Annotated in this window: 102 protein-coding genes, 1 tRNA gene and 1 pseudogene (2 of these 104 only partly in view); 44 read left to right on the top strand and 60 right to left on the bottom strand. The window is 70.6% G+C overall.

The annotated features are described in order from the left end of the window. The 15 genes from atpD to rpmE form a co-directional block, all read right to left on the bottom strand. Window positions 1-879 carry the 5' portion of a F0F1 ATP synthase subunit beta gene (atpD, locus tag ACZ7L5_RS22030; protein WP_351191947.1) on the bottom strand. 558 nt of this gene lie to the left of the window's left edge, so 879 of the gene's 1,437 nt are visible here — the first part of the coding sequence; the start codon lies at window positions 877-879; its stop codon lies beyond the left edge, outside the window. Next, window positions 879-1,796, bottom strand: a complete 918-nt coding sequence (locus tag ACZ7L5_RS22025; protein ID WP_362380518.1) for a F0F1 ATP synthase subunit gamma — start codon at window positions 1,794-1,796, stop codon at window positions 879-881. The genes atpD and ACZ7L5_RS22025 overlap by 1 nt, the downstream gene beginning before the upstream one ends. Before the next feature lie 21 nt (window positions 1,797-1,817). Next, a complete protein-coding gene (gene atpA / locus ACZ7L5_RS22020; protein ID WP_471518428.1) occupies window positions 1,818-3,419 on the bottom strand; it encodes a F0F1 ATP synthase subunit alpha in 1,602 nt (533 codons plus the stop codon). Window positions 3,420-3,558: 139 nt separating this feature from the next. Then, window positions 3,559-4,374: a F0F1 ATP synthase subunit delta gene (locus ACZ7L5_RS22015; protein ID WP_471518427.1), complete on the bottom strand. Its 816-nt coding sequence runs from the start codon at window positions 4,372-4,374 to the stop codon at window positions 3,559-3,561. Beyond that, a complete protein-coding gene (locus ACZ7L5_RS22010; RefSeq protein WP_365062849.1) occupies window positions 4,371-4,916 on the bottom strand; it encodes a F0F1 ATP synthase subunit B in 546 nt (181 codons plus the stop codon). The genes ACZ7L5_RS22015 and ACZ7L5_RS22010 overlap by 4 nt, the downstream gene beginning before the upstream one ends. A gap of 42 nt (window positions 4,917-4,958) precedes the next feature. Further along, complete coding sequence (gene atpE / locus ACZ7L5_RS22005; RefSeq protein WP_024884520.1) at window positions 4,959-5,189, bottom strand: ATP synthase F0 subunit C; 231 nt, start codon at window positions 5,187-5,189, stop codon at window positions 4,959-4,961. 75 nt (window positions 5,190-5,264) lie between these two features. After that, window positions 5,265-6,086: a F0F1 ATP synthase subunit A gene (gene atpB / locus ACZ7L5_RS22000; protein ID WP_271665855.1), complete on the bottom strand. Its 822-nt coding sequence runs from the start codon at window positions 6,084-6,086 to the stop codon at window positions 5,265-5,267. A 225-nt stretch (window positions 6,087-6,311) separates the two neighbouring features. After that, complete coding sequence (locus ACZ7L5_RS21995; RefSeq protein ID WP_471518426.1) at window positions 6,312-6,758, bottom strand: hypothetical protein; 447 nt, start codon at window positions 6,756-6,758, stop codon at window positions 6,312-6,314. 327 nt (window positions 6,759-7,085) lie between these two features. Beyond that, window positions 7,086-8,450 carry an MraY family glycosyltransferase gene (locus tag ACZ7L5_RS21990; RefSeq protein WP_471518425.1) on the bottom strand — a complete coding sequence of 455 codons (1,365 nt, stop codon included), beginning with the start codon at window positions 8,448-8,450 and terminating at the stop codon, window positions 7,086-7,088. Between the two features lie 140 nt (window positions 8,451-8,590). Then, entirely contained in the window at window positions 8,591-9,829 is a 1,239-nt protein-coding gene (locus tag ACZ7L5_RS21985; protein ID WP_471518424.1) for a serine hydroxymethyltransferase, read from the bottom strand. Between the two features lie 74 nt (window positions 9,830-9,903). Next, a complete protein-coding gene (locus ACZ7L5_RS21980) occupies window positions 9,904-10,584 on the bottom strand; it encodes an arsenate reductase/protein-tyrosine-phosphatase family protein (protein WP_328879302.1) in 681 nt (226 codons plus the stop codon). Beyond that, complete coding sequence (locus ACZ7L5_RS21975) at window positions 10,581-11,228, bottom strand: L-threonylcarbamoyladenylate synthase (protein WP_328879303.1); 648 nt, start codon at window positions 11,226-11,228, stop codon at window positions 10,581-10,583. Before ACZ7L5_RS21975 ends, ACZ7L5_RS21980 begins: the two co-directional genes overlap by 4 nt. A 61-nt stretch (window positions 11,229-11,289) precedes the next feature. Next, complete coding sequence (gene prmC / locus ACZ7L5_RS21970; protein ID WP_328884322.1) at window positions 11,290-12,129, bottom strand: peptide chain release factor N(5)-glutamine methyltransferase; 840 nt, start codon at window positions 12,127-12,129, stop codon at window positions 11,290-11,292. An 89-nt stretch (window positions 12,130-12,218) separates the two neighbouring features. Continuing rightward, window positions 12,219-13,295 (bottom strand): peptide chain release factor 1, encoded by a 1,077-nt coding sequence (gene prfA, locus ACZ7L5_RS21965; protein WP_471518423.1) that lies wholly within the window; start codon window positions 13,293-13,295, stop codon window positions 12,219-12,221. Between the two features lie 104 nt (window positions 13,296-13,399). After that, entirely contained in the window at window positions 13,400-13,624 is a 225-nt protein-coding gene (rpmE, locus tag ACZ7L5_RS21960; RefSeq protein ID WP_362380527.1) for a 50S ribosomal protein L31, read from the bottom strand. Between the two features lie 158 nt (window positions 13,625-13,782). Here rpmE and ACZ7L5_RS21955 point away from each other — a divergent pair, with 158 nt between their 5' ends. Further along, on the top strand, window positions 13,783-14,253 hold the full coding sequence (locus ACZ7L5_RS21955; protein WP_471518422.1) for a hypothetical protein: 471 nt from the start codon (window positions 13,783-13,785) through the stop codon (window positions 14,251-14,253). 22 nt (window positions 14,254-14,275) lie between these two features. Here the strand turns inward: ACZ7L5_RS21955 and ACZ7L5_RS21950 are convergent, their stop codons facing one another. The 10 genes from ACZ7L5_RS21950 to ACZ7L5_RS21905 all read right to left on the bottom strand — a co-directional run bounded on the left by ACZ7L5_RS21950 (window position 14,276) and on the right by ACZ7L5_RS21905 (window position 27,557). Further along, window positions 14,276-15,409, bottom strand: coding sequence for an LCP family protein (locus tag ACZ7L5_RS21950; protein ID WP_471518421.1), 1,134 nt, complete (start codon window positions 15,407-15,409; stop codon window positions 14,276-14,278). Window positions 15,410-15,615: 206 nt separating this feature from the next. Continuing rightward, on the bottom strand, window positions 15,616-17,427 hold the full coding sequence (locus ACZ7L5_RS21945; protein WP_471518479.1) for a trypsin-like serine protease: 1,812 nt from the start codon (window positions 17,425-17,427) through the stop codon (window positions 15,616-15,618). Window positions 17,428-17,562: 135 nt separating this feature from the next. After that, on the bottom strand, window positions 17,563-19,578 hold the full coding sequence (gene rho, locus ACZ7L5_RS21940) for a transcription termination factor Rho (protein ID WP_471518420.1): 2,016 nt from the start codon (window positions 19,576-19,578) through the stop codon (window positions 17,563-17,565). A gap of 408 nt (window positions 19,579-19,986) precedes the next feature. Beyond that, window positions 19,987-20,904: a homoserine kinase gene (gene thrB / locus ACZ7L5_RS21935; RefSeq protein WP_365062858.1), complete on the bottom strand. Its 918-nt coding sequence runs from the start codon at window positions 20,902-20,904 to the stop codon at window positions 19,987-19,989. Between the two features lie 305 nt (window positions 20,905-21,209). Further along, window positions 21,210-22,268: a threonine synthase gene (gene thrC, locus ACZ7L5_RS21930; protein WP_471518419.1), complete on the bottom strand. Its 1,059-nt coding sequence runs from the start codon at window positions 22,266-22,268 to the stop codon at window positions 21,210-21,212. A gap of 6 nt (window positions 22,269-22,274) precedes the next feature. After that, window positions 22,275-23,567 carry a homoserine dehydrogenase gene (locus ACZ7L5_RS21925; protein ID WP_471518418.1) on the bottom strand — a complete coding sequence of 431 codons (1,293 nt, stop codon included), beginning with the start codon at window positions 23,565-23,567 and terminating at the stop codon, window positions 22,275-22,277. Window positions 23,568-23,772: 205 nt separating this feature from the next. Beyond that, window positions 23,773-25,164 carry a diaminopimelate decarboxylase gene (gene lysA, locus ACZ7L5_RS21920; protein ID WP_328879311.1) on the bottom strand — a complete coding sequence of 464 codons (1,392 nt, stop codon included), beginning with the start codon at window positions 25,162-25,164 and terminating at the stop codon, window positions 23,773-23,775. Window positions 25,165-25,181: 17 nt separating this feature from the next. Beyond that, on the bottom strand, window positions 25,182-26,309 hold the full coding sequence (gene nrtL, locus ACZ7L5_RS21915; RefSeq protein ID WP_471518417.1) for an ArgS-related anticodon-binding protein NrtL: 1,128 nt from the start codon (window positions 26,307-26,309) through the stop codon (window positions 25,182-25,184). Window positions 26,310-26,527: 218 nt separating this feature from the next. Then, window positions 26,528-26,851: a hypothetical protein gene (locus tag ACZ7L5_RS21910; protein ID WP_471518416.1), complete on the bottom strand. Its 324-nt coding sequence runs from the start codon at window positions 26,849-26,851 to the stop codon at window positions 26,528-26,530. Window positions 26,852-27,050: 199 nt separating this feature from the next. Continuing rightward, complete coding sequence (locus ACZ7L5_RS21905) at window positions 27,051-27,557, bottom strand: response regulator (RefSeq protein WP_471518415.1); 507 nt, start codon at window positions 27,555-27,557, stop codon at window positions 27,051-27,053. A gap of 174 nt (window positions 27,558-27,731) precedes the next feature. On the opposite strand from ACZ7L5_RS21905, the gene ACZ7L5_RS21900 reads away from it, so the two are divergent. Further along, a tRNA-Arg gene (locus ACZ7L5_RS21900) sits at window positions 27,732-27,803 on the top strand. A gap of 183 nt (window positions 27,804-27,986) precedes the next feature. Here ACZ7L5_RS21900 and ACZ7L5_RS21895 read toward each other — a convergent pair. The 3 genes from ACZ7L5_RS21895 to ACZ7L5_RS21885 all read right to left on the bottom strand — a co-directional run bounded on the left by ACZ7L5_RS21895 (window position 27,987) and on the right by ACZ7L5_RS21885 (window position 29,470). Further along, window positions 27,987-28,190, bottom strand: a complete 204-nt coding sequence (locus ACZ7L5_RS21895) for a hypothetical protein (protein WP_471518414.1) — start codon at window positions 28,188-28,190, stop codon at window positions 27,987-27,989. Window positions 28,191-28,218: 28 nt separating this feature from the next. Continuing rightward, window positions 28,219-28,614: a hypothetical protein gene (locus tag ACZ7L5_RS21890; protein WP_471518413.1), complete on the bottom strand. Its 396-nt coding sequence runs from the start codon at window positions 28,612-28,614 to the stop codon at window positions 28,219-28,221. 289 nt (window positions 28,615-28,903) lie between these two features. Then, window positions 28,904-29,470, bottom strand: coding sequence for an ATP-binding protein (locus ACZ7L5_RS21885; RefSeq protein WP_471518412.1), 567 nt, complete (start codon window positions 29,468-29,470; stop codon window positions 28,904-28,906). 198 nt (window positions 29,471-29,668) lie between these two features. Between ACZ7L5_RS21885 and ACZ7L5_RS21880 the strand changes: the two genes are divergently transcribed. Then, window positions 29,669-29,899: a DUF397 domain-containing protein gene (locus tag ACZ7L5_RS21880; protein ID WP_328879317.1), complete on the top strand. Its 231-nt coding sequence runs from the start codon at window positions 29,669-29,671 to the stop codon at window positions 29,897-29,899. 161 nt (window positions 29,900-30,060) lie between these two features. Continuing rightward, window positions 30,061-30,981, top strand: a complete 921-nt coding sequence (locus tag ACZ7L5_RS21875; protein ID WP_363035460.1) for a helix-turn-helix domain-containing protein — start codon at window positions 30,061-30,063, stop codon at window positions 30,979-30,981. 131 nt (window positions 30,982-31,112) lie between these two features. On the opposite strand, the gene ACZ7L5_RS21870 is transcribed toward ACZ7L5_RS21875, so the two are convergent. Beyond that, a complete protein-coding gene (locus ACZ7L5_RS21870) occupies window positions 31,113-31,931 on the bottom strand; it encodes an SAM-dependent methyltransferase (RefSeq protein ID WP_471518411.1) in 819 nt (272 codons plus the stop codon). Between the two features lie 413 nt (window positions 31,932-32,344). On the opposite strand from ACZ7L5_RS21870, the gene ACZ7L5_RS21865 reads away from it, so the two are divergent. From ACZ7L5_RS21865 to ACZ7L5_RS21820, 10 genes and pseudogenes are all read left to right on the top strand, one after another. Continuing rightward, complete coding sequence (locus ACZ7L5_RS21865) at window positions 32,345-33,871, top strand: MFS transporter (RefSeq protein ID WP_471518410.1); 1,527 nt, start codon at window positions 32,345-32,347, stop codon at window positions 33,869-33,871. A gap of 2 nt (window positions 33,872-33,873) precedes the next feature. Beyond that, entirely contained in the window at window positions 33,874-34,080 is a 207-nt protein-coding gene (locus tag ACZ7L5_RS21860; RefSeq protein WP_363035454.1) for an MbtH family protein, read from the top strand. A 28-nt stretch (window positions 34,081-34,108) separates the two neighbouring features. Further along, the gene (locus ACZ7L5_RS21855) at window positions 34,109-37,687 is read left to right on the top strand and encodes an acyl carrier protein (RefSeq protein ID WP_471518409.1); all 3,579 of its coding nucleotides are present in this window, start codon (window positions 34,109-34,111) and stop codon (window positions 37,685-37,687) included. Beyond that, window positions 37,678-38,748: a MupA/Atu3671 family FMN-dependent luciferase-like monooxygenase gene (locus tag ACZ7L5_RS21850; protein WP_471518408.1), complete on the top strand. Its 1,071-nt coding sequence runs from the start codon at window positions 37,678-37,680 to the stop codon at window positions 38,746-38,748. Before ACZ7L5_RS21855 ends, ACZ7L5_RS21850 begins: the two co-directional genes overlap by 10 nt. Window positions 38,749-38,782: 34 nt before the next feature. Continuing rightward, a complete protein-coding gene (locus ACZ7L5_RS21845; RefSeq protein WP_471518407.1) occupies window positions 38,783-43,522 on the top strand; it encodes an amino acid adenylation domain-containing protein in 4,740 nt (1,579 codons plus the stop codon). After that, the gene (locus ACZ7L5_RS21840; protein ID WP_471518406.1) at window positions 43,522-47,403 is read left to right on the top strand and encodes a non-ribosomal peptide synthetase; all 3,882 of its coding nucleotides are present in this window, start codon (window positions 43,522-43,524) and stop codon (window positions 47,401-47,403) included. The genes ACZ7L5_RS21845 and ACZ7L5_RS21840 overlap by 1 nt, the downstream gene beginning before the upstream one ends. Further along, window positions 47,393-50,650, top strand: coding sequence for a non-ribosomal peptide synthetase (locus ACZ7L5_RS21835; RefSeq protein WP_471518405.1), 3,258 nt, complete (start codon window positions 47,393-47,395; stop codon window positions 50,648-50,650). The genes ACZ7L5_RS21840 and ACZ7L5_RS21835 overlap by 11 nt, the downstream gene beginning before the upstream one ends. 17 nt (window positions 50,651-50,667) lie before the next feature. Next, window positions 50,668-52,746 carry a beta-ketoacyl synthase N-terminal-like domain-containing protein gene (locus ACZ7L5_RS21830; RefSeq protein ID WP_471518404.1) on the top strand — a complete coding sequence of 693 codons (2,079 nt, stop codon included), beginning with the start codon at window positions 50,668-50,670 and terminating at the stop codon, window positions 52,744-52,746. Then, the gene (locus ACZ7L5_RS21825) at window positions 52,743-53,501 is read left to right on the top strand and encodes a thioesterase II family protein (RefSeq protein WP_471518403.1); all 759 of its coding nucleotides are present in this window, start codon (window positions 52,743-52,745) and stop codon (window positions 53,499-53,501) included. The genes ACZ7L5_RS21830 and ACZ7L5_RS21825 overlap by 4 nt, the downstream gene beginning before the upstream one ends. A 130-nt stretch (window positions 53,502-53,631) precedes the next feature. Then, window positions 53,632-54,885, top strand: a pseudogene (locus ACZ7L5_RS21820) (beta-ketoacyl-[acyl-carrier-protein] synthase family protein); the annotation flags it as partial. Between the two features lie 21 nt (window positions 54,886-54,906). Here the strand turns inward: ACZ7L5_RS21820 and ku are convergent. Further along, window positions 54,907-55,959, bottom strand: a complete 1,053-nt coding sequence (gene ku / locus ACZ7L5_RS21815) for a non-homologous end joining protein Ku (protein WP_471518402.1) — start codon at window positions 55,957-55,959, stop codon at window positions 54,907-54,909. A gap of 71 nt (window positions 55,960-56,030) precedes the next feature. On the opposite strand from ku, the gene ligD reads away from it, so the two are divergent. Further along, complete coding sequence (gene ligD, locus ACZ7L5_RS21810) at window positions 56,031-56,912, top strand: non-homologous end-joining DNA ligase (protein ID WP_471518401.1); 882 nt, start codon at window positions 56,031-56,033, stop codon at window positions 56,910-56,912. A 270-nt stretch (window positions 56,913-57,182) separates the two neighbouring features. On the opposite strand, the gene ACZ7L5_RS21805 is transcribed toward ligD, so the two are convergent. Then, window positions 57,183-57,992: a nuclease-related domain-containing protein gene (locus tag ACZ7L5_RS21805; protein ID WP_471518400.1), complete on the bottom strand. Its 810-nt coding sequence runs from the start codon at window positions 57,990-57,992 to the stop codon at window positions 57,183-57,185. Window positions 57,993-58,104: 112 nt separating this feature from the next. Between ACZ7L5_RS21805 and ACZ7L5_RS21800 the strand changes: the two genes are divergently transcribed. The 6 genes from ACZ7L5_RS21800 (at window position 58,105) to ACZ7L5_RS21775 (ending at window position 64,313) form a co-directional block, all read left to right on the top strand. Then, the gene (locus tag ACZ7L5_RS21800; RefSeq protein WP_471518399.1) at window positions 58,105-58,611 is read left to right on the top strand and encodes a protein-tyrosine phosphatase family protein; all 507 of its coding nucleotides are present in this window, start codon (window positions 58,105-58,107) and stop codon (window positions 58,609-58,611) included. A 92-nt stretch (window positions 58,612-58,703) separates the two neighbouring features. After that, window positions 58,704-59,456 (top strand): hypothetical protein, encoded by a 753-nt coding sequence (locus ACZ7L5_RS21795; RefSeq protein WP_471518398.1) that lies wholly within the window; start codon window positions 58,704-58,706, stop codon window positions 59,454-59,456. Further along, window positions 59,453-60,688 (top strand): HAMP domain-containing sensor histidine kinase, encoded by a 1,236-nt coding sequence (locus ACZ7L5_RS21790; RefSeq protein ID WP_328879334.1) that lies wholly within the window; start codon window positions 59,453-59,455, stop codon window positions 60,686-60,688. Before ACZ7L5_RS21795 ends, ACZ7L5_RS21790 begins: the two co-directional genes overlap by 4 nt. A 138-nt stretch (window positions 60,689-60,826) precedes the next feature. Beyond that, a complete protein-coding gene (locus tag ACZ7L5_RS21785) occupies window positions 60,827-62,245 on the top strand; it encodes an FtsW/RodA/SpoVE family cell cycle protein (protein ID WP_471518397.1) in 1,419 nt (472 codons plus the stop codon). After that, window positions 62,242-63,720 (top strand): penicillin-binding transpeptidase domain-containing protein, encoded by a 1,479-nt coding sequence (locus ACZ7L5_RS21780; RefSeq protein ID WP_471518396.1) that lies wholly within the window; start codon window positions 62,242-62,244, stop codon window positions 63,718-63,720. Before ACZ7L5_RS21785 ends, ACZ7L5_RS21780 begins: the two co-directional genes overlap by 4 nt. A gap of 74 nt (window positions 63,721-63,794) precedes the next feature. After that, window positions 63,795-64,313 carry a DUF3291 domain-containing protein gene (locus ACZ7L5_RS21775; protein ID WP_471518395.1) on the top strand — a complete coding sequence of 173 codons (519 nt, stop codon included), beginning with the start codon at window positions 63,795-63,797 and terminating at the stop codon, window positions 64,311-64,313. Here ACZ7L5_RS21775 and ACZ7L5_RS21770 read toward each other — a convergent pair. Beyond that, entirely contained in the window at window positions 64,310-65,515 is a 1,206-nt protein-coding gene (locus tag ACZ7L5_RS21770; protein WP_471518394.1) for a ferritin-like domain-containing protein, read from the bottom strand. The genes ACZ7L5_RS21775 and ACZ7L5_RS21770 overlap by 4 nt on opposite strands. Window positions 65,516-65,642: 127 nt before the next feature. On the opposite strand from ACZ7L5_RS21770, the gene ACZ7L5_RS21765 reads away from it, so the two are divergent. From ACZ7L5_RS21765 to ACZ7L5_RS21750, 4 genes are all read left to right on the top strand, one after another. Then, window positions 65,643-66,581 carry an AurF N-oxygenase family protein gene (locus ACZ7L5_RS21765; protein WP_328423484.1) on the top strand — a complete coding sequence of 313 codons (939 nt, stop codon included), beginning with the start codon at window positions 65,643-65,645 and terminating at the stop codon, window positions 66,579-66,581. Between the two features lie 128 nt (window positions 66,582-66,709). Beyond that, window positions 66,710-67,411: a TetR/AcrR family transcriptional regulator gene (locus tag ACZ7L5_RS21760; RefSeq protein ID WP_471518393.1), complete on the top strand. Its 702-nt coding sequence runs from the start codon at window positions 66,710-66,712 to the stop codon at window positions 67,409-67,411. 10 nt (window positions 67,412-67,421) lie between these two features. Then, window positions 67,422-67,724 carry a hypothetical protein gene (locus ACZ7L5_RS21755; RefSeq protein ID WP_471518392.1) on the top strand — a complete coding sequence of 101 codons (303 nt, stop codon included), beginning with the start codon at window positions 67,422-67,424 and terminating at the stop codon, window positions 67,722-67,724. Between the two features lie 102 nt (window positions 67,725-67,826). Then, window positions 67,827-68,981 carry a C40 family peptidase gene (locus ACZ7L5_RS21750; protein WP_471518391.1) on the top strand — a complete coding sequence of 385 codons (1,155 nt, stop codon included), beginning with the start codon at window positions 67,827-67,829 and terminating at the stop codon, window positions 68,979-68,981. Here the strand turns inward: ACZ7L5_RS21750 and ACZ7L5_RS21745 are convergent. From ACZ7L5_RS21745 to ACZ7L5_RS21725, 5 genes are read right to left on the bottom strand one after another with little or no spacing between them, the layout of a single operon-like run. Continuing rightward, window positions 68,899-70,152 carry a styrene monooxygenase/indole monooxygenase family protein gene (locus ACZ7L5_RS21745; protein WP_363035416.1) on the bottom strand — a complete coding sequence of 418 codons (1,254 nt, stop codon included), beginning with the start codon at window positions 70,150-70,152 and terminating at the stop codon, window positions 68,899-68,901. The genes ACZ7L5_RS21750 and ACZ7L5_RS21745 overlap by 83 nt on opposite strands. Before the next feature lie 14 nt (window positions 70,153-70,166). Next, window positions 70,167-70,805, bottom strand: a complete 639-nt coding sequence (locus ACZ7L5_RS21740) for a GTP-binding protein (protein ID WP_328879342.1) — start codon at window positions 70,803-70,805, stop codon at window positions 70,167-70,169. Beyond that, on the bottom strand, window positions 70,786-71,205 hold the full coding sequence (locus ACZ7L5_RS21735; protein WP_363035412.1) for a DUF742 domain-containing protein: 420 nt from the start codon (window positions 71,203-71,205) through the stop codon (window positions 70,786-70,788). The genes ACZ7L5_RS21740 and ACZ7L5_RS21735 overlap by 20 nt, the downstream gene beginning before the upstream one ends. Then, on the bottom strand, window positions 71,202-71,705 hold the full coding sequence (locus ACZ7L5_RS21730; protein ID WP_328879344.1) for a roadblock/LC7 domain-containing protein: 504 nt from the start codon (window positions 71,703-71,705) through the stop codon (window positions 71,202-71,204). The genes ACZ7L5_RS21735 and ACZ7L5_RS21730 overlap by 4 nt, the downstream gene beginning before the upstream one ends. Then, entirely contained in the window at window positions 71,702-74,461 is a 2,760-nt protein-coding gene (locus ACZ7L5_RS21725) for a sensor histidine kinase (RefSeq protein WP_471518390.1), read from the bottom strand. The genes ACZ7L5_RS21730 and ACZ7L5_RS21725 overlap by 4 nt, the downstream gene beginning before the upstream one ends. A 406-nt stretch (window positions 74,462-74,867) precedes the next feature. Here ACZ7L5_RS21725 and ACZ7L5_RS21720 point away from each other — a divergent pair, with 406 nt between their 5' ends. Next, entirely contained in the window at window positions 74,868-75,656 is a 789-nt protein-coding gene (locus tag ACZ7L5_RS21720; protein WP_471518389.1) for a hypothetical protein, read from the top strand. A 16-nt stretch (window positions 75,657-75,672) separates the two neighbouring features. Here the strand turns inward: ACZ7L5_RS21720 and ACZ7L5_RS21715 are convergent, their stop codons facing one another. Next, window positions 75,673-76,185, bottom strand: coding sequence for a MarR family winged helix-turn-helix transcriptional regulator (locus ACZ7L5_RS21715; protein ID WP_471518388.1), 513 nt, complete (start codon window positions 76,183-76,185; stop codon window positions 75,673-75,675). A 239-nt stretch (window positions 76,186-76,424) separates the two neighbouring features. Between ACZ7L5_RS21715 and ACZ7L5_RS21710 the strand changes: the two genes are divergently transcribed. Further along, window positions 76,425-77,255: a lysozyme gene (locus ACZ7L5_RS21710; protein ID WP_471518387.1), complete on the top strand. Its 831-nt coding sequence runs from the start codon at window positions 76,425-76,427 to the stop codon at window positions 77,253-77,255. Between the two features lie 109 nt (window positions 77,256-77,364). Here ACZ7L5_RS21710 and lon read toward each other — a convergent pair whose 3' ends face one another. Continuing rightward, the gene (lon, locus tag ACZ7L5_RS21705) at window positions 77,365-79,779 is read right to left on the bottom strand and encodes an endopeptidase La (protein ID WP_471518386.1); all 2,415 of its coding nucleotides are present in this window, start codon (window positions 79,777-79,779) and stop codon (window positions 77,365-77,367) included. Window positions 79,780-80,049: 270 nt separating this feature from the next. Next, entirely contained in the window at window positions 80,050-80,958 is a 909-nt protein-coding gene (locus ACZ7L5_RS21700; protein ID WP_471518385.1) for a rhomboid-like protein, read from the bottom strand. Between the two features lie 171 nt (window positions 80,959-81,129). On the opposite strand from ACZ7L5_RS21700, the gene ACZ7L5_RS21695 reads away from it, so the two are divergent. The 6 genes from ACZ7L5_RS21695 (at window position 81,130) to ACZ7L5_RS21670 (ending at window position 88,600) form a co-directional block, all read left to right on the top strand. Beyond that, window positions 81,130-81,807, top strand: coding sequence for a spermidine synthase family protein (locus tag ACZ7L5_RS21695; RefSeq protein WP_471518384.1), 678 nt, complete (start codon window positions 81,130-81,132; stop codon window positions 81,805-81,807). 131 nt (window positions 81,808-81,938) lie between these two features. Beyond that, window positions 81,939-82,676: a response regulator transcription factor gene (locus tag ACZ7L5_RS21690; RefSeq protein WP_030956984.1), complete on the top strand. Its 738-nt coding sequence runs from the start codon at window positions 81,939-81,941 to the stop codon at window positions 82,674-82,676. Beyond that, window positions 82,673-83,779: a sensor histidine kinase gene (locus tag ACZ7L5_RS21685; RefSeq protein ID WP_328879352.1), complete on the top strand. Its 1,107-nt coding sequence runs from the start codon at window positions 82,673-82,675 to the stop codon at window positions 83,777-83,779. Before ACZ7L5_RS21690 ends, ACZ7L5_RS21685 begins: the two co-directional genes overlap by 4 nt. A gap of 291 nt (window positions 83,780-84,070) precedes the next feature. Next, window positions 84,071-87,880, top strand: coding sequence for a multifunctional oxoglutarate decarboxylase/oxoglutarate dehydrogenase thiamine pyrophosphate-binding subunit/dihydrolipoyllysine-residue succinyltransferase subunit (locus tag ACZ7L5_RS21680; protein ID WP_471518383.1), 3,810 nt, complete (start codon window positions 84,071-84,073; stop codon window positions 87,878-87,880). Window positions 87,881-88,059: 179 nt separating this feature from the next. Then, a complete protein-coding gene (locus ACZ7L5_RS21675; protein ID WP_471518382.1) occupies window positions 88,060-88,347 on the top strand; it encodes a CU044_2847 family protein in 288 nt (95 codons plus the stop codon). 70 nt (window positions 88,348-88,417) lie between these two features. Next, window positions 88,418-88,600 (top strand): DUF6104 family protein, encoded by a 183-nt coding sequence (locus ACZ7L5_RS21670; RefSeq protein WP_003997970.1) that lies wholly within the window; start codon window positions 88,418-88,420, stop codon window positions 88,598-88,600. A 670-nt stretch (window positions 88,601-89,270) separates the two neighbouring features. Here ACZ7L5_RS21670 and ACZ7L5_RS21665 read toward each other — a convergent pair. After that, window positions 89,271-90,116: a hypothetical protein gene (locus tag ACZ7L5_RS21665; protein WP_471518381.1), complete on the bottom strand. Its 846-nt coding sequence runs from the start codon at window positions 90,114-90,116 to the stop codon at window positions 89,271-89,273. Window positions 90,117-90,299: 183 nt separating this feature from the next. Between ACZ7L5_RS21665 and ACZ7L5_RS21660 the strand changes: the two genes are divergently transcribed. Next, window positions 90,300-91,409 (top strand): DUF4097 family beta strand repeat-containing protein, encoded by a 1,110-nt coding sequence (locus ACZ7L5_RS21660; protein ID WP_471518380.1) that lies wholly within the window; start codon window positions 90,300-90,302, stop codon window positions 91,407-91,409. A gap of 1 nt (window position 91,410) precedes the next feature. After that, complete coding sequence (locus ACZ7L5_RS21655) at window positions 91,411-92,460, top strand: helix-turn-helix transcriptional regulator (RefSeq protein WP_471518379.1); 1,050 nt, start codon at window positions 91,411-91,413, stop codon at window positions 92,458-92,460. A gap of 135 nt (window positions 92,461-92,595) precedes the next feature. Here ACZ7L5_RS21655 and ACZ7L5_RS21650 read toward each other — a convergent pair whose 3' ends face one another. From ACZ7L5_RS21650 to ACZ7L5_RS21635, 4 genes are all read right to left on the bottom strand, one after another. Beyond that, window positions 92,596-93,165 carry a Clp protease N-terminal domain-containing protein gene (locus tag ACZ7L5_RS21650; RefSeq protein ID WP_471518378.1) on the bottom strand — a complete coding sequence of 190 codons (570 nt, stop codon included), beginning with the start codon at window positions 93,163-93,165 and terminating at the stop codon, window positions 92,596-92,598. Next, window positions 93,165-93,374, bottom strand: coding sequence for a helix-turn-helix domain-containing protein (locus ACZ7L5_RS21645; RefSeq protein WP_039651429.1), 210 nt, complete (start codon window positions 93,372-93,374; stop codon window positions 93,165-93,167). Before ACZ7L5_RS21645 ends, ACZ7L5_RS21650 begins: the two co-directional genes overlap by 1 nt. 123 nt (window positions 93,375-93,497) lie before the next feature. Further along, window positions 93,498-94,463 (bottom strand): zinc-binding dehydrogenase, encoded by a 966-nt coding sequence (locus ACZ7L5_RS21640; RefSeq protein WP_406197341.1) that lies wholly within the window; start codon window positions 94,461-94,463, stop codon window positions 93,498-93,500. Between the two features lie 420 nt (window positions 94,464-94,883). After that, a complete protein-coding gene (locus tag ACZ7L5_RS21635; RefSeq protein WP_363035388.1) occupies window positions 94,884-96,107 on the bottom strand; it encodes an NAD(P)-dependent malic enzyme in 1,224 nt (407 codons plus the stop codon). A 672-nt stretch (window positions 96,108-96,779) separates the two neighbouring features. On the opposite strand from ACZ7L5_RS21635, the gene ACZ7L5_RS21630 reads away from it, so the two are divergent. From ACZ7L5_RS21630 to ACZ7L5_RS21615, 4 genes are all read left to right on the top strand, one after another. Further along, window positions 96,780-97,742, top strand: a complete 963-nt coding sequence (locus ACZ7L5_RS21630; protein WP_471518377.1) for an ABC transporter substrate-binding protein — start codon at window positions 96,780-96,782, stop codon at window positions 97,740-97,742. A 35-nt stretch (window positions 97,743-97,777) separates the two neighbouring features. Then, complete coding sequence (locus tag ACZ7L5_RS21625) at window positions 97,778-98,722, top strand: amino acid ABC transporter permease (RefSeq protein ID WP_471518376.1); 945 nt, start codon at window positions 97,778-97,780, stop codon at window positions 98,720-98,722. Beyond that, on the top strand, window positions 98,719-99,480 hold the full coding sequence (locus ACZ7L5_RS21620; protein WP_471518375.1) for an amino acid ABC transporter ATP-binding protein: 762 nt from the start codon (window positions 98,719-98,721) through the stop codon (window positions 99,478-99,480). Before ACZ7L5_RS21625 ends, ACZ7L5_RS21620 begins: the two co-directional genes overlap by 4 nt. 126 nt (window positions 99,481-99,606) lie before the next feature. Beyond that, complete coding sequence (locus ACZ7L5_RS21615) at window positions 99,607-100,053, top strand: hypothetical protein (RefSeq protein WP_471518374.1); 447 nt, start codon at window positions 99,607-99,609, stop codon at window positions 100,051-100,053. Window positions 100,054-100,218: 165 nt separating this feature from the next. Here the strand turns inward: ACZ7L5_RS21615 and ACZ7L5_RS21610 are convergent, their stop codons facing one another. Next, entirely contained in the window at window positions 100,219-100,989 is a 771-nt protein-coding gene (locus tag ACZ7L5_RS21610) for a class I SAM-dependent methyltransferase (protein WP_471518373.1), read from the bottom strand. Window positions 100,990-101,087: 98 nt separating this feature from the next. On the opposite strand from ACZ7L5_RS21610, the gene ACZ7L5_RS21605 reads away from it, so the two are divergent. Next, a complete protein-coding gene (locus ACZ7L5_RS21605; protein WP_328879365.1) occupies window positions 101,088-101,717 on the top strand; it encodes a CGNR zinc finger domain-containing protein in 630 nt (209 codons plus the stop codon). On the opposite strand, the gene sodX is transcribed toward ACZ7L5_RS21605, so the two are convergent. After that, window positions 101,621-102,055, bottom strand: coding sequence for a nickel-type superoxide dismutase maturation protease (sodX, locus tag ACZ7L5_RS21600; RefSeq protein WP_328884324.1), 435 nt, complete (start codon window positions 102,053-102,055; stop codon window positions 101,621-101,623). The two genes, ACZ7L5_RS21605 and sodX, sit on opposite strands and share 97 nt — an antisense overlap. 145 nt (window positions 102,056-102,200) lie before the next feature. Between sodX and sodN the strand changes: the two genes are divergently transcribed. Next, window positions 102,201-102,596 carry a superoxide dismutase, Ni gene (gene sodN / locus ACZ7L5_RS21595; RefSeq protein WP_007491258.1) on the top strand — a complete coding sequence of 132 codons (396 nt, stop codon included), beginning with the start codon at window positions 102,201-102,203 and terminating at the stop codon, window positions 102,594-102,596. 97 nt (window positions 102,597-102,693) lie between these two features. Here the strand turns inward: sodN and ACZ7L5_RS21590 are convergent, their stop codons facing one another. Then, window positions 102,694-103,404, bottom strand: coding sequence for a maleylpyruvate isomerase family mycothiol-dependent enzyme (locus ACZ7L5_RS21590; RefSeq protein ID WP_471518372.1), 711 nt, complete (start codon window positions 103,402-103,404; stop codon window positions 102,694-102,696). A gap of 9 nt (window positions 103,405-103,413) precedes the next feature. Then, a complete protein-coding gene (locus tag ACZ7L5_RS21585; protein WP_365060147.1) occupies window positions 103,414-103,923 on the bottom strand; it encodes a GNAT family N-acetyltransferase in 510 nt (169 codons plus the stop codon). A 189-nt stretch (window positions 103,924-104,112) separates the two neighbouring features. Between ACZ7L5_RS21585 and ACZ7L5_RS21580 the strand changes: the two genes are divergently transcribed. Then, window positions 104,113-104,385, top strand: a complete 273-nt coding sequence (locus ACZ7L5_RS21580; RefSeq protein ID WP_471518371.1) for a hypothetical protein — start codon at window positions 104,113-104,115, stop codon at window positions 104,383-104,385. Between the two features lie 57 nt (window positions 104,386-104,442). Here the strand turns inward: ACZ7L5_RS21580 and ACZ7L5_RS21575 are convergent, their stop codons facing one another. After that, entirely contained in the window at window positions 104,443-104,676 is a 234-nt protein-coding gene (locus tag ACZ7L5_RS21575; RefSeq protein WP_471518370.1) for a hypothetical protein, read from the bottom strand. An 82-nt stretch (window positions 104,677-104,758) separates the two neighbouring features. Then, entirely contained in the window at window positions 104,759-105,913 is a 1,155-nt protein-coding gene (locus tag ACZ7L5_RS21570) for an inorganic phosphate transporter (RefSeq protein WP_471518369.1), read from the bottom strand. Between the two features lie 178 nt (window positions 105,914-106,091). On the opposite strand from ACZ7L5_RS21570, the gene ACZ7L5_RS21565 reads away from it, so the two are divergent. Further along, the gene (locus ACZ7L5_RS21565; protein WP_471518368.1) at window positions 106,092-106,859 is read left to right on the top strand and encodes a VOC family protein; all 768 of its coding nucleotides are present in this window, start codon (window positions 106,092-106,094) and stop codon (window positions 106,857-106,859) included. Here the strand turns inward: ACZ7L5_RS21565 and ACZ7L5_RS21560 are convergent. From ACZ7L5_RS21560 to ACZ7L5_RS21535, 6 genes are all read right to left on the bottom strand, one after another. Next, window positions 106,856-107,089 carry a hypothetical protein gene (locus ACZ7L5_RS21560; RefSeq protein WP_471518367.1) on the bottom strand — a complete coding sequence of 78 codons (234 nt, stop codon included), beginning with the start codon at window positions 107,087-107,089 and terminating at the stop codon, window positions 106,856-106,858. The genes ACZ7L5_RS21565 and ACZ7L5_RS21560 overlap by 4 nt on opposite strands. Continuing rightward, complete coding sequence (locus ACZ7L5_RS21555; protein WP_471518366.1) at window positions 107,086-107,418, bottom strand: DUF952 domain-containing protein; 333 nt, start codon at window positions 107,416-107,418, stop codon at window positions 107,086-107,088. Before ACZ7L5_RS21555 ends, ACZ7L5_RS21560 begins: the two co-directional genes overlap by 4 nt. A gap of 9 nt (window positions 107,419-107,427) precedes the next feature. Continuing rightward, the gene (locus ACZ7L5_RS21550) at window positions 107,428-108,654 is read right to left on the bottom strand and encodes an RNA polymerase sigma factor (RefSeq protein WP_471518365.1); all 1,227 of its coding nucleotides are present in this window, start codon (window positions 108,652-108,654) and stop codon (window positions 107,428-107,430) included. A 19-nt stretch (window positions 108,655-108,673) separates the two neighbouring features. Further along, window positions 108,674-109,090, bottom strand: a complete 417-nt coding sequence (locus tag ACZ7L5_RS21545) for a YciI family protein (RefSeq protein ID WP_365060134.1) — start codon at window positions 109,088-109,090, stop codon at window positions 108,674-108,676. 94 nt (window positions 109,091-109,184) lie between these two features. Further along, entirely contained in the window at window positions 109,185-109,421 is a 237-nt protein-coding gene (locus tag ACZ7L5_RS21540; RefSeq protein WP_471518364.1) for a hypothetical protein, read from the bottom strand. 26 nt (window positions 109,422-109,447) lie between these two features. Then, on the bottom strand, window positions 109,448-110,032 hold the full coding sequence (locus ACZ7L5_RS21535) for a dihydrofolate reductase family protein (protein ID WP_471518363.1): 585 nt from the start codon (window positions 110,030-110,032) through the stop codon (window positions 109,448-109,450). 124 nt (window positions 110,033-110,156) lie between these two features. On the opposite strand from ACZ7L5_RS21535, the gene ACZ7L5_RS21530 reads away from it, so the two are divergent. After that, window positions 110,157-110,819: a TetR/AcrR family transcriptional regulator gene (locus ACZ7L5_RS21530; RefSeq protein WP_471518362.1), complete on the top strand. Its 663-nt coding sequence runs from the start codon at window positions 110,157-110,159 to the stop codon at window positions 110,817-110,819. Window positions 110,820-110,842: 23 nt separating this feature from the next. Here the strand turns inward: ACZ7L5_RS21530 and ACZ7L5_RS21525 are convergent, their stop codons facing one another. From ACZ7L5_RS21525 to ACZ7L5_RS21515, 3 genes are all read right to left on the bottom strand, one after another. Beyond that, window positions 110,843-111,436, bottom strand: coding sequence for a GNAT family N-acetyltransferase (locus ACZ7L5_RS21525; RefSeq protein WP_471518361.1), 594 nt, complete (start codon window positions 111,434-111,436; stop codon window positions 110,843-110,845). Window positions 111,437-111,741: 305 nt separating this feature from the next. Then, window positions 111,742-112,869: a family 2 encapsulin nanocompartment cargo protein polyprenyl transferase gene (locus tag ACZ7L5_RS21520; protein WP_471518360.1), complete on the bottom strand. Its 1,128-nt coding sequence runs from the start codon at window positions 112,867-112,869 to the stop codon at window positions 111,742-111,744. 123 nt (window positions 112,870-112,992) lie between these two features. Further along, on the bottom strand, window positions 112,993-113,701 hold the 3' portion of the coding sequence (locus ACZ7L5_RS21515; protein WP_363035350.1) for a family 2B encapsulin nanocompartment shell protein. 698 nt of this gene lie beyond the right edge of the window; 709 of the gene's 1,407 nt are visible here — the last part of the coding sequence; the start codon falls outside the window, past its right edge — the gene reads right to left on this strand; it ends in the stop codon at window positions 112,993-112,995.

Raw genomic sequence — 113,701 nt, 5'->3', positions numbered from 1 at the left:
GAGACCCATCTCGTCGGCCAGGTTCGGCTGGTAGCCCACCGCGGAGGGCATACGGCCGAGCAGGGTCGAGACCTCGGAACCGGCCTGCGTGAAGCGGAAGATGTTGTCGATGAAGAACAGCACGTCCTGCTTCTGGACGTCACGGAAGTACTCGGCCATGGTGAGGCCGGCCAGCGCGACGCGCAGACGGGTGCCCGGGGGCTCGTCCATCTGACCGAAGACCAGGGCGGTCTTGTCGATGACGCCCGACTCGGCCATCTCCTCGATGAGGTCGTTGCCCTCACGGGTGCGCTCGCCGACACCGGCGAACACGGAGACACCGTCGTGGTTGTTGGCGACGCGGTAGATCATCTCCTGGATGAGCACCGTCTTGCCGACGCCGGCACCGCCGAACAGACCGATCTTTCCACCCTTGACGTACGGGGTGAGAAGGTCGATGACCTTGACGCCGGTCTCGAACATCTCGGTCTTCGACTCGAGCTCGTCGAAGTTCGGCGCCTTGCGGTGGATGCCCCAGCGCTCGCCGTCGTACTTCTCGTCGACGTTCAGCACCTCACCGAGGGTGTTGAACACCTTGCCCTTGGTGAAATCACCGACGGGCACCGTGATGGAGGCACCGGTGTCGGTGACCGGGGCCTGGCGGACCAGACCGTCGGTGGGCTGCATCGAGATCGTGCGGACCAGGCCGTCACCCAGGTGCTGGGCGACCTCCAGGGTCAGCGTCTTCTTCGCGCCGTCCTGGGCCGGGTCGGCCACCTCGACGTGAAGGGCGTTGTAGATCTCCGGCATGGCGTCGACGGGGAATTCCACGTCGACGACCGGGCCGATGACCCGGGCGACGCGGCCCGTGGCAACGGCCGTCTCAACTGTCGTCGTCATTACCTGTCACTCCCCGCGGTCGCGTCGGCCAGGGCTGCGGAGCCACCGACGATCTCGCTGATTTCCTGGGTGATTTCGGCCTGGCGGGCCGCGTTGGCAAGCCGCGAGAGCGTCTCGATGAGCTCTCCCGCGTTGTCGGTGGCCGACTTCATCGCCCGCCGCGTGGCGGCGTGCTTGGAGGCGGCCGACTGGAGCAGCGCGTTGTAGATACGGCTCTCCACGTAGCGCGGCAGCAGGGCGTCGAGGACGTCCTCCGCCGAGGGCTCGAAGTCGAACAGCGGAAGGATCTCGCCCTTGGGGGCAGCCTCCTTCGCGACCTCTTCGAGGCTGAGCGGCAGCAGACGGTCGTCGAGCGCCGTCTGCGTCATCATCGAGACGAACTCGGTGAAGACGATGTGGAGTTCGTCCACGCCACCCTCGGCCGTGTCCTTCTCGATCGCCTCGATCAGCGGAGCCGCGACCTTCTTGGCGTCCGCGTACGACGGCTCGTCGGTGAAACCGCTCCACGACTCCGCGATCTTGCGCTCACGGAAGTTGTAGTGGGCGACACCGCGGCGGCCGACGATGTAGATCTCGACCTCGTGGCCCTCGCGCTCCAGACGCGCGGTCAGCTGCTCCGCGATCTTGATGGCGTTCGAGTTGAAGGCACCGGCGAGACCCCGGTCGCTCGTCAGGAGCAGCACCGCGGACCGCGTGACCGTCTCGGCCTGCGTGGTCAGCGGGTGCTTGGTGTTCGAGCCGGTACCGACCGCCGTGACCGCGCGGGTGAGCTCGGTCGCGTACGGCGTGGAGGCCGCCACCTTGCGCTGCGCCTTGACGACACGCGAGGCGGCGATCATCTCCATCGCCTTGGTGATCTTCTTGGTCGCGGTGACGGATCGGATGCGACGCTTGTAGACCCGGAGCTGGGCTCCCATGAGTCAGGTCCCTTCCTTACGTCACTTGGAGGCGCTGGTCGCCTTCGGACCGGCCTCTTCGCCGAGCAGCTTGCCGTCCGACGTCTCGAACTGCTTCTTGAAGTCGGCGATCGCGTCGGCAACAGCGGTGAGGGTGTCGTCCGACATCTTGGCGCCCTCCTTGATAGAGGTCATCAGGCCCTGCTCCTTGCGGTGCAGGTACTCGAGGAGCTCCTTCTCGAAGCGGCGGATGTCGCCGACCGGCACGTCGTCCATCTTGCCGGTGGTGGCACCCCAGACCGAGACGACCTGGTCCTCGATGGCCATCGGCTGGTACTGAGCCTGCTTGAGCAGCTCGACCAGACGCGAACCACGCTCCAGCTGCGCCTTCGACGCGGCGTCCAGGTCGGAACCGAAGGCGGCGAACGCCTCCAGCTCGCGGTACTGGGCCAGGTCCAGACGCAGACGACCGGAGACCTGTCGCATCGCCTTGTGCTGCGCGGAACCACCGACTCGGGAGACGGAGATACCGACATTCAGCGCGGGGCGCTGACCGGCGTTGAACAGGTCCGACTCCAGGAAGCACTGGCCGTCGGTGATGGAGATGACGTTGGTCGGGATGAACGCCGAGACGTCGTTGGCCTTGGTCTCGACGATCGGCAGACCCGTCATCGAACCGGCGCCCATGTCGTCGGAGAGCTTCGCGCAGCGCTCCAGCAGACGGGAGTGCAGGTAGAAGACGTCACCCGGGTAGGCCTCACGGCCCGGCGGGCGGCGCAGCAGCAGGGACACGGCGCGGTAGGCGTCGGCCTGCTTCGAGAGGTCGTCGAAGATGATGAGGACGTGCTTGCCCTCGTACATCCACTGCTGGCCGATGGCCGAACCGGTGTACGGCGCCAGGTACTTGAAGCCGGCCGGGTCGGACGCCGGGGCGGCGACGATGGTCGTGTACTCCAGCGCGCCGTTCTCCTCCAGCGCGCGGCGGACCGACGCGATCGTCGAGCCCTTCTGACCGATGGCGACGTAGATGCAGCGGACCTGCTTGTTCGGGTCGCCGGTGCGCCAGTTGTCGCGCTGGTTGATGATCGTGTCGACGGCCAGAGCGGTCTTGCCGGTCTGGCGGTCACCGATGACCAGCTGACGCTGGCCACGGCCGATCGGGGTCATCGCGTCGACGGCCTTGTAGCCGGTCTCCATCGGCTCGTGCACCGACTTACGGGCCATGACGCCCGGAGCCTGAAGCTCCAGGGCACGGCGGCCGGACGTCTCGATCTCGCCGAGGCCGTCGATCGCGTTACCGAGCGGGTCGACGACGCGGCCGAGGTAGCCCTCGCCGACGGCCACGGAGAGGACCTCACCGGTACGGGAGACCGACTGACCCTCCTCGACGCCGCTGAACTCACCGAGGACGACGGCGCCGATCTCGCGCTCTTCCAGGTTCAGCGCGAGGCCGAGGGTGCCGTCCTCGAACTTCAGCAGTTCGTTGGCCATGGCCGAGGGCAGGCCCTCGACCTTCGCGATGCCGTCGCCGGCAAGGGTGACCGTACCGACCTCCTCGCGCGAGGCCGCGTCCGGCTTGTACGACTGGACGAAGTTCTCCAGCGCGTCCCGGATCTCCTCCGGCCGGATCGTGAGCTCCGCCATCTGGGTTCCCTGCTCTCCTTGTTGGGCCCGAAGTTTCACTTTGGGGGGATGGGGACTCCCCCCGTAAAAGAGGTGAATCCTCTGCACGGCCCAACATGGGCCGTCGTAAGTACGTACTGCTCTTGCTATGAAGTTGCTGCTAGCTCGCCAGTCGACGGCCGGCGTCCTCGATGCGGTCCGCGAGGGAGCCGTTGATGACCTCGTCACCGACCTGCACCCGGATTCCGCCGACGACCTCGGGGTCCACGTCGAGGTTGAGGTGCATCTGGCGGCCGTAGAGCTTCGCGAGGGCGGCACCCAGGCGCTGCCTCTGCGGGTCGCTCAGCGGCACCGCCGAGGTGACGATGGCCACCATGCGGTCCCGGCGCTCGGCGGCGAGCTTGGACAGGGACTCCAGTCCCGACTCCAGGCTACGTCCACGCGGCGCGGTCACAAGACGCGTCACCAGACGCTCCGTGGTCGCCTTGGCCCGGCCGCCGAGCAGGCTGCGCAGCAGCTCGCCCTTGGCCGACGCCGTTGCGGCGCGGTTGGTCAGCGCGGCACGCAGCTCGGTGCTCGAGGAGACGATCCGGCCGAACCGGAACAGCTCGTCCTCGACGTCGTCGAGCTTGCCCGTGCGCTGCGCGGCGGTGAGGTCGGCGGTGTCCGCCAGCTCCTCCAGCGCGTCCACCAGGTCGCGGGACTGCGACCAGCGGGAACGCACCATGCCGGCCAGCAGGTCAGCGGTCTCGCCGCCGACCTGGCCGCCGAGCAGGCGCTGAGCCAGCTCGGCCTTGGCCTCGCCGGCCTGCGCCGGGTCGGTGAGGACCCGACGCACCGACACCTCGCGGTCGAGCAGCGCGGTGACGGCGGCCAGCTCGTCGGCGAGCTTGGCCGCGTCGACGGACGTGTTGTCCGTCAGCGCGTCGAGACGCTCACGTGCGGCTGCCAGGGCCTCGCGGCTCGCTCCGTTCATCGCGCGGCCTCGGCCTTCTCCTCGAGGTCCTCGAGGAAGCGGTCGATGACACGGCTCTGCCGGGCGTGGTCCTCGAGGGACTCGCCGACGAGCTTGCCGGCCAGTTCGGTGGCGAGCTTGCCGACGTCCTGGCGCAGCGCGGACGCGGCGGCCTTGCGGTCGGCCTCGACCTGGGCGTGACCGGCGGCGACGATCTCCTCGCGCTGCCGCTGGCCTTCCGCGCGCATCTCGGCGATGAGCGTGGCGCCCTGTTCCTGCGCCTCCTGGCGCAGACGCGCGGCCTCGTGCCGGGCCTCGGCGAGCTGGGCCCTGTACTGCTCCAGAACGCTCTGGGCCTCGGTCTGCGCAGCCTCGGCCTTCTCGATACCGCCCTCGATGGCCTCGCGACGCTCTTCCAGAACCTTGTTGATGTTCGGGAGCAGCTTCTTGGCGAGGAAGCCGAAGACGATGACGAAGGCGATCAGGCCGATGACAAGCTCGGGGATCGGCGGGACGAGGGGGTTCTCCGACTCCTCGACCGCCAGAACGAGCAGCTGGCTCATATCAATGCCTTTCGTCTAGTCGGCTGGTTGTGGATCCGCAGATCACTTGCCGTAGACGAACGGCATGACCAGACCGATGAGGGCGAGCGCCTCACAGAAGGCGAAGCCGAGGATCTGGTTGGCGCGGATCAGGCCGGCAGCTTCGGGCTGACGGGCCAGGGCCTGAGTGCCGTTACCGAAGATGATGCCGACGCCGACGCCGGGACCGATGGCAGCAAGGCCGTAGCCGATGGAGCCGAGCGAGCCGGAAACAGCGGCAAGGGTCTGGGACATGCCAGTTCTTCCTTTTCTGTACGGACCGGTGGGGGTTGGCCACCGGACGTCTGCGGGGGTGGAGGGGGCGGGCACTCAGTGGTGCTCGGCGAGCGCGCCCTGAATGAAGGTGCAGGTCAGAAGCACGAAGACGTACGCCTGCAGGGCCTGGATGAACAGCTCGAAGGCCGTCATGACGATGACCATGATGAACGAGACACCCGCATAGGCGATTCCGATGCCGTTCAGCAGGTACCAGCTGGCGATCGTGAAGAGGAGCAGCAGCGTGTGACCGGCGAACATGTTCGCGAAGAGTCGCACCGCGTGCGTGAACGGCCGGACGAGCAGGTTCGAGAAGAACTCGATCAGCATGGCCAGCGGCAGGACCGGGCCGAGCGACTTGTCGTAGCCGGTGAAGTTCTTGAGGGCACCGACGAAACCGTGACGTTTGAAGGTCAGCGAGACCCACAGAACATAGACGATCAGCGCCAGGCCCACCGGGTACGAGATGATCGCTGTGACCGGGAACTGGGCGACCGGGATGATCGACCAGAGATTCATCATCCAGACGAAGAAGAACAGCGAGACGATCAGCGGTACGTACTTCTCGCCTTCCTTCTTGCCGATCGTCTCGTAGACGATCCCGCGCCGGACAAAGTCGTAACCGGCCTCGGCCACCATCTGCAGCTTGCCCGGGACGACCTGCGGCTTACGGAAGGCCGCCCAGAAGAAGCCGATGATGACGACGGAGCCGAGCAGCGCCAGCAACATCGTCTTGTCGAAGTACACGTTGCTGGTTCCGTCGCCCCAGAGGGGCTCGAACAGGAACGAGTGCAGGCCGGGAGCCGGGAATCCACAGCCGTCGAAGATGTGGCAGTCGGTCTCGAAGGCGAGCACCTGCGTCGGGTCAGCACTCACCGCGGGCTCCTTCAGCGTGGCGCATAGGTACGGCAACCTCGTTGTGTCGGCGCGGCGCGCAGCCGCGGTTCGGCACGGGACTGGTGTTACGGATGTGGGGGCGGCTGTGGGGCATCTCGCCTCGCGATTGAGCAGGCGTCAGCTCAGATGCCCGCGCCCGCGATGCCGCAGTTGGCACCGGACGATAGCAGGACTTCTCAAGCGGCTTTATCCCGGCCCTACCCTTCACGACGAGTGCCCCGTCTTTTCGGGCTTGTCACCCTTCGAGGAGACGCCCGAATCGGGTTCGACGTAGAGGATTTTGGCCTTCATGTGGGCACGGGTCTGCGTCGCGATCCACACGAGCGTGGTCGCGAGCAGCGTGATCGCGAAGGCCCGGGGGTTGAACAGCGTGGTGTTCTTGAACGCGGCCATGAAGATGAACAGCAGCAGGATCTGCGCCGCGTACAGCATCAGGCCCATTGCCTGGAACAGATGCGGAAGCGATTTGGCAGTGCGCTGGAGAACGTAGAGACCGAGCCCCATGAACAGGATCACGACAAGTGTCGCGACGACCGCCCCGATCGCCCCCTTGCCACCGGCAACCACCCCACTGACGACGGCGGCAACAGCACCGGCGGCGGCTGTGGGTACGGCGGCCTGGAGCAAGATCCGGGCGTCATTGGACGGCATGGCGGCAACTCCGCTTTCACGGTGGGGGCAGGGTGTCGTCATGGACGAGCGTAGTCCCGGGCTGAGAGAGAACCTCACACCAATGGACCGTCGCACTACGGCCCTTCGGCTCTATCCGGGGGGTTCTCGTGAACCGTATCACAAACTATTTGATGAGGTCTTTACCTGGAGGCGTGCTCAGTGTCACACATGAGAGTGATGGCGCGCGTCTGTGCAGGCATGCGGTCGACTTGTCTGGTATTGGGGCGCTTCGCTCCCCCATGACTTGGCAATGCTCTAGTCAGATTCTTACCTTGGCCCCGAGCCCTTGCCTTGACGGTCGGACCGTCAGCGCGACGTTCCGGCCTTCCGCCGGTCCAGGTGCCGCGAACGGGCGCCGATCGCGGTCGCCCCGTTGACGCGCGAGACGCCGGCGGCGACCGGAGTGCGCTGCTCCTCGTCCGACCCGTCCGACCCGTCCGACCCGTCCGACTCCCCGGCACCGCCGGACTGCGGTGTGGTGGCTGCGGGCTCCGCGACGGCGCCGCTGCGGCGGTAGCGCGGGGGCACGAAGGCCTCGGCCCAGCGGGGCGTACGCGGCGTGAAGCGCGGGAGCAGCAGCAGGACCAGGCCGATGGCGCTGAGGAACACCACCCCGAGCACGATCCACATGGACGCCGAGTTCACCGAGTAGGCGAGGGCGCCGAAGGCGATCAGGGCCGACCAGAAGTACATGATCAGCACCGCGCGGCTGTGGGAGTGGCCGATCTCCAGCAGACGGTGGTGGAGGTGACCCCGGTCGGCGGCGAACGGGGACTGGCCGCGCCAGGTGCGGCGCACGATCGCCAGCACCAGGTCGGCGGCCGGGATAGCGATGATCGTCAGCGGCAGCAGCAGCGGGATGTAGACCGGCACCGTCTGGTGCACGGCCGCCTTCTCCGAGCCGGCGAACAGCTTCAGCGCATCCGGGTCGACCTGTCCCGTGATGGAGATCGCGCCCGCCGCCAGCACCAGGCCGATCAGCATCGAGCCGGAGTCGCCCATGAAGATCCGCGCCGGGTGCATGTTGTGCGGCAGGAAGCCCAGGCACATGCCCATCAGGATGGCCGAGAAGAGCGTGGCGGGGGCGGCGGCCTCGATGCCGTACGACACCCAGACGCGGTAGGCGTAGAGGAAGAACGCCGCCGACGCGATGCAGACCACGCCTGCTGCCAGGCCGTCGAGGCCGTCGACGAAGTTGACCGCGTTGATGGTGATGACGACGAGGGCGACGGTGAGCAGGGTGCCCTGCCACTGGGTCAGCGCGACATTGCCGACGGTCGGGATCGGCAGCCACAGGATCGTCAGACCCTGCATGACCATGACGCCGGCGGCGATCATCTGGCCGCCCAGCTTGATCAGGGCGTCGATCTCGAACTTGTCGTCCAGGACGCCGATCAGCCAGATGAGCGCCGCTCCGGAGAGCAGCGCCCGCGGTTCGTTGGACTTCTCGAAGACCGTACTGAGGTTGGTCAGGTGGTCCGCGACCAGCAGGCCCGCGCACAGGCCGAAGAACATCGCGATACCGCCGAGCCGCGGAGTGGGTTCCCGGTGCACGTCGCGTGCCCGGATCTCCGGCATCGCTCCGGCCACGATCGCGAACTTCCGCACCGGCCCTGTCAGCAGATACGTCACCGCGGCCGTGATGCAGAGCGTCAGCAGGTATTCACGCACGGGCTTCCCCACAAGTCTCGCTGGCCATCTCAGCCCCACACCCTAGCGACGTACAGATACGCGACGCATATGTGTGGGGACTTCCGGGTAGCGACGATGGTTGCACGAGTGGCTGTGTGCGCAGGTGCGTCTACCCCGTCTCAGCCGGGATACGGCAGAAATCTACCGGCCAGCTCCCGCACTTCTTCACGCGCCTTCTGAGTTTCGGTCTCTCCTCGCAGCACGCTCGCCAGCAGTGCGGCGAGCCACACCATCTCCGCCTCCCCCATGCCCTGGGTGGTCACGGCCGCCGTGCCGAGGCGCAGGCCGCGGGCGTCGGCGTGCGGCAGGGCGCAGCAGTCCAGCACCATCCCGGCCGCCGCGAGCCGTCCGCGTGCGTCCCGGCCGTCGACGCCGAGGGGCGCCGGGTCGGCGGTGATGAGGTGTGTGTCGGTGCCACCCGTGGTGACGACAAGACCCTCGGCCGCCAGCCCGGCTGCCAGGGTTCTGGCATTGGCGACCACCTGATGGGCGTACACCGCGAACGCCGGGGTTGCCGCCTCGCCGAACGCGACGGCCTTGGCGGCGATGGTGTGCATCTGGGCGCCGCCCTGTGTGAAAGGAAACACAGCGCGGTCGATCCGCTCGGCGACTTCCGAGCCGCACAGGATCATGCCGCCGCGCGGACCACGCAGCACCTTGTGGGTGGTGGCGCACACCACATCGGCGTACGGCACCGGGTTCGGGGCCGCTCCGCCGGCGACGAGCCCCATCGGGTGAGCGGCGTCGGCGATGAGATACGCGCCCACCTCGTCCGCGATGTCGCGGAAAACGGCGTAGTCGATGTGGCGCGGGTAGGCGATGGACCCGCACACGACGGCCTTGGGCCGGTGGTTGCGGGCGAGCGTGCGCACCTGGTCGTAGTCGATGAGCCCGGTCTCGGCGTCCACCCCGTAGCCGACGAAGTCGAACCAGCGGCCGGAGAAGTTGGCGGGCGACCCGTGCGTGAGGTGTCCGCCGTACGGCAGACCGAGGGCGAGGACGGTGTCGCCGGGGCGCAGCAGGGCGGCGTACGCGGCGAGGACGGCCGAAGACCCCGAATGGGACTGGACGTTGGCGTGCTCGGCGCCGAACAGCGCCTTGGCCCGCTCGACGGCGAGGCGCTCGGCGACATCGACCATCTCGCATCCGCCGTGGTAGCGGGCGCCCGGGTACCCCTCCGCGTACTTGTTGGCGAGCGGCGACCCGAGCGCCGCCAGCACGGCCGACGAGGTGAAGTTCTCGGCGGCGATGAGCTGAAGCGTCGTCGACTGCCGCTCGAGCTCCCCGAGCAGGATGTCGGCGAGCTGCGGGTCCTGCCGTCGCAGGACATCGGCCTCGAGGGTATGGGTGACCGACATGGTGGGCTCCGGGCGTGCGTCGACGGTGACGTACGTCCAATGTAGGCCGGGGACGTCAGCCGCGCCCGGCGTTGTCACGCGCGCGCACGAACGCCCGTCAGCGCCGTGACCACCGGATCCAGCGCCTCGTGTATCTCGTCCCCCACCGACCGGAAGAACGTGAGCGGTGCGCCGTACGGGTCGTACACCTCGTCCGCCTCCGCCGTCGGTGCGAGGAGCCACCCGCGTAGAGCCGCCGCGGCACGGACCAGGGCGCGGGCGCGGAAGACCACGCCTTCCTCCAACGGAGGGAGCGTCGCCGGGTCTATGGCCTTCACCAGGCGGGTGAACTCCTTGAGGGTGAAGGTGCGCAGGCCCGCCGAATGGCCCATCGAGATGACCTGGGCGCGGTGGTCACGGGTGGCCGTCAGGACCAGGTCGGCGCGGATGACGTGCTCGTCGAGGAGCTCGCGGCCGACGAAGCCGGAGGCGTCCGCGCCGAAGTCGGCGAGGACGGTCTCCGCGTTGGATTCCATGGGCGCGCCCTCGTGGCCCCAGGTGCCCGCGCTCTCCACGATCAGCCCGCCGCCGAGCACACCGAGCCGCTGCGCCACGAAATGACGGGTCAGCCGCTCGGTGATCGGCGAGCGGCACACATTGCCGGTGCTGACGTGGAGGATGCGGAAGCTGTCACGCGGGAGGCCGACGAACGTCGTCGTGATCTCCGCCGCGCTTTCCCCGTTGCCTATGCCACGCCCCGCTTCAGGGGCTGTCAATTGGCCACCTCGAGGTCGGGTACGACCTTCCGCAGCTCTTCCGCGGAGATCGCGCCCGCGCGCAGGAGGAGGGGCACTTCGCGCGTCACGTCCACGATCGACGACGGGACGTTGCCGGGGGTCGGGCCGCCGTCCAGGTACACGGACACCGAGTCGCCGAGCATCTCCTGCGCGGCGTCGCAGTCCTCGGGGGCCGGGTGACCCGTCAGGTTGGCCGACGAGACCGCCATCGGGCCGACCTCCGTCAGCAGCTCGATGGCGATCGGGTGCAGTGGCATGCGCACGGCAACCGTGCCCCGGGTGTCGCCCAGGTCCCACTGCAGCGACGGCTGGTGCTTGGCCACCAGCGTCAGCGCGCCCGGCCAGAAGGCGTCGACCAGCTCCCAGGCCAGCTCGGAGAAGTCCGTGACGAGACCGTGGAGCGTGTTCGGGGAGCCGATCAGCACAGGGGTGGGCATGTTGCGGCCACGGCCCTTGGCCTCCAGCAGGTCGCCGACGGCCTCCTTGGCGAACGCGTCGGCGCCGATGCCGTACACCGTGTCGGTCGGGAGGACCACGAGCTCGCCACGGCGGACGGCGGACGCGGCTTCACGCAGACCGGTCGTGCGGTCGGTCGCGTCATTGGTGTCGTATCGCCGTGCCATATCTAGCGGGCCTCCTCGTACACGAAGTACACGTACTGCGGGAAAAGAGTCTCGGGGGCGGTCACGGCAGCGCCTTGCGGGCGGTCGCGAACCTCGGGCGGTTGTTGAGGTCGGGGTGGTCGGCAGCGTCGGCCCAGCCCCGCTCCTCGGTGAAGATCCACGGCACCTGGCCGCCCTGGGTGTCGGCGTGTTCGATGACAACGACGCCGCCGGGGCGGAGGAGACGGTGTGCGGTCCGTTCCAGACCGCGAATGAGGTCGAGGCCGTCCTCGCCCGAGAACAGGGCGAGTTCGGGATCGTAGTCCCGCGCCTCGGGAGCGACGTACTCCCATTCGGTGAGCGGGATGTAGGGCGGGTTGGAGATGACCAGGTCGACCTGGCCGTCGAGGTCGGGGAAGGCGTCCAGGGCGTTGCCCTGACGAAGGTCGACCCTGGACCCCTCGACGTTCTTGCGCGTCCAGTGCAGGGCGTCCTCGGACAGCTCCACGGCGTGCACGCGCGAGCGCGGGACCTCCTGGGCGAGGGCGAGCGCGATGGCGCCGGTGCCGGTGCACAGGTCGACGATGCAGGGCTCGACGACGTCCATCGCGCGCACCGCGTCTATGGCCCAGCCGACCACCGACTCGGTCTCGGGGCGGGGCACGAACACCCCGGGCCCGACTTGGAGTTCGAGGTAGCGGAAGTAGGCCCGCCCGGTGATGTGCTGCAGCGGCTCGCGCTGCTCACGGCGGGCGATGACCTCCCAGTAGCGGGCGTCGAAGTCCGAGTCCTTCACGGAGTGCAGCTCGCCCCGCTTCACGCCGTGCACGAACGCGGCGAGCTCCTCCGCGTCGTTGCGCGGCGAGGGCACGCCGGCGTCGGCCAGCCGCTGGGTGGCCTGTGCCACCTCCGCGAGCAGCACGCTGCGGGGGCTTGAGGGTCGCCCCCCAATGAATTGCTGCACGCAAGTCCTCCGTGTCGTACTCGTACGTGCGTACGTCCCTTACGTCCTTACGCAGCTGCCAGCTTCGCTGCCGAGTCCGCGTCGACGCAGGCCTGGATCACCGCGTCGAGGTCGCCGTCCAGGACCTGGTCCAGGTTGTAGGCCTTGAAGCCGACGCGGTGGTCCGAGATGCGATTCTCCGGGAAGTTGTAGGTGCGGATCTTCTCGGAGCGGTCGACGGTGCGGACCTGGCTGCGGCGGGCGTCGGCTGCTTCCTTCTCCGCTTCCTCCTGCGCCGCTGCGAGCAGCCTGGAGCGCAGGATACGCAGTGCCTGCTCCTTGTTCTGCAGCTGGCTCTTCTCGTTCTGGCAGGAGGCGACGACTCCGGTGGGAATGTGCGTGATGCGCACGGCGGAGTCGGTGGTGTTGACGGACTGGCCACCGGGTCCGGAGGACCGGTAGACGTCGATGCGGAGGTCGTTGGGGTTGATCTCGACGTCGACTTCCTCGGCCTCGGGCGTCACGAGCACGCCGGCCGCGGACGTGTGGATACGGCCCTGCGACTCGGTCGCCGGCACACGCTGCACGCGGTGCACGCCGCCCTCGTACTTCATCCGGGCCCAGACACCCTGGCCTGGCTCGGTGGCGCCGTTCCCGCCCTTGGTCTTCACAGCGACCTGGACGTCCTTGTAGCCGCCGAGCTCGGACTCGGTCGAGTCGATGATCTCGGTCTTCCAGCCGACGCGCTCGGCGTACCGCAGATACATGCGCAGCAGGTCGCCGGCGAACAGCGCGGACTCGTCGCCGCCCGCACCCGCCTTGATCTCCAGAATGACGTCCTTGTCGTCACTCGGGTCACGCGGGACGAGCAGCAGACGCAGCTTCTCGGTCAGTACCTCGCGCTGCTTGTCCAGCTCCTTGACCTCGGCCGCGAAGTCCGGGTCGTCGGCGGCGAATTCCTTCGCCGTCTCGATGTCGTCGCCGGTCTGCTTCCAGGAGCGGTACGTGGCGACGATCGGGGTGAGCTCGGCGTAGCGCTTGTTCAGCTTGCGCGCGTTCGCCTGGTCCGCGTGGACCGACGGGTCGGCGAGCTTCGTCTCCAGGTCGGCGTGCTCTGCTACGAGCTCCTCGACGGCCTCGAACATCTTTGGCTCCTGTGTAGGTACGTCTGTGAAGGGCGGGCGACCAAAAACGCCGGTCCCGGCGCGCCTGAGTAGGGCGCGGCCGTGGACCGGCGAATGGGAGCTCGCTACTTCTTGGAGCCGGCAGGAGCCTTGCCGAAGCGGGCCTCGAAGCGGGCCACACGGCCACCGGTGTCGAGGATCTTCTGCTTACCCGTGTAGAACGGGTGGCACTCGGAGCAGACCTCGGCGCGGATGGCACCGCTGGAGATCGTGCTGCGGGTGGTGAACGACGCGCCACAGGTGCAGCTGACCTGCGTCTCGACGTACTCGGGGTGGATGTCGCGCTTCAAGGGTGTCTCCTAGTTTCGGGAGGGCGCCGGGTCGCTGCCGCGGGATACGGGAGCGTGAACCGGAGCCGACGTACCAGTCTGCCAGGACTGGTGCCATCCCCCAAAACCGGGGGGCGGTGTGATCTATTCCCGGGGGGCCGGGAGCGAGGGGTGCGGGGATGAGTTACGAGTTGCGGGCAGTGATCGCCGGCGAGGAACTGCTGCGCACGATCACGAGGGATGTGCCCGGCGCCCGGGCGTCTCTTGTTGGGCAGGGCCTTGCGCTGATGCCGATGACGAGCGACCTCTTCGATTCCGCCACGAACGGCGACACCACCCGCACCCTCGGGTTCCGGGGGCTGCCCGGAGGGTTCGACGCCCGCCTCGCCGCCTGGTCGGCCGGCGGGCCGGTCGCCTTCGTGGAGGCCGAGTACTTCGGTGGCGTGGGCGAGCAGCGCGCGGCCGTGTGGGACGACGGTGCGCTGGTGCTGGGGCCGCTGGGCATCGGGGAGGACCAAGGCTTCCCGGTGGCCGGCAGCCCGATCTCACAGGCTCTTCGTCGGCTGGGTGCGGTGGCACGGGCCGGTGGCGACGAGTTCTCGGCCGTGGGGCTGGACCGGCATCGTCACAGCGCCCGCTGGGTCGGCTGACCCCGCCGCGAACCCACGCCACTCAGGGCGTCACCACACGGTTGGCGTCGCCCTTCGCCGTGCCCTTGGTGGCGGACTTCGGGATCGGCTTGTCGTTCTTCAGGGCCGTCCACACCTGCTTGGCCTGTGACTCGGCCACGATCACCCGGTTCGGGTCCGCCGGGTCGTACTGGACCGGCATCGTGACCATGGTCATGTTCTTGGAGTCGATGCTCTTGAGGCCATTGGCGAACGACATGAGCGAGTTGACCGAGCCCAGGTCGGAGTCGGTGGTCACCGTCTTGGTGGCGGTGTTGGCCAGGTCGTAGAGCTTCTTCGGGTTGCCGAAGAGGTTGATGTCCTTGATCTGGTTGATCAGTGCCTTGATGAAGGCCTGCTGCAGCTGGATGCGACCGAGGTCGGAGCCGTCGCCGACGCCGTGCCGGGTGCGGACCAGACCGAGGGCCTGCTTGCCGGTGAGCTGGTGCGTGCCGGCCGCGAGGTTGAGGTGGCTGTCGGGGTCGTTGATGGCCTTGGTGGTGGTGACCTCGACGCCGCCGAGCTTGTCGACCAGCTTCTGGAAGCCGGAGAAGTCGACTTCCAGGTAGTGGTCCATACGAATGCCGGAGACGGACTCGACCGTCTTCACCGCACAGGCCGCTCCGCCCGTCGTGTACGCGGAGTTGAACATCACGTCGGAGTCGGCCGGGTACGTCTTGCCGTCGGTGTCGGTGCAGTCGGGCCGGTCGATGAGCGTGTCCCGCGGGATGGAGACGACGCTCGCCTTCTTGTGGCCCTTGTAGACGTGCAGGATCATCGCCGTGTCCGAGCGTGCGCTGCCGTCGTCGGCGCCGCCGCCGAGCTTCTTGTTGTTGCCGGAGCGGGTGTCCGAGCCGAGGACGAGGATGTTCTCCGAACCGTCGTCGACCTTCTCGGGACGGTCGGTGCCGAGGGCCTGGTCGATGTCGACGCTCTTGAGGTTGCCGTTGAGCTTGAAGTACAGGTAACCCGCACCGGTGCCGCCCAGGACTACGATCCCGGCGGCCGTCCAGGCCATGATCAGCAGGCCCTTGCGCTTGTCGCGCGGCTTGCGTCGGCGGCCCTTGGCGCGGCCACGCGGACCCTTGGTGCCGTTATCGCCTGGTATGGCAGGCTCCGGCGTGCTCTCGGCAGACACTGTGCTCCTCGGTTCTCGTCCGGTCGGTTACCCCCTGCTTTCAGGGTCAGGCGTGGCCATTTGGCCCGTACCACACCATCGTCACCCCGTCCGGTCAGACGGGGAAACTCGGAGAAGGGTTGCACAACGGACCGTGCCCACCGCTCGCAGGCGATGGGCACGGTCCGTAGTCACAGAGGCCTGACAAACCGGCCTCACCTGCGATTTCAGCCGAAGATGTCGTACTGCTTGTAATCGGTTCCCACGGATCTTGCTGTGGTAAAGATCTCGCTCGTGGCCTTGCCGGAACCGGGGTACAGATAGAGCGTGCCGGTCGAGTTGCGGGCCAGGAAGTCCGCCTTGCCGTCGCCGGTCACGTCACCGACGGCGTCGAAGGCCGTGTAGCTCTCCCAGGTGCGCACCTTGACGCGGCCGGCGAAGGCTCCCGTGCCGGCCTTGCCGGTGCCCTTGAAGAGATAGACGTGGCCGCCGGTCTTGCTGCGCGCGATCAGGTCGGTCCTGCCGTCGCCGGTGAAGTCACCGTGGCCGCGCAGCGAGTTGTACTGGTTCCAGCCGGAGCCGACCTTCACACGGGCGCCGAAGGTGCCGTTGCCCTTGCCCGGGTAGATCCACAGATAGCCCCCGGAGTCGACCGACAGCAGGTCGGGCAGGTAGTCGCCGGTGACGTCGCCCGGGGTGACGATGCGGGTGCGGGTCTTCCAGTTGTCGGCGAGCTGCTTGGTGGTCCAACTGCCGCTGGAGCGCACGAAGTGCGACCAGAACAGGTCGCCGTCGGAGCTGCGCCGGTACACCAGGTCCTGGTAGCCGTCCCGGTCGAGGTCGGTCTGCAGGACGACGTTGACGCCGTCCCAATTGCCCCAGGACTCGCGCGCCCCGAACGAGGTGCCGGCCGAGTCCTTCGAGTACCCCGTCCTGCTGGTGGCGTTGCGCAGCCACAGGTCGGCCCGGTGGTCCCCGCTGAGGTTGGTGTCGTCCACGCGCGGGTAGGCGGCGCCGACGTAGCTCGTCACCTTGGCGAAGACGCTGTACGCACCCCTGGCGACGCAGTCCCGCACACCCCAGGAGACGACACCGACGATCCGGCCGTTCACCACGAGCGGCCCGCCGGAGTCCCCGTTGCAGGCGGAGGTGGTGCCGCTGTCGGCGCCGCTCGCGGGCTTGCCCGCGCAGACCATGTGGCCCTTGACGAACTCGCCGCCGTAGTAGCCGGCGCAGGTGGTGTCGGACTGGATGGGCAGCGTAGCCGTCTTCAGCGTCTGGGAGATGTCCGAGCTGGTGGAGCTGGTACGGCCCCAGCCGTAGACCTTGGCGCTGGTCCCGGCGGCGTACGAGGCCGTGTCACCGGAGGTCGTCATGCGGATCGGCGTCGCCTTGACCGCGTTCGCCAGCGTGATGACGGCCATGTCGTTGTCGATCGTCGTCGAGTTGTACGACGGGTGGTACCACTGCCGGTGCGGCAGTGTGACGGTGCCGCCGTGCAGGTCGCTGTTGCCCGCGTCGTCGGTGGTCGGCAGCTGGGCGGTGCCGGTGATGACGGCGCCGAAGTTGTGCCAGTCGTAGCCCTTGACGCAGTGCGCGGCGGTGAGGATCTTCGTCGGCGCGACGACGGCGCCGCCGCAGAAGAACCCGAGGTCGTCGGCCTCGTCGGCGGTGCCCTGGTCGTCGTAGTACCAGAGCTGCGCCATCCAGGGCGCCGAGGTGATGCCGGTCGTGGTGCCGCCGATGACCATGGGGCTCACGGTGGAGTCATCGGAGGAGCTGGTGCTGCTCGCACCGAACGACGACTTCCCGGTCGTCTCCCCCGCGGTGTCGTCACCGGCGACGGCACCGACGACCCGCCGCTCCAGCTCGGCGAGCGAGGCGGAGCTGGTGGCGGGCTGCACGGTGGGCCTGGGCAGCGCGGTCGCGGCCCCGGCGGATGAGGTCAGCAGCGCGGCGGCAACGGCCGCGGCGACACCGGCGGCGGCAACGGGCAGCCCGAAACGTATCCGGCGTCTGTGACGACCACTGCCGGACATGGTGGTGCTCAAGAAGGTCCCCCCAGAGACACAAGAGTAGGAAGGGGCGTACTGCTACGCCCGTCCCTATCAGCGCCAAAAGGCCGCTTCCCGTCACTGATTGACGGGAAGCGGCCTCTATTGGGGCGCTTGTGCTCAGTCGCCGTTGCCGGGGGCCGGCGTCGTCTTCTGAATCTGCATCAGGAACTCGGCGTTCGACTTCGTCTGCTTCATCTTGTCGAGGAGCAGCTCGACCGCCTGCTGCTGGTCGAGGGCGTGCAGCACCCGGCGCAGCTTCCAGACGATGGCAAGCTCGTCGGGAGCCAGCAGGATCTCTTCCTTACGGGTACCTGACGCGTCGACGTCCACCGCCGGGAAGATGCGCTTGTCGGCGAGCTTCCGGTCGAGCTTGAGCTCGGCGTTGCCGGTGCCCTTGAACTCCTCGAAGATGACCTCGTCCATGCGGGACCCGGTGTCCACCAGCGCGGTGGCGAGGATGGTCAGCGAGCCGCCGTCCTCGATGTTGCGCGCGGCACCGAAGAAGCGCTTCGGCGGGTACAGCGCGGTCGAGTCGACACCACCGGACAGGATGCGGCCGGAGGCGGGCGCGGCGAGGTTGTAAGCACGGCCCAGACGCGTGATGGAGTCGAGCAGCACGACGACGTCGTGACCCAGCTCCACCAGCCGCTTCGCACGCTCGATGGCGAGCTCGGCGACCGTGGTGTGGTCCTCGGCCGGACGGTCGAAGGTCGAGGAGATGACCTCGCCCTTCACCGACCGCTGCATGTCGGTGACCTCTTCCGGACGCTCGTCGACGAGGACGACCATCAGGTGGCACTCGGGGTTGTTGTGCGTGATCGCGTTGGCGATCGCCTGCATGATCATGGTCTTACCGGTCTTCGGCGGGGCCACGATCAGACCGCGCTGGCCCTTACCGATCGGCGACACGAGGTCGATGATGCGGGTGGTCAGCACGCCCGGGTCGGTCTCCAGACGGAGCCGGTCCTGCGGGTACAGCGGGGTGAGCTTGTTGAACTCCGGGCGGCCGCGGCCGTGTTCGGGCGCCATGCCGTTGACGGAGTCCAGACGGACCAGCGCGTTGAACTTCTCGCGCCGCTCGCCTTCCTTGGGCTGACGGACCGCACCGGTGATGTGGTCGCCCTTGCGCAGGCCGTTCTTGCGGACCTGGGCGAGGGAGACGTACACGTCGTTGGGGCCCGGCAGGTAGCCCGACGTACGGATGAAGGCGTAGTTGTCGAGGATGTCCAGGATGCCCGCGACCGGGATCAGGACGTCGTCCTCGTTGATCTGCGGCTCCGAGGCGATGTCGTCGCGGCCGCGACGGCCACGACGGTCGCGGTAACGCCCGCGACGGCCACGGCGGCCACCCTCGAAGTCGTCGTCGTCCTGCTGCTGGCCGCGGTCCTGACGGCCGCCGCCCTGCTGCTGGTTCTGCTGCTGGCCACGGTCCTGACGACCGCCGCCCTGCTGGTCGTCGCCCTTGCGGCGGTCACCGCGGTCGCCGCGGTCACCCCGGTCACCGCGCTCGCCACGGTCACGGTCGCGGCCGCGCTCACGACGGTCACGACGACGGCCCTCGCCGCCCTCACCGGCCTCGCCCTTGGCGTCGCCCTGCGACTGCGCGGGCGTCTCGGCCTTCGGCTCGCTCTTCGCCTCGGCGGCGACCGTCTCGGGGGCGGCCGCGGGGGCACCGGCATCGGCCGTGGCACGACGACGGCGGCGTTCGGCCGGGGCGTCGTCGCTGGCCGGCTGGCCGGGAATCTCGATCTGCTGCTGGGCCACGGCCTTCTCGGCGGGGGCCTCAGCCGCCTTCTCCGCCTTCTTGTCGGCGTCGTCGCCGGTACGAGCCTTGGAGGTGGCGCGGCGCTTGGGCTTGGTCTCGGTCGTGGCCTCCGTCTTGGGAGCCGCGGTACCTCCTCCGGCCTGCGCCTCCTTGATGACCTCGATCAGCTGGCTCTTGCGCATGCGCGCGGTGCCCTTGATACCGAGGCCGGATGCGACCTGCTGCAGCTCGGCCAGCACCATGCCCTCAAGGCCGGTACCGCGGCGCCGCCGGGAGCCGGCACCGGTGGCAGGCGCGGATGCGTCCGTGGCGGGCGCGGCAGCGGTCTCCTCGACACGTGCGCCCATCAGATCGGTGGTGTCGCTCACGAAGGGTCCTTCCCTGGAGCGGACGTCGGCCTGTCTGGCTCGGCGACCGGTTGTGCTGTCCGGCTTCGGTCCCTGGTGTGTGGACCGTGCCGGGGCGGTGGTCCGCCAAAGCGGCGGAGGAAATATCTGGTGATGACGCTTCCCAGAGCCGTGGCACGGAGTGTCTGTGTCACTCGGCTCGGTCGCGCCGGTTCCGGAGCGTGCCCGGCAAGTCGCTCAGCGCCCGCGTACGAGGTACTGCTCGCGTACGTCGTACGGAACACAGTGCGGCTTGGGAGGCTCCCGGAAGAATGTCTGTCCCTGACGGGGACAACAAGCACCTCGCCATGGTGGGGTCGGGTGCAGACTTGAGGTTAACACTACCGGATCCAACAAACATTCCCCCTCTCGAAATCCGGCAACCGAGTGTCAGGTCGCAAGCGGCAGCACGCTCGCTCCCTGGGCATCCAGCTCGAGCCGGTTCGCGGCCCAGCCGTCGCCTGCCAGATGGGCCACCTTGTCGGCACTGTCGTGATCCGCCAGTGCCAGAACGGTGGGGCCCGCGCCGGAGATGACCGCCGGCACTCCGTCGGCCCGCAGCCGCTCCACCAGCGCCGCGCTCTCCGGCATGGCGGGTGCGCGGTACTCCTGGTGAAGACGGTCCTCGGTGGCCGGCAGCAGCAGCTCGGGGCGCCTGGTCAGGGCCTCTACGAGCAGGGCCGCACGGCCCGCGTTGGTGGCGGCGTCGACATGGGGCACGGAGCGCGGGAGCAGACCGCGCGCGGTCTCGGTGAGCACCGGCTTTCCGGGCACGAAAACCACCGGAACGATGGAATCGGCGGGCTCCATCCTGATCGCCCGCGCGGCACCCGCCTCCATCCAGGAGAGGGTGAACCCGCCCAGCAGACAAGCCGCCACGTTGTCGGGGTGGCCCTCGATCTCGGTGGCGAGTTCCAGCAGAGCCGTGTCGTCGAGCTTGGCCTCGCCGCCTATGGTCACGGCACGCGCGGCGACGATGCCGGCGCAGATGGCGGCCGAGGAGGAACCGAGGCCCCGGCCGTGCGGAATGCGGTTGGCGCAGACGATCTCGAGCCCGCGCGGCTGGCCGCCGAGCAGATCGAAGGCGGTGCGCAGGGAACGTACGAGAAGGTGGCTTTCGTCACGCGGCAGCGTCTCGCTGCCCTCGCCCGCGATGTCGATGTGCAGCCCGGTGTCGGCCACCCGGACGACGACGTCGTCATAGAGCCCCAGCGACAGGCCGAGGGCGTCGAAGCCCGGGCCGAGGTTGGCGCTGGTGGCGGGGACGCGCACCCGGACGGCGGCGGCGCGGAACGCTGGACCGGCCATCGCTTGATGACTCTCCTTGAGCTGCGTGATTGTCGAAGACATTCGATGACGTACGAGAACCCCGGGGCCGCTTCCGGGCCGCGGAGACGGCGCGGCACCGCACCCCATGCGGAGGCATATGCGGCGGGCGGGTTCGGTACAGCCTATCGAAGGTAGGTTCTGTGGCGACATAGGGCGCACAGGAGGCGCACGATGCGTGTCGTATGCCCCCTGTGCACCCCCGGCAGGGAAGTTCCCCAGGTAAGCGCCCTCGTACTCGCGGACGCGAGCCCCGTACGACGGAGTGTGGCCGCTTACGCCTGGGCTTACGCCAGCCCGAGCCGCTCGGCCGCCGTCGCCGCGTCGACCGGGACGGTGACGGGCTGCGGGGCGCCGGCGACGGCCCAGTCGGGGTCCTTGAGGCCGTTGCCGGTGACGGTGCAGACGATGCGCTGGCCCGGGTCGACCTTGCCCTGCTCGGCGGCCTTCAGCAGACCGGCGACGGACGCGGCGGACGCGGGCTCGACGAAGACGCCCTCCTGCGCGGCCAACAGCCGGTAGGCGCGCAGGATTTCACGGTCCGTCACCTCGTCGATGAACCCGCCGGACTCGTCCCGTGCGGCGAGCGCGTACTGCCAGGACGCCGGGTTGCCGATACGGATCGCGGTGGCGATGGTCGACGGGTCCTTGACGACCTCGCCGCGCACGATGGGCGCGGAGCCGGAGGCCTGGAAACCCCACATGCGGGGGGTCCGCTTCGAGACACCGTCGGTGGCGTACTCCTTGTAGCCCTTCCAGTACGCGGTGATGTTGCCCGCGTTGCCCACCGGCAGGACGTGGATGTCGGGGGCGTCGCCCAGCATGTCCACGATCTCGAAGGCGGCCGTCTTCTGCCCCTCGATACGCACCGGGTTGACCGAATTGACCAGCGCCACGGGGTAGTTGTCGCTCAGAGCGCGGGCGAGCGCGAGGCAGTCGTCGAAGTTGCCGTCCACCTGGAGGATCTTCGCGCCGTGCACGAGGGCCTGGCCCATCTTGCCGAGCGCGATCTTGCCCTGCGGGACGAGAACGGCCGAAACCATACCCGCGCGGACGGCGTAGGCCGCGGCGGAGGCGGAGGTGTTGCCGGTGGAGGCGCAGATGACGGCCTTCGCACCCTCCTCCTTGGCCCGCGTGATGGCCATGGTCATGCCACGGTCCTTGAAGGACCCGGTCGGGTTGGCGCCTTCCACCTTGAGGTGGACCTCGCAGCCCGTGCGCTCGGAGAGCACCTGCGCGGGCACGAGGGGCGTGCCGCCCTCGCGGAGCGTCACGACCGGCGTGGTGTCGGAGACGGGCAGCCGGTCCCGGTACTCCTCGATGATTCCGCGCCACTGGTGGGTCATTGCTGGTTACTCTCCTTCAACCCGCATGATGCTGGCGACACCCCGCACGGTGTCGAGCTTGCGCAACGCCTCGACGGTCCCGACGAGGGCCGCGTCGGACGCACGGTGGGTGACGACGACGAGGGAGGCCTCGCCGTCCTTGCCCTGCTGGCGAACCGTATCGATCGAGACACCGTGCTCTGCGAACACGGTCGCCACCTGGGCGAGAACACCCGGTTTGTCCGCCACGTCGAGGCTGATGTGGTAGCGGGTGACAACCTCACCCATCCCCGACACGGGCAGGGCGGCGTACGCCGACTCGCCGGGCCCCGTTGCCCCGCTGAGCCGGTTGCGGCAGACGGCGACCAGGTCGCCGAGCACGGCCGAGGCGGTCGGGGAACCACCCGCGCCGGGGCCGTAGAACATGAGCTGCCCGGAGGCGTCGGACTCCACGAACACGGCGTTGTAGGCGCCGCGCACGGAGGCGAGCGGGTGGGTCAGCGGGATCATCGCGGGGTGCACGCGCGCGGTGACCGACGCGCCGTCCTCGGCCCGCTCACAAATGGCGAGCAGCTTGATGGTGCAGCCCATCTCCCTGGCGGAGGCGAAGTCGGCCGCGGTCACCTCGGTCATGCCCTCGCGGTAGACGTCGTCGAGGCGCACGCGCGTGTGGAAGGCGATTCCGGCGAGGATGGCGGCCTTGGCGGCGGCGTCGAACCCTTCGACGTCGGCGGTGGGGTCGGCCTCCGCGTAGCCCAGGGCGGTGGCCTCGTCGAGGGCCTCCTGATACCCGGCGCCGGTCGAGTCCATCTTGTCGAGGATGAAGTTGGTGGTGCCGTTGACGATGCCGAGCACCCGGTTGACCTTGTCACCGGCGAGGGACTCGCGCAGCGGCCGGATCAGCGGGATGGCGCCGGCGACTGCGGCCTCGTAGTAGAGGTCCTTGCCGTTGGCTTCCGCGGCCGCGTGGAGGGCGGCCCCGTCCTGGGCGAGGAGCGCCTTGTTGGCGGAGACGACGGACGCGCCGTGCTCGAAGGCGGTCGTGATGAGGGTGCGGGCGGGCTCGATGCCGCCGATGACCTCGACCACGACGTCGATGTCGCCGCGTTTGACGAGGGCGGTGGCGTCGGTGGTGATGAGCGCGGGGTCGATGCCCTCGCGCACCTTGGAGGGCCGTCGTACGGCCACGCCCGCGAGCTCCACGGGGGCCCCGATCCGGGCGGCGAGGTCGCCGGCGTGCGTCGTCATGATGCGCGCCACCTCTGAGCCGACCACTCCACAGCCCAGCAGCGCCACCTTCAGCGGACGCGTACGCATCATCCGACCTCGTTTCCTCTTACCGTCTACGGTTGCACCAGTCTCACTCACCGGACGGGACTTTCTGCCCATCGTCCGGATCGTGAGACATCTATTTCATTTCCACGGGGGTGGAAGACAGGAGATCTTCCACCCCACGTTTTGGGCCCGGTCTCCCGGCCTTCCCGTGTTCGGGTCTCCCGGTGTTCCGGCGTTCCGGCGTTCCGGCTCAGCCGACGTCGAGCCGAAGGAGGTCCTCCTCCGTCTCCCGGCGGACGATCACCCGGGACTCGCCGTCGTTCACGGCGACGACGGGCGGCCGGAGAACATGGTTGTAGTTGCTGGCCATGGACCGGCAGTACGCACCCGTCGCCGGCACGGCGATGAGGTCACCCGGCGCCAGGTCGGCCGGCAGGAACGCGTCCTTGACCACGATGTCCCCGCTCTCGCAGTGCTTGCCGACGACACGGGCGAGCATCGGCTCGGCGTCGCTCGTCCGGGACACGAGGGCGACGCTGTACTCGGCGTCGTACAGCGCCGTACGGATGTTGTCCGACATGCCGCCGTCGACGGAGACGTACGTCCGCAGCCCGTCGAGCGGCTTGATGGTGCCGACCTCGTAGAGCGTGAAGGCGGTCGGCCCGACGATGGCGCGCCCCGGCTCGACGGAGATACGGGGGGTCCGCAGGCGGGCGGCCTCGCACTCACGGGTGACGATCTCGGTCAGCGCCTTGGCGATCTCGTGCGGCTCACGGGGGTCGTCATCACTCGTGTAGGCGATCCCGAGCCCGCCGCCGAGGTCGATTTCGGGCAGCTCGACACCATGCTCGTCACGGATGTCCTTGAGCAGCGAGACCACCCGGTGGGCGGCGACCTCGAAGCCCGACATGTCGAAGATCTGCGACCCGATGTGCGAGTGGATCCCGATGACTTCCAGCCCCTCGAGCTGGAGCGCCCGCCGCACGGCCTCGGCGGCCTGCCCGCCGGCCAGCGGAATCCCGAACTTCTGGTCCTCGTGAGCGGTGGCGATGAACTCGTGGGTATGTGCTTCCACGCCCACGGTGATACGGATCTGGACGCGCTGCCGCTTGCCGAGTTCCTGCGCGATGTGCGCGACGCGGACGATCTCCTGGAAGGAGTCGAGGACGATACGTCCGACGCCTGCGGTGATCGCGCGGCGGATCTCCTCCGCGGACTTGTTGTTGCCGTGGAAGGCGATGCGGTCGGCGGGCATGCCGGCGGAGAGGGCGGTGGCCAGCTCGCCGCCGGAGCACACATCCAGATTGAGCCCCTCCTCGTGCAGCCACCGCACGACGGCACGGGACAGGAACGCCTTGCCGGCGTAGAAGACGTCCGCGTCGGTCCCGAAGGCGCTGCGCCAGGCGCGGGCGCGGGACCGGAAGTCGGCCTCGTCCATGAAGTAGGCCGGGGTGCCGTGCTGTTCGGCGAGGGTCTTCACGTCGATACCGCCGACGGTGACGACGCCGTCGGCGTTGCGGCCGACGGTCTGGGCCCACACCTTCGGGTCGAGGGTGTTGAGGTCGGCGGGCGGGGCGGAGTAGTGGCCCTCGGGAAAAACGTCGGCGTGGCGGGGCCCGGCGGGGTGGGCGGAACGGCTCATGACTTTCGTGGGCTCTCTCAGAGATGGTCGGGTGCGTCGATGCCGAGCAGGGACAGGCCACCGGCCAGCACCGTCCCGGCGGCTTCGGCGAGCGCGAGCCGGGCGCGGTGGGTGGCCGAGGGTTTCTCCGCACCGCGGGGAAGGACTGCGGGCAGCAGGGGCAGGACGGCATCGGCGACGGTGACGAGGTGCCGGGCGAGACGGTCGGGGGCGCGGTGGGCCGCCGCCTGGGCCAGGACGCGGGGGTGATCCGCGAGCAGGGCGGCGACGTCGTGCCGTACGTCCCCGGGTTCGGCGTCGAACCCCAGGTCGGCGGCGTTACGGCTGAGAGCCCGGGTGCGGGCGTGGGCGTACCGGACGCGGAAGAGAGGGTTGCTCTCACGCTGGACGAGGTGCTCGTCGGTGATACGGGGCCGGTCGTGACCGGCGGGATGAAGCAGGGCCCAGCGGGCGGCGTGGCGGCCGAGCTGGAGGGGGGCAGTGCCGACGGGGGCGGGCACCGGCCGCACGACGAATTCGGGCAGGGAAACCGAGTCCTGCGTCCCGTCCACGTCGACGCTTACGCCGCTTACGCCGCTTACGCCGCTTACGCCGCTTACGCCGCTTACGCCGCTTACGCCGCTTACGCCGCTTACGCCGCTTACGCCCAGGATGTCGACCCAGCGAGGGTCGAGGGGGGCCTCGCACCTGGTGCGGACGGCGGCCCCCTGGGATCGCAGGATCCGGTCGAGGGCGTCCATCACCACGACGGCCCGTACCTCACGGGCACAGCTCAGCGGGATGAAGCCCGCGGAGGGGCCGTTGGCGTACCCGTACCGGGTGCCGCGGCGCAGGATCTCCTCGACGAGGGCGGTGGAGGCGGTGTCGCCGAGGCTGATGTTGAGAAACCCGGGCCCGGTGACGACGACATCCCTGATGCCGTCGGTGCTGAGCAGGCGTGCCTGGAGGATCTCGGCGACATCCACCGACGGCCGCCCGGCCGGGCGCGCGAGCTGCAGCGCGACGTTGGTGGCGTAGTCGCCACACCCCCCGGGCCCGGGGGCGGTCACCACGACCCGCTCGGGCACCGCAACGCACAGCACCCCGTCATCGACAGCACGACGCACCGCGCGCAGCACGGTACGGGAGAGCTCGACGGGGGTCACGGGACAAGCGTATGGGAGGAGGGGGGTGGGTATGCGAACGGGTTTGGCGAGGGTCCGGGATTTGGACGGGGGTGGGGGCGGGTGCCTGGTGGAGTGGGGGCGGGTGCCGGTGGGTTACCCGGGCGGGTACGCCTGGGGGTGCCTCTGGTTGGCCGGGGGTGGGGCGGGTGCGCCCGGGGGCATTCGGTCGGCCCGGGGGGTCCGGTAGGGCCGGGGTGTCAGCTCGGCCGGGGGTGAGTGGGGTCCGCCCGGGTGCCGGGGCGTTCGCCCTGTTGTGCCGGATCGGAATGCCTGGCGGCTTCGGCTTCCTGTACGGCCGGGGTGGGGTCCGGTACGGCCGGGGTGTGGTCCGGAACGGCCAGGGTGTCGTCCGGAACGGCCAGAGTGTGGTCCGAAACGGCCAGGGCGTGGTCCGGAACGGCCAGGGCGTGGTCCGGAACGGCCGGCGGCGTCAGGCTCCGGTGAGCCCAGGGTGGTTGGGGTGCGAGTCCGGTCTCCCGGGGTGCGGGTTCGGTCGCCCGGGGTGCGGGTTCATGGGACACGCCCGGGGGCTTCCTCGCGGGTGCGGCCGGGGTGTCGGACCGACTTTGCGCTCAGCGGCATCAGCTCCGGTGTGCCCTGGGGGCATCGGTGCGTTACGTCCCGGCGTGCAATCTTCCGCTGCCTGGGGCATCCGGCCGAAACACCCGGGGGGTCAGCTTCCGAAGGTCCTGAGGCGCCAATCCGGAACGCCCAGCGGCGTCAGCTTCCGGTGCGTCCGGCGGCCTCGCCGGCTGCCCCGAGTACGCCTCCGAACACGGCGGTGTCTGCGCTGCTGTCCGCGCCCTCGCCGTCGCGTTCCCCAACGCCTTCCCGGGTCCGTTCTGCGCTCCTCCTCACCTCGATCAACCTGCCTACGAGGCTGACGAGTTCAGCCGGCTCAAACGGCTTGGCGAGGAAGGCGTCGACTCCGACACCGAGGCCGGAATCGACCTCGTACTGCGTACAGGCGCTGATGATGGCGAGGGGAAGATCACGCGTACGGGGATCGGATCGCAGCCGCGCGGCAGTCCGCAGCCCGTCGAGCCGTGGCATGACGACATCCAGGGTGACCACATCGGGCCGTACCTGATGAACGACTTCCAGACACTCGGCACCATCGGCCGCGGTCACCACCTCAAGCCCCTCCAGCTCGAGATTGACCCTGATCAGCTGCCGGATGACCTTGTTGTCGTCCACAACAAGCACCCGGCCCGACGCGCCTGGCACAACTCGAGAGTAGGTCCGGACCGGCCACCGCGTCCGGGTTTTCCCCACTTCCACCCCCTGCGAGCGAGCCACCCCAGGTCACACCCGGTGCCGCGACCCCGGAAACCCGTTCATGAACACCCCACCGAAGCTGGTAGGGTTCTACCCGTCGCCGCCAAGCAAGGCGCCCGACACGCCCCCGTAGCTCAGGGGATAGAGCAACGGCCTCCGGAGCCGTGTGCGCAGGTTCGAATCCTGCCGGGGGCACTCGCCGAAGGTCAGTAGAGATCAACCGCTGACCGGGGCGAATGCCGATACGAGAGAGCGGGACCCAGGTTTGATGGGTTCCGCTCTTCGTCATTTTGGGCCCGCGGCCTCCGTTGGCCCGGTGGCGCCGGCGAGTGGTCGCCGGCGGCCCCGGCGCTCAACGGGCTCACGGGGGCTGCGTGCTCAGCCGAAGTGCGACTGGTGATGGTGCCCTGTCGGCTGGCCCCCGTGGCCGGCCTCCCCGGCGGTCAGCAGTTCCGCTGCCTGGTGCTGGGTGTGTGCGGCTGCTATTTGCGCTTCCGTCACGGCGTCTCCGCGTTCGCGCACCAGGTCTTCATAGATCGGCAGGTGATCGCTTCCGGTGGGAGTGCGGGGAGTGGGTGCCATAAAGCTGGTCCTTCGCTGGGTAATGCCGTCAGGCCCTGTTGAGTCGGGCGGCAATTCCGTGCCCGAGGAGCAAATAGAGGACGGCCGGGAGGCCGTAATTGAGGAGGACTCGGAGTCCCTCTGTGTTCATCGTGAAAATGTCCTGTGCCCATCCGGACAGCCAGTCCGCTGATCCGTGCACGAATTCCACGAACGCGTTCCCTTGGTTCGCGTCGAGCAGGTACAGCACGATCCACAGGCCGAGGAGACCTGCCGCGATGTCGGCGAGCGTACAGATGGTCAGGGCCGCTCTGCGTGCGGTGTCCGGGTTGCGCTGGGAGCGCTCGGGGGGTGGCGGCTGGTCGTAGGGCTGGTAGCCGGGGATCGGGTCGGTGTTCACGGGAAATCCGTTCTGACGGGGTACCGGGCGGAGGGAGTAGGGCATCCCGCGAAGCCGAAATCGGAAATCGGACGTCGAGGATGACCTGCTTCTGCCTGGTTCTGCGTCATGCGAACGCGACCGTGTTACACCACCGCCCGTGTCGCCCCCAGAAATGAGCCGATAAACCGCCCACCCTGCGCCAATGCGGCAGCAGCAAAACGGCGGCACCATGGTGGCGGCATGGGGGCATGGGGGCATGGGGGCAATTGTCGCCGTCTAAGCGGGCACTTGCCTCAATAGGTGTCTGCACTCATACATTTGCGGATGCATTGCGGCGGAGGCCCAGGGAGGGTCAGGACTGCCTTGCCGTCGGCAGCATCGCCCAGACCGTCTTGCCCGCCGGCTGGCGTCTCGTCCAGCCCCAGTGTTCGGAGAGGGCGTCGATGATCCGCAGTCCCCGGCCGTGCTCGTCGAAGGGGTCGCTGGTGTGCGGGTAGACAGGTGGGTTGTCGCTCGGGTCGACGACGGCGCAGACGAGGTGGGCCGGGCGCCGGAGGCTGAGCCTCAGCCAGATCTCGGCGTCGGGGCGCGAGGGGGTCGCGTCGGCGGACGAGGGCGACACGGCGTGCAGTACGGCGTTGGCCAGCAGTTCGGTGACCACCGTGAGGGCGTCGGCGCTGCAGTGGTCCAGCGCCCAGTCGTCGAGCGTGCGACGGACGAAGTCGCGGGCTCGGCCGCAGCTCTGTTCGGCACCGACCAGGCGCAGGGCGGCGGAACGAGGCGAGGTGCGCGGGGCTTCGGGGCCGGCGAGCCGACGGGGGCCCGAGGTGCCGCGGGGAGCTTCCGGCGTCACCGTCAGCCCCGCCTGGGGCGCAGCGCTGCCGCGCAGTTGGAGCCCTTCGTACGCAGGTAAGGACACGACGTCTCCCTGATACACGGTCAGGACAGGGCGTCCGCACTGCCGTTGACGCCACCGACTATTATCCACGCCGACGGCGCCTCCGTGCAATTTCACGGGAAATTGCGGGAAGGTGTCTGCGCAGAGCACGCGGCGCGGTCCGGGCCCGGCGGGGCGCCGAGGGCGTGCGCGTGGCCGAACGTGAGCAAGGAGAGTGCAGTGCCAACAGCACAGAACGGCGTACGGGCCAGCTCGTTGGGCGTCCGCTGGATCAAGAGCCGGCACAGCAATGCCGAGGGCAACTGCGTCGAGGTGGCCGGCCTGGGCGACGGCAGCATCGCGATGCGCAACTCCCGCGACCCCGACGGACCTGCCCTGGTGTACACGCCGGCCGAGATCACCGCCTTCCTGGCGGGCGCCAAGGAGGGAGAGTTCGACCACCTCGTTTGACCCTGAACGGAGGACCGGTGGGTTGGACGTGAGGACCGGTTGGGGGGCGAAACGCCGCTGGGAAGCGGAAGTTGAGCCTTCTAATTGCTGCGGTTCCGGCGGCACGGGGCGGCGGGATGCGATAATGCGGTCTGTCGTATGCCGGTCTACGGGGAGTCAGGATGTCCGCCGAGTCACCTCGCATCTCCCGCCTCGAGCCCTACCTGAGCCGGACCGAACCCGCGCCGACCCTGCTGAAAATGCTGGTCGGCGTCCAGCTGGCGGGTTTCCGCGAGGACGCGGGCCTGTCCCAGGACCAGGCGGCGCGTGCCGTGGGTTTCAGTCCGGCGAAGTTGTCGCGCATCGAGGCGGGCAAGGGGCGCCGGCCGCCCACCGAGGCCGATGTCCGCCTGCTGCTGAAGGAGTACGGATCCGAGGACTACGAGGCCTCGGTGCTGCTGCAGTTGCTGAAGCGTGCGGGTGAGCCGGGGTGGTGGCAGCGCTATGACAAGCGGCTGATGCCCGAGTGGTTCGATCGGCTGGTGGGGCTGCAGGAGGCCGCGACTGCCATCCGTACCTTCGAGATCCAGTATGTGCCCGGCCTGTTGCAGACCGAGGCGTACGCGCGTGCCGTGGTGGAGCGCGGGCTGCCGTCGGCGCCCGGCCGTGAGGTGCAGCGGCGTGTGGAGCTGCGGATGCGCCGGCGGGAGCTGGTGCGCCGCGCGGACCCGCCTCAGCTGTGGGCGATCGTCGACGAGTCGGTGCTGCTGCGGATGCTGGGCAGCCGCGAGGTCATGCGCGAGCAGCTCGAGTACCTGGAGGAGATGGCGCGGCTCCCCCATGTGACCCTGCAGATCGTGCCCCTGGACGTGACCAACGCGTCGGCGCCGGCCATTCCCGTCACCTATCTGCGCTTCGGCGGTGTCGATCTGGCCGACATCGTCTATCTGGAGCACATCAAGAGCGCCGCCTTCCTGGAGGACCAGGACGAGACGGAGGAGTACCGGATCGCCCTGGACCGCCTCGGCGACGAGGCTCTCAATCCGCGCGAGTCGCTGGAGCGGCTGCGTGAGACGAAGGCCCGGTACTCCCCCGCCCCGTAACACACCGCACCCGACAGGGCGCTGCGCCCGGTAAGGCGCTGCGCCCGGTAAGGCGCTGCGCCCGGTAAGGCGCTGCGCCCGGTAAGGCGCTGCGCCCGGTAAGGCGCTGCGCCCCGCGGGGCGAAGCTTCGTTACGGCAGTCGTCCCACGCCGCCGAACTCGATCCACTCCTGAGTGAGTTGGCGCGGTGTCACCTCGGTGTCGGGGCGCCAGGTGGAGACCTCGACCAGGCCGGGTTCGAGGATCTCCAGACCATCGAAGTACGCCGCGACGTCCTTCTCCTCGCGTACCCGGCCCCAGTGCCCCTGGGTCGCCTGGTCCATGAAGTCGGTGACGAACTCGCGGACCTTGGGGTCCTCGCTGACCAGCTGGCACATCAGCATGAAGCTGCCGGGCGCGAGGTGCTCGCGCACCCGGCGGGCCACGGCGAGGGGGCCGTCGGTGTCGCTGTCGGGGATGCAGTGGAAGACCGAGTTGAACAGCACCGCCACCGGCTGCGAGAAGTCGATCAGGCGCTCGGTGTCGGGGTGGGAGAAGATCGCGTCGGTCTCGCGCATGTCGGCGTGGATGACGGCCGTGTTGTCGTTCTGGTCCAGCAGGGCGCGGCCGTGGACCAGGACCATCGGGTCGTTGTCGACATAGACCACGCGCGAGGACGGGTCGATGGACTGCGCGACCTGGTGGACGTTGTTCTGGGTGGGCAGGCCTGAGCCGTGGTCGAGGAACTGCCGGATGCCGTGGTCCTCGGCCAGTGTCCTGACCACGCGCTGCAGGAAGCGGCGGTTGTTCAGGGCGAGGGCGCGGGTGCTGGGGACGACCTTGTCCAGCTCCTCGCAGGCGGCTCGGTCGGAGGCGTAGTTGTCCTTGCCGCCGAGGTAGTAGTCGTACATGCGCGCGGCTGTCGGGATCGTGGCATCGATCGACGTGGACAGTTGCTTTCCAGGCTCCATCGTTTCCCCCAGTCACAGGGCCGGCCGAGGAGATCACCTCGCCGACAACACATCCTAGGGAGGGGGAAGTTGGTGGGGCCAGTCCATCGGTCAACCGCTGGGGAAATGACCCCCTCGGCGAGCGGACGCCCACGGTAAACCGGGGACGGAAGGGCAACGCGACCCGGGCAACCCCGCCAAGAGGCAACCGAATTGTCCGGAGACGGCGTCTCTCGTCTCGGATGTCGTTGTGTCGTCAAGGATTCGTGGAGGTTTATGAGGAACTCAGTTCGACGCCAGTCGGAGCGGACTCTCACAGCCATCGAGGCGCATCCGTGAGGGCTTCTCGGCCGCCTTTCATGATCGGGGCTGCGCCGCGCGCCACTTCGAACTAGGGTTCTCGGTCGGAAGCCACATTCGACGGGGGTACGCACGTGGCCGATTCGGCGCGCTCGCTGGACGACACCGCGCAGGACGGGGGAAGGCCGGGCCGGTTCGCCGGCATGGGCCCCTTCATGCTCGTCTGGAGCGGGCAGGCGGTATCCCTGGTCGGTAATTCCGTCCTGCGTTTCGCCTTCGTCTTCGAGACCTGGTCGGCCACCGGCCGCGCGACGGCACTGACCACGCTGTCGCTGTGTGCCCTCCTCCCCCAGGTGCTGCTGAGCCCGCTCGCGGGAGCCTTCGTCGACCGGGTCAAGCGACGCACGGCGCTGCAAGTCGCCGACGGCGGCGGGCTGTTGATCGTGGCGCTGCTCGGCGTCCTGCACTTCACCGGCGGGCTGCACACCTGGGAGGTCTACGCGGCCGTCATGCTGCTCGGCTCGGCCGCCGCCTTCCAGTTCCCGGCGCTGGGCGCCTCGGTGCCGCTGCTGGTGGACAAGGCCCAGCTGCAACGGGCCAACAGTCTGCTGGCCAGCGCCAAGAGCACGGCGGACGTCGGCGGTCCCGCTCTCGGCGGGCTCCTGGTGGCGTTCTCCGGGCTCGGTTTCATCCTCGTCGCCGACCTGGTGAGCTTCGCTCTCGCGCTGGTCGCCATCCGGGTCGTACGGATGCGGGGGGACACCGGACCCGCGAGCAAGCCGGCGGGCGGGCCGCGCAAGAAGCTCACCGCCGAGGCCATGGAGGGGATGCGGTTCCTCTTCCGGTATCCGAGCCTGCGCGATCTGATGCTGGCCTTCTGCGTGGTCAACCTGGTCATGGTCTTCGGCTTCGCCGCCGTACAGCCCATGGTTCTGGCGCGGTCCGGCGGTGAGACCGCGGCGCTGGCGAGCGTCAACACCGCGATCGGTGTCGGCGGGGTCGCGGGCGGGCTGCTGATGGCGGCGTGGAGCGGGCCGAGGAACCGGGCCCGGGGCATGCTGCTCGGGATCATCGGCATGTGCCTGTCCGCCCAGGTGGCGATGGCGCTCGTCGGGGGCGTGGTCGGCTGGTGTGCGGCCATTCTGGTGGGCGCGGCGCTGATGCCGATGATCAACGGCGTGATGCAGGCGATCGTGCAGACCAAGGTGCCTCAGGAGTGGCACGGCCGGGTCTTCGGCGCCGTGATCTTCCTGTCGCAGCTCTCCGTCCCGCTGGCGACCGCCGTCTCCGGACCGCTCGCCGACGAGGTCTTCGAACCGCAGGCCGCAGCCGGTACCGGGATCTTCGTGGTGCTGGGGCCGCTCGTGGGCGACGGGCCGGGCAGCGGTATGGCCGCGATGCTGCTCATCGCCGGCCTGTGCGGCATCGCCGTCGGGGTGCTGAGCATGACGCGGCGCACGGTGCGGGAGATCGACACGCTGCTGCCCGATGTCAGCGACGACTCCCCCGAAGACACCGGCAGCGAAGCCACCGACATCGATGCCAGCGACATCGGTGCCACCGACAGCTCCGGGCGCCCCGGCGACCCCGAGGGCCCGGAGAACCCCGACCACCCCGATCACCCCGAGAACCCGGGGCGCAAAGAATTCGTGGAGGGCTGACCATGACCACCAATCCGTTCGAGGACGAGAACGGCACCTACCTCGTACTCACCAACGCCGAGGGCCAGTTCTCGCTCTGGCCCGACGGGATCACCGTGCCGGACGGGTGGGACGTGGCCCTGACCGCGAGCAGCCGCGCGGACTGCCTCGCCTACGTCGAGAACCGCTGGACGGACATATGTCCCGCTCGCACGGCCTCCGATGCCTGAGACGGAGACAACGGGGGCGTTGCACGGCGTGCATGAACTCTTCGAGGAACGGGCCCGGCGGACCCCGGCGGCGACCGCGCTGGTGTCCGGCGACGAGCGTCTGAGCTACGGCGAACTCGACGCGCGGGCCGACCGGCTGGCCGGGCTGCTGCGGCGGCACGGCGTACGGCCGGGGTCCCTGGTGGGCGTGTACTTGGAGCGGTCCGCCGAGATGGTGGTGGCACTGCTCGGCACGCTCAAGGCCGGTGCGGGCTACGCGATGCTCGACCCGGACTTCCCGGCGGAACGGCTGCGCGGGATGGCGGCGGACGCGGGCGTCGCGGCGGTCGTGTCCCGGCGCGGTTCCCCACAGCCTTTATCCGCAGTCGAGTCGGTGGCCGTGGAGGACGCGGCAGGGGCCGAGCCGCTGCGGCGCGGCACCGTGGAGGTTCGGCCGCGGGACCCGGCCTGCGTGATGTTCACCTCCGGCTCCACCGGCCGCCCCAAAGGCATCGTCGCCTCGCATGCCGCGATCACCGGGACGCTGACCGGGCAGGACTTCGCGTCGTTCGGGCCCGGCGCGGTGTGGCTGCAGTGCTCCCCGGTGTCCTGGGACGCGTTCGCGATGGAGCTGTGGGGTCCGCTGCTGAACGGCGGACTGTGCGTACTGCACCCCGGACAGCGCCCCGACCCGGTGCTGACGGCCGGCCTGGTCGAGCGGCACGCCGTCACCTCCCTGTATCTCTCCGCCTCCCTCTTCCACGTGATCGTCGACGAGTACCCGCGGGCGCTCGCCGGCCTGCGCGAACTGATCGTCGGAGGCGAGCCGTTGTCGCCCGCGCACGCGGCCCGCGCCCTGGAGCGCTACCCCGCGCTGCGGCTGAGCAACGGCTACGGCCCGGTCGAGGGCATGGTCTTCCTGACCGTCCATCCGGTCACCGCCGAGGAGGTGCGAGACGGCAGCCCGGTGCCGATCGGGCGTCCGCTGGCCGGGAAACGGCTCCGGGTGCTCGACGAGCGGCTGCGGCCCGTCGCGGACGGTGAGACGGGTGAGCTGTACGCGGCCGGAGCGGGTGTCGCCCTCGGCTACTGCGGCCGTCCCGAGCTGACCGCCGAGCGGTTCGTGGCCGACCCCTACGGGCCCGCCGGTGGCCGGATGTACCGCACCGGTGACCTGGTGCGGCGCCGGGCGGACGGGGTGCTGGAGTATCTGGGGCGGGCCGACGCGCAGGTGAAGATCCGCGGGTTCCGGGTGGAGCCCGGCGAGGTGGAGACGGTTCTGGCCCGCCATCCAGCTGTCGTCCGGGCCGCCGTGGTCGCCCGTCCCGACGCCACCGGTGACAAGCGGCTGATCGCGTACGTCGTCCCGCGTGAGGGACATCAACGCCGGCTGTTGGAAGAGGAACTGCGGGACCACGCGGCCCGAGTACTGGCCGACTACCTGGTCCCGGCCGCCTTCGTGCTCCTCGACGCCCTGCCCCTCACTCCCAACGGCAAGCTGGACCACGCCGCTCTGCCGGAGCCCGGCCCGGTCACCGGCTCCCTCGCGTCGGCGTCGGCACGGCAGCCGTCCGGCCCGGTCGAGGAGGCGCTGTGCGCGCTGTTCTCCGAGGTGCTGGGGGTGGCGTCGGTCGGTCCGGAGGACGACTTCTTCGCGCTCGGCGGCACCTCGCTGACGGTGGCGCGGCTGCTGGGGCGGATCCAGCTGACACTGGGCGCCCAGGTCGGCCTACGGATGCTGTTCGAGTGCCGGACACCGGCGGCGCTGGTGCCGTATGTGGAAAAGGCCGGCAAGGAGAAGGCGGGGCGGGACGAGAAGACAGGGCGCGACGAGGACGCCCCAGTTGCCCCGGAGGGGCATGCGCTGCGTCTGTCGTACGCCCAGCGCCGCCTGTGGTTCCTCGACCAGGTCGACGCGGGTAACGCCTACACGCTTCCGGTGCTGGTGCGGCTGCGCGGCGAAGTCGACCCGGAGGCTCTTCGGGCCGCCCTCGGAGACGTGGCCGCCCGGCAGACGGCGCTGCGTACGGTCTTCGAGGAGCGCGACGGTGAGCCGCGCCAGCGGATACGGGTCGGCGCCGCGGCCCTGCCTCGGCTTCGGCAAGTCGACGTGACGTCCCACGAGTTGGACAAGGCCGTCGCCGAAGCCGCCCGGCACCGCTTCGACCTCGCCGCCGAACTTCCCCTGCACGCCGTACTGTTCGGCATCCAGGACCGGCCGGGACAGCACGCGCTGCTGCTCGTGCTGCACCACGTCGCGGGCGACGGCTGGTCCCTGCCCCCGCTCTTCCGGGATCTGTCGCGTGCCTACGCCGCCCGGGTCTCCGGCGCCGCGCCGGAGCTCGCGCCGCTGCCGGTGCCGTACGCCGACTTCGCCCGCCGGCAGCAGGAGCGGCTGGGCGTGGCGGACGATCCGGGATCGCTTGCCGCGGCCCAGCTCGGCTTCTGGCGCAAGACCTTGGCCGGCCTCCCGAGCGGTGGCCCCCTGCTCCCGCGGCGCTCCGGAAGGCCCGCCGTGCCGGGTCGGGACGCCGCCACGGTCGTACGGCGGCTGGACGCCCGAGCGCACGCGCTGATCGTCGGCGGGGCCCGGGCGGAGGGCGCCACGCTCTTCATGGCGTTGCACGCCGCCCTCGCGGCCGTGCTGGTGCGTGCGGGGACCGGTGAGGATCTGGCGGTCGGCTCGCCCATCGCCGGGCGGGGGCACGACGGCACGGTCGACGACGTCGTCGGGTTCTTCGTCAACATGCTGGTGCTGCGCAACGACGCGTCCGGCGACCCCACGGCCCGGCAGCTGCTCGCGCGTACCCGGGAGACGGCGCTGGACGCCTTCGCCCATCAGGACGTGCCGTTCGAGGAGGTCGTGGGAGCGCTCAACCCCGTTCGGCCCCCGGGGCGGCAGCCGTTCACCGAGGTCGTGCTGGCGTTGCAGAACAACGCCCGGGCCGAGGTGGACCTGCCCGGCGCCGAGGCCGGCGTGGAGCCGCTGCGCACCGGCACGGCACGGTTCGAGCTGCTGGTCGACGTCACCGACGACCACGGTCCGTCGGGCGCGCCGGACGGTATGACGCTGGTCTTCGAGTACCGGACCTCGTGTCTGGAAGCGGAGTTCGTCGAGTGGCTGGCGGACGCGGTCGTCGAGGCGCTGCGCGCGACGGCCGCCGAGCCGGACGTACCGCTGTCCCGGCTGCCGCTGCCGGAGCCGCCCCGGCGGGCGGACGCAGCGCGGGACACGGTCCTCGCCCCCACACCCACGGCCGGTGATCCTGCGGACTCCGCCCTGCACCGGGAGATCACGGCCGTCTGGTCCGACGTCCTCGGGGTGGAACACATCGGTCCGCATGACGACTTCTTCCGGCTCGGCGGCAACTCCCTGCGTGCGGTTCGGGTCGCGGCCCGCCTCACCGGCGCCGGACGCACGGTGACGGCAGCCCAGCTGTTCACCTCGCCCACGGTCGCCGCCCTCGCCGCCGCGCTGGAGCGGGCACCGGCCGAGGCGCCCGCCGCCCCGGCACCCATCCCGCGCCGACCGCGCATTCCCCGGCAGCCGGGCCGCGGCAGCCGTACCGACGTCCCCGGTACAGGCCGTACCGACGACCCGATTCAGAAGGAGGTGCCATGGACCTGAGCGTGATGTTCTTCGGCGCCGACACACCCGCCGACGACCTCGCGGCCGGCGGTGCGCCGCGGCACAGCGAGGCCTACGACGACATCCTCACCGTGGCCCGCACCGCGGACCGGCTCGGCTTCCACGCCATCTGGACGCCCGAGCGGCACTTCCAGCAGGTGGGCCAGGTGTTCCCGAGCCCGCCGGTGCTCAGCGCGGCGCTGGCGGTTGCCACCGAGCGGATCAACATCCGGGCGGGCAGCGTGATCCTGCCGCTGCACCATCCGCTGCGGATCGCGGAGGACTGGGCGGTCGTCGACAACCTCTCGCACGGCCGGATCGGGCTGTCCGCGGCCACGGGCTGGCACTCGACCGACTTCGTGCTGGCCCCGGACCACTACGAGGGCCGGCGCGAACAGACCCTCCGGGACATCCCGTTGCTGCGGCGGCTGTGGGCGGGCGAGGCGGCCGAGTTCACCGACGGCACCGGCACCTCGGTGGCCGTCCTGCCGCAGCCCCGGCCCGTGCAGAACACGCTGCCCCTGTGGCTGACCAGCTCCGGCAACCCGGCGACCTGGGAGGCCGCAGGAAACCTGCGCACCGGGGTGCTTGGGGCGACCGTCGGGCAGAGCCGGGAGGAGCTGGCCGAGAAGATCGCCCGCTATCGCGCCGCCTGCGCCGCCGCCCCCGACCAGGGCGGCACCGACGCGCACGGCCGGGTGACGCTGATGGCGCACACGTTCGTCGGCGCGGACGACGAGGAGGCTCGGCGGCTGGCCGCCGTACCGCTGAAGCGGTATCTGCAGTCGTACGTCCGGCAGACGACCGCCAACCGCACGGCCGACAAGGCGACGTCGGAGCTCACCGAGGAACAGACCGCGCTGCTGGCCGAGTTCGCCTTCCACCGCTATCTGACCTGGGGCAGCCTGCTCGGCTCCGTCGCGACCTGCCGGAAGATGCTCGCCGATCTGCGCGAGCTGGGCTGCGACGAGGTCGCCTGCTTCGTGGACTTCGGCCTCGGCCGCGACGAGGTACTGGCCGGGCTGCACCGGCTGGCCGAACTGCGGGAGGACGTGGCGTGACAGGGGATTTCGCAAGGCTCCGGGAGGACGTGGCGTGACGGGGACAACGGGGGCGGCCAGGGCGAGCGGTGCCTCGATGGCCGAGCGGTTCGGCGCGCTCAGCGGTGAACAGCGCGTCCGGCTGATGCGCCGGCTCGTGGAGTCCGGGCAGTTGGGCCTGATCCCGGCGGTCGTGCCGCGCCGGGACGGGGACGGTCCGGTGCGGCTCAGTCCCGCGCAGGAGGACCTGTGGGTGTACGAGTCGCTGTATCCCGGCACTCCGGCGCTGAACCTGTGCAGTGCCTATCACTTCGACGAGACCGTCGCGCCGGTCGACCCGGACCGGCTGGAGACCGCGCTCACCCTGGTCCGGTCCCAGCACGACATCCTGCGGGCGCGCATCGGCGGCGAGCCGGGCGCCCTGTACGTCACCTTCCCGACCGAGGACCGCTTCGTGCTGGAGCGGGAGGACCTGCGCGGTACCGGCACCACCATCGCGGAGGCCTTCGAGACCTTCCGGCGCCGCTCCTTCGACCTGGCCGGCGGCCCCCTGATGCGGGCCCGCCTCGTCACCGTCGACGAGCGGCGGACCACGCTGATGCTGGGCCTGCACCACGTCATCGCCGACTGGTGGTCCTTCGACGTGCTCCAGGCCGAGTTCGCCGAGGCCCACCACGCCACCGGCAACGGCAGTGGCACCACCACGTCCCGTCCCCTCGTCCAGTACGCCGACTTCGCCTCCTGGCAGGGCGAGTTGGAGGAGGCCGGCGTCTTCGCGGCGCGGCTGGACTTCTGGCGCCGCTACCTGGCCGAGCCGCCGGGGCCGCTCACCGTGCCGGGCAGCCGCAACGACACCGGCGACGAGATCGCGCAGATCCCCTTCCGCGTCGACGCCCCGACCGCCCAGGCGATCCGGGCCCTGGCCCGGGAACGCGGCGCCTCGGTCTACGTCGTCCTGATGGCGGCCTTCGCGGTCCTCGCGCACCGCCTCACCGGCGCCGACGACATGGTGCTCGGCACCCCGACCGCCAACCGTGCCGCCAAGGGCCTGGAGCGGGTCATCGGGTACGTCATGAACGCCATCCCGACCCGCTGGCGGATCCGGCCCGGGGACTCCTTCGCCGACGTGCTGTCCCGGTTCGCCACGGACTTCCCCGAGCTGATGGCCAACGCCGACGTGCCCGTGGGCCGGATCGTCTCGACGGTGGCCCCCGACCGCAGCGCCGGGCGCTCCCCGCTGTTCCAGTGGGTGTTCATGCACCTCACCCAGCAGCGGAGCGTGGCCGCGCTGCGCGAGTTCAGCGAGCCCGAGCGCATCCACACCGGCGGCGAGCACGACCTCGTGGGCATCGTCCGGGACGCCGACGACGGCGCGATGGACGGCAGCTTCGAGATCCGTACGGCCCTCTTCGGCGCCGACACCGTACGGCACTGGACGGACGCCTACCTGGAGCTGCTGCGCCGCTTCACCACCGACCCCGAGGTGCCGCTCGCGGAGGTCGGGCTGGTGCCGGAGGCCGACCGGACGCGGCTGCTGGAGCTCGGCGTCGGCCCTGACGCACCCGAGCCGGTGTCGCTGCCCGACCTGGTGGCACGGCAGGCGGTCCGTACACCGGACGCGCCTGCGCTGGAGGCCGGGGCGCTGGCGCTGACCTACGCCGAACTCATGGACCGGGTCGACAGGTTGGCCGCAGTGTTCGCCGAGCACGGGGTGGGGGCCGGTGCGGTCGTGGCCCTTGCGCTGGGGCGCACCGCGGCGATGGTCCCTGCGTTGCTGGCCGTGCAGCGGGTCGGCGCCGCCTATCTGCCGGTGGATCCGGACTATCCGAGCGAGCGGATCCGGGGGGCGCTGGAGGACGCGAAGCCGGTGCTGGTCGTGGTGGGTGAGCGGGGGGTCGCAGTCGACACGGGTGTGCCGACGTTGGTGTTGAGCGATTCGCTGGAAGTGCCACGGCATGTCGTGAATCGTCTGCCGCGCCATTGCGGCTGGTCGCGCCCACCCGGCGGTAGCCGCACATCGATGACAGCCCCGCGCCCCCATGAGGCGCTGACGCCGGCGTATGTCATACACACCTCCGGGTCTACTGGGCGTCCCAAGGGCGTCGTCGTCCCCCACACCGGTCTGGCCGCCCTCGCTCAAGGACTCGTGGACTCGCTGGCGTTGGTCCCGGGAAGCAGGGTCCTGCAGCTCGGGTCGCCCGCGTTCGACATCTCCGTGGCCGAGATGTGCATGGCATTCGGCTCGGGCGGGACGCTGGTCGTGCCGCCCGAGGGGCCGCTCGCCGGGCAGGGGCTGGCCGATGTGCTGACCGGGCTGCGGATCAGCGCCGCGATGCTGCCGCCGTCGGTGCTGGCGACGGTCCCCGTCGGGGAGTACCCGCGGCTGCGGTCGCTGGCCGTGGGCGCGGAGGCGTGCCCGCCGGAGCTGGTGGCCCGCTGGGCGGTCGGCGGACGCCGGTTCCACAACGCCTACGGGCCCACCGAGTTCACCGTCGCCGCCACCGTCTCCGGCCCGCTGACCGGTGACGGCACGGCCCCGCCCATCGGCGCCCCGCTGCCGGGCACGCGCGCGTATGTGCTCGACGGGCGGCTGCGGCCGGTGCCGCCCGGGGTGAGCGGCGAGCTGTATCTGGCGGGCCCGGGGGTGGCGTACGGCTATCTGGGCCGGCCGGGGGCGACCGCCGAGCGGTTCGTCGCCGACCCGTACGGGGCGCCCGGCGCACGCATGTACCGCACCGGGGACCTGGCCCGGCGGCGCGACGACGGGCAGCTGGAGTATCTGGGCCGGTCCGACGACCAGGTGAAGATCCGGGGTCAGCGCATCGAACCGGGCGAGATCGCGGCCGTCCTCACCGGGCACCCCTCGGTGGAACAGGCCGTGGCGGTCGTACGCGAGGACCGGCCGGGCAGGCCGCGGCTCGTCGCGTACGTCGTCGGCGCGTCCGGCACCGAACCCGCGCCGGACGCGCTGCTGGCGTACGCCGCCGGGCGGTTGCCCGCCGCCATGGTGCCGGCCGACGTGGTGGTGCTTCGGGCGCTGCCGCTGGCTCCCAACGGCAAGCTGGACCGGGCGGCGCTGCCCGCGCCGGGGACCCGTCCCGGCGGTGCCGGTCGGGCGCCGGAGGGGGCACGCGAAGTCACCCTGTGCGCCCTGTTCGAGGAGGTCCTCGGCGTCGAACGGGTCGGTGCCGACGACGACTTCTTCCGGCTCGGCGGCGACAGCATCATGGCGATCCAGCTCGCGGGGCGCGCTTCGGGGGCGGGGCTCGGCATCACCCCGCGTGATGTCTTCACGGCCCGTACGCCTGCCGCACTCGCGCTGACGGCGCGGGCGGTGACGGACCGCGGCACGGAATCGGGCCCGGATTCCGGTACCGGGCGCTTTCCGCTCACGCCGGTCATGCGCTGGTGGCGTGAGCAGGGCGGCGGGGACGCGGCGGCGTTCACGCAGTCGATGGTGTTCCCGGTGCCGCGGGACGTGACCCCGGAGCGGGTCGAGGCGGCGGTGCGCGGGCTGGTCGAGCGGCACGGTGTGCTGCGGATGCGGCTCGTGGACGGCGAGTTGGAGGTTCCCGAGAACATCCCCGGCGTGGCTGTCGACCGCGTCGAGGTACCCGCCGGTACCGATCCGCGGGTACGGGCCGAGGAGTTGGCGGCGTCGGTGCGGCTCGACCCGGAGCAGGGCGAGATGGTGCGGGCGACCTGGCTCGACGCTTCTGCCGGGCAGCCGGGGTTGCTCCTGCTGACGGTGCACCATCTGGCGGTGGACGGGGTGTCCTGGCGGCTGTTGGGTCCCGGACTGGCCGCCGGGCTGGCCGGGGAGGAGCTGCCGGAGAGCACGGGCACGTCCTTCGCGCGCTGGGCGCGGCTGCTGGCGCAGGAGGCGGTGCGGCCCGAGCTTGCCGATGTGGAGTCGGCCTGGTGGGAGCGGATGCTGACCGGCCCGGACGCGCGGATCGCCGGCGGCCGGGGTGTCGGCGGGCGCCGTGCCGTACTCACCGTCGAGCTGACGCCCGAGGTCACCGAGGCGGCCCTGTCCGAGGTGACCGCGGCCTTCCACTGCGGCCCGGACGCCGTGCTGCTGACTGCCCTGGCCGCGGCTGCGGTACGGCGTCGGGGCGCGGGCTCCGGTCTGCTGGCCCACCTGGAGGGCCACGGCCGCGAGGCGCTCTCCACCCCGGCCGACATCTCCCGTACGGTCGGCTGGTTCACCACCCAGTATCCGGTCCGGGTGGACGCGGGCGCCGCGCTCGGCCCGGACTTCTGGAAGCCGGCGCAGGACGCGGCCGGTGAGGCGCTGAAGCAGATCAAGGAGCAGCTGCGGGCGGTCCCCTCGGGCGGCCTCGGCTGGGGTCTGCTGCGCCACCTCAACCCGGACACGGCCCCGAAGCTGGCCGCACTGCCCGTCCCCGACCTGCGTTTCAACTACCTGGGCCGGTTCTCCGGCGGTGACACGGCCGACGGCGAGCTGCTCGGCATGGCCGCGGAGGCGCTGCCGCTCGGGCATGCGGTGGAAGTGGACGCGCTGGTCCTGGAGCGGGGCGCCGGGCGGCTGTGTCTGAGCGCCGGGTTCTCCTACGCGCGCGGCGAGCTCGGCGAGGACGAGGTCCTGGAGCTGGCCCACCTGTGGTGCGAGGCGATCGAGGTGCTCGTCGAGCACACGCGCCGCGCCGGCACGGGCGGCCACACCAGCTCCGACTTCCCGCTCGTCGACCTGTCCTCCGATCAACTCGCCCTGCTGGAGGACGACTTGGACTTCGAGCCGGCCGACGAGGACAGCGAGGGGGACGACTGATGGGCGGCCGTATCGCGGACGTTCTGCCGCTGTCCCCCGCCCAGGAGGGGCTGCTCTTCCACGCCCTGCGTGATCCGGAGGGCCCTGACCCGTATCTGGTGCAGGCGCGGTTCCGGATCGCCCCCGGTGTCACGGCCGAGGCGGTGCGGGCCGGGGTGGCCGGGCTGCTGGAGCGGTATCCGAATCTGCGGGCGTGCTTCAGGCACGAGCACGTCGAGCGGCCGGTGCAGGTGATCCCGCGCGCGGTGAAGCTGCCGTGGACGGAGGCCGATCGCACCGGGCGCACGCCGGACGAGACGGAGGCGGAGCTCGCCCGTCTCATGGCCGAGGACCGGGCCCGCCGCTTCGATCTGGCCCGGCCGCCGTTGGTACGGGCCACGCTGGTGCGGCACGACGCGGGTGCGGATCTGCTGCTGACCTTCCACCACATCCTGCTGGACGGCTGGTCGTTGCCGCTGCTCGCGCAGGATCTGGAGGCGCTGACGACGGGTGCCGGGGAGCTGTCACCCGCCGCGCCCTTCAAGCAGTACCTGGTCTGGCTGAACGGTCAGGACCAGGTCGGCGCCGAGGCCGCCTGGCGCGAGGCACTGGGCGGTCTCGCGCGGCCCGCGCTGCTGTCGCCCGAGGGGCCCGACGGCCCTGAGGACACGGTCGACATCGAGCTGATGCCCGAGCTGACGGCGGCCGTCACCCGACGTGCCGCGAACGCCGGCGTCACCGTCAACACCGTCGCGCAGACCGCTTGGGCCCTGGTGCTGGCCCGGATGACCGGTGCCGAGGACCTGGTGTTCGGCGCGGTCGTCTCCGGGCGGCCGCACGATCTGCCCGGCGTCGAGCGGATGGTGGGGCTGTTCATCAACACGCTGCCCGTACGGATCGGGCTGCGCCCCGGCGAGGGTGTCGACCAGTTGCTGGCCCGCGTCCAGGACGAGCAGCTGCGGCTGGCGCCTTACCACCACGTACGCCTATCGGAGGTGCAGCGGGCCGCGGGCGCGGGCGAACTCTTCGACACGGTCCTGGCGTTCGAGAACTTCCCGCGCGCCGAAGGCCCCGCCCCGGCCGTCGAGCTGGTCGAGACGCGGGACGCGACGCACTACCCGGTGACGATCGCCGTCGTCGCGGCCGAGCGGATGCTGCTGCGGGTCAGCTGCCGCCGGGGCATCCCGGCCTCCACGATCGGCGCCCGCCTGGCGCGCGCCCTGGAGGTGCTGACCTTCGCGCAGGGGACGCCGGCCGACCGGCTCGACGTCCTCCCGCCGCAGGAGCGGCGACACCTGCTCGCCCTCTCCGACGGGCCGGCGCGTCCCCTGCCTACGACGCCCCGGGCGCTGGGCATCCGCGGGCGCTTCGCCGAGCACGTGACCCGTACGCCCGACGCGCCCGCCGTCGAGTCCGACGGTGAGGTGCTGACGTACGCCGGCCTCGACACGGCGTCCGACGCGCTGGCGGGCCGGCTCCGGGAGGCGGGGGTACGGCCCGGTGACACCGTGGCGCTGCCGCTGGCCCGGTCCGCGTCCATGGTCGTCGCACAGCTGGCGGTGCTGAAGGCGGGCGCGTGCTGTCTGCCGCTGGATCCGGGCGCTCCGGCGGGGCGGTTGGCGGCGCTGGTGGAGGCCGCTGACGCGCGGGTGGCGCTCACCGCCAGGGAGGTACGGCTGCCGGGCAGCGTCCGGGCGTTGGACCTCCGCGAATCCGACGCCACCGCACCCGCGCCGACGGCCCCCGTGCCCCCCGAATCCCCCGCCTACGTGATGTACACCTCCGGCTCGACGGGCGAACCCAAGGGCATCGTCACCCCGCACCGAGCCGTCGCCGAACTCGCCGCCGACTCCCGCTTCACGGGCGGCGCTCACGAGCGCGTCCTCCTCCACAGCCCGCACACCTTCGACGCCGCGACCTACGAGATGTGGGTGCCCCTGCTGAACGGCGGCACCGTGGTGGTCGCCCCGCCCGGTCCGGTCACCCCTGACGTGCTCAAGAGGCTGCTGCCCGAAGGGCGCGTCACGGCGGTGTGGCTCACCGCGGAACTCCTGCGCACCGTCGCGGAGATCGCGCCCGAGGTGCTCGGCAGTGTGCGTGAGGTGTGGGCGGGCGGGGACGTCCTCGCGCCCGAGGCGGTGCGCCGGGTGCGCGAACTCTGCCCTGGCACCCGGGTCGTCAACGGCTACGGCCCCACCGAGACCACCGTGTTCGCCACGGCCCACAGTGTGAGCGGTGATGTCGGCGGGTCCGTGCCGATCGGCCGGCCCCTCGACAACACTCGCGCCCGCGTCCTCGACCGCCTCCTGCGCCCGGTCCCGACGGGAACGGTCGGCGAGCTCTACGTCGCCGGCGCCGGGCTCGCCCACGGATACCTGAACCGCCCCGGCCTGACCGCCGAGCGCTTCGTCGCCGACCCGTACGGCCCGCCCGGCGCCCGGATGTACCGCACGGGCGATCTGGTGCGCCGCCTCCCGGGCGGTGACCTGGAGTTCATGGGCCGCGCCGACGACCAGGTCAAGGTGCGCGGCTTCCGGATCGAGCCCGCCGAGGTGGAGGCCGCCCTGGCCGGCTGCCCGGGCGTGGAGCGGGCCGTCGTCGCCGCTCGCCCCGGGCCGGACGGCGGCAAGAGGCTGGTCGCGTATGTCGTGGGCGGCGACCCGGACCTCGTACGGGAGCACGCGGCGCGCACGCTGCCCGCGCATCTGCTGCCGTCGGCCTGGTCCCGCCTGGACACCGTGCCCCTGACCGCGCACGGCAAGGTCGACCGGGCCGCGTTGCCCGAGCCCGAGGCGGACGGCGGCCCGGGGGACCGCGGCATGCGGATCGCCCGGCCGGGGCGGGAGCAGCGCTTGTGCGCGCTGTTCGCGCAGGTGCTCGGCGTCGACGCGCTCGGCCCCGACGCCGACTTCTTCGCGCACGGCGGGCACTCGCTGCTCGCCCTGCGCCTGACCGCGAGAATCCACGCGGAGCTGGGGACCCGGGTGTCACCGGCGGCGCTGTTCGAGGCACCCACACCCGCCGCGCTCGCCACCCGCCTGGCGACAGGGCCGGCGGAGGACCGGGACGAGGAGGACGCGTACGCCCCGCTGCTCACCCTGCGCCGCGAGGGCGACCTGCCCCCGCTGTTCTGTCTGCATCCGGGGCTGGGACTCGGCTGGGCGTACGCGGCGCTGCTGCCGCACCTCGCGCCCGGGCGGCCGGTGTACGCGTTGCAGACGCCGGTACTGCACGGCGAGCAACTGCCGAGAACGGTCCCCGAGTTGGCCGAGGACTACCTGTCGCGCATCCGCGCGGTGCGGCCGCACGGACCGTATCTACTGCTCGGCCGCTCCTTCGGCGGGCCCGTCGCCCACGAGCTGGCGGTGCGGCTGCGCGCGGCCGGCGAGGAGGTCGAGCTCGTCGCCGTGCTGGACGCGATTCCGAAGCCGCCCGAGGTGGCCAGCGTGCCGCTGGACCCGGCGGTCGTGGAGCGGGCCGCGCTGGTCAGCCTGCTGCGCAACGCGCTGCCCGGGGTCGCGGCAGGGCCGGGGCCGCTGGAGCGGGCCGAGGTCGTCGCCCGTGTCCACGCGCACAGCGCCCTGCTCGCCGACCTGGACGAAGGGCGCCTCGACACGCTGGTCGCCGCCATGGAGCGGTACATCGAGTTGGCCCGCGCCTGGCAGCCGTCGCCGTACGACGGCCGCGTGACCCTCTTCTCGGCCACCCGCACGACGGAGGCCACGACCGAGGAGAAGTACGCGGCGTGGCAGGCCTGCTCGGCCGGGGTGGACGTGCACGAACTGGACTGTGAGCACAGCGATGTGCTCACGGCGGGGCCGGTCGGCGAGATCGCCACGGTCGTGGAGAACGTACTGGCAAGGAACCGCACGGGGGACGGAGCACAGGCAGATGGACGCTGACGACATCAGTACCGGGAGCTCGGAGGAGTACGAGTTCCCGACCTCGGACGCGCAGGCCCGGCTGCTCGTCCTGGACCACATGGACCCGGGCAGCGCGACCTACCATGTGCCGGCCGCCTTCGCCGTGCACGGGCCCTTCGACACGGCTGCCTTCGGCCGAGCGCTCGACGCGCTGGTCATCCGGCACGAGTCGCTGCGCACGGTGTTCCGCACCGGCACCGACGGGGTGCCGGTGCAGATCGTGTCGGCGGCCGGGAGGGCCGAGCCGCGCGTGGAGCGCGACGTCCCCGTGGCCGAGGTGGACGCCCGGATGCGCGCGGAGGCCGCCCGCCCCTTCGACGTGACGACCGGCCCGCTGCTGCGCTGCACGCTGTACGCGGTGGGCGACGGCAGCCACCGCATCCTGCTCGTCGCCCACCATCTGGTCTGCGACGGCTGGTCGCTGGGCGTGCTGCTGCGGGAGCTGTCGGCCGGCTACGAGAACGAGACCAAGGGGCTGGGCCACTCGCTGCCCGAACTGGCCCTCCAGTTCCCGGACTTCGCGACCTGGCAGCGGGAGCGGCAGGCGGGCGGCGAGTACGCCGGCTCGGTCGCGTACTGGGCCGAGCGGCTGCGGGGCGCCGCCGAGACGGTCCCGCTGCCGCTGGACCGGCCGCGCGGTGCGGTCCGTTCGGCGGCGGGCGGCACGGAACGGTTCACGCTGCCGGCCGGGGTCCGCGAGCGGATCGCCGAGACGGCACGGGCGCGCGGGGGTACGCCGTTCATGGCGGTCTTCGCCGCGTACGCCGCGTTCGTGAGCCGACTGTCGGGCTCCGACGACCTGGTGATCGGCTTTCCCGTCTCGGGCCGGGACCGCCCGGAACTCCAGGACCTGGTCGGCATGCTGACCAACACCCTGGCGCTGCGGATCGACCTGTCCGGCGACCCGTCGTACCACGCCCTGATCGACCGCCTGCGCACCGCCCTCCTGGACTCGCAGGCGTACCAGGACGCCCCCTTCGAGGCAGTCGTGAACACGGTCGCCCCGGCCCGCGAGATCAGCCACGACCCGGTCGTCCAGGTGGTCTTCGGCTACGACGACGACACCGAACTGACGCTGCGCCTGGCCGGCGCCGAGGTCGAGCGCGTCCATGTCGCCCTGGACACAGCGAAGTTCGACTTCCACCTCCAGGTGGAGCGCTGGGACGAGGACCTCGCCGCGTACCTGATCTACCGCAGCGCCCTGTTCGAGGCGGAGACGGTACGACGGTGGGTGCGGTGCTTCGAGACGCTGGTGGAGGGGTTGCTGGACAGTCCGGACGTTCCCCTGTCGGCCATCGACATGCTCCCGCCGGACGAACGCACCCGCCTGCTCACCCAGGGGGTGGCAACGCCCCCAAGGGGCGCCATACGACACAACCCGCCATCCCCTGCGGCGCAGCTGGTACCCGACCTCGTAGCGGACCGCGCCGCCCAGCAGCCGGAGGCCACCGCCCTCGTCTGCGGCGACCAGCTCCTGACGTACCGCGAACTGCTGGACCGCGCCGACACCCTCGCGGCCCGCCTTCGCGAGCAGGGCGTACGCCTCGGCGACCGAGTCGGCCTGCTGCTGCCGAGGGGCGCCGACATGGGCATCGCCGCCCTCGCGGTGCTCCGCGCAGGCGCCGCGTACGTCCCCCTGGACCCGGCGCATCCGGCGGCACGCCTCGCCTACATGATCACCAACTCCGGCACGTCCCTGCTGCTGACGGCAGCGAAGACAACGGGCCTGGCAGGCACGGACGTACCGGAACTACGGGTCGACGTCGACGAGGACACGGACCCGGACCCGGACACGATCCCCGCACAGACGGCCCCCGTGTCGTGCGCCCCCGGCGACCTCGCCTACGTCCTCTACACCTCGGGCTCCACCGGCGTCCCCAAGGGCGTCGCCGTCGAGCACCGCTCGCTGCTCAACCTCGCGACGAACGTCCGCCCCGTGTTCCCGGTGACCGCCGAGGACCGCGTCCTCCAGTTCGTGTCGTTCGGCTTCGACGTGGCCGTGTCCGACCTGTTCTTCCCCTGGGTCGCGGGCGCGGAACTGCACATCGCGCAGGAGGACGAGCGGCTCGGCGAGGCGCTCCAGAAACGGCTCAGGGACTCCCGCATCACGTACGTCTTCCTGCCGCCGTCCGCCGCGATGACCCTGCCCCGCGCCCCGGGCGCCCTGCCCGAGCTGCGGACGCTCGCGGTCGGCGGCGAGGCGTGCCCGGCCGAGCTGGTCGAGCGGCTCGGCGAGGAGGGCCGCCGGATCGTCAACGCGTACGGCCCCAGCGAGGCCACGGTGTACTCCACCACGGCCGACCTGCGTCCGGGCGAGCCGGTGGTCATCGGCCGCGCCGTCCCCGGCTCCCGCGCCTACGTCCTGGACCGGCGGCTGCGCCCGGTCCCGGTCGGCGTGACCGGCGAGCTCTACGTCGCCGGCGCCACCCTGGCCCGCGGCTACATCGGCCAGCCCGGCATGACGGCCGAACGGTTCGTCGCCGACCCGTACGGCCCGCCCGGCAGCCGGATGTACCGCACCGGGGACCTGTGCCGGGTCGACGCGCATGATGTGCTGCACTACCTCGGCCGCGGGGACTCCCAGGTGAAGCTGCGCGGCTACCGGATCGAACTGGGCGAGATCGAGGCCCTGCTGGCAGGCCACGCCGACGTCACGGTGGCCGCTGCCGCGGTGCGCGGGGAGGGCGCCGAGCAGCGGCTGGTGGCGTATCTCGTCACCACCGCGGAGCTGCCGGACGCGGTGCTGCGGGCCCACTTGGCCGAGCGGTTGCCCGGATACATGGTCCCGGACGTCTTCGTACGCCTGCCGGAGCTGCCGCTGAACCGCTCCGGCAAGATCGACCGGTCCCGGCTCCCCGACCCCCCGTCGTCGCGGCCGGCGCTGAGCGAGTCGTACACCGCTCCGGGCACCGCGACCGAGCTGCGGGTGGCCGAGGTCTGGCAGCAGGTGCTGACCCTGGACCGGGTCGGCGCGCACGACAACTTCTTCGACCTGGGTGGCAATTCCGTACGGCTGCTGGCGGTGCTCGCGGCGCTCCAGGAACACCCTGAGCACCGGGACCTCACCCTCGTCGACCTCTTCCGGCATCCGACGGTGGCAGCCGTTGCGGCCCACCTCGACAGTACGGCCGGGAACACCGCACCCCGCGAGGAGGCGGCCCGGCGCGGCAGCGACCGCCGGGCGGCCCTGCAGAAGATCCGTTCCAGGAAAGGCACGACGCGATGACGACCGAGGAAGTCCCGATGCAGGATCTCGAATCCGCGGTGGCCGTCGTCGGCATGAGCGGCCGCTTCCCCGGCGCGCCGGACCTGGAGTCCTACTGGGCCAACCTGCGCGACGGCGTCTGCTCCCTGTCCACCTTCAGCGAGAAGGAGTTGCTCGCCGACGGCGCGGACGCCGCGGAGCTGCGCAACCCCGCGTACGTCGCCGCACAGGGCCGGCTCCCGGACGCGGACCGCTTCGAGGCGGACCTGTTCGGCTTCAGCCGCACGGAGGCGGCGGCCCTGGACCCGCAGCACCGGGTGCTGCTGGAGACCGCCTGGGCCGCCCTGGAGGACGCGGGCCACGCCCCGCTGACTGCACCATCTGCCGCTGCCGCGGGCCCGTCCCGCACCGGCGTGTACGTGGGCGGCAGCCCGACCGAACACGCCCTGGCCGCCGGCACGGACCCGGCGCTCGCGGCGTCGATCGGCGCCCTCCAGGTCCGTATCCTCACCGACCGCGAGTTCCTGGCGCCGTGGATCTCGTACCGCCTGGGCCTGGGCGGCCCGAGCATGAACGTCCAGACGGCCTGTTCGACCTCGCTGACGGCGGTGCATCTCGCCGTGCAGGCCCTCCTCCTCGGCGAGTGCGACACCGCGCTCGCGGGCGGCGTGGCCATCGGCAGTGTGCGCAAGCAGGGCTACGTCCACTACCAGGGCGGCATCTTCTCCCCCGACGGCCGCTGCCGCCCCTTCGACGAGAAGGCGGCCGGCACGGTGCCGGGCAGCGGCGTGGGCGTGCTGGTGCTGCGCCGGCTGGAGGACGCGCTGGCCGACGGTGACCCGGTGCGTGCGGTGATCCGGGGTACGGCGGTCACCAACGACGGTTCCGGCAAGGTCGGGTTCACCGCTCCGGGGGTGGACCAGCAGACGGCCGCGATCACGGAGGCGTGGGCGGCGGCGGGGCTGGAGCCGTCGGCGGCACAGTACGTGGAGGCGCACGGGACCGGGACGGAGCTGGGAGACCGGATCGAACTGGAGGCGGCGAGCGCGGCCTTCGCGGGCGGTGACGGTACCGGCACGGGTGACGGCATCGGCATCGGCTCGGTGAAGTCGAACATCGGGCATGCGGACGCGGCGGCCGGGGCGGCGGCGCTCATCAAGACGATCCTGATGCTGGAGAACGCGACGCTGGCCCCGACGGTGGACGTCACCAGCCCGGTCCCCGCCCTGCGGGAGTCGCCGCTGCGGCTGGTGACCGAGGCCGAGGAGTGGCCGGACCGGGCGGGCCTGCCCCGGCTGGCGGGTGTGACGTCGGTGGGGATCGGCGGCACGAACGTGCACGTGGTGGTGCAGGCGGCGCCGGAGCGGCCGACCCGGCCGGATACTCCCGCGCACCCCCTGGTCCTGCCGCTCTCGGCCCGCACCGAGCCCCAACTCGCGGATCTCGCAGACCGGTTGGCGAGGCGACTGGGCGAGGCGGGCGCCCCGCCCCTGGCCGATGTCGCCCACACCCTGCGCACGGGCCGGGTCGCGATGCCCGTACGCGGCTATGTCGTGGCCGCCGGGGCACGGGAGGCCGCCGACAAGCTCACAGCGCTGGCCGGGGGCCGCCGGGACTCCACGACCGACCCTCGGGGCGAGGCATGGCTCAGCGGTGAGGAGGTGACCTGGCCGGCCCTCGACGGTGACGTACGGCGGGTGTCGCTTCCGACGTATCCGTTCGCGGGTGAGAGCCATGGCGCGCTGACGCTGAGGCGGCCCGCGACGGCGGAAGCAGCGACGGCGGCGCCCACCCTTGCGCAACCGTCGCCGACGCCGGTGCCGTCGCTGGAGAACGAACTCGACGCCACGGTGGCCGAGTTGGTGATCGAGGCGCTGGATCTCAACGGCGCCGCCGATCTGGAGCAGACGTACTTCGAGGCGGGCGGTGACTCGCTGACGGCCGTCCACCTCGCCGGACGGCTCCGCGACGAGCTGGGCATCGACGTGCCGATCCAGCTGTTCCTCGAACCGATCACACTGAAGGACATGACGAACCGCATCGTCGAGATGAAGCAGAACGGCGGCGCCGACGGCGCCCTCGACGCCCTCCTCTCCGAGTTCGAGGCGGAGGCATGACCGCCCCGCTCCCGGACAGCCGGACCCGATGGCTCAGGGGCGTGAGCGCGCCCGGCGCGAGGATCCGCCTGGTGTGCTTCCCCCATGCCGGCGGCGCGGCAGGCTTCTTCCACGACTGGGCCGCGCTGACGCCACCGGAGATCGAGGTCGTGTCGGTGCAGTACCCGGGCCGCCAGGACCGGCTGTCCGAGCCGTGTGCGACCACGATGGAGGAGCTGGCGGACGCGATCGCGACGGCCCTGCTGCACGAGGTCGACGACGACCTGCCGTTGGCCTTCTTCGGCCACAGCATGGGTTCGTCGGTGGCGTACGAGGTGGCCCGCCGACTGGAGGACGTCCCCGGCCCCACCCTCACCCGCCTGATCGTGTCCGGCCGCACCCGGCCTCGTGCCCCGCAGGAGCAGGCGCCGCGCCCGCTCCCGACCGACACCGAGATCCTGGACCACGTCCGACGGCTGGACCCCGAGGGCGCCGCCGTCTACGAACACCCCGCGCTGCGGCCGGTGATCATGCCGGCTCTGCGCGCGGACTTCGGCCTGCTGGCGACGTACCGCCCGGCTCGTCTGCACCGGCTGGGAGTTCCGGTCACGGCCTGCGGCGGCGACCGTGATCCGGCGTGCACGATCGAGGACCTCTCGGCGTGGGCCGACGTCACGACCGAGAGGCTGGACGTCCGGGCCTTCGAGGGGAACCACTTCTATCTCAACCCGCGCAGAGGGGAGTTGATCGCGCTGATCGCCTCGCTGCTGGCGTGAGGCGGCGCGTCGAACGGTTGCACAAGAGGTGACGTGCAAGAGGTGAGAAAGCTGGGCATGTTTCCCTTTCAATGACCTGAGGGGGCATGCCCGGATGAGCGAGGCCGTCGCATGCGAGGCCACCGCACCCGCGCCGGCACCCCGGAGGGTCGTCGTGACCGGCCTCGGAGCGATCACTCCACTGGGCGTCGGGGTCGGCGAGCTGTGGCGGGGGCTGCTCGACGGGCGGCACGGCATACGGGAGTTGGAGGGGGAGGAGTTCGCCGGGCTGCCCGTGCGGATCGCCGGGGTCGTGCCCGTGGACCCCGCCCGGCTGCTGCCCCGGCCGGTGGCGCGGCGGATGAACCGGGCCGCGCAGTTCGGGGTGCTGGCCGCCCGGGAGGCGTGGGTCGACGCGGGGTTCGCCGAGGGCGGCACGCGGGAGAGCGGGGTCGAGCCGGAGCGGGTCGGGGTGAGCCTGGGGGCCATTCTCGGGGACGCGTCCGTACTGGTGGGCGGGGACCGGAAGTTGCGGGAGAGGGGGCCGCGCGCGGTCTCGCCGCTCACGACCCCCATGACGGTGCCCTCGCAGGCCGCCTCCCAGGTCTCCCTGGACCTGCACATCACGGGTGAGGCGAGGACCGTGACGAGCGCCTGCGCGTCGGGGACCGAGGCCATAGGGCAGGCGATCGACCGCATACGGTACGGGCAGCTCGACGTGGCTCTCGCGGGCGGCGCCGAAGCCGTCGTCACCCCGGCGATCATGGCGTCCTTCGCGGCGATGCGGGCCCTGGCCGACGGTGACCCCTCGACCGGCTCACCCTCGCGTCCCTTCGCCAAGGACCGGGGCGGGTTCGTCAACGGCGAGGGTGCCGGGGTCCTCGTACTGGAGGCCGAGGAGCATGCGCGGGCGCGTGGCGCGCGGATCTACTGCGAGGCCGCGGGCTGGGGCCTGTCGGCCGACGCTCACCACATGGCCGCTCCCGACCCGTCCGGCAACGGCGTCGCCCTGGCCCTGCGCCGGGCCCTGCGGGATGCCGGGGGCCGTGTAGCGGACGTCGTTCACGTGAACGCCCATGCCACGGCCACGATCGAGGGCGACCTCGCGGAGGCGGGCGCACTGCGGGCGGTACTCGGGCAACGGACCGTACCGGTCACGGCACTCAAAGGGCACCTGGGACATCTCCAGGGGGCGGCGGGCGGGGTCGAGGCCGTCGCCGCCGTACTGACGCTGCATCACGGGGTGGTGCCGCCGACCGTGGGGTGCGGGGAGGTCGACGACGCGATCGGGTTGGATGTGGTGAGGGGGGTGCCGCGGGCGTTGCCGGCGGACGGGGACCTGGTGCTCAGCAATTCGTTCGGGTTCGGGGGGCACAACGCGGTGCTGACGTTGCGGCGGACGTAGCGGGCGCCGCGGCAATCCACTTCATGCCGTGCGCTTGCGCGACGCCGTCTTCTTGGCCGCGGTCTTCTTCGCGGTGCTCTTGGCGGTGCTCTTCGCCGTGGTCGACTTGGCCGCTGTCTTCTTCGCGCCCTGGGCCGTCTTCGCGGTCGACTTCTTGGCCGACGCCGACGACGCGGTCTTCTTGGCCGCCGCCTTCTTGGCCGCGGCCGTCGACTTCTTGCCGGCCGCCTGCTTGGGGGCCGCGCGGGCCGTCTTGCGCTGGGGCAGGGGTCTGACCTCCGCCTCCCCCGGCTCTTCGCCGCGCGACTCCTTCGCCGCCCGCACACTCTTCTCCAGGGCCGCCATCAGGTCGAGGACCTTGCCGGACTTCGCCGGTTCGGGTGTCTGAGGCGGGGCCTCGCCGGCCGCCTTCGCGGCGACGACCTCCTCCAGGGCCTCGCGGTACTCGTCGTGCAGTTCGTCGAGCTCGATCTCGCCGAGGGTGTCCATCAGGGCGTCCGCGAGGTCCAGCTCCTTGTCGTTCACGGTGACGTGCGCGTCCGGCGCGACGCCCTCCGGGGCCCGGACCTCGTCCGGCCACAACAGTCCGTGCATGGCGATGGCGTCCTCGACCACGCGCAGCATGCCCAGGCGTTCACGGCCGCGGAGGGCGTATTTGGCGATCGCCACCTTCTGGCTCCGTTTCAGCGCCTCCCGCAGCAGGGTGTACGGCTTGGCCGCGGGTGCGCCGCCCGCGGCGAGGTAGTACGCGCTGTCCATCTGGAGGGGGTCGATGCGGTCGGCCGGCACGAACGCCACGATCTCGATCGTCTTCGCGGTCGGGAGCGGCAGGTGGGACAGGTCCTCGTCCGTGATCGGGATGATCGTGCCGTCCGCGTCCTCGTAGCCCTTGCCGATCTCGGCCTGGGTGACCTCGCGGTCCTCCAGTTCGCAGACCTTGCGGTAGCGGATACGGCCGCCGTCCTCCGTGTGGATCTGACGGAAGGCGATCGAGCGGTTCTCCGTGGCGTTCACCAGCTTGATCGGGATGCTGACCAGGCCGAACGAGATGGCGCCGTTCCAGATGGATCGCACGTGCAGCACCCTTTCGATCGTTTTGCCAGGATCACCCGGACATCCCTCACATTTTCTGGAATTCTCATCGTATGACGCCGATCACAGAGGTGGAGGGGCGACGGCTGGCGCTCAGCAATCTGGACAAGGTGCTGTATCCGGCGACCGGCTTCACCAAGGGCGAGCTGCTGCACTACTACGCCACCACGGCCGACGCCCTGCTGCCGCATCTGCGGGATCGGCCGGTGTCCTTCCTGCGGTACCCCGACGGTCCGGACGGCCAGGTGTTCTTCACCAAGAACGTTCCGCCGGGCACTCCCGAGTGGGTCACCACGGCCGAGGTCCCTCGTGTCGAGGGGCCGGCCCGCATGGTGTTCGTGCAGGACCTCGCGAGTCTGATGTGGGCGGCCAACCTCGTCACCGAGTTCCATACGCCCCAGTGGGTGATCGGGGCACCGGGTGAAGCCGACCGGCTGGTCTTCGACCTCGACCCCGGTTCTCCCGCCGGGGTCGTCGAGTGCTGCGAGGTGGCGCTCTGGCTGCGGGAACGGCTGGCGGCGGACGGCATCGAGGCATATGCCAAGACGTCCGGCTCGAAAGGGCTGCATCTCGCCGCGGCGATCCATCCCGCCTCGTCCGAGCGGGCCACCGAGTACGCCAAGGAGCTCGCCGTGGCGGCCGAGAAGGCCATGCCCCGGCTGGCGCTGCACCGGATGACGAAGAGTCTGCGGCCCGGCAAGGTGTTCGTGGACTGGAGCCAGAACGCTGCCCGCAAGACGACGGCCACGCCGTACACGCTGCGCGCTCGGCGTGAGCCGGCCGTGTCCGCGCCGGTGACGTGGGAGGAGGTGGAGGGCTGCCGCTCGCCCGACGGGTTGACGATCCTCGCGCCGGATCTGGCTGCGCGTCTGGAGGAGTACGGCGACCTCCTGGCTCCGCTTCTCGACGGGGACGGTGCGGGGTCGTTGCCGTGACTCTCCTCGTCCCCGCCGCCCCTACCCGTCCCGTCCTCGAAGGGGCGCCGCCCCTTCGACCCGCCAAGGGGCTCCGCCCCCTGGACCGCCGCTCCTCACACGCCGGAGGGGCTGAGTTTCCAGCGCCGGGGGGTTTGACGGCCTGCCCCTCTCGACGCCGGTCCAGGCATTCCAGCCCGTCCGGCGTTTGAGTACGAGGCCCGTTCAGGGCCGAAGCGGGGGTCTGGGGGCGGCGGCCCATAGCAAGGCCCGCGGCAGCCGCCCCACCACTCAGCCGGCGGCAAGCCACACCCCCCGGTCCCGAGCCATCGCATGCAGCGCCTCCACGTCCGCCGGCTTCAGCACCCCGCCCGTCCGGGCCAGCCCTGCCACCTCTGTGTCCGTGACGACGCGGACCTCCCGGAGGGGCCCGGTGATGGTCACGTCGGACGGGGCGACCAGGGCGAGGACCGGGTGGACCTCGGCGGTGAGGGCGTAGGACGCACGGTCGGCGTCTGCACGGACGCGGCGGAGCAGGGGGTGGGAGTCACGGCGGCCGACGGTGACCATCGGGTCGGCGACGGTCACCTTCTGCTTGCGGGCGTGCAGAGTGTGCAGCGCGAACAGCCCGCCGGGGCCGACCACGAGGTGATGGATACGGTCGCCGCCGGGCAGCGGCACGGAGTGCAGCGTGTGCCAGCCCGCGCCGTCCAGCCGGTCCAGCGCCTCCCCGACCGTCTGCTCCGCCGCCAGCGCCCGGCGGCGGGGGTCGGGACGGCTCAGTCGGTGGGCGGGACCGGGATCCCGGTCGAGCGAGACCAGGAGCGCCTCGCCGGGACGGTTGGGCGCCAGGTCGTCGTCCGGATGCAGGGTCAGCCGGGCCAGCTCGGCGGGCGTGGGGACGGGGGGCGGCCCCACCGTCACCGGGCCGGTGACGAAGGGCCCGAGCGCCTCCAGCACATCCTCCCGGCGGTCGTCGCTGAGCAGGTTGATCCGGGCCGCCTCACGGTCGTACCAGGCGATGTTCCGCCCGTCCGTGAGGCAGACGTAGAGCCGCTCCTGGCCGTGCCGCCAGGTCGGTATGACGCGCAGTCCGCTCATGCACCATCACCCCACTGACCATGGGAACAGGCGGGGTGCTGCGCGTGCAAGAACCCGGTTACCTTTGAGAGGAGTTGGGCAGACCCCCTCGACGGGTGTTGGGGAGGCGCCGTTGCGTACCCGCAGGAAGCAACCCGACGTACCGGCTCCGGACAGACCGTGGAGCGAGATCGTGCCCGGCCTGTGGATGGGCGGTCACGAGTTCCGGGGGCAGTCGGGCCAAGTGGAGTTCGCCGTCGTACGGGACGAGTTCGATCTCGTACAGACTCTGCTGCGCCTGCCCGGCCACGGGCCCGACGCCGGCGTGGAGCACCACGTGTGGCCCATCCCCGACGGACCGCTGGACGGCACCCAGCTCGCGGGGGTGATACGCCTGGCCGAGGCCGCGTGCGAGGCGCTGGACGGGGGCCGCAGGGTCCTCGTCCGCTGCTACCACGGCTACAACCGCTCGGGGCTCGTCATCGCCCACGCCTTGGTGCGCCGGAGTCACTCCGCCGAGCAGGCGATCCGGCTGATACGCTCCCGCCGCTCTCCGTGGGCCCTGCACAACGAGCTGTTCGTCGACTACCTCCGCGCCGGACTGTCGACCGCCCGGCTCCTTGAGGAGCTCGCCGAGTAATCGTTTCGCCCGTCCGCCCACCGCATGCGCAAAAAGGACTTCCGTCCGAATAGTGTGTATGGGCCGACCACCACTCGATCCCCAGGAGAACCGTGCCCCGCAGCCGCCCCGCGCGCCTCGTCGTGCTCGTCGCCCTGCTGCTGGCGGCCGCGACCGCCTGTGGTGATGCCGGGGGGCTCCAGGGCGCGGGCCCGACCGAGGTCGCGGTGAGCCCGGACAAGCTGTGGCCGAAGCTGACGCCGGCGTCCAGCCCCGCCTACGTCGTCGGCGAGGTGAACAGGGAGGTCGTGAAGGGCATCGACCTCCCCAAGGGCGACATCCGCGACGTGCAGCCCGTGGCGGTCGTACGCCAGGAGATCGCCGCCCACCGGGACGAGTACAGCGGCAAGGACGCGATGTACCGCGAGACCGGCAGGCTGATGGCCGACTGCGACGAGGGCGCCGGGCGCGGCAAGTGCCCGGTGCTGCGGCCGTACTACCGGGATCTGACCGGCGACGGGCGCCCCGAGCTGACGCTGGGCTTCCGGCTGATGCCGGGCAAGACCACCGCGGTGCGCGTCTACACCGTGGAGAAGCACCGGCTCGTGCAGGTGATGGCCTGGGACGACGCCATCAGCGGCGTCGAGCTGGCCGGGCGGTCGGTGATCATACGCTCGCCGTCCGAGGTCGCCGGGTACGAGTACCGGCTGCAGTGGACCTGGGACGCGGACCAGAAGGCGATGCTGCTCACGCACGACGAGATGCTGCGCACCGGGCCGGGCAAGAAGACGCCCCGCCCCTCCCCCTCACGCTCCGCGTCGCCTTCCCTCTCCCCGTCCGCCACCCCGTCGGCGAGCACCCCATGAGACTCGGACTCCCGCAGTGGGCCGGTCCGCTCGCCGTGAAGGCGGCCCTCTTCATCACGGTGATGTGCTGCGCGCTCGCCGCGCTGCTCGGCATCCTCGTGCACGTCTCGGTGACGAACCAGACCGTCGGCCAGGCCCGCGACCAGGCGCTGTCCCGGCTGGAGGACGCGACGACCGCGTTCGAGGCCGGGGACACCCTCCCGACCGGCGTCGGCCTGGATCCACCGGAGCTGCCCGAGTCCCTGCGGGAGCTGGCGGTGGCCGGGGAGCGCGGCACGATGGTCGCCGACCACCGGGGGCGCCCGACGATGTGGGCGGCCGGCCCCGCCGACGGCGAGCGTGCCCTCGCGGTCGAGGTCGACTACTCGCAGCAGGCCCGCACCATCGAGGGGCTGGACCGGGCGATCGTGTGGTCGTCGGCGCTGGCGATCGGGGCGACGGTGCTGGTGGGCGTGTTCGCGGTGACGCGGGTGACGCGCCGGCTGCACGCCACGGCCCGGGTGGCCCGGCGGATCAGCGGGGGCGACCTGGACGCACGGGTCGACGATCCCCGTACGAAGGATCCGACCCGGCCGCAGGACGAGGTGGCCTCCGTCGCCGCCGCTCTGGACTCCATGGCGTCCTCGCTGCAGATCAAGCTGCTCGCCGAGCAGCGGTTCACGGCGGACGTGGCGCACGAACTGCGTACGCCGCTGACCGGGCTGCACGCGGCGGCCGAGCTGCTGCCGGCGGGGCGCCCGACGGAGTTGGTGCAGGACCGGGTGGCGGCGCTGCGCACGCTGACCGAGGATCTGCTGGAGATCTCACGGCTGGACAGCGGACGCGAGCGGTCGGAGCCGGACTCCGAGCCGCTGGGCGCGTTGGCCGAGCGGGTGGTGCGGGCGTCCGGGACCGGGACCGAGGTCGTCGTCGTGCGGGACGCCGTGGTGGAGACCGACCGGCGGCGGTTGGAGCGGGTGTTGGGGAATCTGGTGGCGAACGCGCACAAGCACGGGCGCGGGCCGGTCGTCCTGACGGTGGACGGTCCCGTGGTGACCGTGCGGGACCACGGCGTGGGCTATCCGGAGTACCTCGTCGCGCACGGGCCGCAGCGCTTCCGTACTGAGGGCGGGTCCAAGGGGCACGGACTGGGGCTGACCATCGCGCTGGGGCAGGCGGAGGTGCTCGGCGCGCGGCTGACGTTCACCAATTCGGCGGACGGCGGAGCCGTGGCGACGCTGACGCTCCGCTAGGAGCGATCGCGGACAGGGCGCCCCCTCATCGCCCCCTCCTCGCCCCCTCCTCGCCCCCTCCTCGCTCCATCGGACCCAAGCCACGCTGGTGCTGAGCCATAAGGCACACAAGACGGACTAATTGGGTAAGTTCCGGACATGACCAAGGCCGGATCCACCCTGGTGGCAGCGGACGCGCCCGCTCCCGCCGCACGTCTCCCCCGGCGCCGTGGCATCGAACTGGCCCTCATCGTGGTGGCCGTCCTGCTCTCCGTGTACGGCTACTGCGCGGTCGGCCTCGCCAAGAACGGCACCGTCCCGCCCGGCGCCGCGGGCTACGGCGCCGGGCTCGGCGTGCTCGCCCTGGTCGCACATCTGGCGGTGCGCCTGCGCGCCCCCTGCGCCGACCCGCTGCTGCTGCCGATCGGCGTGTTGCTCAACGGCCTCGGCCTGGTCCTGATCTACCGGCTCGACCTGGAGACACCGGACGACCGGGCGGCGCCCGCCCAACTCGTGTGGTCCACGCTGGGGGTGGCCCTGTTCATCGTGGTCGTCCTCCTGCTGCGCGACCACCGGGTGCTCCAGCGCTACTCCTATGTGTGCGTCGTGGCCGCGCTCATCCTCCTCACCCTCCCGATCTTCTTTCCGTCCGTGAACGGCGCCCGCATCTGGATCCGGATCGCCGGATTCTCCATCCAGCCCGGCGAGTTCGCGAAGGTGCTGCTCGCGGTGTTCTTCGCGGCGTACCTGGCCGCCAACCGCAGCGCGCTGGCATACACGGGCCGCCGTGTCTTCGGCGTCAACCGGCTGCAACTGCCCACCGGGCGCGTCCTCGGCCCGATCGTCGCCATCTGGCTGCTGAGCGTGGGCGTCCTGGTCCTCGAACGCGACCTGGGCACCTCGCTGTTGTTCTTCGGCCTGTTCGTGGTCCTTCTCTACGTCGCCACCGGCCGCACCGGCTGGATCGCGCTCGGCCTGCTGCTCGCGGCGCTCGGCGCGGTGGCCGTCGGGCAGTTGGAGCCGCATGTGCACGGCAGGGTCGAGGACTGGCAGCATCCGTTCGCGTCGATCGAGGCGGGCGAGGGCCCGAACCAGCTGTCCCAGTCACTGTTCGCCTTCGCGGCGGGCGGCATGCTCGGCACCGGCCTGGGCCTCGGCCACTCGATCCTGATCGGCTTCGCGGCCAAGTCCGACTTCATCCTGGCGACGGCCGGGGAGGAACTGGGCCTGGCGGGCCTGTCCGCGATCTTCCTCCTGTACGGCCTGCTGGTGGAGCGCGGCTACCGGGCGGGCCTCGCCCTGCGCGACCCCTTCGGGCGGCTGCTCGCGGTGGGGCTCGCCTCGATCGTGGCGCTCCAGGTGTTCGTGATCGCCGGCGGGGTGACGGGCCTGATCCCGCTGACCGGCATGGCGATGCCGTTCCTCGCGCAGGGGGGCTCGTCGGTGGTCACCAACTGGGCGATCGTGGCGCTGCTGATCCGGCTGAGCGACCGGGCACGCAGCCGCCTCGGCGTCCCCAAGAGCGAGGAGGCCCCCGTGCCGACGGAACCCGGTGCCACCGCGGAGGCCGCCCGATGACCCGGCACATCCGGCACGCCGCCTTCTTCTGCGCTCTGCTGCTGATCGCGCTGCTCGTGAACGCCGCCCGCATCCAGGTCTTCGAGGCGCCGTCCTACGACGACAACATCGCCAACCGCCGCACCACGATCGCCCGTTACGGGCAACCGCGCGGGGACATCCTGGTCGACGGCGCCCCGGTCACCGGATCCCGGGACACCGGCGAGCACCTCCGCTACGAACGGACGTACACGAACGGCCCGATGTACGCCCCCGTCACCGGCTTCGCCTCGCAGGTGTACGGCACGACGCTGCTGGAGCACACCGAGGACGGGGTCCTGGCGGGCACGAACCCGCTGCTGACGCCGTTCCCGCTGTGGAACGGCGTCGCCGTGCGCGACCGCAACCCCGGCGGCAATGTCGTCACCACGCTCCGCAAGGCGGCGCAGGAGGCGGCGTACGAGGGCCTCGCCGGCCGCAAGGGCGCGGTGGCTGCCATCGAACCGTCGACGGGCCGGATCCTGGCCCTGGTGTCCGCCCCGTCGTACGACCCGTCGGTCCTTTCCGGTAACCGCTCAGCGGTGGCCAGGTCCTGGTCGACCCTGAACCGCGACGCCGACAAGCCGATGCTGAACCGGGCGGTGCGCAAGACATATCCGCCGGGTTCGACCTTCAAGGTGATGACCGCGGCGGCGGCCCTGGACTCGGGCGTGGTCGAGGACCTGGACGACCGCACCGACTCCCCGGAGCCGTACACCCTCCCGGGCACCAGGACCTCGCTCACGAACGAGTCCAAGGGCTGCCGGAACGCACCGCTGCGCAAGGCCTTCGAGTGGTCGTGCAACACGGTGTTCGCCAAGCTGGGCGTCACGGTCGGCGTGGACCGGATGGCGGCGACCGCGGGCGCCTTCGGCTTCAACGACCCGAACCTAAAGATCCCCTACTCGGTCGCCGAGAGCACCTTCGACACCAAGGTCGACAAGGCCCAGCTCGCCCTGTCCTCGATCGGCCAGTACAACACCCGCGCCACGCCCCTGCAGATGGCAATGGTCGCGGCGGCCGTGGCGAACGGCGGCCAGGTGCGTTCGCCCTACCTGGTGGAACGCACGACCAGGGCGGGCGGCTCCACGGTCTCGACGGCCGGGTCCCGCCCGATGCGGCAGGCCATGCGCCCGTCGACCGCCGTCCTCCTCAAACAGCTCATGGTGGACGTGGTCCGCGAGGGCACCGGCACCAACGCCTGGATCCCCGGCGCGACGGTGGGCGGCAAGACGGGCACGGCCCAGCACGGTCTCGGCAACTCCGGTACGCCGTACGCATGGTTCGTGTCCTGGGCGCAGGGCGACACCGACCTGGAGCCCAAGGTCGCCGTCGCCGTGGTGGTGGAGGACGCGGACGCCGACCGGGGCGAGATCAGCGGCGGCGGGGACGCGGCGCCGATCGCGCGGGCGGTGATGGAGGCGGTACTGAAGTCGCCCTCACCCGACGACAGTTGACGTAGGCGACGACCGTGCCCACCCACTGAGACACCCGCTGCGCCCTCCACTCCACCCGACCTATCGTTCGGTCCATGACGACATCAGCGACCCCGGAAGCCGCCTACGAACTCGCCCAGGTCAACATCGCCCGCCTCAAGGCCCCGCTGGACTCCCCGCAGTTGAAGGACTTCGTCGACAGCCTCGACCCGGTGAACGCCGACGCGGACGCCGCCGACGGTTTCGTGTGGCGGCTGGAGGGCGAGACGGGGGACGCGACGGACGTGCTCGTCTTCGGCGACGAGTGGCTGATCATCAACATGTCGGTGTGGCGGGACACGAACGCGCTGACCGCGTACATGTACCAGGGCCGCCACCGCGAGATGCTGGCCCGCCGCCGCGAGTGGTTCGAAAAGGTGCAGGAGGCGATGGTGACCCTGTGGTGGGTCCCCGCGAACCACCGCCCGACGGTCGCGGAGGCCGAGTCCCGGCTTCTGCACCTGCGCACGAACGGCCCGACTCCCTACGCCTTCACCCTGCGCACCTCGTTCCCGCCGCAGGGGGCGAAGCCGCTGCTCGGCGAGGTGCCGGACGGCCTGGGCTGCTCGGTCTAGGACAGACCGGTCCGCGACGGACCGGTCTGGGACGGACCGGTCTGGGACGGACCGGTCTGGGACGGAGCGGTCTGGGACGGACCGGTCTGGGACGGACCGGTCTCCGCCCCCGCCTCGATCGCGTCCTCGACCTCCGCGACCCGCTCCCGCTCCTCCGCCGCGAACCGCTCGGCGTCGAGCTTCTCGGCGATCTCCTCGTCCTGAGCCATCAGCAGGTCCAGATTCGAGTCCCCCATCTCGAACACCCCCATGTCCACATAGGCCTGCTGAAGGCGCTCGCCCCACAGCCCGATGTCCTTGACGCAGGGAACGATGCGCGAGAAGAGCAGCCGCCGGAACAACTGCAGAAACTCGGACCGCTCACTGATCTGCTCGGCCTCGCCCTTCGGAATGCCGAAGTTCTCCAGGACCTCGACACCCCGCAGCCGGTCCCGCATCAGATAGCAGCCCTCGATGACGAACTCCTCACGCTCCCGGAGCTCGGCCTCGCTCAACTGCTTGTAGTAGTCCCGAAGCGCCATACGCCCGAAGGCCACGTGCCGCGCCTCGTCCTGCATCACATAGGCCAGGATCTGCTTGGGCAAGGGCTTGTCGGTGGTGTCCCGGATCATCCCGAAGGCGGCCAGCGCGAGCCCCTCGATCAGCACCTGCATCCCGAGGTAGGGCATGTCCCAGCGACTGTCCCGCAGCGTGTCACCCAACAGCGACTGCAGATTGTTGTTGATCGGATAGAGCATCCCGATCTTCTCGTGCAGAAAGCGCCCGTAGATCTCGGCGTGCCGCGCCTCGTCCATGGTCTGCGTGGCCGAGTAGAACTTCGCGTCCATGTCCGGCACCGACTCCACGATCCGCGCGGCGCAGATCATCGCGCCCTGCTCGCCGTGGAGGAACTGACTGAACTGCCAGGAGGCGTAGTGCTTGCGCAGCTCGCCCTTCTCCCGCTCGCTCATCTTGGCCCAGTACGGCGTCCCGTAGAGCGCCATCGACTCGTCCGGCGTACCGAGCGCGTCGTACGGATCGACCTCCAGCTCCCAGTCGATCCGCAGTTGCCCGTCCCACTGCTTGTCCTTGCCCTTCTGGTACAGGGCCAGAAGCCGGTCACGCCCGCCGTCGTACTCCCAGCTGAAACGGGCCGCGCCGGACGCCGGCACCTGCCAGATCGATTCCCCCGGATCCGTGGCGTACAGGTCGTAAGTCGGCATGCCTCGCAGGCTCACACGCGATAGACGCGGGGTCAACAAGTCCTGCGCAAGGGATTGACGAGCTTGCTGACAGGCAGTCTCATAACAGTCGGACGACGTACCCCCGGGTAACAGAGGTGAGAGACCGATGACGACCCTGACGGAAGCCGACGCGGTCGACGGACTGCGCGACGCACTCGGCCTGCTCAAGGACCGCGAGCAGGTGGCCGAGCGGCTGCTCGCCTCTTCCGCCAAGCACTCCTTCGACCCCGACAAGGAACTGGACTGGGACGCGCCCTACGAGGAGGGCAAGTGGTTTTGGCCCCCCGAGCTGGTCTCGCTCTACGACACCCCGCTGTGGAAGCGCATGAGCGAGGAACAGCGCGTCCTCCTCTCCCAGCACGAGGCGGCGGCCCTCGCCTCCCTGGGCATCTGGTTCGAGATCATCCTCATGCAGCTCCTGGTCCGCCACATCTACGACAAGGCGGCAACGAGCGCACACGTCCGCTACGCACTCACCGAAATCGAGGACGAGTGCCGCCACTCCAAGATGTTCGCCCGCCTGATCTCCCACGGCGACACACCCTGGTACCCCGTCAGCCGCGCACACCAGAACCTGGGCCGCCTCTTCAAGACGATCTCCACCACCCCCGGCTCCTTCACGGCCACCCTCCTCGGCGAGGAGGTCCTCGACTGGATGCAGCGCCTGACCTTCCCGGACGAGCGCGTCCAGCCCCTGGTCCGGGGCGTGACCCGCATCCACGTGGTCGAGGAGGCCCGCCACGTCCGCTACGCCCGTGAGGAACTGCGCCGCCAGATGGTGACGGCCCCGAGGTGGTCCCAGGAGTTCACCCGAATAACCTCCGGCGAGTTCGCCCGCGTGTTCTCCGTGGCCTTCGTCAACCCCGAGGTCTACACGAACGTAGGCCTGGACAAGCGAGAGGCCATGGCCCAGGTCAAGGCCAGCGCCCACCGCCGCGAGGTCATGCAGACCGGAGCAAAACGCCTGACGGACTTCCTGGACGACATAGGAGTACTGCGCGGAGCGGGCCGCCGCCTGTGGAGGTCATCGGGCCTACTGGCGTAGGCGCACCCGCGTACGGCGGGTCGGGGGACGTGCCGGGGGTGTCCGCGCAGGCGCGACGCGCACCCCGACCGGACGGCGACGGGCCGCCGCAGGCATCCCCGCCCACCCCGGCGACTACCCTGCTGGTCATGACGCCCTCGGCCCCCACCCCCGCCTACCGCCGCCTGAGCGTCGAGGAGCGCCGCTCCCAACTCCTCAACGCCGCCCTCACGCTCTTCGCCCACCGAGCCCCCGAGGACGTCTCCCTGGACGACGTGGCAGAGGCGGCCGGCGTCTCCCGCCCCCTGGTGTACCGCTACTTCCCCGGCGGCAAGCAACAGCTCTACGAGGCAGCCCTGCGCTCCGCCGCCGAAGAACTGCAGCACTGCTTCGACGAACCCCGCGAAGGCCCCCTCGTCCCCCGCCTGTCCCGCGCCCTCGACCGCTATCTGACCTTCGTGGACCAGCACGACGCCGGCTTCAGCGCCCTGCTCCAGGGCGGCAGCGTGGTGGAGACGTCCCGGACGACCGCCATCGTCGACGGCGTACGCCGCGCCGCGGCGGAGCACATCCTCCGCCACCTGGGCATCTCCGACCCGAGCCGCCTCCTCCGCATGACCGTCCGGATGTGGATCACCGCGGTCGAGGCGGCCTCGCTCATCTGGCTGGACGAGGGCAAGCAGCCCCCCGTGGAGGAACTACGGGACTGGCTGGTGGAGCAGTTCGTGGCCGCGCTCTCCGTCACCGCGGGCCGAGACCCCCAGACCGCCGCCCTGGCCGAGAACCTGGCGGAGCAGGAGGCCGAGCAGTACGCCGAGCCCTCCGCCGGGCAGCCGACCGCGGATAGCTGAGACTGGTGCCGTGAAGAGCGAAGACACCCCCTTCGAGGGCGGCCCGATGGACGGCCGGGTCCTGCCCGTACTGCTGGGCATCACGGGCCACCCGCCCAAGACGTACCGCATCCCCGTCCCCGACCCGCACGGCGGCGAGCCCACGGTCCTCGTCTACCGCCGCGTACCCCGCACACCGGGCGCCCGCGTGCGCCTCTCCCAGCGCTGGAAGTACGAGTACGACCCCGAGGGCAAGCACAGCCGCCGCCTGAACTGGCCCTGGTCCAAGCCAGACACCACGCCGCAGAGCAAGCCACACGACTCGAACGAGTGAAGTGACTGAGCCGAGCCGCGCACACCTACCGCGCGAACCGGCCTCCCCCGCCCGATGCTCACGGTACGGAGCAGAACCCTTCTCCGCACCGGAGGTGATGGCGTGTCAGGAAGGCGAAGGCTGCTGCATCGGGTCCGCACGACGGCGGTGTCGGCGGCAACGGCGACCGCGACGATCCTCGCGTCGGCAGCCGCGTCCGCACCCGCGATGGCGGCGCCCGAGCCCGCCGCCGACCCGCAAGAGCAATCCACGGCACGTCTCCTGACAGACCTTCAGCGTCTCTACCTCGAGACCGAGAAGGCGACGGAGACCTACAACGCGACCGAGGAGAAGCTCAAGAAGCAGCGCACCGAGGTCACCCGCCTGGACACCGCCCTGTCCCGCGCCCGACTCTCGCTGCACGACAGCAGGGGCGCGGCCGGCCGCCTGGCCCGCCAGCAGTACCAGAACACCACCGACATCTCCCCGTACGTGCGCCTGCTCCTGGCCCGTGACCCCCAGCACGCCCTGGACCAGGGCCACGTCATCGGCCTGCTGGCACGCGAGCGCGCCGAAACGGTCGGCCGGCTGACCGGCACGGAACACAAGGCCGACGAACTGGCCCGCAAGGCCCGCGAGGCCCTGGACCACCAACTCGTGCTGGCGGAACGCCAGAGGAAGAACAGGGACGCCGTACACAAGCGGCTCAAGAAGGTCGAGGAGCTCCTCGCGTCCCTGACCGCCGACCAGCTCACCGCCCTGGCCGAGTTCGAGAAGAAGAGCGTCACCGAAGCCCAGAAAGACCTCATGGCATCCGGCGAACTGGCCAAGGAGGACCACAAACCGTCCTCCGAGGCCAACCGTGCGATCCGCTACGCCAGGAAGCAGCTCGGCAAGCCGTACAAGTGGGGCGCGGAAGGCCCGAAGTCATACGACTGCTCGGGCCTGACATCCGAGGCCTGGGCCCACGCCGGCACCCGGATCCCCCGCACCAGCCAGGAGCAGTGGGCGCGGCTCGACCGCATCCCCCTGACCGAACTGCGCCCGGGCGACCTGGTCGTCTACTTCCCGGACGCCACACACGTGGCCATGTACGTCGGCAAGGGCAAGGTGATCCAGGCCCCGCGCCCCGGCGAGAAGATCAAGGTCTCCCCGATCGCGTCGAACCCGCTCCTGGGTGCGGTACGTCCCGAGGTCAGCCCCCGGAAACCTCCGCGAGATAAGCCCCGGTCTTCTCCGGCTCATAAAAGAAGTTCTCAAAGTCGGCCGGATCATTGAACCCGTTGGCGAACCGATCGGCCACCGGCGGCAACTGCCCGGCCGCCCCGATGAGGTTGAGGATGTGCTCCGGCGGCGGCGCCAGCATCGCGTTCGTCCACTTGGTGACGTGCTGCGCGGTGGCCCAGTACCGGTCGAAGGTGGCGCGCATCCACGCCTCGTCGAACTCCTTGTCCCCGTGCTCCAGGATCGAGGAGAGATAGGCGGCGGCGCACTTGGACGCGGAGTTGGAGCCCTGTCCGGTGATCGGGTCGTTGGCCACCACGACATCGGCCACACCCAGCACGAGCCCGCCGCCGGGAAGCTGCCCGACGGGGTTGCGCACGGTCGGCGCGTACCGGCCGCTCAGCGTGCCGCCCGCGTCGGTGAGCTCGACCTTGGTCGCCCGGGCGTACTCCCACGGCACGTACTTCTCCATGAGTTCCAGGGTCAGGGAGAGGTGCTCCGCCGGGTCCTTCACGTCCTGGAAGACGTCGAGCGGCCCGCCGGGTATGCCCTCCCAGAACAGGATGTCCGCGCGCCCGGAGGTCGTCAGGGTGGGCATGACGAACAGCTCGCCGACGCCGGGGACGAGGTTGCAGCGGACGCCTTCGGTGTCCGGGTGCTCCGGACGCGGGCCCAGGCCGTGGACGTACGCCACGGCGAGCGCGCGCTGCGGCTCGCTGTACGGCGACCGCTCGGCGTCCCGCCCGAACATCTGGACGAGCTCGCCCTTGCCGGCCGACACCAGCACCAGGTCGTACGTACGGGAGAAGTAGTCGAGGTCGCCGACCGCCGCGCCATGGATGACGAGCTGGCCGCCGCGCTGTGCGAACGTCTCCATCCAGCCGGCCATCTTCACCCGCTGGTCGACCGACTGCGCGAAGCCGTCGAGGCGTCCCAGCCAGTCGATCGCCCGCGCCGCGGGGCCCTCGCCCCAGGAGCCGGGGGCCGCCACCGAGACGCCGAGTCCCTCGATCTTCGGGGCCTGGGACTCCCAGAAGTTCAGCTGGAGATCGCGCTCGTGCTGGAGTGCCGTGTGGAACATGCACTGCGTGGACATGACCCGGCCGGAGCGGATCTCGTCCGCCGTCCGGTTGGACATCAGGGTGACCTCGTACCCGTTCGACTGGAGTCCGAGGGCGATCTGGAGTCCGGACTGGCCGGCTCCGACGACGAGTATCTTCCGCATCCGGGGTTGTTCTCCTACTCGGGGGTTTCGTCGAGCGCGTGACCTACGAGGCTCAGGAGAGTCTCGATCACCGAGATCCGGCGGCGCGCATCCATGATCATTACAGGTATGTGCGCCGGGATCGTCAACGCCTCACGCACGTCCTGCGGCTCGAACAGCTCGCTGCCGTCGAAGTGGTTCACCGCGACGACGTACGGCAGTCCGCAGCTCTCGAAGTAGTCCAGCGCCGGGAAGCAGTCCTTCAGCCGCCGGGTGTCGGCGAGTACGACCGCGCCGATCGCGCCGCGCACCAGGTCGTCCCACATGAACCAGAACCGCTGCTGGCCCGGCGTGCCGAACAGGTAGAGCACCAGGTCGTCGTCGAGCGTGATGCGGCCGAAGTCCATGGCCACGGTGGTGGTCAGCTTGCCGGGTGTCGAGGTGAGGTCGTCGGTCTCCTCGCTCGCCTCGGTCATCAGCGCCTCGGTCTGCAGGGGCGTGATCTCCGAGACGGCGGTGACCAGCGTGGTCTTGCCGACACCGAAGCCACCGGCCACGACTATCTTCGTGGCTATGGGGGCCCGGGTGCGATCGGTCTGCCAGGGCTGTTCGGGGCCCTCTTGGCCGAGGAGCGGGGAGACACCGCGAGCGGCGTCAGAGACGACGGAGTCCACTCAGCACCCTTTCCAGCAGAGCACGGTCCGGCCGGCCCGTGCCGTGGCCGGTTCCCGTGCCGTACACCCGGATCTTTCCCTGGTCCGCGAGATCGCTGAGGAGCACGCGGACCACGCCGAGCGGCATCTTCAGCAGCGCGGCGATCTCGGCCACCGTACGCATCCGGCGGCACAGTTCGACGATGGCCCGCAACTCCGGCATCACCCGGGTGTTGAGGGAGCCGTTCGTCAGTTCCTTGCGCTCCTGCGGGGCCTCCAGCGCCGCCACGAACGTCTCCACGAGGAGGACGTGGCCGAAGCGGGTACGGCCGCCGGTGAGCGAGTAGGGGCGTACGCGGGCGGCTTTGCGGTCGCCGCCGCGGACGGGGAGTTGCTGCCTGTTCTTCGGGGCGTTGCTCATCGGGTACTCCCTGCCGACGCGGCCTCTAGGGATTTCCGTAGCTCGCTGCGGAGTTCGGGGGTGAGGACGTGGCCGGCCCGGCCGACGAAGAGCGCCATGTGGTAGGCCACCACGCTCATGTCGCAGTCCGCGGAGCCGTGCACGCCGAGCAACGAGCCGTCACTGATGGACATCACGAACAGGCTGCCCTCGTCCATCGCGACCATCGTGTGCTTCACGCCGCCGAACTGCATCAGCTTGGCGGCACCGATGGTGAGGCTGCCGATGCCGGACACGATGGTGGCGAGGTCGGCGGAGGAGCCCCGGGGGCCGGTGGGCCGGTCGGTCCTGGCTTCCCGGGCAGCCTCGTTGCGGGCGTGGTCCGAGGAGAGCAGGAGCAACCCGTCGGAGGAGACCACCGCGACTGACTGGATGCCCGGCACCTCCTCGACCAGATTCGTCAACAACCAGTGCAGATTGCGGGCTTCACTGCTCAGTCCGAAGGTACTGGGCGCGGTCAACTGCTTGCCTCCTCGGCTGTGCCCCCCGTGGCTGCTTCGGTTTCCGTGCTCGGTGCCGGGTTCTGGCCCGTGTGTTCGGCGATCTCTGCCTGTACGTCGCGGTAGCCGGCCGCCGCTCCCTGGCGGAAGCCGCCCAGCCTCCTGCGGAGGGCGTCTGCGTCGACGCTGCCGGTCCGCTGGCGCGGGGCCTGGGTGGGGGCGGTGATCTTCGGCGTGCGCTTGGGGAGGCCCCTGTCGGTGACGAGTTCATCCGCGTCGTCGGGGACTCGTTCGTGCACCGCCTCGGCTTCGTCTTCACCTTCGGCGGCCGCGGGTTCGGCGACTACCGGTTCGGCGACTACCGGTTCGGCGGCTGCTGTCGGTTCCTCCCCCGTCGCCTGCGCCGGGATCAGCAGCTCCATCGTCGTCTCGGCGGGATGCTCCCGCTCCTGCTCGGCCTCGGGTGCCGCAGGCCGGCGTACGGCCTCCTCGGCGTCGCCGGTCTCGCGTACCGCCCGCTCCGCCAGCGCCACCAGCGGGTCCTCGCCCTTGGCGCGGCCTGGCAGGACATTGGAGTTGGCCTCCGCGTCGGCGCCCGGGAGGGAGAAGGTGTGGGCGCCGGTGCGGTGCGGCGTGTCCGAGGGGACCGCGGCCGGTGGGGCCGCCGCCAGCAGGCCCCCCGGCAGGACCGCGACCGCCGCGATGCCGCCCTGCTTCTGCTCGCGCAGCTGGACGCGGACGCCGTGACGGTGGGCGAGGCGGGCGACGACGTACAGGCCGAGGCCCAGGCCTTCGTCGCCCTCCTGGTCGTAGGAGTTCTCGGGGTCGAAGTCGGCGAGGCGGGAGTTGAGGCGGGACATGCGCTCGTCCGTCATGCCGATGCCCTCGTCCTGGACGGAGAGCATCACCTCGCCGCTCTCCAGCAGCCACGCGGAGATCTCGACGGGCAGGTCGGGCGGGGAGAACGACGTGGCGTTCTCCATCAGCTCGGCCAGCAGGTGGGAGAGGTCGTCGGCCGCGAAGCCCGCCACATGCGCGTGCGGTGGCAACGCGGCGATACGGACCCGCTCGTACCGCTCGATCTCGCTGACCGCCGCGCGTACGACGTCGACCAGCGGAACCGGTCCGGCGTGCTGCTGGACGTGCTCGGTCCCGGCCAGGACGAGGAGGTTCTCGCTGTGCCGGCGCATGACCGTGGCGAAGTGGTCCAGCTTGAACAGGGTGGCGAGGCGCTCGGGGTCCTGCTCGCGCTCCTCAAGGCCCTCGATGACGCCGAGTTGACGCTCGACGAGGCCGAGGGTGCGCAGGGCCAGGTTGACGAAGGTGCTGCCGATGCTGTCGCGCAGACGGTCCAGCTGGGCTGCGGACTCGGCGAGTTCGGTGCGCAGCTCCTCACGGGCGTCGGCCATCTTCTGGCGCTGCCCGACGAGGTGCTTGCGGTCGGACTCCAGGGTGCCGATGCGCTCGTGGAGGGCGAGGGCGTGCGCGTGCAGGGCGTTGACCGAGTCGACGACCTGGGCGAACTCGTCCTTACGGCCGGTGAACTTGACCGGCTCCTGAGCCGCCGGGTCCTCGGCCCCCGCGAGCCGGGCGGAGCCGAGGCGCAGCACGGCGAGGGGCCGGGTGAGGCTGCGGGCCATACCCGTGGCGACGCCCACGGCGAGCAGCATCAGGGCGCCGAGGATCGCGATGCGGATCTCCAGCGCGGTGACGTCGTCGTCGCGCAGCTCCTCCAGGGCCTTCGTGCGGCGGTCGTAGAGGGCGGACTCGACGCCGCGCATCATGTCGACCCGGGCGGAGAGGGCCGCCTCGACGCGCCTGGCGTCGGTGGCCAGGTCGCGGTCGGACAGCGTGGCCTGGTCGGTGAGGGCGGCGAGATACCGCTCGGCGGTGCCGATCTCGGGGCCGGTGACCGTGGAGTCGTACGAGGTGCGCGCGGTCTTCGGGGCGGAGTCGCGGAAGTCGGCGACGGCGGCGTCGGAGCGCAGGCGCGCCTGCTGGGCGGCGGCGCTGAGGGCGGCGCGCTGCTCGGCGTCCGCGTCCGAGGAGGTCTCGCGGGTGGCCGGGACCCCGGTGACCGGGTCGATGACGGTCTCGGTGGTGGTCGGCACGCTCAGGGCGGCGAGCAGCAGCCCCCGGGTGGCGGCGGCCTGCTGCACGGCGGAGTCCAGCTCGGCCAGCGCGTAGGCGCCGGAGCCCGCGCGGGGCGGCATCTGCTCGGCCAGCCGCTCGGCGAGCCGGTGCAGTTCGGTGATGGTGGCCGAGTAGGCGTTGTGCGCTTCCAGCGCGCTGCTCTTGCCGGTGAGCGCGCCCCTGCGCACGGCCGCGATGCCGTCGAGGTCGTCGTGCAGGGAGGCGGGCGCGTCGGTGTCGGCGCGCAGTTCCTCGACCTGCCGGTCGACGCGGGCGCTGCGCTGCTCGCTGGGCGCCTTGGACTTGGGACGGCCGGCGGCGACGTACGTCGTGACCTCGTCGCGCTCGTCGGCCAGGGAGTGGGCGAGGGTGAGCGCGTCCTCGGTCTGTGCGGCTAGGGTCACCAGCTCCTGGGAGTCGTGCAGTTGCCCGGAGGCGGCGACGACCGAGGGGACGCCGGCCGCGGCGATGGCGGCGGCCACGACGGCGACGGCGACGATCAGCCGGTTCCGTACGTGGGTGGGGCGCCCCCTGCCGGCGGGTGTGGCGTCGGTGGTGGTGCCGGGAGTGGGCTGCGTGCCCCCCGTGGAGGCCGTCTTCTTGCCTGAGCGACGTGGCCGCATCTTCTGCACCGGTGCTCGCATTCCTGACTCGTGATACCCATGGGTCCGGATGACGCTCCGTCAACTACCGCCGACCTCGCGTGCACCCCTTCCCCAAGCTCTCGGCATTGCTCGAGCTGGGGGTGTCCTCACCGGTCCCCGACCCTCCCAGTGCCGGTGGGCAACGGCCGCGCATCACCTGACCCGCCACCCGAAGGAGTGAACCCCGGAGGGGAGTTGGCGGGCAAGTTCCTCTGGCGCGTGCACACGCCTTGCAGGGCGGGCCGGTTGGACGTCTGGGGCAGGCGGTGGCAGTATTCGCCGCCACGTCTTCCCGGAGCGCTCCATTCCATCCCAAATCAGACGCCTGACCTGCGCGGCTGCACATATTCGGCATCTCCTGCGCCCCCTTCGTGACCCTTGTGAAGGGCTCGTGCAGACTGGCCGAATGCGAACAGAGCTTGCTTCGGAGCCCGGCGATCCGGTCCGCCCCAACGAGGACTTCGCGAGTGTCGGCCTTCCCGCCTCGGGACAGGGCGGCGTACTGGTGATCCTGGACGGCGTGACCCCGCCGAGAGGTGAGACGGGCTGTCTGCATTCCGTTCCCTGGTTCACCGCACGGCTCGGCGGGGCCCTGACCGAACTGACCGTTTCACTCCCTGATGTGCCGCTCGCCGACACCCTGGCCCGTGCAATCGCGCGTACCGCCGAGACCCACGCGCAAATCTGTGACCTTTCTCACCCGCGAACCCCACAGGCCACAGTGGTTCTGGCCCGCTGGTCGGCGGAGGCGCTGGAGTACCTGATCCTGTCCGACTCGGCCCTCCTGGTGGAGTCGGCCGACGGCGCGATCACCCCGTACCTGGACGATCGCCTGACCCGCCTCCCCCGCGCCTCCCTGGCCACGGACGCCCTGATCGACGCGCACGTCCGCAACAAGGAGGGCGGCTTCTTCACGGCCGCCGCGGATCCGTCGGTGGCGGCGCGGGCGGTGACGGGGGTCCTGCCGCGCGGCGAGGTACGGGCGCTGGCCGCGCTGACGGACGGGGCGACCCGGTGGGTGGAGAAGTTCCGAGAAGGCGACTGGGGGGACTGCTTCACCTACGTACGGAAGGAGGGGGCGCAGGGGCTGGTGGACCGGGTACGGGCGCTGGAGCGGGCCGACGCGGAGGAGCGGGCGTTCCTGGGGCGCAGCAAGACGCACGACGACGCGACGGTCGTGTACGTGCAGTGGTGAGCGCTCCGCGGTCGGGCTACTTCTCCATCCCCCGGTTCAACTGGTTCAGCAGCCGGGCCAGCTCCGCGACCTCGAGCCGGTCCCAGTGGGAGAGCTGCGCGACATAGCGCTCCCGCCGTGCCTCGCGCACCTTGGCGACCCGGCCTCGCCCCTCCTCGGTGAGGTGCACCAGCCACGCCCGCCCGTCGGCGGGGTCGGGTTCGCGGGCGACCAGTCCCAGGTCCTCCAGGGCGCGCAGCTGGCGGGACATGGTGGCCTTGCCGACGCCGATGTATGCGGCGAGTTCGGTGGCCCGCAGCCGCCCGGACTCATCCAGACGGACCAACAGGCCGTACGCCGCCGATTCCAGGTCCGGATGGACCTCGCGGGCCATCTCACCCTGCTTGGCCCGGGCCCGCCGGAACAGGACCGTCAACTCGCGTTCCAGATCGAGGAACTCGGGCCGGCCGTGACCACCACCGGACACTCCTTCGGCGGAGGCGCCCCCGGGTTCGACTCGCGGCCCGTCGCCGTTTCCGTCTTCGTGCACGTCAGCCCCTGCCTCGATTTTCGGTCCTGAAAGTTTCCGCCGACCGCCCTGATGTGCCGCAGCTCCGCCAGTATTTCGCAGGCATGGACCAACGGCAGCCTCCGGACCCCCTTCCACCTGCTCTTCTGCGCGCCTGGCGTCCATGCCGGGGGCGCGCACCGAGCCCGTGACCGGCATGCGCACGCCACACGCATGCGCGTTTCCCCACCGAGCGTCACCGAGCCTTCGGAGGCACGCTAATGCCCGTGCACAGACCCGAACCGCTCCGCCGCCGGCGCCCGCACCTCGCCGGGCCCCTGCTCGCCGCCGTCCTCTCCCTACTCCTCGCCGCCCACCCCTCTCCCGCCTCCGCCGACGACACCCCGCCCCGCGGCTCCGCCCACATGGGCATGGGCGTCCTGGCCCACGACGGCGAGGAGAGCGTCCCCGCCGATGTCCTGGCCACCCAGTTGGAAGGCGTGGACGTCTCCAGCCACCAGGGCGACGTCGCCTGGCCGACCCTGTGGAACAGCGGGGTCAAGTGGGCCTACGTGAAGGCCACCGAGGGGACCTACTACACCAACCCCTACTTCGCCCAGCAGTACAACGGCTCCTACGACGTCGGCATGATCCGCGGCGCCTATCACTTCGCCACCCCGGACACCACCAATGGAGCAACCCAGGCCAACTACTTCGTCGATCACGGCGGCGGCTGGTCCCGCGACGGCAAGACGCTGCCGGGTGCCCTCGACATCGAGTGGAACCCCTACGGCGACGCCTGCTACGGCAAGACCCCGGCCGCGATGGTCACCTGGATCCGCGACTTCGTGACCCAGTACAAGGCCCGCACCGGCCGCGCCCCCGTCATCTACACGGCCACCAGCTGGTGGAAGCAGTGCACCGGCAACCACAGCGGCTTCGCCTCCGCCCATCCCCTGTGGATCGCGCGGTACGCCGCCGCCGTGGGCGAACTCCCGGCCGGCTGGAGCTACTACACCATGTGGCAGTACACGTCCTCCGGCCCGACCGTCGGCGACCACAACAGGTTCAACGGGGCGCTGGACCGCCTCCAGGCCCTGGCCAACGGCTGACCCACACCCACACCCACCTCCGAATCCGCATCGGCATCCGCATCCGCCTACGGCGAAGGCCCGGGCCTCCCTCACGAGAACCCGGGCCTTGCCCATCCGGTCGCGCCCGTCACGCCGCGACCGGAACCTCCGGCGCCGCGCCGTTGGTGGCCGGCGACAGCGCCAGTTCCAGGACCTGGCGGACATCGGTCACGGCGTGGACGTCGAGCTTGTCCAGCACCTCGGCCGGGACGTCGTCCAGGTCGGCCTCGTTGCGCTTGGGGATGATCACCGTGGTGACCCCGGCGCGGTGTGCCGCCAGCAGCTTCTGCTTCACGCCGCCGATCGGCAGCACCCGGCCCGTCAGCGAGACCTCGCCCGTCATCGCCACATCCGTGCGGACCAGGCGGCCGGACAGGAGCGATGCCAGCGCCGTCGTCATCGTGATGCCGGCACTCGGGCCGTCCTTGGGGACCGCGCCCGCCGGGAAGTGGATGTGCACGCCCCGGTCCTTGAGGTCGGCGACCGGGAGCTCCAGTTCCGCGCCGCGCGAGCGGAGGAAGGACAGGGCGATCTGTGCGCTCTCCTTCATCACGTCACCCAGCTGGCCGGTCAAAGTCAGACCCGCCGCACCCGTCTCCGCGTCGGCCAGCGACGCCTCGACGAACAGGACGTCACCGCCCGCGCCCGTCACCGCCAGCCCGGTCGCCACGCCCGGCACGGCCGTACGGCGCTCCGCCGGGTCCTGGGCGGACTCGGGCACGTGGTGCGGCCGCCCGATCAGGCCGCGCAGGTCGCCGTCGAGGACGGTGAACGGCAGCTCCCGCTCGCCCAGTTCGTGCTGTGCCGCCACCTTGCGCAGCAGCCTCGCGATGGACCGCTCCAGGTTGCGGACGCCCGCCTCGCGCGTGTACTCGCCGGCGAGCTTGCGCAGGGCGCCCTCGTCGAGGGCGACCTCGTCCTTGTTCAGTCCTGCCCGCTCCAGCTGGCGCGGGAGCAGGTGGTCACGGGCGATGACGATCTTCTCGTCCTCGGTGTAGCCGTCGAGGCGGACCAGCTCCATACGGTCGAGCAGGGCCTCCGGGATGGCCTCCAGGACGTTGGCGGTGGCGAGGAAGACCACGTCCGACAGGTCCAGTTCCACTTCCAGGTAGTGGTCGCGGAAGGTGTGGTTCTGGGCCGGGTCCAGGACCTCCAGCAGGGCGGCCGCCGGGTCGCCCCGGAAGTCGGACCCCACCTTGTCGATCTCGTCGAGCAGCACCACCGGGTTCATCGACCCGGCCTCCTTGATGGCCCGCACGATCCGGCCGGGCAACGCGCCGACGTACGTACGCCGGTGGCCGCGGATCTCCGCCTCGTCCCGTACGCCGCCGAGGGCGACGCGGACGAACTTGCGGCCCATGGCGTGCGCGACGGATTCGCCGAGCGAGGTCTTGCCGACGCCGGGCGGGCCGACCAGCGCCAGCACGGCACCGCCACGCCGGCCGCCGACGACCCCCAGGCCGCGGTCGGTCCGGCGCTTGCGCACCGCGAGGTACTCGGTGATCCGCTCCTTCACGTCCTCCAGGCCGGCGTGCTCGGCGTCGAGGATCTCCTTGGCACCGAGGATGTCGTACGCGTCCTCGGTCCGCTCGTTCCACGGCAGTTCGAGCACGGTGTCGAGCCAGGTCCGGATCCATGAGCCCTCGGGCGACTGGTCGGAGGACCGCTCCAGCTTGTCGACCTCCTTGAGGGCGGCCTCGCGGACGTTCTCGGGGAGGTCGGCGGCCTCGACGCGGGCGCGGTAGTCGTCGGACTCCTCGCCGTCCTGCTCGCCGTTGATCTCACGCAGTTCCTTGCGCACGGCCTCCAGCTGACGGCGCAGCAGGAACTCGCGCTGCTGCTTGTCGACGCCCTCCTGGACGTCCTTGGCGATGGTCTCGGCGACATCCTGCTCGGCGAGGTGGTCGCGCAGCTGCTGGGTGGCGAGCTTCAGGCGGGCGACCGGGTCGGCGGTCTCCAGGAGCGCCACCTTCTGCTCGGTGCTCAGGAAGGGCGAGTAACCGGAGTTGTCGGCGAGGGCGGAGACGTCGTCGATGGCCTGGACGCGGTCGACGACCTGCCAGGCGCCGCGCTTGCGCAGCCAGGCGGTGGCGAGGGCCTTGTACTCCTTCACCAGGTCGGCGACCTGTCCGGGCAGCGGGTCGGGCACGCTCTCGTCGAGGCGGGTCCCCTCGACCCACAGGGCCGCACCCGGTCCGGTCGTCCCGGCGCCGATCTTCACGCGGCCGCGACCGCGGATCAGGGCGCCCGGGTCGCCGTCGGCCAGCCGGCCGACCTGCTCGACGGTGCCGAGCACACCGGTGCTCGCGTACGTCCCGTCGATGCGTGGCACCAGCAGCACCCGTGGCTTTCCTGGCTGTGACCTCGCGGCGGCCTGTGCGGCCTCGACCGCGGCGCGTACATCGGCGTCGTTCAGGTCCAGCGGGACCACCATTCCGGGCAGCACCACCTCGTCGTCGAGCGGCAGCACGGGCAGGGTGAGCGGTGTGGACGTCGAAGCCATGATCTCCCCTTCGGCAGTCAAGTTGAGTTATGCCGACTCAATGCACGGGGCGCTGCGAATGTTCCCCGGCCTCCGTTCGCTGTGAGCGATCACCTGCGCCACAGGCGATGACCTCGACTTTCGTCAACAACGGCGGCCGGGGCCTGATCCTTCCCGCACCGCCCCCGGGTTAGTGAGCCGCTCTCGCGCTCGGCGCGCACGGCGCCGAACTGGACCGGCGCATCGCGCGGCAGCGTGGCTTCTTCGCGCACGAGGAACCTGTGGGGCGGGTCAGCCCTGGCCGAGTGGCGGGCCCGGGGTGTCCACCTCGCGCCGCTCGCGGCCCGCACCACCCTCGCCGCCCACGCCGCGCCCCCCGGCGCCGGCGGAGTCCCCCACGTACCACCCGCGCACGACCGGCCACATCGCGATCCCGATGGCCAGGGCGATCAGGTGCCCCCAATCGGTCAGCGGGTCCGTCAGCTCGACGAGGCCCTGGAGCAGCATCCCGCCGAACAGCACCAGCACCGGCCACCGCGGCCACGGCCGCAGCAGCCCGCTCAGCGCGCCGACGCCCGTGGCGACGCCGAAGCTGATGCCGTAGTCGAGGCGGTGCAGCGAGCTGCCGGGAAGGTGGCCGGCCAGCACGGCGAGCCCCACCGGGACCTCGGTCGCGAGGGTGGCCAGGACATGCCCGGTCAGGAAGACGACGGCCGTCCGCATGCCGCCGATCCGTCGCTCCAGCGCGGTGAGCACCAGCAGGAAGGCGAGCGTGTACGGCGCCACGAACCCGCCCGCGACCCACAGCGCGCTGGCGAGCAGCACCGTCACGGGCGTCCCCACGAGGTGCGCCACGTCGGTGCTGGAGCCCTGGTGCAGGGCGTGGACGAGGTCGGGGTCCGCGTACATGGCGACGAGCGAGGTGACGGCCAGTACGGCGGCGTAGGCGCAGGTGAACGGCGTGCCGACGGGCGTGGGGAGCAGCCGCCAGGGTGCGCCGAGGCGGGGCAGGGGTGCGGAGGGCTGCGTCGTGACGGCGCCCGGCGCGGAGGGCTGCGCCGTAGCGGCGCCCGGCGCCGTCGCGCCCAGTGGCCCGCGCTGCCGCGGCATCCCGTCCAGCAGTTCGGCCGCCTCGGGCAGGTCCGCCTCACCGGGCACGGGTGGCGAACCCGGCACGCCCCCAGGTGCGGTCCGTTCCAAGGTGAGGCGCTCCTTCCGTTTCCCCCACCCTTCGCCCGCGACCCACCCACGTCTGTGACCGGCGCCATAAGAAGGCCGATTCTCAGCAACCTCTCAACAAGCGCCCAGACCCGTTCCCCCCATCGAGGAAAGAACTTTCAGCCCTCCACGCGGGCCTGCCAGGATGGCCCGATGCCCACTTCGTACGACATCCCCGAAGTCCTGGACCGTCGCGAGGGCCCGCACGGCGAGGTCGTGCTGCGGCGGCACGGTGACCTGCTCCAGATCATCGCGAACGGCTGCTTCCTGATGGACACCTCCGACGGCCGCTCGGAACGGCGGCTCGTCGACGCGGCGCTCGGCGCGCTGCACGGGCGCCCGCGGCCCGACGTGCTGATCGGCGGGCTGGGCGTCGGGTTCTCGCTCGCACATGCCGCGGCCGATCCGCGCCCGGGAAGGATCACCGTCGTCGAGCGCGAGCGCGCGATTATCGACTGGCATCTCGACGGCCCGTTGTCCGACTTCTCCGCCCCGGCCCTCACGGACCCGCGCACGGAGATTCTGGAAACGGATCTCGTGGCACACGTACATGAGACTTCCACCACGTATGACGCACTGTGTCTCGACATCGACAACGGACCCGGCTGGACTGTCACCGAGGACAACGACAGCCTCTACTCACCGGCCGGACTGGCAGGCTGCGCAGGGGCGTTGAGGCCCGGTGGGGTGCTCGCCGTATGGTCCGCACAGCCATCACCGGAATTCGAAGAAACCTTGTGTAATGCCGGATTCCAACAGGTGCGTACCGAAGAGATCCCCGTTGCCCGGGGCGTTCCGGACGTCGTACACCTCGCCGTACGACCTGGATAGCCGTGGCGCGGTGACTCCCCGTACTCTGCTCACCTGACGCGGATCATTCAAGCGTCAATCGCAAGCATGAGCAGGCATAGCAGTCAGCGGGATCACCCCACGGATTCCGGAAAGCAACTTTGGGGCGGGCGATGGAGCAGACACACACCTCCCACAACGGCACGGCGGCGACCCCGGGCGCGCAGCGCCGGGTCCTCGTGGTCGAGGACGATCCGACCATCGTGGACGCCATCGCGGCCCGCCTGCGTGCCGAGGGATTCCTGGTGCAGACGGCCGGTGACGGTCCGGCGGCGGTCGACACGGCCGAGGCGTGGCAGCCCGACCTGCTGATCCTCGACATCATGCTGCCGGGCTTCGACGGTCTGGAGGTCTGCCGTCGCGTGCAGGCCCAGCGGCCGGTACCGGTGATGATGCTCACCGCGCGCGACGACGAGACCGACATGCTGGTCGGGCTCGGCGTCGGCGCGGACGACTACATGACCAAGCCGTTCTCGATGCGGGAGCTGGCGGCACGCGTGCACGTGCTGCTGCGCCGCGTCGAGCGGGCCGCGCTGGCCGCCACGACCCCGCGGTCGGGCATCCTGCGGCTCGGCGAGCTGGAGATCGACCACGCTCAGCGGCGGGTGCGGGTGCGCAGTGAGGACGTCCATCTCACGCCCACCGAGTTCGACCTCCTGGTGTGCCTGGCGAACACCCCGCGCGCGGTGCTCTCCCGTGAGCAGCTGCTCGCCGAGGTGTGGGACTGGGCGGACGCGTCCGGCACCCGCACGGTCGACAGCCACATCAAGGCGCTGCGCCGGAAGATCGGCGCCGAGCGGATCCGTACGGTGCACGGCGTGGGCTACGCCCTGGAGACACCCACGCCATGAGCGACGGACCGGCCGCACGGAGAAGCCCCGGCGAGCCCTGGGGCGGCGTACGTCCGTTCTCGATCAAGACCAAGCTGGGCGCGCTGGTCATCATCGCGGTGCTGATCACCACCGGCCTGTCGATGATCGCGGTGCGCACGCAGACGGAGCTGCGCTTCATCACGGTCTTCTCGATGATCGCCACACTGCTCATTACGCAGTTCGTGGCCCATTCGCTCACCGCGCCGCTGGACGAGATGAACGCGGTGGCCCGGTCCATCTCGCACGGCGACTACACCCGCCGGGTGCGTGAGAACCGCCGCGACGAGCTGGGCGACCTGGCCGGGACGATCAACCTCATGGCCGACGAGCTGGAGGCCCAGGACCAGCAGCGCAAGGAGCTGGTGGCGAACGTCTCGCACGAGCTGCGCACCCCGATCGCGGGCCTGCGGGCCGTCCTGGAGAACGTGGTCGACGGCATCGCCGAGGCCGACCCCGAGACCATGCGCACCGCGCTGAAGCAGACCGAGCGGCTCGGCCGCCTCGTGGAGACACTCCTGGACCTGTCCCGCCTGGACAACGGCGTCGTACCGCTGCGCATGCGGCGCTTCGAGGTGTGGCCGTACCTGTCCGGTGTGCTGAAGGAAGCCAACATGGTGTCCTCCGCGCGCGGGGGCATGGCGTCCGGCTCCGGCAGCCACACGCGTACGGACGTCCATCTGCACCTCGACGTCTCCCCGCCGGAGCTGACGGCGCACGCCGACCCCGAGCGCATCCACCAGGTCGTCGCCAACCTCATCGACAACGCGATCAAGCACAGCCCGCCGCACGGCCGCGTGACGGTCAAGGCGCGGCGCGGGGCGCAGCCGGAGTCGCTGGTGCTGGAGGTCCTGGACGAGGGGCCGGGGATTCCGAAGTCGGACTGGCACAGGGTCTTCGAGCGTTTCAACCGCGGCGCCGTCCGCCGGCCGCACGGGCCGGGCAGCGACGGCGGTACGGGTCTGGGGCTGGCGATCGCACGCTGGGCCGTCGATCTGCACGGCGGCCGGATCGGGGTGGCCGAATCCGAGCGGGGTTGCCGGATTCTTGTCACACTTCCCGGGCAGCCTTCCGAACCAAGTTGACGTAAAGTTCGAAGCGGAGCATCAAGATCCACGTGCGTCCTGCCTGACGGACACGTGTGATCAGGTACGGACCTGCGCTTCCGGTGCGCCAGGTCGAGATTCCGTCGTCCCATCCGTGGCCCTCCGAAGCGGAACCACGCTTGTTTCCCGCCATTTCCAGGCACGAAACACGCTTTCCGATGTGACTTACGCGACGATGACCTTGCTCAGCCTGACCTTCCCGGCCATGGGGGCGTAGCCTTAATTCCCGCTGTCCATCACCTTGTGAAGCGGAAGAGGGCGGTTGCCGCCGTGTCGCCACAGTCCCCCAGTAACTCGAGCATCTCGACCGACACCGACCAAGCGGGCAAGAACCCCGCGGCCGCGTTCGGGCCGAACGAGTGGCTCGTCGACGAGATCTATCAGCAGTACCTCCAGGACCCGAATTCGGTAGACCGTGCCTGGTGGGACTTCTTCGCCGACTACAAGCCGGGAGCGCCTGCCGCCTCGGCTCCGGCGGGTACCGCGGCCGCGGGGGCCGCGGGAACCACCAGCACGGCTCCGGCGGCTCCCGCCGCCCCGGCTGCTCCGGCCGCCCCGTCGGTCCCCGCGCCGGCCCCCGCGGCCCCGAAGCCCGCTGCCGCAGCGCCCGCCGCCGCGGCCCCGGCTCCGGCTGCCGCGAAGCCCGCCGCGCCCGCCCCGGCCGCGAAGCCCGCTCAGCCGAAGAAGGCCGAGCCCGCCGCCGCTGCCGCCGACGGTCCGGAGTTCGTGACGCTGCGCGGCCCGTCCGCCGCGGTCGCGAAGAACATGAACGCCTCCCTGGAGGTGCCCACGGCCACGTCCGTGCGCGCGGTCCCGGTGAAGCTGCTCTTCGACAACCGCATCGTCATCAACAACCACCTCAAGCGCGCCCGGGGCGGGAAGATCTCCTTCACGCACCTGATCGGCTACGCGATGGTGCAGGCCATCAAGGCCATGCCGTCGATGAACTACTCCTTCGCGGAGAAGGACGGCAAGCCGACCCTGGTCAAGCCGGAGCACGTCAACTTCGGCCTCGCCATCGACCTGGTCAAGCCCAACGGCGACCGTCAGCTGGTGGTCGCGGGCATCAAGAAGGCCGAGACCCTGAACTTCTTCGAGTTCTGGCAGGCCTACGAGGACATCGTCCGCCGGGCCCGCGACGGCAAGCTGGGCATGGACGACTTCACCGGCGTGACGGTCTCCCTGACCAACCCCGGCGGCCTCGGCACCGTCCACTCGGTCCCGCGTCTGATGCCCGGCCAGTCGGTCATCATGGGCGTCGGTTCCATGGACTACCCGGCGGAGTTCCAGGGCACGTCCCAGGACACCCTGAACAAGCTCGGCATCTCGAAGGTCATGACGCTCACGTCGACCTACGACCACCGGGTGATCCAGGGCGCCGCCTCCGGCGAGTTCCTGCGGATCGTCGCGAACCTCCTTCTCGGCGAGAGCAACTTCTACGACGAGATCTTCGAGTCGCTGCGCATCCCCTACGAGCCGGTCCGCTGGCTCAAGGACATCGACGCGTCCCACGACGACGACGTCACGAAGGCCGCCCGTGTCTTCGAGCTGATCCACTCCTACCGGGTCCGCGGCCACGTCATGGCCGACACCGACCCGCTGGAGTACCAGCAGCGCAAGCACCCCGACCTGGACATCACCGAGCACGGCCTCACGCTCTGGGACCTGGAGCGCGAGTTCGCGGTCGGCGGCTTCGCCGGCAAGTCCCTGATGAAGCTGCGGGACATCCTCGGTGTGCTGCGCGACTCGTACTGCCGCACCACCGGCGTCGAGTTCATGCACATCCAGGACCCGAAGCAGCGCCGCTGGATCCAGGACCGCATCGAGCGCGCGCACACCAAGCCGGAGCGCGAGGAGCAGCTGCGCATCCTGCGCCGGCTGAACGCGGCGGAGGCCTTCGAGACCTTCCTGCAGACGAAGTACGTCGGCCAGAAGCGCTTCAGCCTGGAGGGCGGCGAGTCCGTCATCCCGCTGCTGGACGCGGTCCTCGACTCGGCCGCCGAGTCGCGCCTGGACGAGGTCGTCATCGGCATGGCCCACCGCGGCCGGCTGAACGTGCTCGCGAACATCGTCGGCAAGTCGTACGCGCAGATCTTCCGCGAGTTCGAGGGCAACCTCGACCCGAAGTCGATGCACGGCTCCGGCGACGTGAAGTACCACCTGGGCGCCGAGGGCACCTTCACGGGCCTGGACGGCGAGCAGATCAAGGTCTCGCTCACCGCGAACCCCTCCCACCTGGAGGCGGTCGACCCGGTCCTGGAGGGCGTCGCTCGCGCCAAGCAGGACATCATCAACAAGGGCGGCACGGACTTCACGGTCCTGCCCGTCGCCCTGCACGGTGACGCGGCCTTCGCCGGCCAGGGTGTCGTGGCCGAGACGCTCAACATGTCTCAGCTGCGCGGCTACCGCACCGGCGGCACGGTCCACATCGTCATCAACAACCAGGTCGGCTTCACGGCGGCGCCCGAGTCCTCGCGCTCCTCCATGTACTCGACCGACGTGGCCCGGATGATCGAGGCCCCGATCTTCCACGTCAACGGCGACGACCCCGAGGCGGTCGTCCGCGTTGCCCGCCTGGCCTTCGAGTTCCGCCAGGCGTTCAACAAGGACGTCGTGATCGACCTCATCTGCTACCGCCGCCGCGGTCACAACGAGTCGGACAACCCGGCCTTCACCCAGCCCCTGATGTACGACCTGATCGACAAGAAGCGCTCGGTGCGCAAGCTCTACACCGAGTCCCTCATCGGTCGCGGCGACATCACCCTGGAAGAGGCCGAGCAGGCCCTGCAGGACTACCAGGGCCAGCTGGAGAAGGTCTTCACGGAGGTCCGCGAGGCCACCTCGCAGCCGGCCGCCGTGGAGCCCTCGGACCCGCAGGCCGAGTTCCCGGTCGCCGTCACCACGGCGGTCACCGCGGAGGTCGTCAAGCGGATCGCCGAGTCCCAGGTCAACATCCCCGACCACATCACCGTGCATCCGCGTCTGCTGCCGCAGCTGCAGCGCCGGGCGTCGATGGTCGAGGACGGCACCATCGACTGGGGCATGGGCGAGACCCTCGCGATCGGCTCCCTCCTGCTGGAGGGCGTGCCGGTCCGGCTGGCCGGCCAGGACTCGCAGCGCGGTACGTTCGGCCAGCGCCACGCGGTCATCATCGACCGCGAGACGGGCGAGGAGTACACGCCGCTGCAGTACCTCTCCGAGGACCAGTCGCGGCTGAACGTCTACAACTCGCTGCTGTCCGAGTACGCGGCCATGGGCTTCGAGTACGGCTACTCGCTGGCCCGCCCGGACGCGCTCGTGATGTGGGAGGCCCAGTTCGGCGACTTCGTCAACGGCGCCCAGACGGTCGTGGACGAGTTCATCTCGTCGGCGGAGCAGAAGTGGGCGCAGACGTCCGGCGTCGTCCTGCTCCTCCCCCACGGCTACGAGGGCCAGGGCCCGGACCACTCGTCCGCCCGCCCGGAGCGCTTCCTCCAGCTGTGCGCGCAGAACAACATGACGGTCGCGATGCCGACGTCCCCGTCGAACTACTTCCACCTCCTGCGGTGGCAGTCGCACAACCCGCACCACAAGCCGCTGGTCGTCTTCACCCCGAAGTCGATGCTGCGCCTGAAGGCCGCCGCCTCCAAGGCGGAGGAGTTCACGACCGGGCAGTTCCAGCCGGTCATCGGCGACGCGTCGGTCGACCCTGCCGCGGTCAAGAAGGTCGTCTTCTGCGCCGGCAAGGTCTACTACGACATCGAGGCCGAGCGGAAGAAGCGCGGCGTCACGGACACGGCGATCATCCGCATCGAGCGCCTGTACCCGCTGCCGGGTACCGAGCTCCAGGCGGAGATCGCCAAGTACCCGAACGCCGAGAAGTACCTGTGGGCCCAGGAGGAGCCGGCGAACCAGGGTGCGTGGCCGTTCATCGCGCTCAACCTGATCGACCACCTGGACCTCGCGGTCGGCGCCGACGTCCCGCACGGCGAGCGCCTGCGCCGCATCTCGCGTCCGCACGGCTCGTCCCCGGCCGTCGGTTCCGCCAAGCGGCACCAGGCCGAGCAGGAGCAGCTGGTGCGTGAGGTGTTCGAGGCCTGAGCCCCGGAGGCCCGACCCGCTGAACGGGTCAGTTCGGAAGGCCCGGCTCCGAGTCCACGTGACTCGGAGCCGGGCCTTCCGGCGTTTGCGGCCAACTGGCCCGCCGTGCGGCTGGATTGAGGGACGGACACGCTGAACCGACCGGCTCGCAAGGGGGGTTGTGACCCACGGGGGGACGAATGGCCGAGCTGCCGCGGATCGCCATGGACGACGAGGACGGCTCCGCACAACTGGTCGTGAAGGTCGAGGACGACGAGCCCGGCATGGTCCGCGCCTCACGCGTCGGCGACCGTATGCGCGAGGCCTCCGTCTCCCTGGAGGAAGCCCTCGCTCCCATCCGACGCGCCGCGGAACTGGAGTTCGGCGTGAAGCTGAACGCGAGCGCGGGCGCGGTGCTGACCAAGGCGGGGGTCGAGGGGCATATCGTCGTCAAGCTGGGCTGGGAGAAGAACGAGCCCGGCGCATGAGTCGCGCAGCCGACGGCCGGTCCGTACTCCCACACACACGCGCGTGCCGGGCACGACATATCCTCACTGCATGTACTTCACCGACCGAGGCATCGAAGAACTGGAGAAGCGGCGCGGCGAGGAGGAGATCACCTTCGAGTGGCTGGCCGAGCAGCTGCGCACCTTCGTCGACCTGAACCCCGACTTCGAGGTACCGGTGGAGCGGCTGGCGACGTGGCTGGCCCGGCTCGACGACGAGGACGACGACGTCTAGACACCGAGCAGGGGCTCGACCGGCCGTCTGGACGTGAGCGGGCCGTCCGCAAGCGGCCACAGGCGGATCCCCTCTTGCGTGGGCGCCCTGACGTGGGCGCCCGTCGCGTTTTGCGGCCGCCCGAGCGGGGCCGTCGCGGGGCGCCCGCACGCCGCAGTACGCCTGCCGGACAGCGACTGCCGACGGCTTCGGCGAGCCCTCAGTCGAGTGCCGCACCACTGGCGTGGGCCCTCCACCCGGCGCCGCACACCGCCGCTGTTCTCTCCCGCGCCGAACCATCGCCGACGTGCGTCCCTCGCACCACGGCCGTGGATGCCGCCTCCCAACAGCGAGACCAGCGTCGCCCGCCTCGATCCAGCCACCGGCACCGAGCCGAATCACCGACTCCCGGACGTCGGACGACCGCCGTGGAGCCTCCTCGCCGCGACCAGACCACCGTCTACCCCCCCGATCGAGCAGCCGACATTGCAGAGCCGAACCACCCCTGCGCAGACCCGCGACACGGCCCAAGCCCACTAACCCCACTCCAGGCCGCCCCACCGCCGCAGACCCACTCCAGGCGCCGCACCACCCCGCTCACCCCTCGACCCAGCCAGCCCACGCCTCCCCTCAACCCAGCCAGCCCACGCCTCCCCTCAACCCAGCCGCCCCACAACCTCCCCAGCCCCCGTCAGTCCAGCGGCCGTACCGTCTCGTACGCCAGTCCCAGCACACCGTGGGCCAGCAGCACCGTGCCCGCCGCGAGCCAGCCGCCGCTGTGGTGCCGTAGGCCCCAGGCCGCCAGGGGCAGGCCGGTCGCGATCTGGGCCAGGGCCAGGGCGCGGGCCTTGGGGCCGGCGGCCCAGGGGAGCCAGGGGCCGAGGCGGCCGCCCTCGACGGCGTCGAGCTCCGCGCGGAAGGCCTCGCGCCAGCCCCACCACTCGATCAGGCGGATGTGCGGCTGGGCGCGGGCGGCAGCGTCGAGGCTGTCGGCGCTGTCGCCGGGAGCGAGGCCATCGGGCAGGGATACACCCGCGCGCGTGAGGACGGCGACCAGGCCGCGCATGCGTGCCCGCCCGTCGGCCTCGGCGTCGGGGCGCGTCAGCTCGTCGAGGGACTGCATGTCCAGGACCGGATCGAGGCCGAGCCGGCCGGCGAAGGAGTGCATGGCCTCGTCCTCGCCGACCGGGGTGCCGTTGGCGAGCCAGACGTAGCCGACGGGGCGGCGGAAGCCGGAGGCGAGGGTGTATCCGGCGCGGTCGGCGTCCCACCACAGGGCGAGGACGGGCCAGGGGGCGCCGACGGCGAGGGCGGTGGCCCAGCCGGTGAGGACGCGGTCGATCGGTTCGTCACCCTCCAGCCAGGGCCGCCCCTCGGGCACGAGCACGCTCCACTCCCCGCCGGCCGGCGCGAGCAGCATGTCTTCGCGCAGCAGCCGGGCGACGGGCGCGACGGACTCTGGGTCCGCGCGGCAGAGCAGCAGGGCGCCCGGGGCGGGACGGGCCTGGCGGGCGACGCTGGACTCTTCCGTCGGCATGCCAACACGCTAGGCCGATTTGTCCACCTCGCGTGACTTGTGATCACCAGAACGAGTGCCTTGACTTTCGAGGTCCGCGATATATCGTGTTTACCAGAAGACGCGATATGGCGTGTCATTGCTCATCGTTCCGGTCCGTCCCGGCCCACGCGGCCGCGCCCGGTCGCCCAGGAGGTCCGCACCATGTCCGAGTGGTCCGTAGCAGAGCCCAGGAAGCTCACCTTCGACGAGCCGGTGAGCGAGCTCCACGTGCGCATCGTCAACGGAACGGTGAACGTGGTGGGCACGGACGAAGGTTCCGCCCGCCTGGAGGTCTCCGAGATCGACGGCCCACCCCTGGTGGTGACCCAGAAGGGCGGCACCCTGTCGGTGGCGTACGAGGACCTGCCCTGGAAGGGTTTCCTCAAGTGGCTCGACCGCAAAGGCTGGCGCCGCAGCGCGGTGGTCTCCCTCGCGGTGCCGGCCGACACGCGCGTCGAGGTGGGCGTGGTCGGCGCCGGGGCCGTGGTCTCCGGGATCCAGGGCCCGTCGGTGGTCAAGGGCGTCACCGGGGACACCACGCTCGTCGCCCTGTCGGGCCCGGTCCGCGCCGACACGGTTTCCGGGAACCTGGAGGCCCAGGCCGTCACCGGCGACCTCCGTTTCAACTCCGTGTCCGGCGATCTCACGGTCGTGGAGGGCTCGGGTTCCTCCGTGAAGGCCGACTCGGTCAGCGGCTCCATGATCGTCGACCTCGACCCGGAGGGCCCGACCGACGTCCGGCTGACCAGCGTCTCCGGCGAGATCGCCATCCGCCTGCCGGCCCCGGCGGACGCGGACGTGGAGGCCAACACCGCGAGCGGCACGATCTCCAACGCCTTCGAGGGCCTGCGGGTGCACGGCCAGTGGGGCGCCCACAAGATCACCGGCCGACTGGGCGCCGGCACCGGCAAGCTCCGGGCGACGACGGTCTCCGGTTCGATCGCGCTGCTGCGCCGCCCGCCGAGGGAGGAGGAGCCGTGGGAGGCGGAGGCCTGGGACGACCCCGAGCCCACGACGGCCACGACCCCGACGACGGACACGGCCACAGCCACAGCCACGGGCACGACCCCGACGACAGACACGGCCTCGACCACGGGCACGGCCTCGCCTACGGACACCGATCCGACGACGGCCACGAACCCCACCACGGCCCCGCTGAACGACACACACCGCAGCCCGGGGGACAATTCCGTCTCCGGCCAGGGCGATGAACCAACCGATGCCCCACCCCACGCCCCGGCCGACGGCACGACCGACAAGAAGGTGCTCTGACATGCCCCCCGTCTTCGCCCACGGCCGCCTCCGCCTGTACCTGCTGAAGCTGCTGGACGAGGCCCCGCGTCACGGCTACGAGGTGATCCGCCTCCTCGAAGAGCGCTTCCAGGGGCTGTACGCACCGTCGGCCGGCACCGTCTACCCCCGCCTCGCCAAGCTGGAGGCCGAGGGCCTGGTCACCCACACCACCGAGGGCGGCCGCAAGGTGTACGCCATCACCGACGCCGGCCGGGCCGAACTGGCCGACCGCAGCGGCGAGTTGGCCGACCTGGAGCTGGAGATCAGGGAGTCTGTCGCCGAACTCGCCGCCGAGATCCGGGCCGATGTGCGGGGCGCCGCAGGCGATCTGCGCCGCGAGATGCGGGCAGCCGCGACCGAGGCCCGCACGGGCACGTCCGCCAAGACGGACACACCCTTCGGCGACTTCTCCGACTACACCGACAAGGAGGCGTGGGGCGCCGCCAAGGAGGAGATGCGCCGCGCCAAGCAGGAGTGGAAGGAACAGGCCCGACGCGCCAAGGACGAGAGCCGCCGGGCCCGGGAGGAGGCCCAGCGCGCCCGACGCCAGGCGAAGGATGCCCAGGACCACGCCCGCGCCCAGGCCCAGGAGGAGGTCCAGCGCATCGCCCGCCGGGTACAGGAACACGTACAGGACCACTTCGCCCGCGGCGACTGGCCCACGGGCGTGAGGGAGGGTCTGACGGAACTGGCCAAGGAGTTCGGCGACTTCGGCAAGGACTACGGCAAGGGATTGGGCCGGGACTTCGGCTTCGGCCGCCCGAGCGCCCCCAAGTCGGCGCAGCAGCCCCCCGACTACTCCGACACCCCCGAGGACTTCCCCGCCGACTATGAGCCCGCCTGGGCCCACGAGTCCCCCACGGACGACCCGGCCCGCGACCTCGACCGCCTGCTGGACCGCTTCCGCGACGACATCCGAGACGCAGCAAGGGACCACGGCGTGACCGCGGACCAACTCCGCGACGCCCGGCGCCACTTGTCGACAGCGGCAGCACACATCGGAGCCCTGCTGCGCACACCGAAGCCCTGACATCACGCCCCTGGGCAGCACGGCGCCCACGTCAGTGGCACGGCATGCCCAGTCAGGCTGGACCAGGAGGTTCCGCAACCGAGCCCGCCCGGAGGACAGGCACCCCCCACCTCCCCTCCTTCCCGCTTCCCCTCCTCACCCGGCCTTGGCCTCCCCCTCTGCCCCTCCTCCCAACACCCGGTTCACAGCCTCATGGGTCACCCCGTGATCGGCGAGGACCTCGGAGGGCACGCCGGGCCGGGTGGTCAGGGCCAGGAGGATGTGCTCGTCGCCGATGTGCCGGTCCCGGCGCGCGACGGCGATTCGCAGCGACCGCTCCAGCACGTCCTTGGCCTCGCGACTGAAGGAGCGGCGGCCCGACCACCACCCCGTGTCCTTCCGGCCCCCGGACATCGCCCCGACACCATGGACCTCCTCGACCCGGGCGACGATCTCCCCGACATCGATCCCCAACCCGGCGAGCGCATCTGCCTCGGCCTGCGACAACCCACCCCGCCGCCGGGCCTCCCCCAACGCCGACCGCACGGACTCCAGCCACTCCCCACCGCCGAGCGCCGCAAGCACGAACGAGGCCCGGCTCCCCTCCCGGTCGAGCAGGGCGAGCAGCATGTGCTCGGCGCCGACGGTCTGCGCGCCTGCCCTCTCGGCGTGCTCAACGGCCCCCGTGACCACGGCACGGGCATCCTTCGTGAACCGCTCGAACATCAACGCCTCCCGTACTTCTTGTGCACGGCCTGCCTGCTGACCCCGAGTTCCGCGGCGATCTCCTGCCACGACCACCCCTGATTGCGCGCACTGCGCACCTGCACGGCCTCCAACTGCTCCAGCAGCCGGCGCAGCGCCGCAACGGCCCGTAGCCCGACCCGAGGATCACGATCACCCGCACGCGCGGCAAGATCTGTTGCTTCGGTCATACCGTCAACCTAAGTTGACACACCCTCTCCCGTCAATCCCAGTTGACAGAGTGGCCGAACAAAAACGGCGAGCCCGAGGCAAAGCCCCGAACCCGCCGCAAGCCGCAGGTGCCGTCCTGCGAACTATCCGTTGGTGAGCACGATCTTCCCGAACTGCTCCCCCGACTCCATCCGCTCGAAGCCCTCACGGGCCCGATCCATCGGAAGCACTTCATCGATCACGGGCCGCACACCCGTGGCGGCGCAGAAGGAGAGCAGATCCTCGAGCTCGTCCTTGGTCCCCATCGTGGACCCGACGATCTTCAACTCCAGGAAAAAGATCCGGGTGAGCTCGGCATGCGAGGGCCGATCACCACTCGTCGCGCCCGAGATGACGAGCGTGCCCCCGGGCTTCAGCGACTTGACGGAGTGCGACCACGTGGCGGCACCCACCGTCTCGATCACGGCATCGACCCGCTGCGGAAGCCGAGCTCCCGATTCCACCGCCTCCACGGCCCCCAGCTCAAGGGCGCGCTTCCGCTTGGCCTCGTCCCGGCTGGTGGCGAAGACACGCAGCCCCGCGGCCTTCCCGAGCACGATGGCAGCGGTGGCGACGCCGCCCCCGGCTCCCTGCACCAGCACGGAGTCCCCGGGCCTTACCCCCGCATTGGTGAACAGCATCCGATAGGCGGTCAGCCAGGCAGTCGGCAGACAGGCGGCCTCGGCGAAGGAGAGCTCCTTGGGCTTCGGCAGAACGTTCCAGGTCGGCACGGCGACCTGCTCCGCGAAGGTCCCCTGATACCGCTCGGTGAGAATGGAACGAGGCTCCTTGGGGCCCACCCCGTGCCCACTCTGTCCGATCACCGAGTGCAGGACGACCTCGTTGCCGTCCTCATCGATCCCGGCGGCATCGCAGCCGAGGATCATCGGCAACCGGTCCTCGGGCAGGCCCACGCCCCGCAGTGACCAGAGGTCGTGATGGTTGAGGGAAGCGGCCTTGACGTTGACGGCACTCCAGCCGGGACGGACCTCGGGGGCCGGCCGCTCCCCCAACTCCAATCCGGAGAGCGGCTGGTCGCGGTCGATTCGGGCGGCGTAGACAGCGAACATGACCTTGACGATAGGCTCCCGCGCCACCCGACGGAACAACACGCCCCTGTGACACACGCCCGCTTGACGACCAACCGCACGGACGAAAGTCATGACGCTCCGCGCACCCAAGCCCACGGCGCACCCCCCACGGCGCACCCCCCGCATACGGGGGCAAGGGGACGTGCCGGGGGTGTCCGCCCGCAGCGGCGGGCGTCAGAAAAACAGCACCTCTCAAGGCACGGCAACCGCCGAGGACGGGCACCCCCCGGCACGGCCCCGACCCACAAACGCACCGCAAGCGCTATGCGCCCCCCCTGAACCCGCACAGGCCGCCGCAGGCACCCGGCACCCAACCGCCGGCGGCCCGCCCGGGCAAAGAAATGACCCCGCCCATCCTGGGCGAGGCCATCCCACTTCAGCGCCTGCGGCAGCACCGCGTCAGCGCCGGGCAACCCCTTCGGCCCGAGCCGCAGCAGCCACCGCAGCCGTGACCGCCGGCGCCACCCGCTCGTCGAACGGCGACGGAATGACGTAGTCCGCGGCGAGGTCGTCCCCCACCACAGCCGCCAGGGCCTCAGCAGCAGCGATCTTCATGCCCTCGGTGATCCGGGACGCCCGAACCTGCAGAGCACCCGCGAAGATCCCCGGGAACGCCAGCACGTTGTTGATCTGGTTCGGGAAGTCCGACCGCCCGGTGGCGACGACCGCCGCGTACTTGTGCGCGACATCGGGGTGCACCTCGGGATTCGGGTTGGCCATGGCGAAAACGAACGCGCCCTCGGCCATGGAGGCGACAGCCTCCTCCGGCACCGTCCCACCGGAAACCCCGATGAACACGTCGGCGCCCTCCAGCGCCGCTTCCAGCGACCCGGTGATCCCGGCCTTGTTCGTGAACCCGGCCAGCTCCCGCTTGACCGACGTCAGGTCGTCACGGTCGGCGGACACCACACCCTTGCGGTCCGCCACGGCGACGTCACCGATGCCGGCCTCGACCAGCATCTTCGCGATGGCGACACCAGCCGCGCCCGCCCCGGAGATGACGGCCCGCAGATCCCCGAGCCCCTTCCCGGTCAGCCGCGCGGCGTTCCGCAGCGCGGCCAGCGTCACGACAGCCGTACCGTGCTGGTCGTCGTGGAAGATCGGGATGTCCAGCCGCTCCTGCAGCTTCCGCTCGATCTCGAAGCACCGAGGCGCCGAGATGTCCTCCAGATTCACACCACCGAAGGACGGCGCGAGGCGGACCACGGTCTCGACGATCTCGTCGACGCCGGTGCAGTCGAGCGCGATCGGCACCGCGTCGACACCACCGAACTGCTTGAAAAGAATCGCCTTCCCCTCCATCACCGGAAGGGAGGCCTCAGGCCCGATGTCACCGAGTCCCAGCACAGCCGTGCCGTCGGTCACGACGGCCACGACGGACGACTTCCACGTGTAGTCGTGCACGAGCTCCGGCTGCTCGGCAATCGCGCTGCACACCTTCGCGACGCCGGGCGTGTACGCCAGGGACAGGTCGTCCTTGTCACGGACCGGCACGGTGGCCTGCACGGCCATCTTGCCGCCACGATGCAGCGCGAAGGCCGGATCGAAGGAATCGAGGGGTTCGACCCCACCGTCCTGATCGGTATTGCCTCCGCCGCGAGGATTGACGATCTCCGCTGCCACTTTGTCTGACCCCTTAAGTGTTCATGGTTTGAGGGTGGAACCACTCCTGGTGAGAAGTGGGCGGGACCGCGTATGGCCCTGCTCGTTGATACGTACGACGTACGACGTACGGACCCATACGCGACGGCGCGCCGCACACGCGCCATGAGCCCCGGATGAGGGGTGTAAAGAACCTTCTTACCGGACGGACCGCGCCCCGACGAGTCCAATACGTGCAAGATCACATGGCGGGAAGGAAAACACCCACAGGGACAACACGAATCGGACACGACCCGACGACGGAACCACTGCGATTCATGGCCAAATAAGCGGACAATAAGTAGACAATCCACACTGGAAACCACGAAAGGCTGCCAACAGCCCGCACACCAGACCGACGGCCGCCCGCATCCCGAGACAGGCCGAAGATCTTCCGGCCGGAAGGACAGATTCCCGCAGAAGGTGCGGTCAGGATGTACCGACCTGAGGCGGTTCGGGGGTAACCCGTTATCCGATTTTGACATCGCGAGCGCCCTGAATGCCTCAGTCCGAATGGCAAGATGCCGTAATCACACGAGGCCGCGACACTCGAAGGCGTGTGCTCTCGTCGGCCTATGAAACCAAGGCACCTGCCGAGTCCCGGCGGGCGCCCGCCCCATCGGCAACTCCACCCATCCGCCGGAGGAACCCACCATGACCGCACGCTCCACCCGTCGTACGACCGCCACGCGCTCCCGGTTGGCAGCGGTCGCCTCGATCGCGGTCGCAGGCGCCCTGATTCTCACCGGTTGCGGTGACCAGACCAAGGACAGCGGCTCTGAGAGCACCGACGGTGCCACCACGAGCTCGGCGCCGCTCGCCGACAAGCTGCCCAAGGACATCCGTGACAAGGGCGTCATCAAGGTCGGCTCGGACATCGCCTATGCGCCGGTCGAGTTCAAGGACAGCGCCGGCAAGACGGTTGGCATCGACCCCGACCTCGCCGCGGCCATGGGCAAGCAACTGGGTGTCACGTTCGAGTTCGAGAACGGCACCTTCGACAGCCTGATCACCGGTCTGCGCTCCGACCGCTACGACATCGCCATGTCCGCGATGACGGACACGAAGGACCGCCAGGAGGGCATCGACTCCGAGACCGGCAAGAAGGTCGGTGAGGGCGTCGACTTCATCGACTACTTCACCGCCGGCGTCTCGATCTACACGCAGAAGGGCAAGAACACCGACATCAAGACCTGGTCGGACCTGTGCGGCAAGAAGATCGTCGTGCAGCGCGGCACCGTCTCCGAGGACCTTGCCAAGGCCGAGGCCAAGAAGTGCACCGGCGGCAAGACGATCACCATCGAGGCCTTCGACAACGACCAGCAGGCTCAGACCCGCCTGCGGTCGGGCGGCGCGGCCGCCGGCTCCTCCGACTTCCCCGTCGCCGCGTACGCCGTGAAGACCTCCGGCGGCGGCAACGACTTCCAGCTCGTCGGCGAGCAGGTCGAGGCCGCCCCGTACGGCATCGCGGTCGCCAAGAACGACACTCAGCTGCGAGACGCGCTGAAGGCCGCTCTGGACGCGATCATCGCGAACGGCGAGTACGACAAGGTCATCAAGAAGTGGGGCGTCGAAGCCGGCGCGGTGAAGGAAGCCACCATCAACGGCGGCAAGTGACCGCACCAGGTAGCGGGCACTGAAAGGCAACACCTGTGACTGTTGACATCGACAAGACGGACGGACCGTCGGACACCCCGCCGGCCGGCCCGGAGGCGATCAAGGCCATCCCGGTCCGCCACTACGGGCGGTACATCTCCGCCGTCATCGCGCTCGCCCTGCTGGGCGGCATTGTGTACGCGTTCTCCCAGGGCAAGATCAACTGGGGTGCGATCCCGGACTACTTCTTCAACGACCGCATCCTCAACGGTGTGGGCAACACACTCCTGCTGACCGTGCTGTCCATGCTGATCGGCGTCGTCGGCGGCATTCTGCTGGCGGTGATGCGCCTGTCGAAGAACCCTGTGACCTCGTCCATCGCGTGGTTCTACATCTGGTTCTTCCGCGGGACGCCTGTCCTGGTCCAGCTCATCGTCTGGTTCAACCTGGGCCTGGTCTTCGAGTACATCAACCTCGGGCCGTTCTACAAGGACGAGTGGTCGGACTTCATGACCCCGTTCCTGACGGCGCTGCTCGGCCTGGGTCTCAACGAGGCCGCGTACATGGCGGAGATCTGCCGTGCCGGCCTGCTCGCCGTCGACGAGGGACAGACCGAGGCCTCGCAGGCCCTGGGCATGAGCCACTCCAAGACGCTGCGCCGGATCGTGATTCCCCAGGCGATGCGCGTGATCGTGCCGCCGACGGGCAACGAGGTCATCAACATGCTGAAGACGACCTCGCTGGTGTCCGTCGTCCAGTACTCCGAGCTGCTGCGCGTCGCCCAGGACATCGGCCAGACCTCCGGCGCCCCGGCCGAGATGCTGTTCCTCGCCGCGGCCTGGTACTTGCTCCTGACATCGATCTTCAGCGTCGGCCAGTACTACCTCGAGCGGTACTACGCACGGGGCTCCAGCCGCAGCCTGCCGGCGACGCCGCTGCAGAAGATCAGGGCGAACCTGTTGTCCCTGTCGAACCGTTCATCGACGGGAGGCACCGCATGACCGCCATGGTGAAGGCCGAAGGCGTCCACAAGTCCTTCGGACTGGTCGAGGTGCTCAAGGGCATCGACCTGGAGGTGAAGTCCGGCGAGGTGTTCTGCCTCATCGGCCCCTCCGGCTCCGGCAAGTCGACGTTCCTGCGGTGCATCAACCACCTGGAGAAGATCAACGCCGGTCGGCTGTACGTCGACGGCGAGCTGGTCGGCTACCGCCAGAAGGGCGACAAGCTGTACGAGCTCAAGGACAGCGAGGTCGCGCTGAAGCGCCGGGACATCGGCATGGTGTTCCAGCGGTTCAACCTGTTCCCGCACATGACGGCCGTCGAGAACGTCATGGAAGCGCCGGTCCAGGTCAAGGGCGTGAGCAGGAGCCAGGCGCGGGAGCGCGCGAAGGAACTCCTCGACCGGGTCGGCCTCGCCGACAAGGCCGCGAACTACCCCTCGCAGCTCTCCGGCGGCCAGCAGCAGCGCGTCGCCATCGCCCGGGCGCTCGCGATGGACCCGAAGCTGATGCTGTTCGACGAGCCCACCTCGGCCCTCGACCCGGAACTCGTCGGCGACGTCCTCGACGTCATGCGCGACCTCGCCGAGTCCGGCATGACGATGGTCGTCGTCACCCACGAGATGGGCTTCGCCCGCGAGGTCGGCGACAGCCTGGTCTTCATGGACGGCGGCGTGGTCGTCGAGTCGGGCGACCCGCGCGAGGTCCTGACGAATCCGCAGCACGAGCGGACGCAGGCGTTCTTGTCGAAGGTTCTCTGACTCGCGAGAGAGCCAATGCAGGTGTGGGCTCCCATATTTCAATGGGGAGCCCACAACACCTCAGAAGAACCTCAAACTTGTTGCCGATCGAGACGCGATCAAGCTAAGATTTCGGAAACTTAACTGGTGAATTACTTCGCCATTAAGATTCCATCCCTGACCCAGGATGTCTATATGCGGGCAGCAAGAAGGACGGCTATGGCCGCAACGGCAGCAGTCGTTTCCATGGGGGCATTGCTCACCGTTGGCTCACCGGCCCAGGCCGCCACGATCACCAAGTTCTGCAACCACCCGGGCGCCATCGTTCCGGGGTGCTTCTACTCGACGGGGGACGTCTTCACCGTCCAGGACCTGCGCGCTGACGGCAAGCGGGCTGTCCTCAAGTGGAATACGGACTACGGGCGCAGTGGGGAGTGCCACGACGCAAACGGCGCTAACAACCCGCCCACGAAGTGCGATGTGGATCTCCGAGAAGGACGCTCTCTGACTTTCTACACGGTGATACGGGACGGCGCCGATGGGGAAGACGACGGCCCGTCTCTCCCCATGCTCGCGTACACTTCCGGCCGCTGAGGGGAATTGGGCACGTCACCAAGGGTGACCAACGCGTTGAAGAAAGGGCGGCACGTTTTCCGTGCCGCCCTTTCAGGTTTTGCTGCCGCCGACTGAACTATTGCCGACTTTCCGGGTGCCGAACTTCGGCAACCAGTCGGAACCTCGCAGGGCCCCCGGTCGGCGTCACTTCAGCGCCAGCAGCAGCGTGTCCGAAGGCGAGCACCACACCGGCCGGGCCTCCCCGAAGCCCTTCTCGCGCAGTACGCGCGCGTGCCACTCGACGGACGGCATGTCGCCCTCGGCGTGCTCGCCGTAGATCTCGAAGCGCCTGGCCGTGGGTTCGGCGAGGACCGGGTCCTTGGCGGCCAGCTGCCACCACTCCGCCCAGTCGAGGGCGCCGTCCGCCTTGGCCTGATCCATGCGGGCGTGACGCAGGGCGCGCTCGGCGGCATTGATGCGGGGCGTCGACTCGTCGATCATGTGGTCCGCGTTCATGAAGACACCGCCGTCGCGGACGAGCTCCGCGACCTGACCGTAGAGGGCCGCGAGGGGTTCACGGTGCAGCCAGTGCAGGGCCGTAGCGGTCAGGACGGCGTCGTACGAGTCGTACGGCAGCCTCGCAGGCCACTCCGGGTCCTTGAGGTCGGCCGTGACCAGGGAGACCCGCTCGTCGGCCGCGAAGGTGCCCTCGGCGATGGCGAGGAGCGCCGGGTCGAGGTCGACGCCGGTGCTGGTTGCCGCCGGGAACCGCTTGAGCAGCCGGGCAGTGATACTTCCCGTGCCGCACGCGAGGTCGAGCACGCGTGGGGCGGGTCCGACGAGGGCCTCGATCATGTCGAGCATGATCCGGAAGCGTTCCTCGCGGTCGGGCATGTACCACTCCTGCTGCCGGTCCCAGCTCTCCTGCCAGGCGGCCCAGTCGGCGCCGGTCGTGGTGATGTCCGTGTCCGTCATCGAACCCTCCATCGCGCATGTCACGTAATACCCTGGAAGCACGATCAGTTGTTACCCGACCGCACCACGACGATAGAACGCCTCCGTAAGGACTACAAGTGGAACTGGCCTATTACTCGGACTACGCCGTACGACTCGTCAACAGCGAGGACCCGGCCCGGGGCAAGGACTCACTGACCTCGGTCGAGGCCGTCCGCGACCTGTTCGGCGGCAACCAGTCGGCGGCCCGCCGCGCCACCGACGCCGACGTCACGCGGTTCCGCGCGGTCCGGGCCCGGCTGCGCTCGGTCTTCGCGGCGGCGGACACCGGCGACGAGACCCTGGCCGTCGACCTGCTGAACTCCCTCCTGCTGGAGTTCCCGGTGAGCCCGCAGATCTCCGGCCACGACTTCCGCGACGACGACGGCCGCCCCCTGTGGCACATGCACCTCGCGGACCACCCGTCGAACGCGACCGCGGGCTTCGCGGCCATCGCGTCGATGGGCCTGGCGTTTCACCTGACGGAGTACGGCGTGGACCGTCTGGGGCTGTGCGAGGCGGCCCCGTGCCGCAACGCCTACCTGGACACCTCCACCAACCGCTCCCGGCGCTACTGCTCGGACCGCTGCGCGACCCGCGCCAACGTGGCCGCCTACCGCGCCCGCAAGCGCCTGGAGGCCGACCGGTCGGCGAATACGGGCCGTACGGCCGACAGCGCCCAGCGCGCCAGCGTGAACGGCGAGCGCTGATCCGCCTTGCGCGGCCGGTACCGCAGCCGGACCTTGCCCAGAATCAGCTCGTCCGGCACGACTCCGTAGTCGGTGCTGTCGCCACCGGCGTACGCGTTGTCCCCGAGCACCCACCAGCCGCCCTCGCGGCGTTCCGCGGCGCGCTTGACGACCAGCAGGTCCTGCTGGAAGGGGTGACGCAGGACGACGACGTCACCGGGCCTGATCCGGCCCCGGTGCGACACGACGAGCAGATCGCCGTTGTGCAGCGTGGGCACCATCGACGGCCCGGTCACCTCGGCCCATCCGAAGGGCTGCGCAGCCCGCCCGCGCTCGGTCTCCTGCGACAACTCCGGCATCCCCGGCACCTCCCCGGTACGGTCCTCCACCAGTCTCAGTCTGACCCTGGACTTTTGTCCTAAGCCCATGGGGGCACTCGCGAAAACCTGTCTTGCAGGGAGTAATGTCCCACCTGAGAAGACGATCACGAGGAAGGAATGCTCCATGCTTTCCCGCCTGTTTGCCCCCAAGGTCAAGGTCAGTGCGCACTGCGACCTGCCCTGTGGCGTGTACGACCCGGCCCAGGCCCGCATCGAGGCGGAGTCGGTGAAGGCCGTGCAGGAGAAGATGGCCGCCAACGACGACCCGCACTTCCAGGCGCGCGCCACCGTCATCAAGGAGCAGCGCGCCGAGCTCGCCAAGCACCACGTCTCGGTGCTCTGGAGCGACTACTTCAAGCCGCCGCACTTCGAGAAGTACCCGGAGCTGCACCAGCTGGTCAACGACGCCCTGAAGGCCCTCTCGGCCGCCAAGGGTTCGACCGACCCGGCGACGGGTCAGAAGGCTCTGGACTACATCGCCCAGATCGACAAGATCTTCTGGGAGACGAAGAAGGCCTGACTCAAGGCTCTTTCGTCGTTCTCCCGACCCGAAGGGGTCCGACCGGTTCGCCGGGCGGGCCCCTTCGGCATGAGTGGACTCCCTCTCCGGGAGAACGTCACGCACCGTCCAGTCGCTGCGGCGGGTGCGGCGGCCAGGGCCCCAGAGCGGGCAGCCCCTCGGCGGCCACCGGTGAGACGGTGGGCGTGCGTCCGGCCAGCCAGGCCGCCAGGTCGCGTACGCGTCCGGTGACCACCGTGCCCGGCGGCCCGCCGCCGACGGACCACTGGCGTCGCGCGTCCTCGGCGTGGAGGTGTGTGCCTGCCGGAAGGCGGCCGAGGAGGAAGTCGATGGTGTGTGCGGCCAGGTCCTCGGGCCAGTCGTCCGGCGATACGCCGACATCGAGGTCGACCATGTGGATCCATGCCTCGCGCCAGCGCGCGAATACGGTGGCGGCCAGGTTCGCGTTGCGGAACGTGACCGGACGGCTCCAGTCCATGGCGTCGGCGCGCGCCCAGGCTGCTTCGAGCGCGGCCATGTGTGCCACGAGTGCCGCGCGGTGTTCGGCGGCACTGCGCCCCGCTGTGGCCTCGATGATCGCGTTCCGCTCGGCCGTCCCGCCGTCGTAGCCCGCCACGAGCTCACCGCGCAGCGCATGCTCCGCGAGACGGGCGAACATTCTCGCGTTGTCGGTGAGATGCGCCAGGACGTGGCCGCGTGACCAGCCTGGAAGTCCGGATGCCTCGGTGACCTGCTCGTCGGTGAGTCCAGCCGCGAGCCGTTCCAGGGCGCCATGGGCTTCGATCACTGCTGTGACAGGGGGCTGCATGAAGCCGTCCTACGAGGCCGAGGTCCGGTGGAGAACAGCCGGGACCCGGGCAGCGAGGTCCCTCAGGGGCTCACCGCTCAGCCGGCAGATCCTCCACTCGTCCAGGAACTCCACGCCGAGGGACTTGTAGAAGTCGATCGTCGGCTCGTTCCAGGCAAGGACCCACCATTCGAAGCGCTCGTAGCCTCTGCGTTCACAGATCGCTGCCAGTGATGCGAGCAGAGCCTTGCCGTGTCCACCGCCACGGGCGGACGGACGTACGTAGAGATCCTCCAGGTGCATGCCGCGCGTGCCGGTCCACGTCGAGAAACGCGGAAACCACAGGGCAAACCCGACGTCCTCACCCGTCTCGTCGTCCTCGGCGATCAGGACGAAGGCGGCGGGATGCTCTCCGAACAGCGCCTCGCGAAGCTGCTCCTCGGTCGCCCGAACCTGCTCAACGGCCCGTTCGTATTCGGCGAGTTCACGGATCATCGCGCGGATCGTCGCAACGTCGTTCACGGTGGCGGCACGGATCATGCCGGAGATCATCGGTCACCGTACCGACCGTGTCCATCCAATTCCGCCCTTCTCGGCGCCCTTTGGTCTCCCGCAGGGGAGAGTCCGACATCAGCACCATCTCGTCCATGCCCCGACCACGGCCGACCGCCGTGGCCGCCCCCCGTACGGGCCGCCCGGCCGCGGTTCCCGAGTACGGCGCCGTGGCTCGTGCCGGTCGCGGTCGCGGCGGCCGTCGTCGCGCTGGCGGAAGGCCCGGCGGCGTCGGGGACGTTGAAGGGCGAGGAGGCCGGTCCGGACCGGATACGGGCCGCGATGCTGGCACAGCGGCGGATACTGCTGCTCACCGACGCGTCCGAGGTGGCGCGGCCACTGGCGGGGAAGCGTGACCACGCCAAGACCGCTGTGCTGGAGAAGCACTTCAAGGTGGTGGCGGACGTACAGGTCCGCGGGCGGCGGGTGACGGTGTACGAGCGCCGCTGAGGAGCCCGGCCGGCACAACGTCGGGCCAGGCCCCTTCGGCCGTCCGTCCGCGCCCGGTCAGTTGAACTGGGGCACGATCAGATGGATCCCGTACGCCACCACCGCGGCGCACGCGGCGAAGCACAGCCCGGCCTGCGTGAGGCCCGACGTCGACGTGCCGCCGCCTTCCTCGCGTGCCCCTTCGCAGCGGGCCAGGCCCAGCACGCCGAGGGCGAAGACGGCGACCACGGCCACGGTGACGGCGAGGCTCACCGCGGCGACCTGGCCGAGTGCGGTCCAGTCGAGGTTCATGATGTGAACTCCCTTGTCTCGGAAGATCGCTGTCCCAGGCGATCGCTGTCTCAAGCGATCTCTGTCCCACGCGATCTCTGTCTCAAGCAGCCGCGCCGACCTTGGGCGCCTCCGTGCTGCGGACCGTGACCTCGTGGGTGTCGTTGACGTTGTGGGCGGACACCGGGTGGCGGCGGGAGATGAACACGATCCCGGCGGCGACGGCCGCACCCACCAGCGCGACCACGGCCGTACCGAGGTTGCCGCCGTGCTTGACCACGCCCGCCGAGACGCCGCCGACCAGTGCGGCGGCGGGCAGGGTCACCAGCCAGGCCACGACCATGCGCCCGGCGACGCCCCAGCGGACCTCCGCCAGCCGGCGGCCCAGGCCCGCGCCGAGGATGCTGCCCGAGGCGACCTGCGTGGTGGACAGGGCGAAGCCCAGGTGGGCCGAGGTGAGGATCACCGTCGTGGAGGCCGTCTCGGCGGCGAAGCCCTGCGGGGACTGGATCTCGGTCAGGCCCTTGCCCATCGTGCGGATGATCCGCCAGCCGCCGAGGTAGGTGCCGAGGCCGATCGCCAGTCCGGCCGAGGCGATCACCCACAACGGCGGGCCCGCGTCATGGCCCAGGGCGCCCGCCGAGATCAGGGTCAGCGTGATGACGCCCATCGTCTTCTGCGCGTCGTTGGTGCCGTGGGCGAGGGAGACGAGCGAGGCCGAGGCGATCTGGCCGACCCGGAAGCCCTTGGTGACGGACTGCTTGCGGGCGCGAGCAGTGAGCTTGTACGCCAGGTACGTGGCCAGCAGCGCCGCGATCCCCGCCACGAGCGGCGAGGCGACGGCGGGGATCAGTACCTTCTCGACAACCTTGTCGAAGTGCACGCCGTGCGACCCCGCACCCACCCAGACGGCCCCGATCAGTCCGCCGAACAGCGCATGCGACGAACTGGACGGCAGCCCGACCAGCCACGTGAGGAGATTCCACAGGATCGCCCCGACCAGACCCGCGAAGATCATGCCCGGGCTGACGAGTGAGTCGTCCACGATGCCGCCGGAGATCGTCTTGGCGACCTCGGTGGACAGGAAGGCACCGACGACGTTCAGGACGCCGCTGATGAGCACGGCCGTCCTTGGTCTGAGCGCCCCCGTGGCGATGGACGTGGCCATCGCGTTCGCCGTGTCGTGGAATCCGTTGGTGAAGTCGAATGCGAGGGCCGTCACGATGACGACCGCCACCAGGAACGTGATGTGGTCCATTCCCCAATGCAAACAAGCCCGGACCAATTCACGGAGAACCGACGGCAAAGCGTGTCCCAGGAGCCGGCGCGCGGTTGGTAAGGGTCCTGCAAAGCCCACGTGGCGAAGCCGGAGTGCGCGCGAGTGCGCCGTACGGCCGTCGCGGGCGTGGTCGCCCCTGCGGATCTACGATCGCCCCATGAGCATCCGCTGGACCTACGCCTTCATCGACCGCCCCGTCGCGTCCTTCACCCGGGCGCACACGTTCTGGACTGCGGTGACGGACACCCGGCTGTCCGAATTCCGGGGCGAGCAGGGGGAGTTCGTGACCTTGCTGCCGGGTGGCGGGGCCGACCCCTGCGTGAAGGTCCAGGGGGTCGACTCTGGCTCCGGTGGCGCGCATCTCGACTTTGCCGTGGACGACGTACCGGGATTCGTGGCCTCGGCGCTCGCGGTGGGGGCGGGTGTCGCCGCCGAGCACGACGGATGGGCCGTGCTGCGGTCGCCCGCCGGGCAGTTGTTCTGTGCCGTGCCCTGGCACGGGGAGTCGGTGCGGCCGCCCGTGGTGCGCGGCAGCCGGCTCGACCAGGTCTGCGTCGACGTACCGCCGTCGCGGTACGCATCCGAAGTCGCCTTCTGGAGCGCCCTGTTGGACGGCTGGGCGTCGGTGCCCGGCTCCCGCCCCGAGTTCCATGTGCTCAAGCCACCGTCCGGGCTGCCCGTCCGCATCCTGCTCCAGCGTCTCGGCGAGGAGCGGCGCGACGCAGAGCGGCTCGGTGCGGAACCCCGGGCCTCCGCCCACCTGGACCTGGCCTGCGCGGACACCGCGGCGGTCCGCGCCCGGCACGAGGCACTGGGCGCCTGCTTCGTCGGCGAGGGCGCCCACTGGACGGTGATGCGCGATCCGGCGGGCGGCACGTACTGCCTGACGGGGCGCGATCCGGAGACCGGCGGACTGGCCGGCTAACGGGTCGTCACGACGAGGCAGGCTACCCGGCCGTTCTCGTCGGGCGTGACGCTCGGGCACGCCGCCTCCCGGCCCTCCGGCAGCGATGGGCTCGGCTCGGCATTCTCCCAGCGGTTCGGTCCCGGCGGCTGCGCCGAGTCCTGCAACCACAGCGTCAGCGCGCCCGCGACGACGACGGCGATCACCCACACCGTCACCGCCCAGCGCCATAACCGGCGGCGTCCCGTCACCTCCAGGGCTCCACATCCACCACCGCGTTCACCGGAATGGGCCCGTACACATGCGGGAACTCCTCGCCGCCCGGCTCCGGCGCCTCGTATTTGAGCGGCACGTCGAGCCGGACCGGGTCCACGACCAGGACCACCAGTTCGTCGGGGCCGTCGTAGGAGCCGTACAGGAAGCCGGCCACGGCGGGGAGTTGGGCGCGGGTCGAGCAGTGGATGAAGCCCTCGTCCCGCAGCGTGCGACCACGTGTCGACATCTCGTACGTGCCCCGCGCGCGGGCCTCCTCCCAGAGGGAGCGTTCGGTGATGTGGAGGATGTACGTGTGTTCGGGCATGCGGCGAGATTACGGCTTCATACGTGCCGCCCGCGCGTGCAAATAGCGCTGCTCCGGCAGGCTCAGCGTCTTGGCTGCCGCGGCCTCGTAGGCGGCGCGTGCCTCGTCGTGGGCGCCGGCCCGCTCCAGGAGGTGGCCGCGGACCGCGTCCAGGCGGTGCCCGGCACCCAGCTCGTCCTCCAGCGCGGCCAGTTCGGCCAGTCCGGCGCGCGGGCCCTGTGCCATGGCGACGGCGACCGCGCGGTTGAGACGCTCGACGGGCCCGGGGACGAGGCGCACCAGGACGTCGTAGAGGCCGAGGATCTCCTGCCAGTCGGTCTCATAGGCGCTGGGCGCCTCGTCGTGGACGGCGGCGATGGCGGCGCGCAACTGGTACGGGCCGGCGGGGCCCCGGGACAGGGCGCGGGTGACCAGGGCGACACCCTCGTCGATCGCGGCCTTGTCCCAGCGGCTGCGGTCCTGCTCGTCGAGGGGGACGAGTTCGCCGTGCGGGCCGGTGCGCGCGTCGCGGCGGGCGTCGGTGAGCAGCATCAGCGCGAGCAGGCCGGCCACCTCGCCGTGGCCGGGGAGGAGGCGGTGGACCGCGCGGGTCAGCCGGATCGCCTCACCGGCGAGTTCGCGCCGCAGCAGGCTCGTACCCGAAGTCGCCGTGTAGCCCTCGTTGAAGATCAGGTACAGGGTGTGCAGGACCGCGGGCAGGCGGTTCTCCCAGTTGTCGGGCCGGCCGAAGCGCACCCCGCGGACCTTCTGCTTGGCCCGGCTGATGCGCTGGGCCATGGTCGCCTCGGGGACCAGGTACGCCCGGGCGATCTCCGCCGTGGTCAGACCGCCGACGGCACGCAGGGTGAGGGCGATCTGGGCGGGCGGAGTCAGGTCCGGGTGGCAGCACAGGAAGAGCAGGGTGAGGGTGTCGTCCTCGCGGGGCGCCCGGTCCACTCCGGGCGGCGGGGCGGTGAAGGCATCCCTCGGCATCAGCGCCGCGGCCTTGTCCTCCCGGGCCCGGCGCGACTGCTCCGCACGCAGCGCGTCGGTGAGCCGCCGCGCCCCGACCTTGATCAGCCAGCCGCGCGGGTTGTCCGGGACGCCGGTCCGCGGCCACTGCTCGGCCGCCGCGAGCAGAGCCTCCTGTACGGCCTCCTCGGCGCTGTCGAAGTGGCCGTAGCGCCGTACCAGCGCGCCGAGGACCTGCGGCGCGTGTCGGCGCAGCAGGTCCTCGGTCTCGGGTGTGGCGCTCACCTACGGCTCGGCCGATGTCTCAGCCGACGTCCCCGGACCCGTCGTCGATGGGCCGGATCACCACCGGGTACACGGGGGCCCCGGCGGGCTGGGGGCACTGCAGGACGCGCTCGGCGATCTCCGTGACCCGCTCCAGGCTCGCGCAGTCCAGCACCCAGTAGCCGGCCAGCAGCTCCTTGGTCTCGCTGTACGGGCCGTCGGTGATCACTGCCTTGCCGTCGTCGCCCAGGGTGACGTGCCGGCCCTTGGCGGGCTCGGTCAGTCCCTGTCCGTCGACCATCTCGCCGCTCTCGGCGAGGTCGTTGTTGAGGGCCTGCATGAAGCCGTACATCGCCTGGATGTCCTCCTGGCTCCAGGCGACGGAGTTCTCGGACCCCTTGCCCTGCATCGCCTCGTAGTCCGCCTGCGTGCCCTGCACCATGACCAGGTACTTCATCAGTCCGCTCCTTCTGCTTCCGTCGGCTCGGGCCGCCCGTGGCGGGCGGCTCTCACAGGGGACGTCGGAGCCGGGCCGGGATTCTCGACAGGGCTCAGGAATTTCTCGCGGTGGGTTTCACGGTGGTGTCCACGGTGGGTGTGCCGGGAGCGTCCGGCTGCTCGTGCTTCTCCTCGTGCTCGGCGCCTGCCTCGGCGTACGCCCCGCACTCGGGGTTGTGGCACGGACCCGCCACCCAGGTGGGGACCCAGGCGCCCAGCGTCTTGTGGCGCCGGACGACCGTCTCTACGGGCTGTCCGCAGTCGGGACAGTGATGCGCTTGGCTGCCCATGTCCTCAGAGTAGGGCGGGAGAGGGCTCAGCGCTTCCTGCTGTACGTACGAACCACGGCGCCGTTGCCGAACGTGCGCGTCTCGCCGAGGGTGAACTCCGTGACGGCGAAGTCCGATCCGAACATCGGCATGCCCGTGCCGTACACGATGGGGTACGTCTTGATGACGAGCTCGTCGATCTCGTCGAGCAGCGCGCCGGCCAGCTGCGCTCCGCCGCACAGGTAGATGCCGAACTCGCCGTCCTGCGCCTTCAGTTCGCGGACCTTGCCGACCACGTCGTCCGAGACGATCTCGACCTGCGGGTCGGGCGACTCGGTCAGCGTGCGCGAGGCGACGTACTGGCGCATATGGGCGTAGGGACTGGTCAGGCCCTCCTTCAGTGCCAGGTCGTAGCTGCTGCGGCCCTGGATCACCGTGTCGAACCGTCGGTTGGGCAGGTCGTCGAATCCGAGGGCGCGACGGGCGGGGGTCGACACGGTCTCCGGGTGCTCCGCCTTGAGGAACTCCAGGAACTCCTCGTCGACGAAGGTGTACATCGAGGTCGCATCGCCGCTCGGGTCCCCGATGAACCCGTCGATCGAACAGGCGATGAAGTACGTGAGCTTTCGCAAGCCGGTCTCTTTTCGTAAGGTGTCGGACAACCACTGCGGTTGTAGTGCTTCAGTTGTAGTACTTCGCTTGTAGTGGTTGCAAGGCCATTTCTGTGACCGGGGAAAGTGGGAGAGGAGATTCCGCATGGCGGGCAATCCGGAACGCCGGGCCGCACTCGTCGACGCGGGCGTCGAGGTGCTCGCCCGCGAGGGGGCACGCGGGCTGACGTTCCGCGCGGTGGACACCGAGGCCGGGGTGCCGGTCGGCACCGCCTCCAACTACTTCACCGGGCGCGATGACCTGCTCCGCCAGATCGACGCCCGGCTGCACGTGCGGCTCGCGCCCGACCCGCAGGTGATCGCCGGGCTGATGACCCAGCCGAAGGACCGCTCCCTGGTCGCCGCCTTCATGCACGACCTGATGGCCCGCGCGACCGGCGACAGAACGGGCTATCTGGCCCTGCTGGAGATGCGCATGGAGGCCCAGCGGCGCCCCGAACTGCGCTCCTCCTTCACCAAGTCGGTGCGCGGCGACCTGGACGAGGCCCTGGAGTTCCACCGCAACGCCGGCCTGCCCGGCGGCGACGAGGTCGTCACCGTGCTCTATCTCGCTGTCCTCGGGCTGCTCCTGGAGCACCTGACCCTGCCCGACGTGCTGGACGGGGTTCTGCCCGGGGTCGGCGTGCCGGACGGGCTGGTCGAGCGGATCGTGGCGACGATCGTGCCCGAGGGTCCCGAGGGTCCCGCGGGCTCCGAGGGTTCCGAGGGTCCCGCGGGCTCCGAGGGTTCCGAGGGTTCCGAGGGGTAGGTCACGGCTGCCGGCGGCTCGGCTCAGCCGCGCGGCTCGCGCCACATCGGCCACATCCGCGGACCGTCCGGGAGGTCGAGGGGACGGCCCTTGAGCTCGAAGCCGAGACGCTCGTACAGCTGCCTGCTGCGCTCGCTGCTCGCCTCCAGATAGGCGGGCAGGCCCTCCTGGTCGCAGCGGTCGAGCACGGCGTTGATGAGCGCGGTGCCGAGCCCCTCGCCCTGGCGCCCGGGTGCCGCGGCGATCATCCACAGGTATTCGTGGGCACGGCCCGCGGGATGGATCCGGGCCGTCAGGCGGCCGATCATCTCGACGCGCTCGTTGTCCGGGTCGACGTCCTGGCGCAGCAGGGCGGGCCCGTCGTCGTCCTCGTCGTGCTCGACGGCCGGTACGGACATCCACAGCGCGCACGCCATGCCGTCCTCGGTGAGGTCTATTCGGCCGTGGGCCAGCACGATGTCGGTGAACGCGGCCATGAGCCTTCGGTGGGTCGTACGGCGGTACTCCTCGCCCGGGAAGACCCAGCCGCTGACCGGATCGTCCTGGAAGGCCGCGTCCAGCAGCCGGACCACCGACTCCCGGTCCGCCTCGCCCGCCGTCCGGATCGCCACGCCCATCTCCACCCGCCCCTTCGCGTCAACCGGCCTTGATCGTAGGGCGAGGAGAGCCGGCATGCGGTCCGCGGGCCGAGTTTGTCGAGATACGGCCGCTGCGCGGCAACCCCGTTGATCGGTGCCGCGATTGAAGGGGACCCGGTACGCAGAGGCGGGCCCCGCACACCGTGGGGATGTGCGGGACCCGCCGGTCCGGAGCCACTCGGCGGCCGTACGGGGTCAGGAACCGTACGGCCCCGAGAGCTCCGGGGTCTTCACCACCTCGGCCGCCGCGACCTCGACCGGTACGGCCCGGCTGCCGCGATCACTCAGTTGCTGCGCCGCGTCACGAACTCGGCCAGCGCCAGCAGTCCGCCCGCCTCCTCCGGGTCGGGCACCGCACGGGCCAGCTCCTGCATGGCGCGGGCCATCCGCTCCGCGGCCTGGGTCTGCGCCCAGTCGCGGCCACCGGCCCGCTCGACGGCGAGCGCGGTCAGCTGCAGGTCCTCCTTGTCGTACGGCACTTCGTACAGCGCGGCCAGCTCCGCCGCCGCCGGACCGCCCGAGGTCAGCGCGGCGACGACCGGGAGGGACTTCTTGCGGGCGGCGAGGTCCGCACCGGCCGGCTTGCCGGTGTGGCTCGGGTCGCCCCATATACCGATCACGTCGTCGATGAGCTGGAAGGCGAGCCCGGCCTCACGGCCGAACGCGTCCAGCGCCGCCACGTCCTCCTCCGCCGCGCTCGCGTACAGCGCGCCGAGGGCACAGGCGCATCCCAGCAGCGCGCCTGTCTTGGCCTCGGCCATGGCGAGCACCTCGTCCAGGCCGACCTCGCCGGGGCCCCGCTTTACCATCGCCGTGTCCGCCTGCTGTCCGGCGCACAGCTCGATGACGCAGTCCGCGAGCCGGGCCGCCGCGGCGGCGGACGCCGGATGCGGATCCTCGGCGAGCAGCCGCAGGGCCAGCGCCTGGAGGGCGTCCCCCGCGAGGATCGCGTCGGCGTCGCCGAACACGGTCCAGGCGGTGGGCCGGTGCCGGCGGGTGGTGTCCCGGTCCATCACGTCGTCGTGCAGCAACGTGAAGTTGTGGACCAGCTCCACTGCCACCGCCGCCCGTACGGCGGCCGCCCGCGCCCTCGGTCCGCCGACTGCGGCGGCCGCGGTGAGGACGAGCGCGGGCCGGATCGCCTTGCCGGCGTTGCCCGCCGCTGGGGTGCCGTCCGGGTGCTGCCAGCCGAAGTGGTACAGCGCGATCCGGCGGAGGGAAGGCGGCAACGACTCGATGGCGGCGCGCAGTTCGGGGTCGACCGACGCCCGGGCGCGCTCCAGGATCACCCCCGCCTCGGGCCCGTCGAGCGGGCCCGGCCCGCCGTCCGTCTCGGTCGCGATGGGCCCTTGCCTTTCGAGCGTCTCGGTGGACGGCCCCGCCCCGGCGGGGCGTTGCTGCGTCTCCGTCATGAACTCACCCATGGCATCGCCTCGGAGAGACGGCGGACGGTGGCCCTTCCGCTACGGCTGGGCGCCTACGCCGAGGGTCTACCCACACGGGGAGCGCGGGACACGGCGTGGTGGCGGCAAAGGTCACCGCCAGCGCCCGATCTCGACGTTCTCCAGCACACCGAGGGCGTCCGGCACCAGGACCGCTGCCGAATAGTAGGCCGTCACCAGGTACTTGATGATGGCCTGTTCGTTGATGCCCATGAACCGGCAGGACAGGCTCGGCTCGATCTCGTCAGGGATGCCCGCCTGCTGCAGTCCGATGACGCCCTGCTCCCCCTCGCCCGTACGCATGGCGATGATCGAGGTCGTACGGGCGTCGGAGACCGGGATCTTGTTGCACGGGAAGATCGGCACGCCGCGCCAGGTGGGGATGCGGTTGCCGGCCATCTCGATGGTCTCGGGAACCAGGCCGCGCTTGTTCAGCTCACGACCGAACGCGGAGATCGCGCGCGGGTGGGCGAGGAACAGCTTGGTGCCGCGCCGCCGGCACAGCAGCTCGTCCATGTCGTCGGGGCTGGGCACGCCGTCGTGCGGCTGGAGCCGCTGGTCGTACTCGCAGTTGTTGAGCAGCCCGAACTCGCGGTTGTTGATGAGCTCGTGCTCCTGCCGCTCCTTCAGGGCCTCCACGGTCAGGCGCAGCTGCTGCTCCGTCTGGTTCATGGGCTGGTTGTAGAGGTCGGCCACGCGCGAGTGGATGCGCAGCACGGTCTGGGCGATGCTCAGTTCGTACTCACGGGGCCGGGCCTCGTAGTCGACGAAGGTGTGCGGGATGTCCGGCTCACCGCTGTGG

The organism is Streptomyces sp. NPDC107528 (assembly GCF_055639295.1).
This window is presented reverse-complemented; position numbering and strand designations above follow the sequence as displayed.

Coding starts and splice junctions, on each gene's coding strand:
- ACZ7L5_RS22025 (WP_362380518.1), bottom strand. CDS start 1,796: ATGGGAGCCCAGCTCCGGGTCTACAAGCGTCGCATCCGATCCGTCACC.
- atpA (WP_471518428.1), bottom strand. CDS start 3,419: ATGGCGGAGCTCACGATCCGGCCGGAGGAGATCCGGGACGCGCTGGAG.
- ACZ7L5_RS22015 (WP_471518427.1), bottom strand. CDS start 4,374: ATGAACGGAGCGAGCCGCGAGGCCCTGGCAGCCGCACGTGAGCGTCTC.
- ACZ7L5_RS22010 (WP_365062849.1), bottom strand. CDS start 4,916: ATGAGCCAGCTGCTCGTTCTGGCGGTCGAGGAGTCGGAGAACCCCCTC.
- atpE (WP_024884520.1), bottom strand. CDS start 5,189: ATGTCCCAGACCCTTGCCGCTGTTTCCGGCTCGCTCGGCTCCATCGGC.
- ACZ7L5_RS21995 (WP_471518426.1), bottom strand. CDS start 6,758: ATGCCGTCCAATGACGCCCGGATCTTGCTCCAGGCCGCCGTACCCACA.
- ACZ7L5_RS21985 (WP_471518424.1), bottom strand. CDS start 9,829: ATGTCGGTCACCCATACCCTCGAGGCCGATGTCCTGCGACGGCAGGAC.
- ACZ7L5_RS21975 (WP_328879303.1), bottom strand. CDS start 11,228: ATGGCACGGCGATACGACACCAATGACGCGACCGACCGCACGACCGGT.
- prfA (WP_471518423.1), bottom strand. CDS start 13,295: ATGTTCGAGGCCGTCGAGGAGCTCGTAGCAGAGCACGCCGACCTGGAG.
- ACZ7L5_RS21955 (WP_471518422.1), top strand. CDS start 13,783: ATGAGTTACGAGTTGCGGGCAGTGATCGCCGGCGAGGAACTGCTGCGC.
- ACZ7L5_RS21945 (WP_471518479.1), bottom strand. CDS start 17,427: ATGTCCGGCAGTGGTCGTCACAGACGCCGGATACGTTTCGGGCTGCCC.
- thrB (WP_365062858.1), bottom strand. CDS start 20,904: ATGGCCGGTCCAGCGTTCCGCGCCGCCGCCGTCCGGGTGCGCGTCCCC.
- thrC (WP_471518419.1), bottom strand. CDS start 22,268: ATGACCCACCAGTGGCGCGGAATCATCGAGGAGTACCGGGACCGGCTG.
- ACZ7L5_RS21925 (WP_471518418.1), bottom strand. CDS start 23,567: ATGATGCGTACGCGTCCGCTGAAGGTGGCGCTGCTGGGCTGTGGAGTG.
- lysA (WP_328879311.1), bottom strand. CDS start 25,164: ATGAGCCGTTCCGCCCACCCCGCCGGGCCCCGCCACGCCGACGTTTTT.
- ACZ7L5_RS21895 (WP_471518414.1), bottom strand. CDS start 28,190: ATGGCACCCACTCCCCGCACTCCCACCGGAAGCGATCACCTGCCGATC.
- ACZ7L5_RS21890 (WP_471518413.1), bottom strand. CDS start 28,614: ATGCCCTACTCCCTCCGCCCGGTACCCCGTCAGAACGGATTTCCCGTG.
- ACZ7L5_RS21875 (WP_363035460.1), top strand. CDS start 30,061: ATGTCCGCCGAGTCACCTCGCATCTCCCGCCTCGAGCCCTACCTGAGC.
- ACZ7L5_RS21870 (WP_471518411.1), bottom strand. CDS start 31,931: ATGGAGCCTGGAAAGCAACTGTCCACGTCGATCGATGCCACGATCCCG.
- ACZ7L5_RS21860 (WP_363035454.1), top strand. CDS start 33,874: ATGACCACCAATCCGTTCGAGGACGAGAACGGCACCTACCTCGTACTC.
- ACZ7L5_RS21850 (WP_471518408.1), top strand. CDS start 37,678: ATGGACCTGAGCGTGATGTTCTTCGGCGCCGACACACCCGCCGACGAC.
- ACZ7L5_RS21840 (WP_471518406.1), top strand. CDS start 43,522: ATGGGCGGCCGTATCGCGGACGTTCTGCCGCTGTCCCCCGCCCAGGAG.
- ACZ7L5_RS21835 (WP_471518405.1), top strand. CDS start 47,393: ATGGACGCTGACGACATCAGTACCGGGAGCTCGGAGGAGTACGAGTTC.
- ACZ7L5_RS21830 (WP_471518404.1), top strand. CDS start 50,668: ATGCAGGATCTCGAATCCGCGGTGGCCGTCGTCGGCATGAGCGGCCGC.
- ACZ7L5_RS21825 (WP_471518403.1), top strand. CDS start 52,743: ATGACCGCCCCGCTCCCGGACAGCCGGACCCGATGGCTCAGGGGCGTG.
- ligD (WP_471518401.1), top strand. CDS start 56,031: ATGACGCCGATCACAGAGGTGGAGGGGCGACGGCTGGCGCTCAGCAAT.
- ACZ7L5_RS21805 (WP_471518400.1), bottom strand. CDS start 57,992: ATGAGCGGACTGCGCGTCATACCGACCTGGCGGCACGGCCAGGAGCGG.
- ACZ7L5_RS21790 (WP_328879334.1), top strand. CDS start 59,453: ATGAGACTCGGACTCCCGCAGTGGGCCGGTCCGCTCGCCGTGAAGGCG.
- ACZ7L5_RS21785 (WP_471518397.1), top strand. CDS start 60,827: ATGACCAAGGCCGGATCCACCCTGGTGGCAGCGGACGCGCCCGCTCCC.
- ACZ7L5_RS21780 (WP_471518396.1), top strand. CDS start 62,242: ATGACCCGGCACATCCGGCACGCCGCCTTCTTCTGCGCTCTGCTGCTG.
- ACZ7L5_RS21775 (WP_471518395.1), top strand. CDS start 63,795: ATGACGACATCAGCGACCCCGGAAGCCGCCTACGAACTCGCCCAGGTC.
- ACZ7L5_RS21770 (WP_471518394.1), bottom strand. CDS start 65,515: ATGCCGACTTACGACCTGTACGCCACGGATCCGGGGGAATCGATCTGG.
- ACZ7L5_RS21765 (WP_328423484.1), top strand. CDS start 65,643: ATGACGACCCTGACGGAAGCCGACGCGGTCGACGGACTGCGCGACGCA.
- ACZ7L5_RS21760 (WP_471518393.1), top strand. CDS start 66,710: ATGACGCCCTCGGCCCCCACCCCCGCCTACCGCCGCCTGAGCGTCGAG.
- ACZ7L5_RS21745 (WP_363035416.1), bottom strand. CDS start 70,152: ATGCGGAAGATACTCGTCGTCGGAGCCGGCCAGTCCGGACTCCAGATC.
- ACZ7L5_RS21735 (WP_363035412.1), bottom strand. CDS start 71,205: ATGAGCAACGCCCCGAAGAACAGGCAGCAACTCCCCGTCCGCGGCGGC.
- ACZ7L5_RS21725 (WP_471518390.1), bottom strand. CDS start 74,461: ATGCGAGCACCGGTGCAGAAGATGCGGCCACGTCGCTCAGGCAAGAAG.
- ACZ7L5_RS21720 (WP_471518389.1), top strand. CDS start 74,868: ATGCGAACAGAGCTTGCTTCGGAGCCCGGCGATCCGGTCCGCCCCAAC.
- ACZ7L5_RS21710 (WP_471518387.1), top strand. CDS start 76,425: ATGCCCGTGCACAGACCCGAACCGCTCCGCCGCCGGCGCCCGCACCTC.
- lon (WP_471518386.1), bottom strand. CDS start 79,779: ATGGCTTCGACGTCCACACCGCTCACCCTGCCCGTGCTGCCGCTCGAC.
- ACZ7L5_RS21695 (WP_471518384.1), top strand. CDS start 81,130: ATGCCCACTTCGTACGACATCCCCGAAGTCCTGGACCGTCGCGAGGGC.
- ACZ7L5_RS21690 (WP_030956984.1), top strand. CDS start 81,939: ATGGAGCAGACACACACCTCCCACAACGGCACGGCGGCGACCCCGGGC.
- ACZ7L5_RS21685 (WP_328879352.1), top strand. CDS start 82,673: ATGAGCGACGGACCGGCCGCACGGAGAAGCCCCGGCGAGCCCTGGGGC.
- ACZ7L5_RS21675 (WP_471518382.1), top strand. CDS start 88,060: ATGGCCGAGCTGCCGCGGATCGCCATGGACGACGAGGACGGCTCCGCA.
- ACZ7L5_RS21670 (WP_003997970.1), top strand. CDS start 88,418: ATGTACTTCACCGACCGAGGCATCGAAGAACTGGAGAAGCGGCGCGGC.
- ACZ7L5_RS21665 (WP_471518381.1), bottom strand. CDS start 90,116: ATGCCGACGGAAGAGTCCAGCGTCGCCCGCCAGGCCCGTCCCGCCCCG.
- ACZ7L5_RS21660 (WP_471518380.1), top strand. CDS start 90,300: ATGTCCGAGTGGTCCGTAGCAGAGCCCAGGAAGCTCACCTTCGACGAG.
- ACZ7L5_RS21655 (WP_471518379.1), top strand. CDS start 91,411: ATGCCCCCCGTCTTCGCCCACGGCCGCCTCCGCCTGTACCTGCTGAAG.
- ACZ7L5_RS21650 (WP_471518378.1), bottom strand. CDS start 93,165: ATGTTCGAGCGGTTCACGAAGGATGCCCGTGCCGTGGTCACGGGGGCC.
- ACZ7L5_RS21645 (WP_039651429.1), bottom strand. CDS start 93,374: ATGACCGAAGCAACAGATCTTGCCGCGCGTGCGGGTGATCGTGATCCT.
- ACZ7L5_RS21640 (WP_406197341.1), bottom strand. CDS start 94,463: ATGTTCGCTGTCTACGCCGCCCGAATCGACCGCGACCAGCCGCTCTCC.
- ACZ7L5_RS21630 (WP_471518377.1), top strand. CDS start 96,780: ATGACCGCACGCTCCACCCGTCGTACGACCGCCACGCGCTCCCGGTTG.
- ACZ7L5_RS21620 (WP_471518375.1), top strand. CDS start 98,719: ATGACCGCCATGGTGAAGGCCGAAGGCGTCCACAAGTCCTTCGGACTG.
- ACZ7L5_RS21610 (WP_471518373.1), bottom strand. CDS start 100,989: ATGACGGACACGGACATCACCACGACCGGCGCCGACTGGGCCGCCTGG.
- sodX (WP_328884324.1), bottom strand. CDS start 102,055: ATGCCGGAGTTGTCGCAGGAGACCGAGCGCGGGCGGGCTGCGCAGCCC.
- sodN (WP_007491258.1), top strand. CDS start 102,201: ATGCTTTCCCGCCTGTTTGCCCCCAAGGTCAAGGTCAGTGCGCACTGC.
- ACZ7L5_RS21590 (WP_471518372.1), bottom strand. CDS start 103,404: ATGCAGCCCCCTGTCACAGCAGTGATCGAAGCCCATGGCGCCCTGGAA.
- ACZ7L5_RS21585 (WP_365060147.1), bottom strand. CDS start 103,923: ATGATCCGTGCCGCCACCGTGAACGACGTTGCGACGATCCGCGCGATG.
- ACZ7L5_RS21575 (WP_471518370.1), bottom strand. CDS start 104,676: ATGAACCTCGACTGGACCGCACTCGGCCAGGTCGCCGCGGTGAGCCTC.
- ACZ7L5_RS21570 (WP_471518369.1), bottom strand. CDS start 105,913: ATGGACCACATCACGTTCCTGGTGGCGGTCGTCATCGTGACGGCCCTC.
- ACZ7L5_RS21565 (WP_471518368.1), top strand. CDS start 106,092: ATGAGCATCCGCTGGACCTACGCCTTCATCGACCGCCCCGTCGCGTCC.
- ACZ7L5_RS21555 (WP_471518366.1), bottom strand. CDS start 107,418: ATGCCCGAACACACGTACATCCTCCACATCACCGAACGCTCCCTCTGG.
- ACZ7L5_RS21545 (WP_365060134.1), bottom strand. CDS start 109,090: ATGAAGTACCTGGTCATGGTGCAGGGCACGCAGGCGGACTACGAGGCG.
- ACZ7L5_RS21540 (WP_471518364.1), bottom strand. CDS start 109,421: ATGGGCAGCCAAGCGCATCACTGTCCCGACTGCGGACAGCCCGTAGAG.
- ACZ7L5_RS21530 (WP_471518362.1), top strand. CDS start 110,157: ATGGCGGGCAATCCGGAACGCCGGGCCGCACTCGTCGACGCGGGCGTC.
- ACZ7L5_RS21525 (WP_471518361.1), bottom strand. CDS start 111,436: ATGGGCGTGGCGATCCGGACGGCGGGCGAGGCGGACCGGGAGTCGGTG.
- ACZ7L5_RS21520 (WP_471518360.1), bottom strand. CDS start 112,869: ATGACGGAGACGCAGCAACGCCCCGCCGGGGCGGGGCCGTCCACCGAG.